The 113360-nt window shown below is 59.6% G+C and carries 118 protein-coding genes and 1 tRNA gene (1 of these 119 running past the window's edge); 66 read left to right on the plus strand and 53 right to left on the minus strand.

Translation table 11 applies throughout. The features are described from left to right. Positions 1-767: hypothetical protein (locus tag E6W33_RS23780; RefSeq protein ID WP_211097419.1), on the minus strand; the 767-nt coding region annotated here is incomplete at its 3' end. A gap of 141 nt (positions 768-908) precedes the next feature. Continuing rightward, positions 909-1031, minus strand: a complete 123-nt coding sequence (locus tag E6W33_RS27910) for a hypothetical protein (protein ID WP_282183714.1) — start codon at positions 1029-1031, stop codon at positions 909-911. 125 nt (positions 1032-1156) lie between these two features. Here E6W33_RS27910 and E6W33_RS23785 point away from each other — a divergent pair, with 125 nt between their 5' ends. Continuing rightward, positions 1157-2080 carry a FecR family protein gene (locus E6W33_RS23785; protein ID WP_247869766.1) on the plus strand — a complete coding sequence of 308 codons (924 nt, stop codon included), beginning with the start codon at positions 1157-1159 and terminating at the stop codon, positions 2078-2080. Between the two features lie 180 nt (positions 2081-2260). Then, the gene (locus tag E6W33_RS23790) at positions 2261-2791 is read left to right on the plus strand and encodes a cyclic nucleotide-binding domain-containing protein (RefSeq protein ID WP_168798742.1); all 531 of its coding nucleotides are present in this window, start codon (positions 2261-2263) and stop codon (positions 2789-2791) included. A 6-nt stretch (positions 2792-2797) separates the two neighbouring features. On the opposite strand, the gene E6W33_RS23795 is transcribed toward E6W33_RS23790, so the two are convergent. After that, positions 2798-5170 carry a GspE/PulE family protein gene (locus tag E6W33_RS23795; RefSeq protein ID WP_136419870.1) on the minus strand — a complete coding sequence of 791 codons (2373 nt, stop codon included), beginning with the start codon at positions 5168-5170 and terminating at the stop codon, positions 2798-2800. 346 nt (positions 5171-5516) lie between these two features. Between E6W33_RS23795 and E6W33_RS23800 the strand changes: the two genes are divergently transcribed. The 4 genes from E6W33_RS23800 to E6W33_RS23815 all read left to right on the plus strand — a co-directional run bounded on the left by E6W33_RS23800 (position 5517) and on the right by E6W33_RS23815 (position 10904). Beyond that, a complete protein-coding gene (locus E6W33_RS23800) occupies positions 5517-6284 on the plus strand; it encodes a 3',5'-cyclic-nucleotide phosphodiesterase (protein WP_136419871.1) in 768 nt (255 codons plus the stop codon). Between the two features lie 88 nt (positions 6285-6372). Continuing rightward, positions 6373-8004, plus strand: coding sequence for an HD domain-containing phosphohydrolase (locus tag E6W33_RS23805; protein WP_136419872.1), 1632 nt, complete (start codon positions 6373-6375; stop codon positions 8002-8004). Between the two features lie 15 nt (positions 8005-8019). Then, positions 8020-10287, plus strand: a complete 2268-nt coding sequence (locus E6W33_RS23810) for an adenylate/guanylate cyclase domain-containing protein (protein ID WP_247869767.1) — start codon at positions 8020-8022, stop codon at positions 10285-10287. Positions 10288-10409: 122 nt separating this feature from the next. After that, positions 10410-10904, plus strand: a complete 495-nt coding sequence (locus tag E6W33_RS23815) for a glycine zipper 2TM domain-containing protein (protein ID WP_136419873.1) — start codon at positions 10410-10412, stop codon at positions 10902-10904. Between the two features lie 74 nt (positions 10905-10978). Here the strand turns inward: E6W33_RS23815 and E6W33_RS23820 are convergent, their stop codons facing one another. Next, entirely contained in the window at positions 10979-14458 is a 3480-nt protein-coding gene (locus E6W33_RS23820) for a pyruvate carboxylase (RefSeq protein WP_136419874.1), read from the minus strand. Between the two features lie 351 nt (positions 14459-14809). Between E6W33_RS23820 and E6W33_RS23825 the strand changes: the two genes are divergently transcribed. Next, positions 14810-17158: a response regulator gene (locus tag E6W33_RS23825; RefSeq protein ID WP_136419875.1), complete on the plus strand. Its 2349-nt coding sequence runs from the start codon at positions 14810-14812 to the stop codon at positions 17156-17158. Between the two features lie 6 nt (positions 17159-17164). On the opposite strand, the gene E6W33_RS23830 is transcribed toward E6W33_RS23825, so the two are convergent. From E6W33_RS23830 to E6W33_RS23840, 3 genes are read right to left on the minus strand one after another with little or no spacing between them, the layout of a single operon-like run. Next, the gene (locus E6W33_RS23830; protein WP_136419876.1) at positions 17165-17614 is read right to left on the minus strand and encodes a DUF6691 family protein; all 450 of its coding nucleotides are present in this window, start codon (positions 17612-17614) and stop codon (positions 17165-17167) included. 10 nt (positions 17615-17624) lie between these two features. Then, complete coding sequence (locus E6W33_RS23835; RefSeq protein ID WP_136419877.1) at positions 17625-18053, minus strand: YeeE/YedE family protein; 429 nt, start codon at positions 18051-18053, stop codon at positions 17625-17627. A 10-nt stretch (positions 18054-18063) separates the two neighbouring features. After that, entirely contained in the window at positions 18064-18384 is a 321-nt protein-coding gene (locus E6W33_RS23840; RefSeq protein ID WP_247869768.1) for a metalloregulator ArsR/SmtB family transcription factor, read from the minus strand. Positions 18385-18461: 77 nt separating this feature from the next. Between E6W33_RS23840 and E6W33_RS23845 the strand changes: the two genes are divergently transcribed. Continuing rightward, the gene (locus tag E6W33_RS23845) at positions 18462-19322 is read left to right on the plus strand and encodes an MBL fold metallo-hydrolase (protein ID WP_136419878.1); all 861 of its coding nucleotides are present in this window, start codon (positions 18462-18464) and stop codon (positions 19320-19322) included. A 192-nt stretch (positions 19323-19514) separates the two neighbouring features. After that, entirely contained in the window at positions 19515-20171 is a 657-nt protein-coding gene (locus E6W33_RS23850; RefSeq protein WP_136419879.1) for a cation transporter, read from the plus strand. 62 nt (positions 20172-20233) lie between these two features. Here E6W33_RS23850 and E6W33_RS23855 read toward each other — a convergent pair whose 3' ends face one another. Then, on the minus strand, positions 20234-20689 hold the full coding sequence (locus E6W33_RS23855) for a DUF2244 domain-containing protein (protein WP_136419880.1): 456 nt from the start codon (positions 20687-20689) through the stop codon (positions 20234-20236). Positions 20690-20983: 294 nt separating this feature from the next. Between E6W33_RS23855 and E6W33_RS23860 the strand changes: the two genes are divergently transcribed. After that, positions 20984-22657, plus strand: coding sequence for an AMP-binding protein (locus tag E6W33_RS23860; RefSeq protein ID WP_136419881.1), 1674 nt, complete (start codon positions 20984-20986; stop codon positions 22655-22657). A gap of 28 nt (positions 22658-22685) precedes the next feature. Here the strand turns inward: E6W33_RS23860 and E6W33_RS23865 are convergent, their stop codons facing one another. Genes E6W33_RS23865 through E6W33_RS23890 form a run of 6 tightly spaced genes read right to left on the minus strand, consistent with a single transcriptional unit; the run spans position 22686 to position 30383 of the window. Next, entirely contained in the window at positions 22686-24680 is a 1995-nt protein-coding gene (locus E6W33_RS23865) for a biotin carboxylase N-terminal domain-containing protein (RefSeq protein WP_136419882.1), read from the minus strand. Between the two features lie 38 nt (positions 24681-24718). Further along, positions 24719-25888: an acyl-CoA dehydrogenase family protein gene (locus E6W33_RS23870; protein WP_136419883.1), complete on the minus strand. Its 1170-nt coding sequence runs from the start codon at positions 25886-25888 to the stop codon at positions 24719-24721. 17 nt (positions 25889-25905) lie between these two features. Beyond that, positions 25906-27525: a carboxyl transferase domain-containing protein gene (locus E6W33_RS23875; RefSeq protein ID WP_136419884.1), complete on the minus strand. Its 1620-nt coding sequence runs from the start codon at positions 27523-27525 to the stop codon at positions 25906-25908. Continuing rightward, complete coding sequence (locus E6W33_RS23880; RefSeq protein WP_136419885.1) at positions 27525-28397, minus strand: SDR family oxidoreductase; 873 nt, start codon at positions 28395-28397, stop codon at positions 27525-27527. The genes E6W33_RS23875 and E6W33_RS23880 overlap by 1 nt, the downstream gene beginning before the upstream one ends. A gap of 31 nt (positions 28398-28428) precedes the next feature. After that, complete coding sequence (locus tag E6W33_RS23885) at positions 28429-29595, minus strand: acyl-CoA dehydrogenase family protein (protein ID WP_136419886.1); 1167 nt, start codon at positions 29593-29595, stop codon at positions 28429-28431. Positions 29596-29615: 20 nt separating this feature from the next. Then, positions 29616-30383, minus strand: a complete 768-nt coding sequence (locus E6W33_RS23890; RefSeq protein WP_136419887.1) for an enoyl-CoA hydratase/isomerase family protein — start codon at positions 30381-30383, stop codon at positions 29616-29618. Between the two features lie 331 nt (positions 30384-30714). Here E6W33_RS23890 and E6W33_RS23895 point away from each other — a divergent pair, with 331 nt between their 5' ends. Both E6W33_RS23895 and E6W33_RS23900 read left to right on the plus strand, forming a co-directional pair. After that, positions 30715-31590 carry a 3-keto-5-aminohexanoate cleavage protein gene (locus E6W33_RS23895; RefSeq protein WP_136419888.1) on the plus strand — a complete coding sequence of 292 codons (876 nt, stop codon included), beginning with the start codon at positions 30715-30717 and terminating at the stop codon, positions 31588-31590. Positions 31591-31687: 97 nt separating this feature from the next. Then, positions 31688-32377: a TetR/AcrR family transcriptional regulator gene (locus E6W33_RS23900; protein WP_136419889.1), complete on the plus strand. Its 690-nt coding sequence runs from the start codon at positions 31688-31690 to the stop codon at positions 32375-32377. A gap of 18 nt (positions 32378-32395) precedes the next feature. On the opposite strand, the gene E6W33_RS23905 is transcribed toward E6W33_RS23900, so the two are convergent. Beyond that, on the minus strand, positions 32396-33535 hold the full coding sequence (locus E6W33_RS23905; protein WP_136419890.1) for a radical SAM protein: 1140 nt from the start codon (positions 33533-33535) through the stop codon (positions 32396-32398). A gap of 220 nt (positions 33536-33755) precedes the next feature. On the opposite strand from E6W33_RS23905, the gene E6W33_RS23910 reads away from it, so the two are divergent. Together E6W33_RS23910 and E6W33_RS23915 are read left to right on the plus strand one after the other, a co-directional pair. After that, complete coding sequence (locus E6W33_RS23910) at positions 33756-34655, plus strand: DMT family transporter (protein WP_136419891.1); 900 nt, start codon at positions 33756-33758, stop codon at positions 34653-34655. 204 nt (positions 34656-34859) lie between these two features. After that, positions 34860-35987, plus strand: coding sequence for an aminotransferase class V-fold PLP-dependent enzyme (locus tag E6W33_RS23915; RefSeq protein WP_136419892.1), 1128 nt, complete (start codon positions 34860-34862; stop codon positions 35985-35987). A gap of 48 nt (positions 35988-36035) precedes the next feature. On the opposite strand, the gene E6W33_RS23920 is transcribed toward E6W33_RS23915, so the two are convergent. The 3 genes from E6W33_RS23920 to E6W33_RS23930 all read right to left on the minus strand — a co-directional run bounded on the left by E6W33_RS23920 (position 36036) and on the right by E6W33_RS23930 (position 40155). Next, a complete protein-coding gene (locus E6W33_RS23920; RefSeq protein ID WP_136419893.1) occupies positions 36036-38186 on the minus strand; it encodes a 3-hydroxyacyl-CoA dehydrogenase NAD-binding domain-containing protein in 2151 nt (716 codons plus the stop codon). Between the two features lie 12 nt (positions 38187-38198). After that, positions 38199-39401 carry an acetyl-CoA C-acetyltransferase gene (locus tag E6W33_RS23925; protein ID WP_136419894.1) on the minus strand — a complete coding sequence of 401 codons (1203 nt, stop codon included), beginning with the start codon at positions 39399-39401 and terminating at the stop codon, positions 38199-38201. Positions 39402-39531: 130 nt separating this feature from the next. Further along, positions 39532-40155 carry a TetR/AcrR family transcriptional regulator gene (locus E6W33_RS23930; RefSeq protein WP_136419895.1) on the minus strand — a complete coding sequence of 208 codons (624 nt, stop codon included), beginning with the start codon at positions 40153-40155 and terminating at the stop codon, positions 39532-39534. Positions 40156-40360: 205 nt separating this feature from the next. Between E6W33_RS23930 and E6W33_RS23935 the strand changes: the two genes are divergently transcribed. After that, positions 40361-42040, plus strand: coding sequence for an acyl-CoA dehydrogenase family protein (locus E6W33_RS23935; protein WP_136419896.1), 1680 nt, complete (start codon positions 40361-40363; stop codon positions 42038-42040). A 183-nt stretch (positions 42041-42223) separates the two neighbouring features. Further along, entirely contained in the window at positions 42224-42586 is a 363-nt protein-coding gene (locus tag E6W33_RS23940; protein WP_136419897.1) for a hypothetical protein, read from the plus strand. Positions 42587-42760: 174 nt separating this feature from the next. On the opposite strand, the gene E6W33_RS23945 is transcribed toward E6W33_RS23940, so the two are convergent. The 3 genes from E6W33_RS23945 to xseA form a co-directional block, all read right to left on the minus strand. After that, positions 42761-43570 carry an alpha/beta hydrolase gene (locus E6W33_RS23945; protein WP_136419898.1) on the minus strand — a complete coding sequence of 270 codons (810 nt, stop codon included), beginning with the start codon at positions 43568-43570 and terminating at the stop codon, positions 42761-42763. 556 nt (positions 43571-44126) lie between these two features. After that, a complete protein-coding gene (locus E6W33_RS23950) occupies positions 44127-44705 on the minus strand; it encodes a Fe-Mn family superoxide dismutase (RefSeq protein ID WP_136419899.1) in 579 nt (192 codons plus the stop codon). Between the two features lie 197 nt (positions 44706-44902). Continuing rightward, positions 44903-46264 (minus strand): exodeoxyribonuclease VII large subunit, encoded by a 1362-nt coding sequence (gene xseA, locus E6W33_RS23955; RefSeq protein ID WP_136419900.1) that lies wholly within the window; start codon positions 46262-46264, stop codon positions 44903-44905. A 315-nt stretch (positions 46265-46579) separates the two neighbouring features. Here xseA and E6W33_RS23960 point away from each other — a divergent pair, with 315 nt between their 5' ends. From E6W33_RS23960 to E6W33_RS24005, 10 genes are all read left to right on the plus strand, one after another. Then, on the plus strand, positions 46580-47185 hold the full coding sequence (locus E6W33_RS23960) for a MotA/TolQ/ExbB proton channel family protein (protein WP_136419901.1): 606 nt from the start codon (positions 46580-46582) through the stop codon (positions 47183-47185). 21 nt (positions 47186-47206) lie between these two features. Beyond that, positions 47207-47641, plus strand: coding sequence for a biopolymer transporter ExbD (locus E6W33_RS23965; RefSeq protein WP_136419902.1), 435 nt, complete (start codon positions 47207-47209; stop codon positions 47639-47641). After that, the gene (lpxK, locus tag E6W33_RS23970) at positions 47638-48651 is read left to right on the plus strand and encodes a tetraacyldisaccharide 4'-kinase (RefSeq protein WP_136419903.1); all 1014 of its coding nucleotides are present in this window, start codon (positions 47638-47640) and stop codon (positions 48649-48651) included. The genes E6W33_RS23965 and lpxK overlap by 4 nt, the downstream gene beginning before the upstream one ends. Continuing rightward, a complete protein-coding gene (locus E6W33_RS23975; RefSeq protein WP_136419904.1) occupies positions 48632-48826 on the plus strand; it encodes a Trm112 family protein in 195 nt (64 codons plus the stop codon). The genes lpxK and E6W33_RS23975 overlap by 20 nt, the downstream gene beginning before the upstream one ends. Before the next feature lie 59 nt (positions 48827-48885). Next, on the plus strand, positions 48886-49644 hold the full coding sequence (gene kdsB / locus E6W33_RS23980) for a 3-deoxy-manno-octulosonate cytidylyltransferase (protein ID WP_136419905.1): 759 nt from the start codon (positions 48886-48888) through the stop codon (positions 49642-49644). 139 nt (positions 49645-49783) lie between these two features. Continuing rightward, positions 49784-50440: an adenylate kinase gene (gene adk / locus E6W33_RS23985; RefSeq protein WP_136419906.1), complete on the plus strand. Its 657-nt coding sequence runs from the start codon at positions 49784-49786 to the stop codon at positions 50438-50440. A gap of 265 nt (positions 50441-50705) precedes the next feature. Continuing rightward, entirely contained in the window at positions 50706-52892 is a 2187-nt protein-coding gene (locus E6W33_RS23990) for a sodium-translocating pyrophosphatase (protein ID WP_136419907.1), read from the plus strand. Positions 52893-53036: 144 nt separating this feature from the next. Next, positions 53037-53795, plus strand: coding sequence for a 3-hydroxyacyl-CoA dehydrogenase (locus E6W33_RS23995; RefSeq protein WP_136419908.1), 759 nt, complete (start codon positions 53037-53039; stop codon positions 53793-53795). Between the two features lie 121 nt (positions 53796-53916). Continuing rightward, a complete protein-coding gene (gene ggt / locus E6W33_RS24000; protein WP_136419909.1) occupies positions 53917-55710 on the plus strand; it encodes a gamma-glutamyltransferase in 1794 nt (597 codons plus the stop codon). Between the two features lie 113 nt (positions 55711-55823). Continuing rightward, on the plus strand, positions 55824-57038 hold the full coding sequence (locus E6W33_RS24005; protein WP_136419910.1) for a patatin-like phospholipase family protein: 1215 nt from the start codon (positions 55824-55826) through the stop codon (positions 57036-57038). A 96-nt stretch (positions 57039-57134) separates the two neighbouring features. Here the strand turns inward: E6W33_RS24005 and E6W33_RS24010 are convergent, their stop codons facing one another. Next, entirely contained in the window at positions 57135-57446 is a 312-nt protein-coding gene (locus E6W33_RS24010; RefSeq protein WP_136419911.1) for a hypothetical protein, read from the minus strand. Positions 57447-57839: 393 nt separating this feature from the next. Here E6W33_RS24010 and E6W33_RS24015 point away from each other — a divergent pair, with 393 nt between their 5' ends. From E6W33_RS24015 to E6W33_RS24045, 7 genes are all read left to right on the plus strand, one after another. Next, positions 57840-58166 (plus strand): ribonuclease, encoded by a 327-nt coding sequence (locus E6W33_RS24015; protein ID WP_247869773.1) that lies wholly within the window; start codon positions 57840-57842, stop codon positions 58164-58166. 4 nt (positions 58167-58170) lie between these two features. Continuing rightward, entirely contained in the window at positions 58171-58629 is a 459-nt protein-coding gene (locus tag E6W33_RS24020) for a barstar family protein (RefSeq protein WP_247869769.1), read from the plus strand. Between the two features lie 79 nt (positions 58630-58708). Beyond that, entirely contained in the window at positions 58709-59347 is a 639-nt protein-coding gene (gene purN, locus E6W33_RS24025) for a phosphoribosylglycinamide formyltransferase (RefSeq protein WP_136419914.1), read from the plus strand. A gap of 9 nt (positions 59348-59356) precedes the next feature. Further along, a complete protein-coding gene (locus tag E6W33_RS24030) occupies positions 59357-60613 on the plus strand; it encodes an RsmB/NOP family class I SAM-dependent RNA methyltransferase (protein WP_136419915.1) in 1257 nt (418 codons plus the stop codon). Further along, positions 60610-61173 carry a phospholipase D family protein gene (locus tag E6W33_RS24035; RefSeq protein ID WP_136419916.1) on the plus strand — a complete coding sequence of 188 codons (564 nt, stop codon included), beginning with the start codon at positions 60610-60612 and terminating at the stop codon, positions 61171-61173. The genes E6W33_RS24030 and E6W33_RS24035 overlap by 4 nt, the downstream gene beginning before the upstream one ends. Continuing rightward, positions 61170-62507: a mechanosensitive ion channel domain-containing protein gene (locus tag E6W33_RS24040; protein WP_136419917.1), complete on the plus strand. Its 1338-nt coding sequence runs from the start codon at positions 61170-61172 to the stop codon at positions 62505-62507. The genes E6W33_RS24035 and E6W33_RS24040 overlap by 4 nt, the downstream gene beginning before the upstream one ends. Positions 62508-62606: 99 nt before the next feature. Beyond that, positions 62607-63815 (plus strand): fatty acid desaturase, encoded by a 1209-nt coding sequence (locus E6W33_RS24045; protein ID WP_247869770.1) that lies wholly within the window; start codon positions 62607-62609, stop codon positions 63813-63815. 152 nt (positions 63816-63967) lie between these two features. Here the strand turns inward: E6W33_RS24045 and rpmG are convergent, their stop codons facing one another. From rpmG to radC, 3 genes are all read right to left on the minus strand, one after another. Then, entirely contained in the window at positions 63968-64135 is a 168-nt protein-coding gene (gene rpmG / locus E6W33_RS24050; protein WP_057292919.1) for a 50S ribosomal protein L33, read from the minus strand. A 32-nt stretch (positions 64136-64167) separates the two neighbouring features. Then, complete coding sequence (rpmB, locus tag E6W33_RS24055) at positions 64168-64404, minus strand: 50S ribosomal protein L28 (RefSeq protein ID WP_136419918.1); 237 nt, start codon at positions 64402-64404, stop codon at positions 64168-64170. Positions 64405-64540: 136 nt separating this feature from the next. Further along, complete coding sequence (radC, locus tag E6W33_RS24060; RefSeq protein WP_136419919.1) at positions 64541-65215, minus strand: DNA repair protein RadC; 675 nt, start codon at positions 65213-65215, stop codon at positions 64541-64543. A gap of 198 nt (positions 65216-65413) precedes the next feature. On the opposite strand from radC, the gene E6W33_RS24065 reads away from it, so the two are divergent. The 8 genes from E6W33_RS24065 (at position 65414) to maiA (ending at position 72869) form a co-directional block, all read left to right on the plus strand. Further along, positions 65414-65869, plus strand: coding sequence for a peptidylprolyl isomerase (locus E6W33_RS24065; RefSeq protein ID WP_136419920.1), 456 nt, complete (start codon positions 65414-65416; stop codon positions 65867-65869). Positions 65870-65902: 33 nt separating this feature from the next. Continuing rightward, positions 65903-66844 carry a 4-hydroxy-3-methylbut-2-enyl diphosphate reductase gene (gene ispH / locus E6W33_RS24070; RefSeq protein ID WP_136419921.1) on the plus strand — a complete coding sequence of 314 codons (942 nt, stop codon included), beginning with the start codon at positions 65903-65905 and terminating at the stop codon, positions 66842-66844. A 733-nt stretch (positions 66845-67577) separates the two neighbouring features. Continuing rightward, positions 67578-68507: a branched-chain amino acid ABC transporter permease gene (locus E6W33_RS24075; protein WP_136419922.1), complete on the plus strand. Its 930-nt coding sequence runs from the start codon at positions 67578-67580 to the stop codon at positions 68505-68507. An 11-nt stretch (positions 68508-68518) separates the two neighbouring features. Continuing rightward, positions 68519-69739: an ABC transporter ATP-binding protein gene (locus E6W33_RS24080; RefSeq protein ID WP_136419923.1), complete on the plus strand. Its 1221-nt coding sequence runs from the start codon at positions 68519-68521 to the stop codon at positions 69737-69739. Positions 69740-69748: 9 nt separating this feature from the next. After that, positions 69749-70519, plus strand: a complete 771-nt coding sequence (locus tag E6W33_RS24085; RefSeq protein WP_136419924.1) for an ABC transporter ATP-binding protein — start codon at positions 69749-69751, stop codon at positions 70517-70519. Then, entirely contained in the window at positions 70519-71244 is a 726-nt protein-coding gene (locus E6W33_RS24090) for an ABC transporter ATP-binding protein (RefSeq protein WP_136419925.1), read from the plus strand. Before E6W33_RS24085 ends, E6W33_RS24090 begins: the two co-directional genes overlap by 1 nt. Before the next feature lie 248 nt (positions 71245-71492). Further along, positions 71493-72185 carry a fumarylacetoacetate hydrolase family protein gene (locus tag E6W33_RS24095; protein ID WP_136419926.1) on the plus strand — a complete coding sequence of 231 codons (693 nt, stop codon included), beginning with the start codon at positions 71493-71495 and terminating at the stop codon, positions 72183-72185. Positions 72186-72212: 27 nt separating this feature from the next. Beyond that, complete coding sequence (gene maiA, locus E6W33_RS24100) at positions 72213-72869, plus strand: maleylacetoacetate isomerase (protein ID WP_136419927.1); 657 nt, start codon at positions 72213-72215, stop codon at positions 72867-72869. A gap of 4 nt (positions 72870-72873) precedes the next feature. Here maiA and E6W33_RS24105 read toward each other — a convergent pair whose 3' ends face one another. From E6W33_RS24105 to E6W33_RS24125, 5 genes are all read right to left on the minus strand, one after another. Next, positions 72874-73887: a lipase secretion chaperone gene (locus E6W33_RS24105; protein ID WP_136419928.1), complete on the minus strand. Its 1014-nt coding sequence runs from the start codon at positions 73885-73887 to the stop codon at positions 72874-72876. Positions 73888-73909: 22 nt separating this feature from the next. After that, positions 73910-74854: a triacylglycerol lipase gene (locus tag E6W33_RS24110; protein WP_136419929.1), complete on the minus strand. Its 945-nt coding sequence runs from the start codon at positions 74852-74854 to the stop codon at positions 73910-73912. A gap of 355 nt (positions 74855-75209) precedes the next feature. Next, entirely contained in the window at positions 75210-76061 is an 852-nt protein-coding gene (locus tag E6W33_RS24115; protein WP_136419930.1) for a fumarylacetoacetate hydrolase family protein, read from the minus strand. A 122-nt stretch (positions 76062-76183) separates the two neighbouring features. Further along, the gene (locus E6W33_RS24120; RefSeq protein WP_136419931.1) at positions 76184-76486 is read right to left on the minus strand and encodes a hypothetical protein; all 303 of its coding nucleotides are present in this window, start codon (positions 76484-76486) and stop codon (positions 76184-76186) included. 496 nt (positions 76487-76982) lie between these two features. Further along, a tRNA-Arg gene (locus tag E6W33_RS24125) sits at positions 76983-77057 on the minus strand. A 108-nt stretch (positions 77058-77165) separates the two neighbouring features. Here E6W33_RS24125 and E6W33_RS24130 point away from each other — a divergent pair. Beyond that, positions 77166-78206 carry a site-specific integrase gene (locus tag E6W33_RS24130; RefSeq protein WP_136419932.1) on the plus strand — a complete coding sequence of 347 codons (1041 nt, stop codon included), beginning with the start codon at positions 77166-77168 and terminating at the stop codon, positions 78204-78206. A gap of 31 nt (positions 78207-78237) precedes the next feature. On the opposite strand, the gene E6W33_RS24135 is transcribed toward E6W33_RS24130, so the two are convergent. The 22 genes from E6W33_RS24135 to E6W33_RS24240 all read right to left on the minus strand — a co-directional run bounded on the left by E6W33_RS24135 (position 78238) and on the right by E6W33_RS24240 (position 87877). Further along, the gene (locus tag E6W33_RS24135) at positions 78238-78540 is read right to left on the minus strand and encodes a hypothetical protein (protein ID WP_136419933.1); all 303 of its coding nucleotides are present in this window, start codon (positions 78538-78540) and stop codon (positions 78238-78240) included. A 48-nt stretch (positions 78541-78588) separates the two neighbouring features. Next, a complete protein-coding gene (locus E6W33_RS24140) occupies positions 78589-78912 on the minus strand; it encodes a hypothetical protein (protein WP_136419934.1) in 324 nt (107 codons plus the stop codon). After that, entirely contained in the window at positions 78909-79250 is a 342-nt protein-coding gene (locus E6W33_RS24145) for a hypothetical protein (RefSeq protein WP_136419935.1), read from the minus strand. Before E6W33_RS24145 ends, E6W33_RS24140 begins: the two co-directional genes overlap by 4 nt. Before the next feature lie 28 nt (positions 79251-79278). Continuing rightward, positions 79279-79935: a hypothetical protein gene (locus E6W33_RS24150; protein ID WP_136419936.1), complete on the minus strand. Its 657-nt coding sequence runs from the start codon at positions 79933-79935 to the stop codon at positions 79279-79281. A gap of 131 nt (positions 79936-80066) precedes the next feature. Then, positions 80067-80285 carry a hypothetical protein gene (locus E6W33_RS24155; RefSeq protein WP_136419937.1) on the minus strand — a complete coding sequence of 73 codons (219 nt, stop codon included), beginning with the start codon at positions 80283-80285 and terminating at the stop codon, positions 80067-80069. After that, on the minus strand, positions 80282-80512 hold the full coding sequence (locus E6W33_RS24160; protein WP_136419938.1) for a hypothetical protein: 231 nt from the start codon (positions 80510-80512) through the stop codon (positions 80282-80284). Before E6W33_RS24160 ends, E6W33_RS24155 begins: the two co-directional genes overlap by 4 nt. After that, positions 80509-80811: a hypothetical protein gene (locus tag E6W33_RS24165; protein ID WP_136419939.1), complete on the minus strand. Its 303-nt coding sequence runs from the start codon at positions 80809-80811 to the stop codon at positions 80509-80511. Before E6W33_RS24165 ends, E6W33_RS24160 begins: the two co-directional genes overlap by 4 nt. 50 nt (positions 80812-80861) lie before the next feature. Beyond that, positions 80862-81110, minus strand: coding sequence for a hypothetical protein (locus E6W33_RS24170; RefSeq protein WP_136419940.1), 249 nt, complete (start codon positions 81108-81110; stop codon positions 80862-80864). After that, the gene (locus E6W33_RS24175; protein ID WP_136419941.1) at positions 81107-81298 is read right to left on the minus strand and encodes a hypothetical protein; all 192 of its coding nucleotides are present in this window, start codon (positions 81296-81298) and stop codon (positions 81107-81109) included. Before E6W33_RS24175 ends, E6W33_RS24170 begins: the two co-directional genes overlap by 4 nt. Continuing rightward, entirely contained in the window at positions 81295-83022 is a 1728-nt protein-coding gene (locus E6W33_RS24180; RefSeq protein WP_136419942.1) for a ParB/RepB/Spo0J family partition protein, read from the minus strand. Before E6W33_RS24180 ends, E6W33_RS24175 begins: the two co-directional genes overlap by 4 nt. A 39-nt stretch (positions 83023-83061) precedes the next feature. Next, a complete protein-coding gene (locus tag E6W33_RS24185) occupies positions 83062-83526 on the minus strand; it encodes a hypothetical protein (protein WP_136419943.1) in 465 nt (154 codons plus the stop codon). Beyond that, positions 83523-83768: a hypothetical protein gene (locus E6W33_RS24190; RefSeq protein ID WP_136419944.1), complete on the minus strand. Its 246-nt coding sequence runs from the start codon at positions 83766-83768 to the stop codon at positions 83523-83525. Before E6W33_RS24190 ends, E6W33_RS24185 begins: the two co-directional genes overlap by 4 nt. Continuing rightward, positions 83765-84241 (minus strand): hypothetical protein, encoded by a 477-nt coding sequence (locus E6W33_RS24195; RefSeq protein ID WP_136419945.1) that lies wholly within the window; start codon positions 84239-84241, stop codon positions 83765-83767. Before E6W33_RS24195 ends, E6W33_RS24190 begins: the two co-directional genes overlap by 4 nt. Then, the gene (locus tag E6W33_RS24200) at positions 84238-84441 is read right to left on the minus strand and encodes a hypothetical protein (RefSeq protein ID WP_136419946.1); all 204 of its coding nucleotides are present in this window, start codon (positions 84439-84441) and stop codon (positions 84238-84240) included. Before E6W33_RS24200 ends, E6W33_RS24195 begins: the two co-directional genes overlap by 4 nt. Continuing rightward, positions 84438-85046: a hypothetical protein gene (locus E6W33_RS24205; RefSeq protein WP_168798743.1), complete on the minus strand. Its 609-nt coding sequence runs from the start codon at positions 85044-85046 to the stop codon at positions 84438-84440. The genes E6W33_RS24200 and E6W33_RS24205 overlap by 4 nt, the downstream gene beginning before the upstream one ends. After that, entirely contained in the window at positions 84997-85329 is a 333-nt protein-coding gene (locus E6W33_RS24210; protein WP_136419948.1) for a hypothetical protein, read from the minus strand. The genes E6W33_RS24205 and E6W33_RS24210 overlap by 50 nt, the downstream gene beginning before the upstream one ends. Beyond that, complete coding sequence (locus E6W33_RS24215) at positions 85326-85574, minus strand: hypothetical protein (protein WP_136419949.1); 249 nt, start codon at positions 85572-85574, stop codon at positions 85326-85328. Before E6W33_RS24215 ends, E6W33_RS24210 begins: the two co-directional genes overlap by 4 nt. Continuing rightward, positions 85565-85726, minus strand: coding sequence for a hypothetical protein (locus tag E6W33_RS27160; RefSeq protein WP_168798744.1), 162 nt, complete (start codon positions 85724-85726; stop codon positions 85565-85567). The genes E6W33_RS24215 and E6W33_RS27160 overlap by 10 nt, the downstream gene beginning before the upstream one ends. Then, positions 85723-86025, minus strand: a complete 303-nt coding sequence (locus tag E6W33_RS24225; protein WP_136419950.1) for a hypothetical protein — start codon at positions 86023-86025, stop codon at positions 85723-85725. Before E6W33_RS24225 ends, E6W33_RS27160 begins: the two co-directional genes overlap by 4 nt. Beyond that, the gene (locus E6W33_RS24230) at positions 86022-86285 is read right to left on the minus strand and encodes a hypothetical protein (RefSeq protein WP_136419951.1); all 264 of its coding nucleotides are present in this window, start codon (positions 86283-86285) and stop codon (positions 86022-86024) included. The genes E6W33_RS24225 and E6W33_RS24230 overlap by 4 nt, the downstream gene beginning before the upstream one ends. Before the next feature lie 291 nt (positions 86286-86576). Next, the gene (locus E6W33_RS24235) at positions 86577-87335 is read right to left on the minus strand and encodes a hypothetical protein (protein ID WP_136419952.1); all 759 of its coding nucleotides are present in this window, start codon (positions 87333-87335) and stop codon (positions 86577-86579) included. A 107-nt stretch (positions 87336-87442) separates the two neighbouring features. Beyond that, positions 87443-87877 (minus strand): hypothetical protein, encoded by a 435-nt coding sequence (locus E6W33_RS24240; RefSeq protein ID WP_136419953.1) that lies wholly within the window; start codon positions 87875-87877, stop codon positions 87443-87445. 86 nt (positions 87878-87963) lie between these two features. Here E6W33_RS24240 and E6W33_RS24245 point away from each other — a divergent pair, with 86 nt between their 5' ends. Continuing rightward, positions 87964-88287, plus strand: a complete 324-nt coding sequence (locus E6W33_RS24245; protein WP_136419954.1) for a YdaS family helix-turn-helix protein — start codon at positions 87964-87966, stop codon at positions 88285-88287. 338 nt (positions 88288-88625) lie between these two features. On the opposite strand, the gene E6W33_RS24250 is transcribed toward E6W33_RS24245, so the two are convergent. Then, entirely contained in the window at positions 88626-88940 is a 315-nt protein-coding gene (locus tag E6W33_RS24250; protein WP_136419955.1) for a hypothetical protein, read from the minus strand. A 147-nt stretch (positions 88941-89087) separates the two neighbouring features. Between E6W33_RS24250 and E6W33_RS24255 the strand changes: the two genes are divergently transcribed. The 23 genes from E6W33_RS24255 to E6W33_RS24365 form a co-directional block, all read left to right on the plus strand. Continuing rightward, entirely contained in the window at positions 89088-89591 is a 504-nt protein-coding gene (locus E6W33_RS24255) for a phage regulatory CII family protein (protein WP_247869772.1), read from the plus strand. Between the two features lie 57 nt (positions 89592-89648). Continuing rightward, positions 89649-90077, plus strand: coding sequence for a hypothetical protein (locus tag E6W33_RS24260; RefSeq protein WP_136419956.1), 429 nt, complete (start codon positions 89649-89651; stop codon positions 90075-90077). Continuing rightward, positions 90074-92506, plus strand: coding sequence for a DUF5906 domain-containing protein (locus E6W33_RS24265; RefSeq protein ID WP_168798745.1), 2433 nt, complete (start codon positions 90074-90076; stop codon positions 92504-92506). The genes E6W33_RS24260 and E6W33_RS24265 overlap by 4 nt, the downstream gene beginning before the upstream one ends. Before the next feature lie 271 nt (positions 92507-92777). Then, entirely contained in the window at positions 92778-93122 is a 345-nt protein-coding gene (locus E6W33_RS24270) for a hypothetical protein (RefSeq protein WP_136419958.1), read from the plus strand. Beyond that, positions 93119-93997, plus strand: coding sequence for a hypothetical protein (locus tag E6W33_RS24275; RefSeq protein WP_136419959.1), 879 nt, complete (start codon positions 93119-93121; stop codon positions 93995-93997). Before E6W33_RS24270 ends, E6W33_RS24275 begins: the two co-directional genes overlap by 4 nt. A 556-nt stretch (positions 93998-94553) precedes the next feature. Beyond that, positions 94554-94832 (plus strand): hypothetical protein, encoded by a 279-nt coding sequence (locus E6W33_RS24280; protein WP_136419960.1) that lies wholly within the window; start codon positions 94554-94556, stop codon positions 94830-94832. Between the two features lie 308 nt (positions 94833-95140). Next, positions 95141-95770 (plus strand): hypothetical protein, encoded by a 630-nt coding sequence (locus E6W33_RS24285; RefSeq protein ID WP_136419961.1) that lies wholly within the window; start codon positions 95141-95143, stop codon positions 95768-95770. Next, complete coding sequence (locus tag E6W33_RS24290; protein WP_136419962.1) at positions 95767-97803, plus strand: phage terminase large subunit family protein; 2037 nt, start codon at positions 95767-95769, stop codon at positions 97801-97803. Before E6W33_RS24285 ends, E6W33_RS24290 begins: the two co-directional genes overlap by 4 nt. Before the next feature lie 5 nt (positions 97804-97808). After that, positions 97809-98030, plus strand: a complete 222-nt coding sequence (locus E6W33_RS24295; RefSeq protein WP_136419963.1) for a hypothetical protein — start codon at positions 97809-97811, stop codon at positions 98028-98030. A gap of 1 nt (position 98031) precedes the next feature. After that, positions 98032-99486: a phage portal protein gene (locus E6W33_RS24300; RefSeq protein ID WP_136419964.1), complete on the plus strand. Its 1455-nt coding sequence runs from the start codon at positions 98032-98034 to the stop codon at positions 99484-99486. 65 nt (positions 99487-99551) lie between these two features. Continuing rightward, positions 99552-101555: a prohead protease/major capsid protein fusion protein gene (locus E6W33_RS24305; protein ID WP_136419965.1), complete on the plus strand. Its 2004-nt coding sequence runs from the start codon at positions 99552-99554 to the stop codon at positions 101553-101555. Between the two features lie 75 nt (positions 101556-101630). After that, positions 101631-102113 carry a capsid cement protein gene (locus E6W33_RS24310; RefSeq protein ID WP_136419966.1) on the plus strand — a complete coding sequence of 161 codons (483 nt, stop codon included), beginning with the start codon at positions 101631-101633 and terminating at the stop codon, positions 102111-102113. A 33-nt stretch (positions 102114-102146) separates the two neighbouring features. Then, on the plus strand, positions 102147-102452 hold the full coding sequence (locus E6W33_RS24315; RefSeq protein WP_136419967.1) for a hypothetical protein: 306 nt from the start codon (positions 102147-102149) through the stop codon (positions 102450-102452). Then, the gene (locus E6W33_RS24320) at positions 102449-102871 is read left to right on the plus strand and encodes a DUF3168 domain-containing protein (protein WP_136419968.1); all 423 of its coding nucleotides are present in this window, start codon (positions 102449-102451) and stop codon (positions 102869-102871) included. The genes E6W33_RS24315 and E6W33_RS24320 overlap by 4 nt, the downstream gene beginning before the upstream one ends. A gap of 11 nt (positions 102872-102882) precedes the next feature. Further along, entirely contained in the window at positions 102883-103089 is a 207-nt protein-coding gene (locus E6W33_RS24325) for a hypothetical protein (RefSeq protein WP_136419969.1), read from the plus strand. A gap of 51 nt (positions 103090-103140) precedes the next feature. Beyond that, positions 103141-104337 (plus strand): phage tail tube protein, encoded by a 1197-nt coding sequence (locus E6W33_RS24330; protein ID WP_136419970.1) that lies wholly within the window; start codon positions 103141-103143, stop codon positions 104335-104337. 58 nt (positions 104338-104395) lie between these two features. Further along, positions 104396-104764, plus strand: a complete 369-nt coding sequence (locus E6W33_RS24335; RefSeq protein ID WP_136419971.1) for a hypothetical protein — start codon at positions 104396-104398, stop codon at positions 104762-104764. 56 nt (positions 104765-104820) lie between these two features. After that, a complete protein-coding gene (locus E6W33_RS24340) occupies positions 104821-105108 on the plus strand; it encodes a DUF1799 domain-containing protein (protein WP_136419972.1) in 288 nt (95 codons plus the stop codon). Next, the gene (locus E6W33_RS24345; protein WP_136419973.1) at positions 105102-105743 is read left to right on the plus strand and encodes a DUF6441 family protein; all 642 of its coding nucleotides are present in this window, start codon (positions 105102-105104) and stop codon (positions 105741-105743) included. The genes E6W33_RS24340 and E6W33_RS24345 overlap by 7 nt, the downstream gene beginning before the upstream one ends. Next, complete coding sequence (locus E6W33_RS24350; RefSeq protein ID WP_136419974.1) at positions 105744-110837, plus strand: DUF4214 domain-containing protein; 5094 nt, start codon at positions 105744-105746, stop codon at positions 110835-110837. It abuts the gene before it with no gap. Continuing rightward, positions 110834-112396, plus strand: a complete 1563-nt coding sequence (locus E6W33_RS24355; protein ID WP_136419975.1) for a hypothetical protein — start codon at positions 110834-110836, stop codon at positions 112394-112396. Before E6W33_RS24350 ends, E6W33_RS24355 begins: the two co-directional genes overlap by 4 nt. Before the next feature lie 3 nt (positions 112397-112399). Beyond that, complete coding sequence (locus E6W33_RS24360; protein ID WP_136419976.1) at positions 112400-113266, plus strand: hypothetical protein; 867 nt, start codon at positions 112400-112402, stop codon at positions 113264-113266. Then, positions 113267-113360: the 5' end (the start) of a hypothetical protein gene (locus E6W33_RS24365; RefSeq protein WP_136419977.1), read on the plus strand. It continues 692 nt past the right edge of the window; only the first 94 of its 786 coding nucleotides appear in the window; its start codon is at positions 113267-113269; its stop codon lies beyond the right edge, outside the window. It abuts the gene before it with no gap.

Consider the following 113360-nt stretch of genomic DNA (forward strand, 5'->3'; position numbering starts at 1 on the left):
CTGCCGACACTGGCGACTTGCACCGCCTCGCCGACGACAGCGGGTTGCACAGCGGTGCTGCCGACACTGGCGACTTGCACCGCCTCGCCGACGACAGCGGGTTGCACAGCGGTGCTGCCGACACTGGCGACTTGTACTGTATCGCCGACGACGCCGGGATGTACCGCAGTCTTGCCAACACTCGAGGCCTGCATTGCTTCGTCGACGCTGGATGGCTGCACAGCGGTGCTTCCATCGCTCGCGACTTGCACAACGTCGCCGTCAACGACGGGTTGTGGCACAGTGCTTCCTCCGCTATCGACTTGTGTCGCATCGCCGTCCTTGGCGGGGTGTGCAGCGGTACTGCCGACGATTTCGCAATGTACGGAAAACCAATCGCTTGCCGGTTGTTCGCAAATCTTGCCGACGCTTGCAAGCTGCACAGTATCGCCAGCGACAGCAGGTTGTAGCGTCGTGTTGCCGTCACTGGCCGCCTGTACGATATCGCCGACGCAGACCGGTTGCACCGCCGTTCTGCCTACCGTATCCCAATGCGCGGCAACGCCTTCGCTCCCTGGATGCACGGTGGTGTTACCCTCGCTTTCAGCCTGCACCATGACACCGACCTTGCCGGGTTGTACGGTCGTCCTTCCGACGACTGAACAATGCACGGTAAACGTCAGCATGCCCGGATGCGTCGCTGTATTACCCACGCTAACCCAATGTATTGCGACGCCGGCATTGGCAGGATGCAGCGCCGTGTTACCGGCGGCGAATGAATGCCTCACTGACCCTGCGCTTCCTGGTTGTGCGACAGTGTTTCCCACCGGCTCTTCCACAGACCCGGTCGTAATATCAACAACTCGGAATTCGATCCTTAATACTATTGTGACGACAACATCGACGACGCAAAGTGGAGTCGCTATCACTCAGCCGACCGGCACTTCGTCGCCCAATCCGCCAGCCTCAGCCACTTCAAGTAAGTCTTCAACTTCGTCCAGCACGCCGGAGAGCACAACAAATGAAGACAAGAAGGACGAGAGAAAAGACATCGCCGGTCCGAAAGACGAGGGAGTGAAGAAGAATGAACCCACCAAAAAAATGTATTGCAACTAGCCGGCCGTTGAAAAACGACTGCGCGGACCGATCTTCGAATCTGCCGCGCGCAATTCACGTCGTGCATGCCCGCGCTCCGCAACACCTGCACCTGTTCGCGCATCATGTTTTTCACCAAGCTGCCAAGGCACTTGCGCTGCTGGTCTTGCTCCTGTCGGCGGGCCTCGCGTTCGCCGGACAGGTGGCGGGTACGGTCGTGAACCTGAGCGGAGCGCTGCTGGCCAAGAAAGCCGACGGCACGGTGAAGATCCTCGCGGTCAAATCGACGGTGGAGCAGGGCGATACCTTGATCAGCGAGAAGGAAACCTATGCGCGCGTCAAGTTCATCGACAACAGCGAAATCACGCTGCGCCCCAACTCACAGCTGAAGATCGACAGCTTCGTCTTTGAGGAAGACAAGCAGGAGAAAGACAGCGCGACCTTCAGCCTGGTCAAGGGCGGCCTGCGTGCCGTGACCGGTGCGCTGGGCAAGCGCAGCAAGGAACGGGTTGGCGTGAACACGCCGACGGCCACCATCGGCATTCGCGGCACGACTTATATCGCCGAATACATCCCGCCGGAAGACGCAGCAGTGGCGGCTTACGGCCTGGCCAGCATGGCGGCCCTCGCACCGGCCGCCTACCGGGCTGCGACGGATGACATCCGCAGCGACATGCCCTTGCAGGCTGCGCCGCTGGAGGTGTTGCCGCTTCGGCTGGCGCAGAATGCGACGCCTCCTGCGGGCGGCATCAGCGGCGGCCGCGCACCGGGTTTGTACGTGCAGGTGCTGGACGGCATGATCCACCTGAGCAATGGCGCCGGAACGCAGAATTTTGCGGCGGGGCAGTTCGGTTATACGCCGAGCCTGCACCAGCCGCCGGTAATTCTGCCGGCCAATCCGGGCATCCAGTTCACGCCGCCGCCGAGTTTCTCGACCAGTGCCGGGCCGCAGGGCGGTGCCTCCAACGGTGGCAAGGCAGGCACTGTGGATTGCGAGGTGCGTTGAGGGCGCCAACAGAATAGGAATTTGTTCGATAAAAGAGCCGGAGAAATCCGGCTTTTTTGTTTCTCGAATCAAGTCCTTTTCTTGACACTCATGGGCTGATGTTGGATAGTTTCTACAGGGAAATGTCTCAAGCATCGCACGATTCGCGCTTTGTCCGGATACATGAATGGAGGAGGGCATATGCAGGCGCAGAAAACGGTATCAGGCCACGCGATGGATGGATTCCGCCTGATGGGGGCGGGGACCGCCTTCAAGGCACGGATCTGCGACATGATCGCCGAAACCCAGTTGTTCGCCGATTTCTGCTGGAAGGATATCGAAGCACTTGCCTGTTACATGCAATGCTATGAGGTGGCAGCCGGCACCGTCGTGTTCGAGGAGGGCAGCGCGGGCAGCTACATGTGCCTGCTGGTGGCCGGGCAGGTCGAGATCGTCAAGGACGACCACGATGGCAAGCCGCATCGGATCGTCATGATCTCGCGCGGGAAGACGGTCGGGGAGATGTCGATCATCGACGGCGAGCCGCGTTCTGCAACCTGTATCGCAAGCCAGGACAGCGTGCTGTTATTGCTCACCAAGGACAACTATCACCGCATCATCAATGAGCGGCCGGGACTTGCGGTGCATATCCTGGCCAGGCTGGCCAAGCTGATGAGCCAGCGGCTGCGCGGCGTCAGCGGACAACTGGTGGAGTATCTGGATCACGACTGAGCGTCGTCACTTGATGCAGACCGCACGCACCTGCTTGATATCGGTAATCCCGGACAGGATCTTCTCGATGCCGTCCATCTTCAGCGTCAGCATGCCATCCTCCAGCGCCGTCGCGAGCATGACCGCGACGCGGCTGTGTTCCTGGATCAGTTTCTTCAGGCGGTCGGTGCCGAGCATGAGTTCATGCAGGCCGACGCGGCCCTTGTAGCCGTTGCTGCACTGGTCGCAGCCAACCGCCTTGTACATCGTGAAGCGGCCCTGGCTGTCGCCGTAGTTCTTTGTCCATTGATCGAGCACAGCCTGCTTCGCAGCGGATTCGTCCTTGACGAAGGTCGTCGTGTTTCGCAGCTCCTCGCAGTATTCCGTCAGCAGCAGCTGCAGTTCTTCCTTCGAGGGCTCGTAAGCCATCTTGCAGTTGGAGCACAAGCGTTTGGCCAGCCGCTGCGCCAGCACGCCCAGCAGGGCGTCGGCGAAGTTGAACGGGTCCATGCCCATGTCGAGCAGGCGCACGATCGATTCCGGCGCGCTGTTGGTATGCAGCGTGGCAAATACCAGGTGGCCGGTCAGCGATGCCTCGATACCCATCGACACCGTTTCCTTGTCGCGCATTTCGCCGACCATGATGATGTCCGGGTCGGCGCGCAGGAAGGCGCGCATCGCGGTTGCGAAATCAAGACCGCTCTTGCGATTGACCTGTACCTGGCGCAAACCTTTTTGCGTGATTTCCACCGGGTCTTCGGCGGTCCAGATCTTGGTTTCCGGCGTGTTCAGGAAATTGAGGACGGAATGCAGGGTGGTCGTCTTGCCGGAACCGGTCGGGCCGCAGACAAAGAACAGGCCGTAAGGCTTGCTGACGGCGCTCTTGAGCCGCTCCAGATTGTGCGGCAGCACGCCCAGCTTATCGAGCGGAATCGGTTCGCCCGCCGCCAGGATGCGCATCACGATATCCTCGACGCCGCCGGCCGAGGGAATGGTCGCGACGCGCAATTCGATGTCCAGCGGGCCGAATTTCTTGAACTTGATCTTGCCGTCCTGCGGCTTGCGGCGCTCCGAGATGTCGAGGTCGCACATGATCTTGATGCGCGCCGAAATCGCATTGCGGTAGCTGGATGGAATTTCGATGTAGGGTTCGAGCGAGCCGTCCTTGCGGAAGCGGATCATCGTCTTTTCCTTGCCGGGGCGCGGTTCGATATGGATATCGGACGCGTTCTGACGGTAGGCGTCGATGATGATTTTGTTAACCAGTTTGACCAGCTCGTTTTCCGCCGCCGCGGAGAGATCGGCTTCGGACAATTCGACGCCGTCTTCGTCGCTGTCCTCCATGCCCGACAGCAGTTCGCCGACCGAGCCCATTTCGCTTTCGGCACCGAAGAACTGGTCGATGGTCTGCCTGAACTCGGCATTTGTCGTCACCCGATAGACCAGCTTCGCCTTGGGGAAAATGCTGTTGATGATGCGCGCATTCCTCACCTGTTCGGGATCGGTTGCGAGAATCACCACGCCTTCCGCGCTTTCTTCGATCGGCAGCCACTGGCTTTGCTCGACGAAGTCGCGCTTGAGATTCCTGAGCAGGTCGGTCGGCTTGACGCGGTCGGCCTTGAAGGGTTCGTACTGCACGCCGAAGAACTTGCCCAGCGCCTGACCGATCACCGGCAGCTTGACCTGGAACTCCTTCACCAGGACGGCTTCGATGTCGTCGCTCTTGCGGCGCGCCGAACGGGACGCGAGTTCAAGCTCGGCCGCCGACAGCACGGCTTCGGCGATCAATTGATCGTACTTCGAGCGGATCACCGGCGGCGGGCGCAGCCGCTGCGTGTAGGCAATCGCCAGCGTTTTGCCCAGCTCCTTGATGCCTTCCTCCGAGATGGCGGAGAAGGTGGTGCCGTCGCGGTTGTTGATGAGCTGGACCACGCCGAGCAATTCGTTGTTGCGTTCGTCGATGATGGGCGCCACCAGCATCTGCTTGGTGCGGTAACCGGTACGGCGGTCCACTTCGCGCAGGAAGTGCAGTTCAGGCGAATGCGCCTTCAGCTCGGCGTCGTCGTAGACGTCGCGGATATTGACCACCTTGCGCATCAGCGCAACATAGCCCGCCACGCTCTGGTCGGAAATCGGAAGGCGGAGCTGGTTGACCGAGTTGAGACCGGTCTTGACCTTCGACACGATCGAGATCTTGTCCTCGGCGACCGCGTAGACCGTGAGGCGATCAGCATTGAACAGGTCGCACACGTCCTGCGACAGGTCGAGCATGATCTCGTCGACGTTGCTCGTGGAATGGATCTTGTTGGTGACAGCCTGAAGCTTCTTGAAGAAGTTCAGGCGAATGTTGACATCGTCCTGGCTGCCGTTGCTTTTTGGGGTACCGAGAACAGCACTCATGTCATCTTGTCCATTCGTCATCGTTTGCCGTCGAATGCGCTTGCGCGGTCAGATGTCCGGGAATCCGCAGGGTATGACCGTGCCTGCCGTCGATGGCGCCAACTTCCAATAATAATGGATCGCGTTGCAAAAATGTATCACTGGCATCAGCTTAATTTTGACCGGCCACGTTGCGGCGACATAAAAGCCGCAATGGGACGGTTTCAGTCTACAATCATTCAAAAAAGAAAACGGGGGGGAGGATCATGGGAGAGCTATTTTTACTGCGCGCCGGGCGGGATTGCATACAGAGATCCGCCGTTGCGTTTCACACAACGACTGACCCGATATCAACGGGCGCCGAACGATGAAGTTGCAAGTACTTGGATGTGCCGGAGGCATCGGTGGACGCGAACGCCTCACCACGACCCTGCTGGTGGATGACGATATCCTGCTGGATGCGGGGACGGGTCTGACCAGTCTCGACATCGACCAATTGATCCTGATCGACCATGTGTTCATCACACATTGCCATCTTGATCATGTGGCTGGCCTGGCGCTGCTGCTGGACGCCGTCCAGGGCAGAAAGAGCGGCCCGGTCACCGTGCACGCCACCGAAAAGGTCATCGCCTCACTGAAGAAACATCTGTTCAATTGGGTATTGTGGCCGGACTTCGCCGTCATCCCCAGCCCCGAGACACCGACGCTGCGCTGGGAATCCATCGATCCCAACGGCAGCGTCGAGATCGACGGAAGGATCATCTGCGCCTATCCGGTCAACCATACTGCCGGGTCGTCTGCCTACTGGGTGCACAACGCAAAATCCGGTTTCCTGTTCACCGGCGACATGGCCGCAACCGCCGAGCTCTGGGCCGCGCTGGCACAGGAAAAGCAGCTCACGAAAGTGATTGTCGATTGTTCTTTTGCTAACGCCGACATGGAGATCGCGAATCGCTCGCTGCATTTCTGTCCGCGCTCGCTGCTCGCCGACATCCAGTCCGTACCGCTATCTGTCGAATTCCTGATCTACCACCTGAAGCCGGGACATGAAGACCTGATCATGCAGGAACTGCGCTCCGAAGGCGGGGCGCGCGGCTTCAAGGCGCTCAAATGCGGAGACACATTCGTGTTTTGAGTGATTGGCGTCTGACGCGTGGCGAGGGGAAAGAAGCGGCGCAACATTCACCCATTCCGGTGGCGCATCGCCACACGGTTGAACAGCAATGACCGAGCAAAATATACCTGATATCGCGCTGAGGCTGGAGCAGCTGACCGAGCTCAGCGTTGAACTCAGCACCACGCATGACACCACCGTGCTGCTGGAGAAAATCCTGCGTACGGCGAAAAGCATGACCCACGCCGACGGCGGCACCCTGTATCGCATCAGCGCCGACAAGAAGAACCTGTGCTTCTCGATCTCGATCAACGATACGCTCGGCATGTACCAGGGCGGATTGAGCGGCAATGAAGTGGCGATTCCCGATATTCCGCTAACGACCTCCACCGGCACAAAGAATCTCGGCGCGGTGGCGGCATATGCGGCCAACACCGGCGTCTCCGTGAACATCCAGGACGTCTACAAGGTCGACGTGTTCAACTTCTCCGGGATGCGCAAGTTCGACGAGACTTACCACTATCACTCGCAATCCTTCCTCACGGTGCCGATGCAGGACCATGAAGGCGAACTGATCGGTGTGCTGCAGCTGATCAACGCCAGGGATCCGCACACCGGCCAGACCCAGCCGTTTTCCGATACCGACCAGCGCTTCATCGAAGCGCTTGCGTCGCAGGCAGCGATCGCGCTCACCAACCAGCAGTTGATCCTGCGCCTGGAAGACCTGTTCGAATCTTTTGTAACCCTGATCAATATCGGCATCGACGAGAAATCGCCGCACACCGGACGGCATTGCCATCATGTGCCCTTGCTGACCATGATGCTGGCAGACGCGGCGCATGCGACCGACGCCGGGCCGCTGGCCGAATTCGAGATGAGCGAGAACGACCGCAAGCAATTGTGGCTGGCCGGTCTGCTGCATGATTGCGGCAAGATCACCACGCCGGTGCATGTGGTCGAAAAATCCACCAAGCTCGAAACCATTTTCGATCGCATTCACCTGGTCGACACGCGCTTTGAAGTCGTCAAGCGCGACGCCGAGATCCGGTCGCTGAAGGAAAAGCTCGCGAGCGGCAACGATCCGAAGCGCCATGCCGAAATCAACCGCATGCTGAGCGAAGAACTGACCCGCATGGATGCGGACCGCGACTTCCTGCGGCGCGCCAATATCGGCAGCGAAGCCATGTCGGAAGACGACCAGAAGCGCGTCACGCAGATCGCCTGCCGCTACCGCTGGATCGCGCCCGACGGATACGAGCGCGATCTGCTCAGCGAAGAAGAGATCGGCAACCTGACGATCCGCGCCGGCACGCTGAACCAGCACGAGCGCGACATCATCAACAACCATATTTCGGTCACCATCCGCATGCTGGAATCGCTGCCCTGGCCGAAGCATTTGAGCGACGTGCCGGAATACGCCGGCGGCCATCACGAGCGCATGGACGGCAAGGGCTATCCACGCGGTTTGCGTGGCGAGGAAATGTCGTGGCAGGCACGCATGATGGCGATTGCCGATATTTTCGAGGCGCTGACGGCGAAAGACCGGCCTTACAAGAAGGGCAAGACCCTGACCGAATCGCTGCACATCCTCGGCGGCTTCAAGCTGCGCAATCACATCGATCCGGACCTGTTCGACATTTTCATCCGAAAAAAGGTGTATCTCGACTATGCAAAGCGCTTCATGGACCCGGCACAGATTGATGAAGTCGATGAAGGCAAGATTCCCGGCTACACGCCCTGACCGGAGGAAGTGAACGTGCGACGCCACCTGTCCAGATATGGCGCGCGCTGGTTGCTGGCCCTGATCTTCACGCTGATCGCCGCGCTCCAGATACTGCACTTCCTGCCGACCATCCTGATCGGCCGCATCGACGATTTCATCTACGACATGCGGATGCGGGTGCAGCAGGGCGAACTCGACCCGCGCATCGTGATCGTCGACATCGACGAGAAAAGCATCGCGGAAGTCGGACGCTGGCCCTGGAACCGCGCCACAGTCGCAAGCCTGATCGAGAAGCTCGACGACAAGTACCACGTCAGGACGGTCGGCTTCGACGTGATCTTTTCCGAGCCCGACACCAGCTCCGGCTACAACACACTGGAATCGCTGGCGAACAAGGAGCTGAAGGATGTGCCCGGCTTTGGCGAACGGGTGCGCGCGCTCAAGCCGAGGTTCGACTATGACAAGCGCATGGCCATGGCACTCGACGGCAGACCGGTGGTGCTTGGCTATTTTCTCTCGAACGAGCCGACTGCCATCACCAAGGGGCTGCTGCCGCCGCCGGTGTTCACCGTCGAGCAGCTCGGCGGGCGCGAGATCGACGTATCGGTCTACCGGTCCTATACCGGCAACCTCGACGTGCTGCAGGAAGCGGCCAGAGGCGGCGGCTTCATGAATCCGACGCCCGACCTGGACGGCGTGATCCGTCGCGTTCCCCTGATCGCGCAGGTCGGCGACGGCTTCTATGAATCGCTCGCGCTTGCCACGGCGCGCGCCGGCCTCGGTGCAAGCCGGGTGAAGCCGGTCTTCTTCACCGCGGAAGAAACCCATCTCTCCGGCGACACCCTGCGCCAATACGGTGCGCTGAAGGCGATCAAGCTCAACAGCAAGCCGCATACGACCACCATCCCGCTGGATCGCAACCTGACTGCGCTGATCAATTACCGCGGGCCGGGCGGGCCGCGCGGCGGCCAGTTCCGCTATGTCTCCGCGATCGACGTCCTCAAGGAGCGCCTGCCGGTGGACGATCTCGCGGACCGCATCATCCTGGTCGGCACCACCTCGGCCGGCCTGAAGGATTTGCGCGCGGCACCGGTCAACATCGACTATCCCGGTGTCGAGATGCACGCCAACATCATCGCATCGATCCTCGACGGCGACTTCAAGCAGGAGCCCGATTTCGGCGTGGCGCTGGAGCTGGTGGAGACCGCTCTCGTCGGCATCGTGCTCGGCCTGCTGCTGCCGGTGCTGTCGCCGCTCATGTCCATCCTAGTGTCGTTCGCGACGATCGCCGGCGTCCTCGGCTTGAACCTCTACATGTACCAGTCCCTGAACTGGGTGGTGTCGGTTGCGGCGGTGCTGCTGTTGATCGGCAGCCTGTTCATCTTCAGCCTCGCCTGGGGCTATCTGTTTGAATTCCGCAAGAGTCGCGCGATGGTGAACCTGTTCGGCGAATATGTGGCGCCGGAACTGGTCGCCGAGATGGCGGAGAATCCGGAGAGCTACAACATGGAGGGCGAGAGCCGCGAACTGACCGTGCTGTTCTGCGACGTGCGCGGCTTCACCACGATTTCCGAGGGGCTGACGCCCAACGCCTTGCGCGAGTACATCAACCTGTACCTGACCGCGATGTCGGAAGATATTCGCGGCAATCGCGGCACGCTCGACAAGTACATCGGCGATGCGGTGATGGCGTTCTGGGGGGCGCCGGTGGCCTTGCCTGATCACGCCAGCCGCGCGGTGGCGACAGCATTGCAGATGCAGGCCAGCGCGAAGAAGCTGAACCAGGATTTCATCGCGCGCGGCTGGCCGCCCCTGAAGATCGGCGTCGGCCTCAATACCGGCGAGATGCGCGTGGGCGACATGGGATCGAAGATCCGCCGCGCGTATACCGTGATGGGCGATGCGGTCAATCTCTCGTCGCGGCTGGAAGGTATTACCAAGGTGTACGGCGTCGGCATTGCGGTCGGCGAAGCGACCCGGCTCGCCGCGCCGCAATTCGCCTACCGCGAACTCGATCGCGTACGGGTGAAGGGAAAGAACGAGCCGGTACCGATTTTCGAACCGCTCGGCCTGATGTCGGAACTCGACGAAGCGACCCGCAGCGCGCTCGACAAATGGCACAAGGCGCTGGAACTGGTGCGCGCACAGCAATGGGATCAGGCCGAGCAGCGGTTGTTCGAATTGCACGAGATGTATCCCGACACGGCCTTGTACGCACTTTACCTGGAGCGCATTGCGCACTACCGCGAAGTGCCGCCCGGCGCGGATTGGGATGGCGTGACGACCTTCGAGACCAAGTAAAAAACGCCGTTCCATGGACAATCCGCCCTTGCGGGAAACAACTTGTTTCAACCCTTACCGATAGACACTGGCATTGCATTCCCGTTTCGCTTTTAATGAAGCCGTTATCAGCGAGAACTGCCATGAAAACCTGTCGCACACCTGCTTCCGCCATCCTCATCGCCGCCGCGATTCTTGCCGGCTGCGCCAGCCCGGGTTATTACCCGCCCGCGACTTCGCAGTCCTATCCGGTGCCGGTGCAAAGCTATCCGGCTCCTTCACAATCGTATTACCAATCCTACGGCATGATCGACTCCATCCAGCTCCTCCAGGGCGGCACCACCGGTAATGTCGGCAATGTCGGCGTGGGCGCGGTCGTCGGCGGCGTGGTGGGTGGCTTGCTCGGCAATCAGGTTGGCGGAGGGCGCGGAAGGAAGGCCGCGACCGTTGCCGGGGTTGTCGGCGGTGCCATGATCGGCAACGAGATCGAGCGCAATTCGCAGGGACGGGATGCGTACCAGATCGGCGTACGTCTGGACAACGGCACGCATCAGACCATCACGCAGGAGAGCGCCGCGGATCTGCAGATCGGCACGCGTGTGCGGGTGGAAAACAATCGCGTGTATCGCTATTACTGATCAGCCACGATTGTTTTGCAGATAAAAAAGCCTGCATCGCTGCAGGCTTTTTTTCATGGCATGGCCGTGCTTGCTCAATCGGTGAGTTCGATCAGCAAATCCTTGGCTGTCACTACTGCGCCCGGCTTCACATGCGTGTGCTTGACCACCGCATCGCGTTCGGCACGGATCATGGTTTCCATCTTCATCGCCTCGATCGACACCAGCGGATCGCCCTTGGCGACCTTCTGGCCTGCCTTGACCGCCACGGTCACCACCATGCCCGGCATCGGCGCGCCGATGTGGTTTGCGTTGCCATCCTCGGCACGCGGATGCGTGACCAGCTTCACTGCGCCGGCACGGTCGATCCGCACCAGGCGCGGCTGACCGTTGAGCTCGAAGAACAGTTTGCTCTGTCCTTCCTCCTCCAGTTCCGTGCGGCCCTGCAGGCGGATCACCAGTCGCTTGCCCTGGTCGATGTCGACCGAAATCTCCTGGCCGTCCTTCAGGCCATAGAAGAATACCGGCGTGGGCAGCACGCTCACGTCACCGTAGTCGCGGCGATGCTCGGCATAATCGCGGAACACCTTCGGATACATGAGATACGACGCCAGTTCCTGCTCGCTGATGCTGCGGCCGACGGCCTTTTCCGCGTCCGCCTTTGCTTGTGCGAGATCGACTTCCGGCAGGTTCTTGCCGGGGCGGCCTTCCATCGGCTTGGCCCCCTTGAGCACTTTCTTTTCCAGCTCCTTCGGGAAGCCATCCGGCGGGAAACCGAGTTCTCCCTTGAACAGCGAAATCACCGATTCCGGAAATGCGATTTCCTTGTCCGGATGCTTCACCTCGTTGGGGGTAAGATCGTTGGCGACCATGAACAGGGCCATGTCGCCCACCACCTTGGAGGTTGGCGTAACCTTCACGATGTCGCCGAACAGCTGGTTAACGTCGGCATAAGCCTGCGCCACTTCCGTCCAGCGATGCTCGATGCCCATCGCGCGCGCCTGCTCGCGCAGGTTGGTGTATTGCCCGCCCGGCATTTCATGGCGGTACACGTCCGATGTGCCGGAGCGCATGTCGGCTTCGAAGGGGGCGTACTGCCGGCGCACGCCTTCCCAGTATTGCGAGATGGCAAACAGGGCTTGCTTGTCGAGTAACGGATCACGCTCGGTGTGGGACAGTGCGGCCGCGATCGAGCCGAGGTTCGGCTGCGAGGTCAGGCCGCTCATCGCATCCATGGCGCCATCCACCGCGTCGCAACCGGCTTCCACCGCCGCCAGTACCGATGCGGCGGCAATGCCGGAGGTGTCGTGCGTATGGAAGTGGATCGGCAGGCCGACTTCGTCCTTCAATGCCTTGATCAGCGCCTTGGCCGCGTGCGGTTTGCACACGCCGGCCATGTCCTTGATGGCAAGGATGTTCACACCGGCTTTTTCCAGCTCTTTCGCCATCTTGACGTAATACTGCAGGCTGTACTTCGGGCGGAACGGATCGAAGGGATCGCCCGTGTAGCAGATCGCGCCTTCGCACAGCGCGCCGGATTCGCGCACCGCATCGATGGCCACGCGCATGTTCTCCACCCAGTTCAGGGAATCGAACACGCGGAACAGGTCGACGCCGCCGGCGGCCGCCTGCTGCACGAAGTGCTTCACCACGTTATCGGCGTAATTGGTGTAACCGACCGCGTTGGAAGCGCGCAGCAGCATCTGGAACAGAACGTTGGGCACCGCCTCGCGCAACCTGGCCAGGCGTTCCCACGGGTCTTCCTTCAGGAAACGCATCGAGACGTCGAAGGTGGCGCCGCCCCAGCATTCCATCGAGAACAGGTTCGGCAGCAGGCGCGCATAGTAGGGCGCGATGGCCAGCATGTCGGCGGTGCGCATGCGGGTGGCGAACAGCGACTGGTGCGCGTCGCGCATCGTCGTGTCGGTCACCAGTACCTGCGGTTGCTCTTTCATCCATTGCGAGAATTTCTCGGCGCCGAGTTCCCTGAACTTGTCGCGCGAACCCGGAATGATCTGCCCCGACTTGCCGCTTGAAGGCAGGAGCGGCGCCGGCAGGATGCCGTCGATGCCCTTTCTGCCCTTCATTTCCGGATTGCCGTTGACCACCACATCGCCGATGAAGCGCAGCAGGCGCGTGGCGCGGTCGCGGCGCTTGGCGAACTGGAACAGCTCCGGCGTGGTATCGATGAAGCGGGTGATGCATTCGCCCGACTTGAACATCGGGTGGTTGATCACGTTTTCGAGGAAGGGCAGGTTGGTCGACACGCCGCGGATGCGGAATTCGCGCAATGCGCGGTCCATGCGGGCGATGGCCTCATCCGAGGTCGGCGCCCAGGCGGTGACTTTCACCAGCAGGGAATCGTAGTAGGGCGTGATGACCGCGCCGGAATAGGCGGTGCCGCCGTCGAGACGCACGCCGAAGCCGGCCGCGCTGCGGTAGGCGACCAGGCGGCCGTAGTCGGGGGTGAAGTTGTTTTCCGGATCCTCGGTGGTGACGCGGCATTGCAGCGCATGGCCGTTGAGGCGGATGTCCGCTTGCACGGGAATGCCGGCGTCATGCTCGTCCTTGTCGCCGATCTTCGCGCCTTCCGAGACGCGGATCTGGGCTTTCACGATGTCGATGCCGGTGACCTGTTCGGTCACGGTGTGCTCGACCTGGATGCGCGGGTTGACTTCGATGAAGTAGAACTTGCCGGTGTCGGCGTCCATCAGGAATTCGACCGTGCCGGCGTGCGTGTAGTTGACGGCTTTCCCCAGACGCAGGGCAGCGTCGCACAATTCGGCGCGGGTCGCCTCGTCGAGGTAGGGCGCCGGAGCACGTTCGACCACTTTCTGGTTGCGGCGCTGCACCGAGCAGTCGCGCTCGAACAGGTGCACCAGGTTGCCGTGAGTGTCGCCCAGCAGTTGCACTTCGACATGGCGCGCGCGGCGCACCAGCTTTTCCAGGTACATCTCGTCATTGCCGAAAGCGGCTGCGGCTTCGCGCCGTGCAACTTCGAGCTGGCCGGGCAGCTCGGCCTCGGATTCGATCACCCGCATGCCGCGACCGCCGCCGCCCCAGCTGGCCTTGAGCATCAGCGGATAGCCGACTTCGGCGGCAAGTTTCTTTGCCTTTTCGATGTCATGCGGCAGGGCCGAGGTGGCCGGCATGACAGGCACGCCAGCGGAAATCGCCGCATTGCGCGCCGCGACCTTGTTGCCCAGCGTGCGCATGACTTCCGGTTGCGGGCCGATGAACATGATGCCGTTCGCCGCGCAGGCTTCGGCGAAATCCGGGTTCTCGGACAGAAAGCCATAGCCGGGATGGATCGCATCGACGCCCGCTTCCTTGGCGATGCGGATGATGTCGTCGATGTCGAGATAGGCGGCGATCGGCTTCTTGCCTTCGCCGACGAGATAGCTTTCGTCGGCCTTGAAGCGGTGCAGCGCGAAGCGGTCTTCGGCGGCGTAGATCGCGACGGTACGCATGCTCAGTTCGGCGGCAGCGCGCATGACGCGGATGGCGATTTCGGAACGGTTGGCGACCAGGATCTTGTGGATCGGCCGCGCCTGGTGATGAACGTTTGATGTCATGGTGGAGTAGTACAGGATGGGTAATTTGCGCTTCGCGCAAGGATAAATTAAATCGCTTGCGAAAAGGTGAAACTTTTTCATTCCGCCGCGTTCGTGTCGCGTGCAAGAAACGGGGGCGGATATAGCACGGTCGTGCGCATAATCCGGTGCAAGGAACCATTCTCATTCGGCTTGCCTCCAATTGAACAATTGATCAGCGACACGCGGCGGACCGGTGCCGGAATGCGCGTTGTGGTCCGCTCGGATGCGCCGACGTTTCATCGAATCATCATTCGCATTCGATGACATGAATGGATCGTGTCGATTGGAAAGAGCTGCCGCAATGAAATAGTGCCTGCCTGCCGTCAGACCATGGACAACAACCTGACGTCCGCCCAACTCAACGGCATTCTCAGCATTGCCGACGACGCGATCATTTGCGTGGATAGCGCGCAGAGAATCATTCTGTTCAATCAGGGCGCGGAGCGCACCTTCGGCTGGAGCGCCGAGGAAGCCAAAGGCAAGCCGCTCAATCTCCTGCTGCCTCCGCGCTATCACGCGGAGCACGGCAAGCACATCGATCGCTTCGACAAGTCCGGCCTGACTGCGCGCAAGATGGCGGAACGACAGGCCATCTATGCCGTGCGCAAGGACGGCACCGAATTTCCCGCGGAAGCATCGATTTCGAAACTGGAGGCCGACAGCGGCACGATCCATACCGTGATCCTGCGCGACATCTCCAAGCGCAAGGCCTACGAACGCGACCTGGAAACGGCCAAGGAAAGGGCCGAGGCCGCGATGCAGGCCAAGAGCATGTTCCTCGCCAACATGAGCCATGAGATCCGCACGCCGCTCAACGCCGTCATCGGAATGACCAGCCTGTTGCTCAACACCCACATCAACGATGAGCAGCGCGACTACACCGAAACGATCCGCGCCAGCAGCGAGGTGCTGCTCACCATCATCAATGACATTCTCGACTATTCCAAGATCGAAATCGGCCGACTGGAAATCGAGCGGCAGCCCTTCGACCTGCGGCGCTGCATCGAGGAGTCGCTGGATCTGCTGTCCTCCGAGGCGAGCGAGAAAAACATCAATCTCGCGTACTTCATCGATGACAGCGTGCCGGCGGCGCTGGTTTCCGATGTCACCCGGCTGCGCCAGATTCTCGTCAACCTGTTGTCGAATTCGATCAAGTTTACGCATCGCGGCGAAGTGGTGGTATCCGTGTCGGCGGTGCCCTTCGGCGATGCGAGGTACGAAGTGCTTTTCGCGGTGAAGGATACTGGCATCGGCATTCCGCAAGAGCGGCTGGCCGAATTGTTCCAGGCCTTCACCCAGGTCGATGCCTCGACCACGCGCAAGTATGGCGGCACCGGACTCGGCCTTGCCATCAGCAAGCGCCTGACGGAAATCATGGGCGGCAGGATGTGGGTGGAGAGCGAGGTCGGCAACGGCTCGACCTTTTACTTCACCATCGTTGCCGAAGCATCCGGATCGCAACTGGCGCGCAGCTTTCTGCAGGAGCGCTCTTCCGCACTGGCGGGAAAGCATGTGCTGATCGTTGACGACAACAGCACCAACCGGCGCATCCTGGTCAAGCAGGCGCTGCTCTGGGGCATGGTGCCGTCGGCCGCCGCATCGGCCATCGAGGCGCTCGACCTCGTGCGCCACGGGCATGCGTTTGACGTCGGCATACTCGACATGAGCATGCCGGAGATGGACGGCCTTGGACTTGCGCTTGAAATCCGCAAATATCGCGATGAAAAGGCGTTGCCGCTGATCATGCTGACCTCGGTCGCGCATCGACCGCGCGACGCGAAAATGAGTGAAGTGAAGTTTTCAGCCTATCTCAACAAGCCCATCAAGCCGACTGCCTTGTTCGACGCCTTGCTGCATTCGATGCGGATCGAGCCCATACATACGCCGCTGCGGCGGCCGACGGCGGCCAGCGAGCGGCTGTCCGAAACGGTGCCGCTGAAGATTCTGGTTGCGGAGGACAATACCGTCAACCAGAAAGTGGTGCAGCAATTGCTCGCGCATCTGGGCTATCGCGCGGATGTGGTCGCCAACGGCATCGAAGTGCTCGATGCCCTGGAACGGCAGAACTACGACGTGGTCCTGATGGATGTGCAGATGCCGGAAATGGACGGGCTGGAAGCGACGCGGCGCTTGCGTGCGCGCTACGGTGCGAACGTGCCGCCGCGAGTAATCGCGATGACGGCCAATGCGATGCCCGGCGATCGCGAACGCTGCCTGGCCGCGGGAATGGATGCCTATGTGTCCAAGCCGATCGAACTGGACGATGTGCGCGCGGTGCTGATCGCCGTGTCCACGCCATCCAGGGACGAAGTCGTGCCGGAGGGGACGGAAGTCATCGATCGCCGCCGCATTCACCAGCTGATGGAGTTGCAGGACGAAGACAATCCGACGCTGGTGTCCGACATCATCGAACTGTTCGTCACCGACTCTCCAAAGCATCTGAACAACATCGCGACCGCACTGGCAGAAGGGAAGGCCGAGGCGCTGGAGTCGGCCGCTCATCGTTTCCTTTCCAGCATTGAAAACCTCGGCGCGGACCGCATGCGCAAGCACTGCATGGAACTCGAACGGATGGGCAAGGAAGATGCGATCGAGGGCGCGCAGCCATTGTACGAGGCATTGCAGCGCGAATTCGACATCGCGCGCCAGCACTTGCGTGGCATCGTGTCCGCGCCCTGACTCAGGTTAGCGCAGGACCGATGCGTCGGGCGCAGCACCGCGCTGTCTGAATTGTTCGATGAATTCAAACAGGGCCATGCCGGCAATCATCGCAAGGACAAACAGCCATCCTTTGACGACCCCCGCGCCCAGCAATACCAGCCCCGGTCCCGGGCAGATGCCGGCCAGACCCCAGCCTATGCCGAACAGCAGATTGCCGCCGACGAGGCGCCGGTCGACGTGGTCCGCGTTCGGCAGTTGCATGGGCAGATTCAGCAAGGTCAGGGTCCTGCGCCGGGCAAACGCGAAGGCCACGAGGCCGACACCAATGGCGCCGGCCATCACCAGCGCAAGCGACGGATCCCAGTCGCCGGCGAGATCGAGGAAGCCGAGAACCTTCGCCGGATTGGCCATGCCCGCGACGATGAGCCCCAATCCGAACACCAGGCCGGCAATAAAGGAGAACAGGATGTTCATGCGTTCATCCTCACAGCAGGTGGCGCACGACATAGACGGTCGCAAAGCCGGCCGCCATGAACATCATCGTCGCGAGCAGGGAGCGCGGCGACAGGCGTGACAGGCCGCACACGCCATGGCCGCTGGTGCAGCCTGAGCCATATTGCGTGCCGATGCCGACCAGCAGTCCGGCCAGCAGCAGCACCGCCGGCCCGGTGTCGATGCGGATTTCCGGCAGCGGCGAAAACACCAGGTAGAGCAGCGGCGCCGCGGCCATTCCGGCAACAAAGGCAATGCGCCACAGAATATCGCCGCCGCTCGGCCGCAGCATTCCGGCCACAATGCCGCTGACACCCGCGACCCGGCCGTTGAAGAGCGCAAACAGGGCGCTGGCAAGGCCGATAAGCAAGCCGCCCGCCAATGCCGAGAGCGGCGTGAAATGCGTCCAGTCGATCGACATTGTTTTCTCCTTATTCCTGCGGACAGTACAAATCGTAGAGGGTGCCGAGCAGGGTCAGCACCTTTGGATCGACAACGGAGTAGTAGATCCGCTTGCCGTCGCGCCGCGTGTTGACCAGGTTTTCGGTGCGCAGCACACCCAGTTGCTGCGACAGGGTCGGCTGGCGGATGTCGAGCAGTTCCTCCAGTTCGCCGACCGATTTCTCGCCCTGGCTCAATTGGCACAACAAGAGCAAGCGATCTTCGTTGGCCAAAGTGCGCAGCAGCGCCGTTGCTTCCGTGGCCGCCGCATGCATGGAAGCGATGTCGATCAGCGTCGGATTGTCTTTCATGGCGTCTCCAGAATCTTCTTGACCTTGTCGGGCAGGGCGATAATATATCACTGAATATAATGTTTTCGGAGCAGCAGATGGAGCCGCGCATTGAGGCGTTTTTCGATAGCGTCACCGGGACGGTGAGCTATGTGGTGTATGACCGCCCGGGCGGACGTGCTGCGATCATCGACCCGGTGCTCGATTACGATCCCAAGTCCGGCCGCACTCGAACCAGCCGGGCCGACCGCCTGATGCAGTTTGTCTATGCGCATTCACTGACCCTCGACTGGATACTCGAAACCCACGCCCACGCCGACCATTTGTCTGCGGCGCAATACCTGAAGCGCCACATGGATGGAAAGGTTGCCATCGGCGAGCGCATCTGCCAGGTGCAGGCCGTGTTCAAGCGCCTGTTCAACCTTGACGAAGAATTCCGCGAGGACGGTTCGCAGTTCGATCATTTGTTTGCCGACAATGAAACCTTTCAGGTCGGAGCACTGACCGGGCAGGTCCTGTTCGTGCCCGGTCACACGCCTGCCGACATGGCCTACCGCTTCGGCAATGCCGTGTTCGTCGGCGACACCCTGTTCATGCCGGATGTCGGTACCGCGCGCTGCGACTTTCCGGGCGGCGATGCACGCACCCTTTATCGCTCGATTCGCAAGTTGCTGTCGCTGCCGACCGACACGCGGCTGTTCATGTGCCACGACTATCCGCCCGGCGCACGCCAGCCCGCATGGGAAACCTCAGTGGGCGAACAGCGTGCGCGCAATATCCATATCCGCGACGACATCAGCGAAGAGCAATTCGTGGACATGCGCCAGAAGAGGGATGCCGGCCTCGACATGCCCAATCTGATCCTGCCCTCGATCCAGGTCAACATTCGCGCCGGCAATGTCCCGCCCCCGGAAGGCAACGGGGTGAGCTACCTGAAGATCCCGCTCAATGCGCTCTGACCGGCGCATGACAACCTCGTCCAATGATCATCCGTGAATTGCATTGGACTTCATCGGAAGCACTGGCGTTCAATCAACAAGGCATGACGGAAAACTTGCCTTGTTGTTTTACTTTCCGGCATTTTTCAAACATTGCTTGACCCTGAACCCGCAGCATGGTGTGTAATGTCGGGAAAGGAAAAGGAGTCATCGATGTCGGATTGTTGTTCTGGAACATGTTCGTCCCAACCCCCTGTCGACCCACGCTATCGGCGCGTGCTCTGGATCGCCTTGTTCGTCAATGCCGCGATGTTCGGCGTCGAACTGGTGAGCGGCTGGTCGGCCGGGTCGGTATCGCTGCTTGCGGATGCGGTGGATTTCTTTGGCGACGCCGCGAATTACGGCCTCTCGCTGTTTGTCTTGTCCATGCTGCCGGTCTGGCGCTCGCGCGCCGCCCTGATGAAAGGGCTGACCATGGGAGGATACGGCCTCTTCGTGCTCGGCGCCTCGGTCTGGAATGCCGCGTCCGGCGTGCTTCCTGAACATATGACCATGGGCAAGATTGGTACGCTGGCCTTGCTCGCGAATCTGTTCGTCGCGGTGCTCCTGTTCGCCTATCGCAATGGCGATTCCAACATGCGTTCGGTATGGCTGTGTACGCGCAACGATGCCATCGGCAATGTCGCCGTCCTGCTGGCTGCGCTGGGCGTTTTCGGCACGGGTACCGGATGGCCGGATATCGTCGTCGCGACCGTCATGGGTGCACTGGGGCTGAGTGCCGCGCGTTCCGTCATTCGCCAGGCGCGCGGCGAAATGCGTGCATTCCGCTACCTCGATGCGGATATTTCAACGGACCGGCCCTCACGCTGAGATGGACTCGCAGGTTTCCCCGATTTGCGCGCCATCGCCCGCGTTCTGATGCAATATCCGGATTAGGCTGCGGGCCTGAACTCCCTGTTCAATTCCGCCCGCAATTCCAGCGCGACCTGACGGCGCCGCTCCTCGGTCACAAAGAGCCCGACCGCAATCCGGATCCCCTTGGCCTCGAGATTGATCAGATCCTGTGTGTCGTCGGGCGGCGCCACCCGCGTCCAGTACGGATCAAGCCGGATCTGCCGCACTTCGCCGGCAAGGCATTGCTCGATCAGCAGGTAACCGTCGTCAAGTGCGATGTGTTCGCGATCGGTGGCATGGCGCGCATAGTGGCAAAAAGCGCACGCTACGGCAGCCGATTCCAGCATGACAAATGCAAGCACATGCCATGCCCCGTGCCACAGGAACCATAGCGCGATCAGCAGCGACGCGAAGCAGGGCACGGCCAGCGCGATCGCCAGTTGGCGCGGCGCTAGCGAACAGTTGCGCTTCAACAGCCACTCGTGCTTGTTCATTCGAAAATCGCACCACAATCCGGCAGTGACGAGAGGTCACTGCCTTGCTGCAGGGAATACGCCGGACCGTTCCGCTTGCATTGTCCGGATAAGTTTTAGGATGCGTTTTTGCCAAGAAGTTCCAGGGCGGCGTGGGGTGTCAAGGGCGGGGCGCGCGAAGGGCAGCTCTCCCGGCGCATTAGACCGAAATCAACAACTCGCTGCATTCTTTCCAAACCATCAGTCAATCGATTGCTTTAATATGCGCCCGGCGTAGGATGTCTCCAAAAAACCTCTGCCCCGAAAGAGAGCGATATGGAGACGATCAAACCGTGGTTGAACGACTACCCGCCGGGTGTGCCCGAGCACATCGATCCCGCCGCTTGTGCATCGATCAACGTCATGTTCCGGACCGCGTGTCGCAAGTATGCTGACCTGCCGGCATTCACCAACATGGGGCAGACAATGACCTATGGAGAACTGGATCGCCTGTCGGGCGCGTTCGCAGCGTTTTTGCTGTCCTTGAACGGACTGAGGCGCGGCGAACGGATCGCGATCATGCTTCCCAATCTGTTGCAGTATCCGGTCGCGATGTTCGGCGCCTTGCGCGCCGGCCTCATCGTTGTCAACGTCAACCCGCTCTATACCGAGCGCGAACTCAAGCACCAGCTCAAGGATGCAGGTGCGCGCGCTATTCTTGTGCTGGAGAACTTTGCCGCGAAAGTGGAGACGGTGCTTCCGGCAACGGACCTCCGGCATGTGATCGTGACGGGCATCGGCGACATGTTCGATCAACCGAAACGGCTGATGACCAACCTCGCCGTTCGCCATGTAAAGAAGATGGTGCCGCACTGGCGCATCACGGATGCCATCCCGTTCCGCCGCGCGCTCGCCGCAGGGCAGGCGCTGAGCCTGCCGGATGCGGCGACCCGTGGCACCGACGTCGCCTTTCTTCAGTACACCGGTGGCACCACCGGCATATCGAAAGGTGTCGTTCTCACGCACGCCAACGTCATCGCGAATGTCCTGCAATGCAGCGCGTGGATAGGCAACACCTTACGCGAGCGAGAGGAAATCGTGCTCACGCCGCTGCCGCTGTACCACGCGTTTTCGCTGGTGGCGAATTGCCTGACCTTCATGAACTTTGGCGGACACAGCATCCTGATCACCAATCCGAAGGATCTGTCCGCCTTCATCAAAACCATGCGCGCCTACCCATGGACCGTCATGACCGGCGTGAACACGCTGTACAACGCGCTCGCCAATCAGCCCGGCTTCGGGCCGGACTGCGCCCGCGCGGCCAAGCTGTCGATCGGCGCCGGCGCCGCCATGCTGCGCCCGGTGATGGAACGCTGGATGGCGGCGACCAGGGCGGCAATGATCGAAGGTTACGGCTTGAGCGAGGCCACCGCCGGCGTCTGCATCAACCCCTTGCATCAGCCGCGCTGCGGCAGCGTCGGCATACCGCTGCCATCCACCGAAGTGCAGATCCGCCGCGACGACGGCAGCGTGTGCGCCTGCGGCGAGCCGGGCGAGATCCTGGTGCGCGGACCGCAGGTGATGCAAGGCTATTGGCAGCGCCCGGCGGAAACAGCGGAAGTCTTGTCCGCCGACGGTTGGCTGAAGACGGGCGACATCGGCACCATGGACGAGCATGGCTGGGTCACGATCACCGATCGCAAGAAAGACATGATCATCGTCTCCGGCTTCAATGTCTACCCGACCGAGATCGAAGCCGTCATCGCCGCGCATCCCGGTGTGCTGGAGGCGGCGGCGATCGGTGTGGCTGACGCGCACTCGGGCGAAGCGGTAAAACTCTTCGTGGTGCGCAAGGATCCCGCGCTGACCGTCGAGGAAATTCTCGCGCACTGCGACGTCAATCTCACGCGCTACAAGATTCCACGTCACATTGAATTCCGCGACGAGCTTCCCAAGACGCCGGTCGGCAAAATTCTGCGCCGGGAATTGCGCGAGACCTCACTGTCCTGACATGCTTCCGGTACATCAACCGCATCCCTCAGAATGCAGCGGAAATCTCCACCAATACCTGACCCGGCGCGACCTGGTCGCCAATCTGCACGTGCAGGCTCACGACTTCGCCGTCCAGCGGAGAAACGATGCTGTGCTCCATCTTCATTGCCTCGATCACGAGCAAGGCCTGCCCCGCTGTCGTACCCTCGCCATGCTGCACATGCACGGCGACGACCTGCCCGTTCATCGGTGCCGTGATGCGTCCGCTTGCACTGCCCGCCATATCGCGAACCGGCGGCGCGTAGGTAGTATCCCTGACGGTGTGTGCGATACCGTCGAAGGCAAAGTGAAGTCCCGCGTCCGTGCTCGCGTATGAGGCGCGGCAAGCGCGGCCATCGATCTGAAACGTCGCATCGTTCTCGCTCGACGCAGTGAGAACCACCTCGGCATCTTTACCATCTGCATCCATCTGCCAGCGGCCACCCTGCATGGTCGTCACGAGCACTTCAAGCGCCTCGCCGTCGAGCAGGAAGCGGCAATGCTGCGGATAGACGCAACTGCTTGACCAACCGTGCAGCTCTGCCGGATAACGCGGCTTCTCCTGCGTCCTCAGCCGCAGGGCGAGCAAGGCGGCAGCCAGGCACTTGACGACCGGTTCGCAAGGTGAGGCCGCACGGGCGGAGGCCGGGAAAAAAGTCTCGATGAATGCCGTCGTCGCATGACCGGCGGTGAACGCCGGATGGCGCACGCAGCGCGACAGGAAATGCCGGTTGGTCTTTAATCCGAGCAGGACGCACTCATTCAATCCATAGTCCAGCCTGCGCTGCGCATCGGCGCGATCGCTGCCATGCGCAACGAGCTTGGCGAGCATCGAATCGTAATAGGGCGATATCGTCAATCCGTTTTCCAATGCGTGATCGCAGCGCAGGTTGACCGGCGCTTTCCAGTACGCGATATCGCCGCTTTGCGGAAGGAAATTTTCGTTCGGGTCTTCGGCGCAGAGGCGCACTTCGATGGCATGCCCGCCTGTTGCCAGGCGTGCATCGATCTCGTCCTGATGCAAGGGCAGGGCGCCGCCCTGCGCGACCAGCAATTGCCATTCGACGAGATCGATTCCGACGACTGCTTCGGTCACCGCATGCTCGACTTGCAAACGTGTGTTCATTTCCATGAAATAGAAGTTGCCGTCGCGGTCAAGCAGGAATTCCAGCGTGCCCGCCCCCACATAGTCGATCGCTTTTGCCGCAGCCACCGACACCGCGCCCATCTGCGCACGCAATGCCGGCGTGACAACCGGCGAGGGTGATTCTTCGATCAGTTTTTGATGGCGGCGTTGCACGGAACAATCGCGCTCGCCCAAGTGCACGACATTGCCATGCTGGTCGGCGAATACCTGAATCTCGATATGGCGCGGCTCGACGATCGCCTTTTCGAGGATCAGCTCGCCGCTGCCGAACGCGTTCTCCGCTTCCGAACGCGCGGAATGCAAGGCTGCAATGAAATCCGCATCCTCATCGACGCGCCGCATGCCGCGCCCTCCGCCACCCGAAGTCGCCTTGATCATCACGGGATAGCCGATCAGCCTGGCCTCTTCCAGCATGCGCGCATCGGACTGGTCCTTGCCCAGATAGCCGGGCACACACGGTACGCCCGCTTCTTCCATCAAACGCTTGGCGCCCGCCTTGTTGCCCATGGAAAGAATCGACCACGCGGAAGGGCCGATGAAGCACAGTCCGGCTTCCATGCAGGCGTTGGCGAATTCCGGATTCTCCGCGAGAAAGCCATAACCCGGATGTACTGCCTGCGCGCCCGTGCGCCTTGCCGCGTCGATGATCGCCGCAATGTTCAAATAGGACGCCGAAGGTTGCGAAGCGCCGAGATGCGCCACGAGGTCGGCCGCGCGGACATGCGGCGCATTGCGATCCGCCTCCGAATAGACCGCCACGGTACGATAGCCAAGGCGGCGCGCACTGCGGATGACGCGCAAGGCAATCTCACCGCGATTGGCAATCAGGATGGTGTTGAATCGATGGGCTGTCATGAAGGGCTCACTTTGATCTGACTTGCGTTGCCGATGTGTCAAGCTCCGCCGGCCTTTCTCTTACCCGGCAGGATGCCCATGTACTTGCAGATGATGCCGAGCATGACTTCGTCCGCGCCGCCGCCGATCGAGGTCAGGCGGCCATCACGGAAAAAGCGCGACACCGGGTTTTCCCAGGTATAGCCCATGCCGCCCCAGAACTGCATGCAGGTGTCGGGCACGATACGCGCCAGCCGGCCCGCCTTCAACTTGGCCATCGAAGCCAGCTCGGTCACGTCCTGGCCTGCGATATACATTTCGCAGGCACGGTGCACCAAGGCCCGCAGGCATTCCACCTCGGTCTTGAGTTCCGCCAGCTTGAAGTGCACCCACTGGTTATCGATCAGCTGCATGTCGAACACACGGCGTTCACGCGCATACTCGATCGTCAGGTCGATGCAATTCATCATGCCCTGCATCGAGTTGGCGGCACCCCACATGCGCTCTTCCTGGAACTGCAGCATCTGGTAGATGAAGCCCTGGCCTTCTTCGCCGATCCGATTGCGCTGCGGTACGCGCACATCATCGAAATGGATCAATCCAGTGTCCGAGGAATTCATGCCGATCTTGCGGATCTTCTTGCCAATGGTGATGCCCTTGGTTTTCATCGGCACGACGATCAGCGACTTGTTCGAGTAGCGCGAGCCCTCCGAGGTATTGGCCAGCAGGCAGATCCAGTCCGCTTGCAGACTGTTGGTGATCCACATCTTGCTGCCGTTGATGATGTAGTCGTCACCGTCCTTGCGTGCGGTGGTCTTGATCGCCGCCACGTCGGAGCCGGCGCCCGGTTCGGACACGCCGACGCAGGCAACCGCATGGCCGCTGATCGCCGGCGCCAGGAATTCGCGGCGCAAGGCATCGGAACCGAAGCGCGCCAGTGCGGGCGTCGCCATGTCGGTCTGCACGCCGATTGCCATCGGCACGCCGCCGCACTTGATATGACCGAGCGCCTCGGCCATCGCCACCGAATAGGAATAGTCGAGGCCGAGCCCGCCATATTCGACCGGCTTGGACACGCCGAGAAAACCCTGTTCCCCCATTTTCCTGAACAACTCCCCGGCGGGGAAGATTTCCGCCTCTTCCCATTCGTCCACGAATGGATTGATCTCGTTGTCGATGAAACGCTTCACATTGCGCTTCAGTTCATTGTGTTCATGGGTGAATTGCATTGCAGTCTCCTGAATGGTTATGGGCGCGCCACGCCGAACTGCACCGGCCGCAAAGCGCGGCGGCGGCTTTCCTCGCAGACGGACAAGGTGAAGGCAAGCACCTTGCGCGTGTCGCGCGGGTCGATCACGCCGTCGTCGAGCAGGCGTGCCGAAATATGCGAAGCGCTGGTCTGCTTCTCGAAGGTATCGATCACCATCGCGCGCATCGCATCGATCGAATTCCTGTCCACTTCCAGGCCTTTGCGGCGCATGCTGCCTTCCATCACGATGGCCATGGTCGTCGCTGCCTGCTCCGGCCCCATCACGGCAGTGCGCGCATTGGGCCAGGTGAAGCAGAAATCCGGAAAGAAGCCGCGCCCCGACATGCCGTAATTGCCGGCGCCGAAGGATGCGCCGCAATGCACGGTGAGGCGCGGCACCGTGGCATTGGACATGGCCTGGATCATCTTCGAACCATGCTTGATCATGCCCGCCTGTTCGGATGCCTTGCCGACGATGAAGCCCGTCGTGTTCTGCAAATACACCAGCGGCGTACCGGACTGGCAGCAGGCCTGGATGAAATGGGTCGCCTTGTTCGCACCAGCGGGGTCGAGCGGACCGTTGTTGGTGATGATGCCGACGTGGATGCCGCAAATCGCCGCATGTCCGGTCAGGGTTGCCGGGCCATGATCCGACTTGAACTCGAGGAAATCCGAGCCATCCACCAGTCGCGCGATCACTTCGCGCATGTCGAGCGGTTTCTTGTGATCAGTCGAGGCGATGCCAAGCAGTTCCTCGGCATCGTAGCGCGGCGAAGCGTAGTCGACGTTGCGCGGCGGCAGATCGTGATTCCAGTCCAGTGCGGCCATCAGTTCGCGTGCGATACGCAGCGCGTCGGCATCATCTTCCGCCAGGTATTCGGCCAGTCCCGATGTCGTCGCATGCATTTCGGCGCCGCCAAGTTCCTCTTCCGTCGCCACCTCGCCGGTGGCCGCCATCAGCAGCGGCGGTCCCGCCAGAAATGCCCTGGCCTGCTGCCGCACCATCACCACGTAATCCGACAAGCCCGGCATGTAAGCGCCGCCGGCGGTGCTGGGGCCGTGCACCACGGTGAGTACCGGCAGGCCGGCGGCGGACAGACGTGCCAGCCAGTAGAAGCCGCTGCCGCCGAGAATGAAGGTCTCGACCCGGTAGTTGAGCAGGTTGGCGCCGGCGCTTTCCACCAGATGAATGAAGGGCAGCTTCTGGTCAAGTGCGATCATTTGCGCGCGCTGGAATTTTTCGACACCCATCGGCTGTACGGCGCCGGCATCAATGCCGGCATCGTCCACCACGACCATCGCGCGCACGCCGCTGACGAAGCCGATGCCCGCTACCGCGCCGCCGCCGGGGATCGACTTGGCGGGATCGGGCTTGTCGAGGCAGAAACCGGCCAGTGTCGACAATTCCAGGAAGGGCGCGCCGGGATCGAGCAAGCGCCCGAGCCGCTCGCGCGGCAGCAGCTTGCCTTTCTTTTCAAAGCGTTCGCGCGAGTCGGCCGACTTGTCACGCGTACGCTTTTCCAGCGCGCGCAATTCGTCGATCTGCGCGAGAAGCGCGGTGCGGTTTTTCTGGAAGGTCTCGCTTTGCGGAACGAGTCGCGATTCGATGGTCGGCATTATTCCTTCTCCCGATCTTGCAGCACCTTGGGAAGGCTGGCCAGGTGAAAGCCATTGAAAGGCTCCACCGTGCGATCCACGTCCAGCGGGAATCCCGGCCGCACGCCGGGCCGCCCGCCATCGACGCGCAACACCGCGCCATTGATGAAGGAGGCGGCGTCCGACAGCAGGAACACGATGGCGGCGGAAATTTCCGACTCGGTCGCCATGCGCTGCAAGGGCACGTGCTTGCCCGCCTGCAGAATGAGTCCTCTGACCTCGGGCGGGTACGCATCCAGTCCGGAGGAGGCGACATAGCCGGGGGCCACGGCATTGACGCGCACGCCGTATCTTGCCCACTCCAGCGCAGCGGTTTCGGTGAAGTTCACCATCCCGGCACGTGCCGCGCCGGAGTGTCCCATGCCGGGCATGCCGCCCCACATGTCGGCCACGATATTGACGATGGCGCCGCCGCTGTGCTGCATCGCCTGGTTCAGGCATTCGCGCGCCGTCAGGAAGCCGCCGGTGAGATTGGTCTGCACCACCGCTTCCCAGCCCTTGCGCGAAATGTCTTTCAACAGCGCGGGGAACTGGCCGCCGGCGTTGTTGACCAGCGCATCGATGCGTCCATGGGCGGCAAGGATATTGCCGATCAGTTCAGCGACCGCTTCCTCGTCGCGGATATTGCATGGATACGCGAAGGCGCTGCCACCGCTGTCCGCGATTTCGGTCGCGACGGTAGCCAGCTTTTCCGGCGTGCGGCCGACCAGGGCAACGATTGCACCAAGCGCGGCGAGTTCATGGGCAGTGCAACGGCCGATGCCGCTGCCGCCGCCGGTGACAATCACGACACGGCCCTTGAAGAGGCCGGGTCGAAAAACAGAGCGATACACGATACGTCTCCTTTAATTCTGTGCGCGGACCTCAGGCCCATCCAAGCTGGCGCGCCGCGAGTTCCGCAAGAACTTCCTCCGCGCCGCCGCCGATCATGTTCACTTTCACTTCGCGGTAGATGCGCTCCGATTTTGTGCCGCGCATGAACCCCATCCCGCCCAGGATCTGCACCGCGCTGTCGGCGCAGAACTGCATGGTTTGCGCGGCGAAGTTCTTCAGCATGCAGATCTGCGCAACCGGCGATTCGCCGCGTTCGATGCGCAGGGTCATGTCTTCGATCAGCGCGCGTGTGGCTTCGATGCGCGTCGCCATTGCCACCAGCTTGTGCCGGACCACCTGATGTCCGACCAGGCGCTTGCCGAAGGTGGTGCGTGTCGATGCCCATTCCGCCGCTTCGTCGAGACACACGCGGGAAAAGGCGTACGCCTGCCATGCAAGGCTCAGGCGTTCGCGATTGAAATTGGACATGAACAGGAAGAACCCGCCGTTTTCCTGGCCCAGCAGGTTCATGACCGGCACGCGGCAATTGTCGAAATGCAGCTGCGCCGTATCGGAGCACCACCAGCCCATCTTCTTGAGCGGCGTGCGTGTCAGGCCCGCCAGGCCCACCATGTCGCCTTCCACCAGCAAGGCCGACACGCCGCTTGCGCCGGGTCCGCCGGTGCGCGCCGCGACGGTGATGTAATCCGCTCGCATGCCCGAGGTAATGAAAGTCTTGCTGCCGTTGAGTACATAGTGATCGCCATCGCGCTCCGCGCGCAGCGCAAGATTCGCCACGTCCGATCCGCCGCCCGGTTCCGTCACGGCAAGCGCGCTGATCTTCTTGCCCGACAGGATCTGCGGCAGCACGCGCGCCTTCAGTTCGGGCGAGCCGCCGATGACGATGGGCGGCGCACCGATCGTGTGGCTGAAAAGGGAAGCGAGCAAGCCGCCGCTCGCGGTCCGTGCAAGTTCCTCGACAGCGATCATGAGGTGAAACAGATCGCCCGGCGTGCCGCCGTATTCTTCCGGAAATCCCATGCCGAGCAGCCCGAGTTCCGCGATGCGCCCGTACAGCGCACGCGGAAATTCCTCCGCCTCGTCCCAGGCATCGATGTTCGGCAGCAATTCCTTGTCGACAAAGCGCCGCACGGTCTCGCGCCATGCGCGATGTTCTTGCGTTTCGTGTGCCACGGATAAGGGCAGGCCTTGATACATGATTTCTCCCTTGTTTGGTTTTATCGCCCGCTCCAGTTCGGCGGCCGTTTTTCAAGGAACGCGCTCAGTCCTTCCCGGAAATCGTCAGTCAGCGTGAACAGTCCGATCTGGCTTTCGGTGAACGCCATCGAGGCTTCGAACGGCATGGCCTCGATCTGCTTGATCGTGTACAGGCCGCGCCGAATGGCGGAAGGGGATTTGTCGAGCAGACGCGCCAGCAGCCAGTCGAGCTTCGCGTCGAGATCGTCGTCGGCGAGGTGATTCACCAGCCCGAAGGACAATGCCTGCTCGGCGTCGATCGGCTCGCCGGTGATGCACATTTCGGTGAGCACGCGACGCGGCACCAGATGCTGAAGGACCGACAGCACCTGCGCCGGAAACACCCCGACCTTCACCTCCGGCAATCCGAAAATGGCGTTGCGCCCGGCCACCGCCATGTCGCACATCGACAGCAGTCCCATGCCGCCGGCGAGGCAGGCGCCGTTGACGCGTGCGATCAGCGGAATCGTGGAACGCCGTGCCTGGCGCAGAAGGTCTGCCAGCCACTGGTACGGCTCGGAATAGTCGAATTTGAAGGATGGTTCCTGCAGGTCGGCGCCCGAGCAGAATGCGCGATCGCCGGCGCCCGTCAGTACGATTGCGCGGACATCGCGCGAGGCGTTCGCGTCCTCGATCGCGCGGCGCAGGCCGCCGAGGACATTGGCGTTGATGGCATTGCGCCGCTCGACGCGATTGATGGTGAGCCGCATTACACGGTCGCGCACTTCCACCAGTAAATCCTCGTTCATGGAGCCCCCATTCAAGCTGTCGGTTTGAAGCGGATACTGCCGGATGCGAGATGGTCGAATGCATGCCGTCCCGCAACAGGGCGGGTGCACAAGTCCCGCGTCCTGCGGCCATCATAAATCAATCGCTTGCTTGAATCAAACGGGTTTTTCCGGTTTTTTCAGGACAAACGGTGACGACTGACATTTCTCAATCCCTTGCATCGCAACATGCGGGCCGCTGGTGATGAACGGCACTTTCCTCGAAGCTTGAGTAACAACAAGGATTGGAAAGAAGCGCCGGTTTAGGCTATATTCAAGCAAGCGATTGAATTTCGGATAACAAGGATCACGCATGAACCAGAAAGCCATCATTACCTGTGCACTGACCGGCGTCCTGACCGACCCCGAGCAGCATCCGGTTCCGGTGACGCCGGAGCAATTGGCGCGCGAAGCGAGGGCGGCTTTCGATGCCGGCGCCACCGTCATGCATGTCCATTTCCGCAACCAGCAGCCGGGCATGGGGCGGCTTCCGAGCTGGGAACCGGAAGTCGCCCGCGACGTTGCGCAGGCAATCCGCGAGGCCTGTCCCGGCGTGATCTTCAACCAGTCCACCGGCGTCGTCGGCCCCGACATCAGCGGACCGGTTGCCTGCATGCAGGCGATTCGTCCGGAGATTGCCGCCTGCAACGCGGGATCGCTCAATTACCTCAAGGCGACGTCGGCCGGAAGCTGGGCCTGGCCACCGATGCTGTTCGACAATCCGGTGAAGAAGATCGAGTCCTTCCTGCTTGCCATGCGCGAAGTCGGAGCTCTGCCGGAGTTTGAGTGTTTCGACGTCGGCATCGTGCGCTGTGTCGACATGTACATCAAGACCGGCCTGTACAAGGGACCGGTGCACACCAATTTCGTGATGGGCGTGGAATCGGGCATGCCCGCCGACCCCGCGCTGTTGCCGATCCTGATCGGCCTGCTGCCTGCCGGCAGTGACTGGCAAGTCACCGCCATCGGACGCGCCAACATCTGGCCGCTGCATCAATGCGTCGCCGAGCTGGGCGGCCACCTGCGCACCGGCCTGGAGGACACGTTTTATCTGCCGGATGGCGCCAAGGCGAACTGCAACGCACAACTGGTCGACGCCATCGCCCAGTGCGCGCGCAAGGCCGGCCGCGAGATTGCCGATGTCGAGGAGGCGCGGGCGATGATGGGGCTGCCTCCGTTCCGCGCTTGATGCAGGGAGGCGGGCAACAGACGGCTATGTATTCCGCGGGCATTGATCATTACAATAGGCATGTCTTGAAACACGCCAACTGCCGCGAGAAGAAAAAATGAGAAGCACGAAGAAGTCAGCCGCACCCGTCAAAGCATCGCCCAGGAAAACCGCAAAGGAAAAGACTCTGCCGGCGAAAGCCCGGCGAGTGGAGGCGCCCAGGGCCGACGAAGACAGCCGCCGCAATGAACTCATCGCGAAATCGGCGCGACTGTTCCGCGAAAAAGGCTATGATAAGACCACGGTGCGCGATATCGCGGCCGCAGTCGGCATCCAGGCGGGCAGCTGGTTTTACCACTTCAAGACCAAGCACGACATTCTGCTGGCGGTCATGGAACAGGGCATGACGCGTTCGCTGGAGGCCATCGAGGAGATCGTCGCGCAATCGCTGCCGCCGCGCGAAGCCTTCCACGCTCTCGTCCTCACGCACCTGAACACGCTCCTCGCCCCCAACAACGATTTCATTCCAGTGATCCTCTACGAAAGCCGCTCGCTGGACAAAACGGCGCGCGCAAGAATCGCAGTACTGACCAACCGCTATGAAGCCATCTGGGACAAGGTGATCGACGCACTGCATCGCTCCGGCGACTGGGCCATGCCGACCAGACTCGACCGGCTGCTGGTGTTCGGCGCGCTGAACTGGACCGTGCAGTGGTACCGGGCCGGTGCCGGCATCTCCATCGAAGAACTGGCGGAGCAGGCGGTGTCCTTCATCCTGCGCACGGCGCCGAAGACGAAAGGAAAATAGCCGCCTCCCACGCAGGGATCAGGGCATCACTTCCACGTATTCGTAGACTTCACAATTGGCGATAACGTTGCGCACCGCCAGCGGCGCCTTTGCATACCAGGCGTGCGGATCGTGCCGGTCGACTTCTTCGCCCAGAAATTTCACCAGCTCGCAAACTGGCTCTACCACCTTGCGGCGATATGCGTCGTCGCCCTTCACATAGGCGACATGCAGATTCTTCATGCAGTTGCCGCGGCAGAATGCATACGCGCTGCAGTCATTGCACGGCATGTCCGGATGTGGTTGCAGCGGGCTTCTCTTGAGCCAGTTGTCGGTCACGCTGCCGTGTTGCATGGCTGGATCGTCGGTCATGTCCGGGCACGGAAAGATCGAACCATCTGGCAACACGTTCAGAATGTGTGTCGATGCACGGCACTGGCTGTGTCCCGAATACAACTCGCGCGCCCGCGACGGCAGTACCTTGTTGCGCACCACGCCCATGATGGGGATGAACGGATAAACCGTGTCGTGGCTTGCGAAGAAACGATCGACCAGGTGGCTCAGCACGCGGCGCTTCTTGTCCATCGCCTCTGCCGAATACGCGCTGTCGCTCTGCACGAATTGCCAATAGATGTAGTCGAAGCTGTGGCGCAGTGCGTCCAGTTCTTCAAAGCTGGTCTCTTCACTGCTCCAGGTCACGCGCGCAGTGAGCGTGCCGCCGAGCCGGCCGCGTATGCCTTCCACACGATTGAGCACGCGACGGTACACACCTTTTCCGCGATAGCCGTCGGTGATCTGCTCGCCGCCATCGACCGAGACCAGCACATTGGACAGTTTCGCGAGAATGGCTTCGGGCAGGCGGTGCAGCAGCGTGCCGTTGGTTTGCAATTGATAGCGGAAATTCGGGTAGCGCTGCATCACCTCGTCGATGAATGCGACGTTCAGAGTCGGCTCGCCGCCATAGAACGTCACGACCTTTTCGTGTTCATCGAGATGCGTGCGGATGAACTTGTCCAGCGCGTCGAGCGAATAATTGACCTTGCCCTGAGAGTTCACCACGCTGCTTTCGGAACAGTAGCTGCACTTGAGGTTGCAGCGCAAGGTGGTGAACAGCTGCAGTTCAACGCGGCTGCCGATGATCGGATGCGCTTCGGTGGCGGAAGAGGGAATGGCATTCATATTGTTGTTGTGCGGTTGAGAGCGAGAGCGGCATTATCGTCCACGTCGGTTTTGCGTCCTATACGGCGTTTGTCTGTCAGTCCGATGTGGTGTCGTCGCCGATTCTCCCCGTCACTCCCGCCTGGCCCGGAAACGCAGGCATTCCCGATTTTGGATATGATGCTTCCCTTGACGCCATTCTCCGGCGCCGTTCGCAGCACCTACTTGGCCATCGCCGCTTATGCATTCCAGAATGACGCCTTCCACCGCCATCTTGCTCACGATTCCGCCGCTGCTTTGGGCGGGCAATGCGGTCGTCGGCCGCATCGTGCACACCTGGGTGCCGCCCATGACGCTGAACTTCCTGCGCTGGGCGATCGCGCTGGTCATTCTGCTGCCGTTCGCCAGCTTCATTTTCCGTCGCGGCAGCGGTTTGTGGACATCATGGCGCCGCTTCGGCCTGCTGGGGCTGCTGGGCGTCGGGCTCTACAACTCGCTGCAGTATCTGGCGCTGCAAAGCTCCACGCCGATCAATGTCACGCTGGTGGCGGCCAGCATGCCGGTGTGGATGCTTCTGGTCGGAGCACTGTTCTTTCACGCCAGGGTGACGGGCAAGCAAATCGTCGGTGCGATCCTCTCGATTGCCGGCGTGCTGCTGGTACTCAGCCGTGGCGATTGGCATCAGTTGCTGGCGATGCGCCTGGTCGCCGGCGATATCTTCATGATGCTGGCCACCATCTCCTGGTCCTTCTACAGTTGGTTGCTGACGCTGCCGAAAGACCCGAAGGAGATTCGCGCCAACTGGGCGGCCTTCCTGCTTGCGCAGGTGATCTACGGTCTGATGTGGTCCGGCGCATTTGTCGCGGGCGAATGGGTGGTCAGCGACGCGCGGATACTGTGGAGCTGGCCGCTCGCTGCAGCGCTGCTGTTCGTCGCGGTCGGCCCGGCGGTGATTGCATATCGTTGCTGGGGTACCGGCGTGCAGCGCGCAGGGCCAGGCATCGCCGGCTTCTTCAGCAATCTCACGCCCTTGTTCGCGGCCGTGATGTCGTCGGCATTCCTGGGCGAAATGCCGCATCTTTACCATATGATCGCCTTCGGTCTGATTGTCGGCGGCATTGTATTTTCGTCACGGCGTTGAGCTGACCGTTTCCTCCTGCGGTAAAGCCCATGACGGGAGCGCGGGTTTGCGTCGCAATTGACGCAGATCATGCGCTTGCTCGCTCCGCATTTTCCTTCGCGCAAGCCACAGCAAGTTACAAGCGCGTTCCGGTAGAATGAATCGTGGCAGTTCGCCCACAAGGCGAACCGGCCGATTTTTTCCCATTCTTTTCAGGAGGTGAGCGTGCCCGGTTTACTACCCAATGTTGATCGCGATGGACTTCTCGAATACTCGGTCGTTTATACCGACCGCGCGATAAACCACATGTCTCAACTCTTTCAAGGCGTCATGCGCGATATCTCCGCGACCTTGAAAAAAGTCTACAACGCGAAGTCCGCCGTCGTCGTTCCCGGCAGCGGCACCTTCGGCATGGAAGCCGTCGCCCGGCAGTTCGCGACGAACAAGAAATGCCTCGTCATCCGCAACGGCTGGTTCAGTTTCCGCTGGACGCAGATTTTCGACATGGGCAGCATTCCCGCATCGTCCATCGTCCTCAAGGCGCGTCCGGTGGAGGCGGGGCGGCAAGCGGCCTTCGCGCCGGCGCCGATCGAGGAAGTGGTCGCCGCGATCCGCGAGCACAAGCCCGATCTCGTTTTCGCGCCGCACGTGGAAACCGCGTCCGGCATGATCCTGCCCGATGCCTATCTGCGCGCCGTCGCCGACGCTGTGCATTCCGTGGGCGGCATGTTCGTGCTGGATTGCATCGCCTCGGGCGCGATCTGGGTTGACATGCAGGCCAACGGCATCGACGTGCTGGTCAGCGCTCCGCAAAAAGGCTGGAGCGCCTCTCCCTGCTGTGCGCTGGTGATGATGAGCGAGCTCGCACGCGAGCGGATCGAGTCGACCACCAGCACCAGCTTCGCCTGCGATCTGCGCAAATGGATGCAGATGATGGAGGCCTACGAGAACGGCGGCTTTGCCTATCATGCGACGATGCCGACCGACGGCCTGGCGACGCTGCGCAATGTAATGAAGGAAATGGACGCCTACGGCTTCGACAAGATCCGCGCCGAGCAGCAGGAATTGGGCGACAGGGTGCGTGCGCTGTTTGCCGGCAAAGGGATCAAGAGCGTTGCCGCCGAAGGATTCCAGGCGCCGGGCGTGGTGGTCAGCTACACCGACGATGACGACATCAAGACGGGCAAGAAATTCGCCGAGGCCGGCTTGCAGATCGCGGCGGGCGTTCCCCTGCAATGCGATGAGCCGGCGGACTTCAAGACCTTCCGTCTCGGCCTGTTCGGCCTGGACAAGCTGCACAACATCGACCGCAGCGTGGACGCCATCGCGAAGGCGCTCGATCGTATCCTGTAATCCGCTCAAGTGCGTTGCGCCGGGTCGTATCCCCCGGCGCAACGCTGTTCAGAACGGCGCGTTGTCCCGTGCGTGCGACTGCAGCAGTGAAGGCGGAGCGAAACGTTCGCCGTAAAGCCCGCGCAATTGCTCGGCACGCTCGGCGAACTTCTTCACGCCGACGTGATTGACAAACTGGATCGCGCCGCCGGTCCAGCCCGGGAAGCCGATGCCGAAGATCGAACCGATGTTCGCATCGCGCGTCGATTCCAGCACCTTCTCCTCCAGGCAGCGGAGAGTCTCGATGCTCTGGATGTACAGCAGCCGGTCACGCACATCCTCATACGGAATCGTGACATCCTTCTTGCCGAAGAGTTGTCCCAGTTGCGGCCACAGATATTTTTTTCCGCCGTTCACCGACGGATCTTTCGGATACTCGTAGAAACCGGCGCCCGCCGCCTTGCCGCAGCGCTTGAACTCGTTCACCATCCTTTCCACGATGACCGTCGAGGGATGCGCGACAAAGGGTTTGCCCTCGGCAGCGTAATCGGCGCGCATCTGATTGGTCACATGCAGTGACAGCGTCAGCGACACTTCGTCCTGCACCGCGAGCGGGCCGACCGGCATGCCGACCGACAAGGCCGCGTTCTCGATCAGCGCCGCCGGCAAGCCTTCGCCCAGCATGGCGATGCCTTCGTTGACGAAGGTAGCAAATACCCGGCTCGTGAAGAAGCCGCGCGAATCGTTGACGACGATGGGCAGCTTGCCGATCTGCTGCACGTAGTCGTAGGCTCGCGCCAGGGTTTCGTCCGAAGTCTTCGCGCCACGGATGATCTCCACCAGTTGCATCTTGTCGACCGGCGAGAAGAAATGCAGGCCGATGAAGCGCGAGGCGTCGGAGAAGGCGTTCGCCAGTCCGGTGATCGGCAGGGTGGATGTGTTCGACGCCATGATGCCGCCGGGCGCCATGAATTGTTCGGCTTCCCGCGTCACTTCAGCCTTCAGTTCGCGTTTCTCGAAAACCGCTTCGATGATCAGGTCGCATCCCGCGAGGTCGGCTGCGCTGGCGGTCGGCTGGATCCGGCCCAGCGTCTCGGCCGCCTTTTCCTGTGATGTGCGGCCCTGGCGTACGCGTTTCTCCAGCAGCTGCGCGCTGTAGGACTTGCCTTTCTCCGCCTGCTCGGCACTCACGTCTTTCAGCACGCAGGACACGCCCTTGGTGGCGTTCGCCCACGCGATGCCGGCGCCCATCATGCCGGCGCCGAGGATGCCGACCTTGCTCGCCTTCCATTTCGGAATCTCGCGCGGACGGCTCTTGCCTGCGCTGATTTCCTGCATCTGGAAGAAGAAGGTGCCGATCATGTTCTTCGCCACCTGTCCGGTCGCAAGCTTCGTGAAGTAGCGGCCTTCGATCACCAGCGCATTGTCGAAATCCACTTGCGCACCTTCGACCATGGCGCAGAGAATCGCTTCGGGCGCCGGGTAGTTGCCGCGCGTCTTCTCGCGCAACATGGCGGGCGCGACCATTTGCATCGGCATCAGCTTTGGGGTGTTGGGCGAACCGCCCGGCATCTTGTACGTGTCGCTGTCCCATGGCTGCCTGGCATCGGGATTGGCGAGTATCCAGGCACGCGCCTGCGCCATCAGCTCGGCCGTGTCTTTCGCCAGTGCGTACACAAATCCTTTGGCCAGCGCTTCCTGCGGTGAAACGCGCTTGCCCTCGACGAGATAAGGCATCGCTTCCTGCAAGCCGAGCAAACGGACCGTGCGTATGACGCCGCCCGCGCCGGGCAGCAAGCCAAGCGTCACTTCAGGGAATCCGAACTGGATGCGCGACTGGTCGAGACTGATGCGGTGATGGCAGGCCAGCGCAAGTTCCAGGCCGCCGCCGAGCGCACTTCCGTTCAATGCCGCGACAACCGGCCGGCCCAGCTTTTCCAGCCGGCGCAACACGGCCTTGTTGCCTTCAACCATGCGGAAGCATTCATCGGCGCGATCCGCAGGAATGGCGATCAGTTCCCTGAGATCGCCGCCCGCGAAAAAGGTGTCCTTGCCGGAAGTGATGATCACGCCCTTGATCGCGTCGCGTTCCTTTTCCAGGCGCGCCACCGTGTCGGCGAGCGCTTGCTGAAATGCCGCGTTCATCGTATTGACCGGCTGCCCCGGCATGTCGATGGTCAGGGTAACGATGCCGTCCGCATTTGCCCATTGGATGCTCATGTGCTATCTCCTTTATACGCGCTCGACAATGGTGGCAATGCCCATGCCGCCGCCCACGCACAATGTGATCAACCCGCGGCGCAGCTTGCGGGCCTCCAGTTCATCGATCAGATTGCCGAGCAACATGCATCCCGTCGCGCCCAGCGGATGGCCAAGCGCGATGGCGCCGCCATTCACATTGATCTTCTCTTCCGGAACCTTGAGGTCTTTCATGAAACGCATCACGACCGCAGCGAAGGCTTCGTTGACTTCGAACAGGTCGATATCGTCGATGTCCAGGCCGGCTTTCTCCAGCGCCTTGCGCGTAGCAGGCGCCGGGCCGGTCAGCATGATGGTGGGATCGGTGCCGGTGACTGCGGCGGCAACGATGCGCGCACGCGGCTGCAGTCCGAGCCGCTTGCCGATGGATGCATTGCCGATCAAGGCGAGGGCCGCGCCATCCACGATGCCGGACGAATTGCCGGCGGTATGCACATGCCGGATGCGTTCCACCTGCGGATACTTGCGAATCGCGACACTGTCGAAGCCCATCTTGCCCGGCGCTTCGAAGGAGGACTTGAGCGAGGCAAGCGTATCCATCGTGGTCTGCGGTTTGATGAATTCATCCTCGGCCAGCACCACAATGCCGTTCTGATCGCGCACTGCACGTACCGATTTGAAACGGCCGGCCGCGCGTGCCGCCGCTGCCTTTTGCTGCGAGCGCAATGCGAAGGCGTCGACGTCTTCGCGCGAGAATCCTTCCAGCGTGGCGATCAGATCCGCGCCTATGCCTTGCGGCAGGAAGTCGGTCGCGAAACTCGTCTCCGGATCGGCTGCCCATGCGCCGCCGTCGGAGCCCATCGCGACACGTGACATCGATTCGACGCCGCCGGCCACAACCAGCTCTTCCCATCCGGAGCGCACCTTCTGCGCTGCCAGGTTGACCGCCTCCAACCCGGATGCGCAAAAGCGGTTCAACTGCACACCCGCCGCTTTCCAGTCCCAGCCGGCGGCCAATGCGGCGGTCTTGGCGATGCATGCGCCCTGGTCGGCCACCGGGGTGACGCAACCGAGTACGACATCATCGACCAGCGCGGTATCGAGTTGATGGGTACGCTGCATATCGTGCATCAGGCCGGATAGCAGGCTTACCGGCTTGACGGAATGCAAGCTGCCGTCTTTTTTTCCTTTTCCGCGCGGCGTGCGGATGGCGTCGTAAACGAATGCGTCGGTCACGGTGGTCTCCTATGAATGGACCGCTCAATCATAGGTCTGTGCGTTTTTTAAAGCAACCGCTTGGTTGGTGGGGGCGCTCTAATGCCTCGCGGAATGTGGTGCTTCGGGAGGAAATACGTGGATGGTGCGTTCAGTCCGGCGTCTTCATCGCCACCGCCCGCAGGCAGAAGGACTGGATCGACCGGATCAGCTGCTTCTCCTCGATGAGAGGCGGGAGCCCCTCTTGCCAGGTGAGCGGCCCGACCAGCGCTTCCGCAATCACGCCGACCAGCGCCGCGGCGCTGACGGATGCATCCTGCGCCGGGAAGTCGCCGCAACGAATGCCGTCTTCCACCACCTGCTGAAAGATTTCCGCGTACGCACGGCGGTAATGCAGGCGCTCGGCATCGACCAGCGCATCCACCGGCTCGGCGATCAGTGCGAAGGCGAGACGACGCGAATGGATGGCGCGCTTGGCGAAGGCATAGATCGCCTCCAGCAAGCGCTGCGCAGGCGGGCCTTCGCGCAAGGCTGTTTCCCGCACGATGTCCACTTCCTTCTGTGTCGCCAGCCGGAAGAGCTCCGCGCAGAGTTCGGCCTTGGAGCTGAAATGCATGTACACCGCGCCGGTTGCTACGCCGGCCCGCTGCGCAATGGCATTGATCGTGACCGCTCCGAAGCCGCCCTCCGACACAAGTCGCAGCCCCGCATCGAGAATGCGTTGCCGCTGAGCCGCTTTGCGCGCCTCGGTTTTTGCTGTTGGCCGGTAAGCCATGGAAGCGGGTCTTTCTAGTGAATCCGCGGCCAGTGTAACCGACGGAAACTTGCCTGGACAAGCGGCGGTTGACAGAAAAGGACGAGCGTGATTAACTTGATTTTAATAGTATGAATTCAAGTTCATATTTTCATTTAGGAAACATTTTCCCATACCTGCGGCGAGCATGAGCGTGGCCGTCGCGCTTTTTCTGGAGCGTGCGTCAATGAACGACATCAAATTCAAATCTTCCTATTTCGCGGAGACCCACGAAGTCGAAAACCAGCCGCAGCCGCTGCAGGACTACAACGTGTACGCGCAGGACCAGGCCCTGCGTGAAGCCGTCGCGCGTGAAGATGCGGCATGGGCCGAGAGCGAGCTGCAAGCCTTTGGCGCCCTGGCCGGCTCGCAGGAAATGATCGAACTCGGCTTCCAGGCCAACGAGAACAAGCCCGTGCTTCACACCCACGACCGCTACGGCCGGCGCGTGGACGAGGTTCGTTTTCATCCTGCCTATCACCGCCTGATGCGAACCTCGATCGAGCACGGCCTGCATTCCTCGCACTGGACCCATCCCGGCCCCGGCGCGCAAGTCGCGCGTGCCGCCAAGTTCTACATGCAAAGCCAGGTCGAGGCCGCGCACTGCTGCCCGATCACCATGACCTCCGCCGTGATCCCGGCCTTGCGCCTGCAGCCCGATGTCGCCGCGCAATGGGAAGCGAAGATCCTCGCGCGTCACTACGACTACCGCAACGTCCCGGCCGAGCAGAAGCAGGGCGTCACCATCGGCATGGCGATGACCGAAAAGCAGGGTGGCTCCGACGTGCGCGCCAACACCACGCGCGCCTACCCGGTCGGCGCAGAAGGGCCGGGCCAGGCCTACGAGCTGGTCGGGCACAAATACTTCGTTTCCGCGCCCATGTGCGACGCCTTCCTGGTCCTCGCGCAAGCGCCGGGCGGACTGTCCTGCTTCCTGCTGCCGCGCTGGCGGCCTGACGGCAGCAAGAACGCATTGCAGCTTCAGCGCCTCAAGAACAAGATGGGCAATGTCGCCAACGCCTCCAGCGAAACCGAGCTGCGCGGCGCATGGGCGGTGATGGTCGGAAAAGAAGGGCGCGGAGTCGCCACCATCCTCAAGATGGTCTCGATGACACGCTTCGACTGCATGATCGGCTCCTCCGGCGGCATGCGCCAGGCAGCGGTCCAGGCACTGCATCACTGCGCGCATCGTTCCGCCTTCGGAAAGCTTCTGTCGCAACAGCCCTTGATGCAAAACGTGCTGGCCGACCTCGTCATTGAAACCGAAGCCGCGCTCGCGATGACCATGCGCATCGCCGGCGCACTCGATAGAGGCGAGGCGAGCGAGACGGAAAGATTGCTGGTGCGCGTCGGGACCGCAGTCGGCAAATACTGGATCTGCAAGCGCACGCCGGGTCACGCTTATGAGGCGATGGAATGCATCGGCGGCAGCGGCGTGATGGAAGACTGCATCATGCCGCGCCTGCTGCGCGAATCGCCGGTCAATTCGATTTGGGAAGGCAGCGGCAACGTCCAGTGCCTGGACATGCTGCGCGCCATGGGCCAAAGCCCGGAATCGGTCGACGCCTTCATGAACGAAGTCAGCCGTGGTGCAGGCGCCGACAAGCGCCTCGACCAATACATCGCGAACATGCAGCGCGAATTCGCCGATCTCACCGACCTCGAATACCGCGCCAGGCGCGTGGTGGAGAAAATGGCGCTGGCGTTCCAGGGCTCGCTGCTCGTTCGCTACGGCAATCCGGCGGTGGCGGACGCGTTCTGTGCTTCCCGCCTGTCGGCCGACAGCAGCGGTTTTGTCTATGGTGGATTGCCGCGCGGCGTGGACTGTGAGACGATCGTCAAGCGTGCGTTGCCGATGGCCGAGTGAGATGCTGGCGACGCCGCCCGAACACGGGTTGGCGGTGCCGGACCTTTTGCGCCAAAGGTTCGGCACTGACTATTCAGAATTTGACACGGCCTCTGCGCAGCCCGACGAACTTGCTACTCACAGGAGGCACGTGACAATCCCCATGAGTCCGATTTACAGTCTAACCAGGACGTCAGGCGACCTGTGAAAAAGCTTCTTCCAGAGTTCGAGCACCGAGCTCAACCGTTGATTCCGCCGCGGCAGTTCCTGGTACGACTGGCCCACAGCGGCGCCATTGCGCTCGGCCTCATCACCGTCTCACTGGGTATCGGCATGCTTGGCTACCACAAGCTGGAGCGCTTGAGCTGGATCGATGCCTTCATTAACGCGTCCATGCTTCTGGGCGGCATGGGACCGGTCAATCCGCCGGTCAGCTTTGGCGGCAAGCTCTTCGCGGGGCTCTATGCGCTTTACTGCGGCTTGGTCGTTATTCTCGTAGCAGGGGTAATCCTCGCGCCGGTTGCGCATCGCATCCTGCACAGGTTTCATATGGAAGGGCGTCGGTAACAAACGCCCTGCGCGCCAGTACGGTCAGTGCCGCTTTGCCGGTGCGCTCCTGCAGGTAGTCGTTGTCGATGCGCGGCGCGGCAGATGTCTTCAATTGCCGCGACACACAATCGAACTGAGCCTTCCGGATGAACACCGATTAAGCGATCACCCTGCTTCCCCGCAGGCCATCATTTACTGAAGCGCGCCCGCGCGGGCAAAATGGCTTTCCAGCAGCGCGTTGACCAGCGCAGGGCTTTCCAGCGCGACGGAGTGTCCTGCTTTCGCGACTGTTTCCATCCGGCCGTCAAGGACGGCATTTGCAATGTTTTGCGCGAGGGGCACGGTGTACGCGTGATCTTCCTCGCCGGCGATGGCGAGCACGGGAACCTTGCTTCCCCTTAGCTCATCAAGAATGCCTCTGCGATGCACGACCTGATAGGCGGAGTTGCCGATGCTGGTGCCGAGTTGCGACATGTACTTGCGCCAGTAGTCGAGCTCATCGGCGAAGCCGGGATCGGTCAGCGATGCGTCGCCAAACATTACATAGAGCAGGGTATCGACCAGCGGAGCGCCTCCAACCCTTTGCAGATTGTCGACGATCGGTTGAAATTCCGCGACTTTGTATTCTGCCTCGCCGGAACTGCCGAGGACAGCGCAGGATGCGGTCAGATCGGGTCGACGCGCAGCCAGACGCAAGGCAATGAAGCCGCCAAGTGAGTTGCCGACGACATGGCATTTGCCCAGGTCCAGTGCTTCGATCAATGCCGTCGCATCATCGGCCAGCGTGTCGGTGTCTTGTTCTTCGAGCGGCGCAGGGGCGCTCCGCCCCTGTCCGCGGTGGTCGTAGCGGATGACCCGATACTCCCTGCTGAAATACTCGGCCTGCTTGTAGAACATGTGTGAGTTGAAAAAAAGCGAATGACTGAAAACGATGGCGGGCGCGTCGCGCGGGCCGTCATCCTCATAGTAGAGCTCGGTATCGTTGACTCTGATTTTCGGCATGGTGTCTCCTTGTATTTCCTCGTGGTGGGGCAGTAGGCGAAAGCACAGCGAATACGACGTGAAAACATTCTGAACGATCATCTTCGGAGTTCTGGGAGACTGCTCGCCGAACCAGGCAGTTGCCGCGCAAGATCGGCAATGCTGTCGGCATGAAAATCATCCTCGGGATTGCAAGCTGGCCCACTCCGGAAAGTTCATCGATCAGTGAAAATTTTCTTCGACGATAGGCGAACCGGGCGATGTGTGACTATCGCGAATATTCGCGATAGTCGACGGTTGCGACAGACCGAAACTTCGGTTGCCGTAATTTGAAATTTCGCACCCGACAGTTGCATGTGCTCTGGTGGCTGCCATCATCTCTCGTCCAAGCATGAGGTGTGCGTGGATTTCCATGTGCAGAAACTTTTGGCCGACTGCTCACCCTGGGGAAAACTTACCGGAGTTCCTTCAACCCGGCCCGGAAAACAAGCTGCTGAAATCAAAAAGGCCCGCAGACGCGGGCCTTTTGTTGCTGCAGGTGATTCATGTTTTGAAGCTTTTCAAGCTCCTGGAAATCTCAGGCAAAATTCTTCGCCACGAAATCCCAATTGACCAGATTCCAGAACGCCTCGACGAACTTCGGGCGTGCGTTGCGGTAGTCGATGTAGTACGCGTGCTCCCACACGTCGCAGGTCAACAGCGGTTTGTCGCTGGTGGTCAGCGGCGTGGCGGCATTGGAGGTGTTGACGATGCCAACCGAACCGTCGCTCTTCTTGACCAGCCAGGTCCAGCCGGAGCCGAAGTTGCCGACGGCGGACTTGGTGAATTCTTCCTTGAACTTGTCGAACGAGCTCCACGTAGCGTTGATCGCGTCGGCCAATGCGCCGGTCGGAGCGCCGCCACCGTTCGGCTTCATGCAATTCCAAAAGAAGGTGTGGTTCCACACCTGCGCGGAATTGTTGAACAAGCCGCCCGAGGACTTCTTGATGATGTCTTCCAGCGATGCGTTTTCGAACTCGGTGCCCTTGATCAGGTTGTTCAGGTTCGTGACGTAGGCCTGATGGTGCTTGCCATAGTGGTACTCCAGGGTCTCCTTGGAGATGTGCGGCTGCAGTGCGTCCATCGGGTAGGGTAGCGGGGGCAGAGTGTGTTCCATGGTGCTTCCTTTCTGTTTTTTGAGGTTGATGTTGTTCTTGAAAGACCTCAATTGTATGTCGGATGCAGATTACCTGCATAACACCCCGTATTGATCTATTGTCAAAGCGGTGTCGAAATCCTTTTTTCGCTTTCGTCGCGGTAAATGGTCCTAATTTCCCTTATTTCTGCATGAAATACATGTCGGCGTTCAACGCGTCACTCCAGCAGGGGTTGCACGCTGGCGATCCCGATCTCGGCGCTGCCTTCCGCCAGCCTGACGGTAACCGTCTGTCTCGGGTGTAGGTCTTTCGGAGCGCGAACGATTCTTCCTTTGCTGTCAATGATCATCGAATAGCCGCGTTCCAGCGTCCGTTCAGGATTGAGCAGCTCAAGTTGCGCGGACATCGCGGCCATTGCTTGCCGCTGCTGGACCGTCACCGTCATCATGCGCGTGCTCATGCGGCGAGCGATATCCTGCAGCCAGGAACGCTGGCGCACTGTTTTCGGCAACTGGGCGCCCAGCCGCGTTTGCAGATGCGACAGCTTGAAGCGAGCCTGGCTGAGCGGCATGCGCGTCGCATGGGCCAGGCGGGTTTGAAGGCCGTGCAGCTTGAGGCGTTCGTGAGTGATGTACGCAGCCGGGCTGACAAGGCGATGGGAAAGCCAGTCGAGCGTCTGAGACGTGTCGGACAGGCGTCGCCTGAGCGCGCGGGTGAGATCGTCGGCGTGGGATTCCACCGTCGCCAGCCAGTCGGCGCGGGGTGCTGCGGCCATTTCCGCCGCGGCCGTCGGCGTCGGCGCGCGCAGGTCTGCGGCGAAATCAGCAATCGTGAAATCGGTCTCGTGACCGACCCCCGAAATCACCGGCATGGAACAGTCGGCAATGGCGCGTGCCACGACTTCTTCATTGAAGGACCACAAGTCTTCGATGCTGCCGCCGCCGCGGCACACCAGCAGCACGTCGCACTCGGCGCGCGTCGACGCTGTAGCGATTGCTTGTGCGATCTTCTGTGCCGCACCTTCGCCTTGCACTGGCGTCGGATACAGGATTACCCGTACATGCGGCGCGCGACGGCGCAGGGTGGTCAGGATATCGCGCAAGGCAGCCGCCTGCGGACTGGTCACAATCCCGATCGTCCGGGCGAAAATCGCCAAGGGCCGTTTGCGCAACGGATCGAACAGGCCCTCCGCCTCCAGTTTTTCCTTCAGGCGCAGAAAGGCTTCGTACAGGTTGCCGACACCGGCGCGGCGGATTGCCTCGACACTGAGCTGGTAATCGCCACGCGGCGCATACAGGGTGACCAGCGCGCGTACCTCGACCTTGTCGCCTTCGCGCGGAACGAACCCGGCATATTGCGCGCGACCGCGGAACATGACTGCACGTACCTGGGCGCTGTCATCCTTCAAGGTGAAATACCAATGACCCGATGCGGCCTTGGTGAAATTGGAAATTTCGCCGGAAACCCACGCCAGCGGAAAATTTCTCTCCAGCATCCGCGCCACTGCTTGATTCAACGCGGAAACCGTCAATACGGGCGGCGTCCCTTCTATACTTTCGGGGGAACTTCTAAGGTTCATGCGGTCTTTCAAGGCAAAACCTGTCCACAGGCCCGCCAATTCGTCATCTTTTTGTCATACTTGGTTACAAACAATATCTGACATCCTTAAGTCTTTGATTTCATTGAAGAAAAAAATAGAGCGCAATTTCAATGCAGCAATTAAAAACCCTTTGGAATCAAATACTTTTATCTGGTGCAAGGTATTTACCCACAAAGTTATCCACAGGGTCTGTGAAGAACTTTTTTCGGAAGTATTGTAGCGGGATGGCCTTGCTCGCAGAGCCTCAACACGATACATTCTGCATCCGACTGAATTCATCTTGAGGAGCCTCTTTTGCTCGCCATTATTCAAGCCGCCGGCTGGCCGATCTGGCCGTTGTTGATCGCCTCCGTCATTGGCCTGGCTTTGATCATCGAGAGGCTATTGTACCTGCGCCGCGGCCGTATCCTGCCGCCCAATCTGCTCGATGAAGTGATCCGCGTCTACCACAATGGCAAGATCGGCCCGGAAGTCATTTCCAACCTGGAACAGAACTCTCCGCTGGGGCGCGTGCTGGCGGCCGGCTTGCGCAACGTGAACGCGCCACGCGACGTGATGAAGGAATCGATCGAGGAAGCCGGGCGCGGCACGGCGCACGACCTGGAGCGATTCCTGACTACGCTTGGCACCATTGCCACGCTCGCGCCGCTGATGGGTCTGTTCGGCACCGTGGTCGGCATGATCGAGATTTTCGGTGCGCAAAACTCCGTCGGCGCCAACCCGGCAGAGCTTGCCCACGGCATTTCCACGGCGCTTTACAACACCGGCTTCGGCCTGGCCATCGCGATGCCCGCGCTGGTGTTCTACCGCCATTTCCGCGCACTGGTGGACAGCTTCATCGTCGACATGGAACAGCAGGCGGTGAGGTTTGTCGATACCGTGCATGGCAATCGCAAGTAAGGCAAAACGTAAGGCGAGACAATGAACTTCCGTAAAGGCCAGGGCCGCGAAGATCCGGAAATCAACCTGATTCCCTTCATCGATGTATTGCTGGTGATCCTGATCTTCCTGATGATCACCACTACCTACAGCAAATTCACCGCGCTGCAGATTACCCTGCCCACCGCCGACGCCGAAAAGGCGATTGAGCAGCCGCAGGAAATCAATGTCGGCGTCGATGCGCAAGGGCACTACGCCGTCGACAACAACCCGGTCGCCGCGCATGATGCCGCAGCGTTGGCGGAAGAGTTGAAGATCGCCGCAAGCGCCAAGGGGCAGTCGCGAAACGGCCCGGTCATCATCATCAATGCAGACGCGATGGCGACGCATCAATCGGTCATCAATGTGCTTGAAGCAGCACGACTGGCCGGACTCGAAAAGGTCACCTTTGCCGCGCAGGCCAGCGGCAAGAAATGACGCATCATGCCGGAACGGTGCTGACGCGCGCCTGGATGCGGCGCGGCTTGCTGGCAAGCGCCCTGTATCCGGTTTCGCTGTTGTTTCGCCTGCTGGTTGCGCTGCGCCGCACGCTTTACAGGGCCGGCGTATTCAAGAGCACCCGTCTGCCTGTTCCAGTGATCATCGTCGGCAATATCTTTGTCGGCGGTACTGGCAAGACGCCATTCACCATCTGGCTGGTCGATCAATTGCGCCGTGCAGGTTTTGTCCCGGGCGTTGTTTCGCGGGGTTATGGCGCAAGCAACAAGGAAACGGTCGAGGTCACGGCGACGTCGACACCGGACAAGGTTGGAGATGAACCCGCGTTGATTGTGCGCCATGCCAATTGCCCGGTCATGGTTGGGCGCAATCGGGTCGCCGCCGCGCAGGCGCTTCTGGCCGCGCATCCCGAAGTCAACCTGATCATTTCCGACGACGGCTTGCAGCACTACAGCCTGCAGCGGGACGTTGAGATCGTCCTCAGCGATGAACGCGGCAACGGCAACGGCTGGATGCTGCCGGCCGGACCGCTGCGCGAACCGGCATTGCGCCGTCGCGACTTTTCCGTCAAGAACACAAGTCGCCATCCCGCCCATAACGCGGAGTGGTTTCGCATGCAGCTTTCCGGCGATACCGCCGAACGGCTTTCCGATCGGACGCATTCCATTGCCTTGAGTGCAATTCGTGCGCCGCACATCGTCGCTGCGGCGGGCATCGGCAATCCATCGCGTTTTTTCGCCATGCTGCGCGACGCCGGTTTGGCTATCGAGGAACTGCCGCTGCCCGACCACTACGACTTCGCCGACAATCCGTTTGCCGGTATTGCTGCAGATATCATCCTGATCACCGAGAAGGATGCAGTAAAATGTACGCAAATTGATACGATGAAGAACGACCCCCGCTTGTGGGTCGTCCCTGTTACAGCGCGCATCGATCCCGCGCTGGCTGAACGAATAGTGGAGAAATGTCGTGGACGCCCGACTGCTTGATATCCTGGTCTGCCCGCTCTGCAAAGGGCCGCTTGAATACGATAAAAACGCGCAGGAATTGATCTGCAACCCGGATAAACTCGCCTATCCGATTCGCGATGGCATTCCGATCATGTGGGCCGATCAGGCGCGTGATCTGACGGCAGCGCCGGCTCCCGCACCTTCGGCCGGCTGAACAAATCCGTCGTCGCGTCATAGCGCAACGGATTTCCTCGGCTAACCGGAATAAAGCTGATGTCTTTTACCGTCATCATTCCCGCACGCCTCGCGTCGACACGCCTGCCGAACAAGCCGCTTGCCGATCTGGGCGGCAAGCCGATGGTGGTGCGGGTGGCGGAGCGCGCCGCCCAATCGGGTGCGTCACAGGTGGTCGTGGCCACCGACCACGCCGATATTCTCGCTGCATGCCAGACCCACGGCGTGGATGTGCGCATGACGCGCGCCGATCATCCCTCAGGGACAGATCGCATCGCTGAAGTGGCGGCTGCCCTCGGCTTGCCTGGCGACGGGGTTGTCGTCAATGTGCAAGGCGACGAGCCCTTGATTTCCCCGTCATTGATAGCCGCGACTGCCGCGCTGATCACGAACAGCGTTCCGATGGCCACCGCTGCGCATCCAATCGACGATGTGACCGAGATATTCAATCCGAACGTAGTCAAGGTCGTTCTCGACAGGACGGGCAGGGCGCTGTACTTTTCCCGCGCCACGATTCCATGGCACCGCGACGGCTTTGCGCAATCGAGGCAAAGCATCCCTGCTGGTTACCGGCCGTTGCGCCATATCGGGCTCTACGCGTACAGCAATGCCTTTTTGCAGGAATACCCGACGCTGCCGCTGTCGCCGCTCGAACAGATCGAGGCGCTGGAACAATTGCGGGTACTTTGGCACGGTTATCCGATTGCTGTGCATGTGACGCCGGATACACCGGCGGCGGGGGTGGATACGCCGGAAGATTTGTCGCGGGTACGACAGTACTTCGGTCAAGGAATTTAGAAGAAATCGGGGCGAGAACTGCCGAATTTGGGGGATTCTGTGGTAAGTTTCATGCAATGTTTGTGTGATACAAAGCATGTCTTTGGGGAAGTTCATCCCGTCACCGCGAAAAAATTTAAAACCAGTCTAGGAAAATCTCATGCGCCTCATCCTCTTAGGACCGCCGGGTGCCGGTAAGGGCACGCAAGCAAATTACATCAAGGAAAAATTCAACATTCCCCAGATTTCCACTGGCGATATGCTGCGCGCTGCCGTAAAAGCAGGCACGCCGCTCGGCATCGAAGCCAAGAAGGTGATGGATGCGGGCGGCCTGGTTTCGGACGACATCATCATCGGCCTCGTCAAGGATCGACTGAAGCAGGCGGATTGCGCGAACGGTTATCTGTTCGACGGCTTTCCGCGCACGATTCCGCAAGCGGACGCCATGAAGGAAGCCGGTGTTGCGATCGACTATGTGCTGGAAATCGACGTACCGGACGAGGCGATTGTCGAGCGCATGAGCGGCCGCCGCGTGCATCAGCCCTCGGGCCGCACCTATCACGTCAAGTTCAACCCGCCGAAAGTCGCCGGGCGGGATGACGTTACAGGCGAAGAGCTGATCCAGCGCGACGACGACAAGGAAGAAACCGTGAAAAAACGCCTGGCCGTTTATCACGAACAAACCGAAGTGCTGGTCGACTACTACAACAAGTGGGCGAAGTCCGGACAGCCGGGAGCGCCGAAGTATCGCAAGATCTCCGGTGTTGGCCCGGTCGAAACGATCCGGGACAATGCCTTCGCAGCATTGGCTGACTGAACAAAAAAGCGGACCTCGTGTCCGCTTTTGTTTTTCGGCGGGCTAATCCAGATCAAAGATTCAGAACCGAGGCTTTGTTTTTTCTCCCGCACAAAATTCGGTGTGCAAGAATAACGAGAACGTTGTAACGGAAAGTTTAGCAGTGCGCAGTACTCGCGGGACGACGACAGCAGATACCCATCTGTGTCACCGGGCGTATGCCGTCGCCGTCCTCCGGAATGTGTCGTTGTTTTAATCTTGTAGTGAACAACATGGAGGAAACAGTATGGCAACAGGTTTGTGGATTGCCGTGGTGTGCGGTGTACTAGCCGTCATCTACGGATTGGTGTCCCGCAGTTGGATCTTGAGCCAGGACGCCGGTAATGCCCGCATGCAGGAAATCGCAGCGGCCATTCAACAGGGTGCCGGTGCTTACCTGGCGCGGCAATACAAGACCATTGCGGTGGTCGGCGTCGTGCTTGCGATTCTGATTGGTATCTTCCTCGACGGCACCACTGCGGCCGGTTTCGTGCTCGGCGCAGTCTTGTCCGGCGCATGCGGCTTCATCGGCATGAATGTTTCGGTACGCGCCAATGTGCGTACTGCACAGGCAGCCACCCGCGGCATCGGCCCGGCGCTCGCTGTCGCTTTCCGGGGCGGTGCGATCACTGGCATGCTGGTGGTCGGCCTCGGGTTGCTCGGCGTGACCCTGTTCTTCTGGTATCTCACCGGTGGCAAGGCAGTCGATGCGGCCACGCTGAAACCCTTGCTGGGTTTCGCGTTCGGTTCTTCGCTGATCTCGATTTTCGCGCGTCTCGGCGGCGGCATCTTCACCAAGGGCGCCGACGTCGGCGCTGATCTGGTGGGCAAGGTGGAAGCAGGCATTCCGGAAGACGACCCGCGCAACCCCGCGGTGATTGCCGACAACGTCGGCGACAACGTGGGTGACTGCGCCGGCATGGCCGCCGACTTGTTCGAAACCTATGCGGTGACCCTGATCGCAACCATGACGCTCGGCGCACTGATGATCACCGGCGCTCCGCTCAATGCGGTGATCTATCCGCTGGTGCTTGGCGGCGTATCGATCATTGCTTCCATCATCGGCTGCTCCTTCGTCAAGGCATCGCCCGGGATGAGGAACGTGATGCCCGCACTCTACAAGGGGCTGATCGTCGCCGGCGTGATTTCCTTGATCGCGTTCTATTTCGTCACCACCTGGCTGTTTCCGCAGGCAGTTTCGGTAGTGGGCGGCAAGACGGTCACTGCAATGTCGCTGTTCGGCGCCTGCATCGTCGGCCTCGTGCTGACCGCGCTGATGGTGTGGATCACCGAGTACTACACCGGCACCGATTACAAACCGGTGCAGCACGTTGCCCAGGCATCCACTACGGGTCATGGCACCAACATCATCGCCGGCCTCGGCGTGTCGATGAAGTCCACCGCATTTCCCGTGCTGTTCGTCTGCCTTGCCATCTGGGTTTCCTTTGCGCTGGCCGGTCTTTACGGCATTGCGGTAGCGGCAACCTCCATGCTCAGCATGGCCGGCATCATCGTTGCGCTCGACGCCTACGGTCCGATCACCGACAACGCTGGCGGCATTGCCGAAATGGCGGAATTGCCTGATAGCGTGCGCGACATTACCGATCCGCTGGACGCCGTGGGCAACACGACCAAGGCTGTGACCAAGGGCTACGCGATCGGCTCCGCCGGTCTCGCTGCCCTGGTACTGTTCGCCGACTACACCCATGCGCTCGAAGGCCGCGGCATGCACCTGTCCTTCGATCTGTCCGACCACATGGTCATCATTGGCCTGTTCCTCGGCGGTCTGATTCCCTATCTGTTCGGCGCGATGGCGATGGAAGCGGTCGGCCGCGCAGCGGGTAGCGTGGTCGAAGAAGTGCGTCGTCAGTTCCGCGAGATCAAGGGCATCATGGAAGGCACCGGCAAGCCGGAATACGGCAGGGCAGTCGACATGCTGACAACGGCCGCGATCAAGGAAATGATCGTGCCGTCGCTGCTGCCGGTTGTAGTGCCGATCCTGGTCGGGCTGCTGCTTGGTCCGGCCGCACTCGGTGGTTTGCTGATGGGCACCATCGTTACCGGCCTGTTCGTCGCCATCTCGATGTGTACCGGCGGCGGCGCCTGGGACAACGCGAAGAAGTACATCGAAGACGGCCACCACGGCGGCAAGGGGTCGGAAGCCCATAAGGCTGCCGTCACCGGCGACACTGTGGGCGATCCATACAAGGATACGGCGGGCCCCGCGGTCAATCCGCTGATCAAAATCATCAACATCGTGGCACTGCTGATCGTGCCGCTGCTGCCAATGGTCGGCGGCTCGGCACCCGTCGCGCATGAAGCGACGCCGCCGGCAGTGACTGCGCCGGCAGCGGCAACGTCCGCACCGGCAGCAGCACCAGCAGCGTCGACCGATGCTGCTCCTGCTGCAACTGCTCCGGCCTCAAAGCCGTAAGCCAGGGCAGGGCTTCAAGAAAGGCAGCTTCGGCTGCCTTTTTTCTTTTTAGGCTTGAAAAATTCGCTACAATGTCGCTGTCTTACGTTTACGTAAACGTCACTGTCACGCAATATTTTCATTCTTCAAGAAGAGAGGGGCAGCATGCAGATCCAGAACAATGTGTTCATCATTACCGGCGGTGCATCCGGGCTAGGCGCGGCAACCGCGCGCATGATCGTTGAGAATGGCGGCAAGGTCGTCCTGGCCGACGTGCAGGTCGAGCCCGGCGAGAAGCTGGCGAATGAATTGAAGGGCAGGTTCGTCAAGTGCGACGTCACCTCGGAAGCTGATGCCAAGGCCGTGGTGGACGCCGCAACTGCAATGGGCAGCCTGCGCGGCCTGGTGAACTGCGCCGGTGTCGCACCGGCCGTGAAAACCGTCGGCAAGGATGGCCCGCATCCCCTGGATGTGTTTCAGCGTACGGTCAACATCAACCTGGTCGGCACGTTTAACATGGCGCGCCTGGCCGCCGATGCGATGGCAAAGACGGAAGCGAGTGCTGATGGCGAGCGCGGCGTCATCATCAATACGGCGTCGGTCGCTGCCTACGATGGACAGATCGGTCAGGCCGCATATGGTGCATCGAAGGCTGCGGTAGTTGGCCTGACGCTGCCCATGGCGCGCGACCTCTCGCGCAGCGGCATTCGCGTGATGACTATCGCGCCGGGCATTTTCGAAACGCCGATGCTGCTAGGCATGCCGCAAGAAGTGCAGGACGCACTTGGCCGCATGGTGCCGTTTCCGCCGCGCCTCGGCAAGCCGGCGGAGTATGCCAACCTCGCCAAGACCATCATCGAAAACGTCATGCTCAACGGCGAAACCATTCGTCTCGATGGCGCGATTCGCATGCAGCCGAAGTAAGGCCGGCATGCCACTGCGCGCGAGCAGGGCGTACCGGAGTGACCAAGCTCAAGTGCGCTGACCGGAAATCCCATAGACTAAGACAAGCTTTCCGCTTGTCTTTTTCTTTTTGGAGCAGGAAATGATCAGAGCAAGAATAAGTACGATCTCACTTGCAGCAATCCTGCTGGCCGCATGCGCGACCAGCGCGCCCCCCCAGCAGTCGGCTCCCGCGTCCGGCCTGCAGGCGCCGGAGCGCTCCAGCGGCTATACCGAGAAACCAGGCTGGACTGCCAGGAAGTTCATGGTCGCCGCAGCCAATCCCCTCGCGACCGATGCCGGTTACCAGGTCTTGCGAGCAGGCGGATCGGCGATCGATGCGGCAATTGCGGTGCAAATGGTGCTGAACCTGGTCGAGCCGCAATCTTCGGGAATCGGCGGCGGAGCATTCCTGATGCACTTTGACGGCAAGACGGTCAAGGCCTTCGACGGCCGCGAAACGGCCCCTGCCGCAGCCACGGAAAGACTGTTTCAGAATGCCGAAGGAAAGGCGCTTCCGTTCTACGAGGGCGTAGTCGGCGGACGCTCGGTCGGCGTGCCGGGCGTATTGCGCATGCTGGAGCTGGCGCACAGGCAGTACGGCAGATTGCCGTGGGCATCGCTGTTTGCTCCCGCGATCCATTTGGCAGAAAACGGCTTCGCTGTCAGTCCACGCCTGGCCACGATGTTGAAGACTGAGCAGCATCTGAAAAAAGATCCCGTTGCGGCGGCTTATTTCTACGACAAACAGGGCAATCCCTGGCCTGCCGGCCACCTGCTGAAAAACCCAGAACTGGCGAAAGTACTGCGCGAGGTGGCGCTCGGTGGCGCCGACGCCTTCTACAAGGGACAAGTCGCGCGCGACATCGAAGCGAAAGTCAAAGGCCATCCCACCAATCCTGGTGGTTTGAGCGCAGCGGATATCGCAGGCTATCAGGCCAAGGTGCGCGAGCCGGTGTGTACTGACTACAAGGCGTGGACGGTGTGCGGCATGCCGCCGCCGTCATCCGGCGGCATCGCAATCGCCCAGATGCTGGGCATGCTGGAGGCCAAGGACATTCGTCCCTATGCACCCAAGGATGGCGTGCCGACCGTCGAAGGCATCCATTTGTTTTCGGAAGTTGGTCGCCTTGCCTATGCCGATCGCGGGCGGTATGTAGCGGACACGGATTTCGTGCCGCTGCCTGGCAACAGCACCAAGGCAATGCTCGACAAGAAATACCTCGCCGAACGCGCGGCTCTCATCACGGACAAGTCGATGGGGCTGGCAAGATTCGGTGTGCCGCCGGCGACGGCGCTCGCTCGCGGGCAGGACACATCGCCTGAACTGCCGTCCACCTCGCATATCTCGATCGTCGATGCGAACGGCAATGCCGTCTCCATGACAACGACCATCGAAGACGCGTTCGGTTCGCGCCAGATGGTGCGCGGATTCCTGCTCAATAACCAGTTGACGGACTTTTCGTTCGACTCGGCGGATGCCAACGGCCCCATCGCCAATCGCGTGCAAGCCGGAAAGCGGCCGCGCAGTTCGATGTCGCCGACGCTGGGTTTCGACAAGGGAACCGGGAAGCTGATCCTGTCGACCGGCTCGCCGGGCGGCTCCGCGATCATCAACTACGTCGCCAAGGTCCTGGTCGGTACCCTGGACTGGGGCTTGAACGTACAGCAAGCGATCAGCCTGCCCAACTTCGGTAGTCGCAATGGCCCCACCGAACTTGAGCAGGGACGCATTACCGACTCGGTCATCGAAAAGTTGAAGGCCAAAGGGCACAACGTGCGCGTGATGGAACAGACCTCGGGTCTGCAAGGCATCATGCGCACGACTATCCATGGCGAAGAAATGTGGTTCGGCGGAGCCGACCCGCGCCGTGAAGGCATAGTGATGGGCGACTGAACAGTCCGCCTTCAGCTCAGGCCGACACGCCGGGTTCGCCCGGCGTTGTTTTTTGCGTGTCGTCCCCGCCGACTTTCCTCCCCAAATCGCAATCGCCCTGCTAATCTCCTAGTATGCAAGGCAGAAAGAAAACAGGCTTGGTCCTGACAGGAGGAGGCGCGCGGGCAGCATACCAGGTAGGGGTGCTGCGCGGCGTATCGTCCATCCTGCGCGAGGCAGGCCACGAACAGACACGCAGCCCGTACGACATCATCTGCGGCACCTCCGCCGGTGCCATCAATGCGACGGCCTTGGCATGTCATGCCGACAATTTCGACGAAGGCCTGCAAAAGGTTCTTCAGGTATGGGAGCACATCACTGCCGAGCAGGTCTATCGCGCCGACTCGCTCGGCGTTCTGCGCTCCGGTGCGCGCTGGCTTTCTCTGCTGTCCTTCGGCTGGCTGCTGCGCAAGTGGAAAGCCAATCCGCCAAATGCACTGCTGGACAATACCCCGCTGGTGACGCTCCTCAACCGCATGCTGAATTTTCCGCGCCTGGATTCGGCATTGCTCGACGGCTCTCTGCATGCACTGGCAATAACAGCATCGTCCTACAGCGCAGGCCGGCATATCACTTTTTTTCAAACCGAAGCCCAGATCGATCCTTGGGTGCGGTCGCAAAGGATCGCGTTGCGTGGACAAATCGGCGTGGAACACTTGCTCGCGTCCTCCGCCATCCCGCTAATTTTCCCGGCCACGCCAATCTATTGCGACGGTCGGCGTGAATACTTCGGCGACGGTTCAATGCGGCAGATTGCGCCGATTTCTCCGGCGATCCATCTCGGCGCGGACAAAGTGCTGGTAATCGGCGCAGGGCGACTCAATGAACAATGGAGCGAAACCTCGGAATTCGCGCCATATCCGACGCTGGCGCAGATCGCCGGCCACGCGATGTCGAGCATTTTCCTCGACAGCCTTGCCGTCGATATCGAGCGCATGTCCAGAATCAACCTTACCTTGTCGGTTTTAACGGAAGAACAGCGGGCCAGGACACCCTTGCGGCCGATCGATCTCTTGATCATTGCGCCATCGGAAAGGCTTGATGAGACGGCCAGCCGCCATGTGCACAGTCTTCCGGCACCAGTCAGGATGCTGTTGGGGGCAATTGGCGCCATGGAAGCGCGTGGCGGTGCGCTCGCGTCGTACCTGCTGTTTGAATCGAGCTACACCTGCGAACTGATCGAGCTGGGACATAAAGATGCGCTCGCGCGGCGCGCCGATGTTCTAGCGTTTTTCGGCGTGGATGAAAAGGCGCACGCATGCCCGGAAAAAATACTCAAGGCTGGTTGATCGTTTCAGCTGACAGGGATTGGTGGAGGGAATTGGCGGCCAGGAATGCGATCCGGCCGCCATGGCGTTCTGAAAAACCCTTGAACGCAGGACTGTTTATCGCCAGTCCCGATGATGATGATGCTTCCAGTGGCCCGGTGGCCCGCCGCGGCGATAACCTTCGACATAATAGGGCTGACCGTACTGGATTACCGTTGCAGGCTGCACGTAAACTGGTGCCGGGCGCACATAAACCGGTTGCGGTTGTACATACACAACCGGCGGTGGCGGGGCATATACACCCGGTGAGCCGAGCGTCACCGACCAACTGACATTCGGGTCGCCGTGTGCCATGGCGAACGGTGCTGACGCGACCAATGCGACGGCAGCAACGAGTCGAAGGCGTGAAAAAATAGCAGGGTGAGTCATAACTTTCTCCTTGATGTCCTCCTCTACATTAAACGTCAAAGACGATTCGTGCGCCTACCTGCAATTGTTCATTTGCAAGTAAGTATTGCAACAATTTGTAATCATTCTGAGAATGACGGAGTCAGGTGGCGGACCGTGTGACGAACATGCCATTCTCAGAGACAAGAATATCGGCCGCACCCAGAGCTAAATTGCATTAATGATAATTTTTAATAGCCGAAATAAGACATCCTAGAGTCTGGCCTCCGGTTGACAGGGTTGCTTCGTTCATCACAACCAGTTACCCTACGGTATTGCGATCATCGCACTTGTTAATTTTTCAACTAAATCGGCAAGGTCACGACGGTGAATGCTAAGTTCCTGAAAAATTGGGTCTTTTTTTTCGCGACCTTGTTGCTTGCACTGAATGTTCTGGCAAAAGGTGCGACCCGGCTGGAAGTCATCGCCGTTAAGGAGCTGCCCAGGGAAGCCCAAAAGACGCTGGCACTCATCAAAAAAGGCGGTCCCTTCCCCTATGCCAAGGACGGTGTGGTTTTCGGCAATTATGAAGGGGTTTTACCCAAACAAAAGCGCGGGTATTATCACGAATTTACGGTAAGAACCCCCGGCGCCCGCAACCGTGGCGCGCGGCGTATCATCGCCGGTGGCGATCCGATCTCGTCCGGCGAATATTATTATACCGATGACCATTATGCGACTTTCAAGCGCATCAAAGAGTAACGAAATGCGAATCGAGTCACTGCACAGCGAACCCGCAACGCTTATTGCACGAGCGGAGGAAGACATGAGCCTGTTTAAAACCGTGCCGCCGAATCTGGTGCAGTCCATTCGCGCGTTCAGGGTGACCGATCTCCAGGAAGAGGCAGCACGCCTCGGCCAGCATTTTCTCTATGCCTATTGCGCCGAAGCGACCACCAAGCAGCAGGTGCTCGGCTGCATCGCCAACGCGTTCCATTTCCCCAAGCATTTTGGCAAGAATTTCGACGCCCTGAGCGACTGTCTGACCGATCTGCCCTATAAGGCTGGGCCGCAACCGGGCTTTCTCGTCGTTCTCGAACAGTTGCCCAATACGCAAAAGTTCGACAAGGAAGCACGCGAGACGCTGCTGGACGTCTTTCGGGATGCAGCAGACTTTTGGGCGGAAAAGAACGTCGCATTTCGTGTGTTCTATTCATTCCAGTAATTCTCACTTGACAGTTATGCAATGAGCCGGCGTCTGCGTCGGCTTTTTATTTCGTCCCCGGAAGGATGCGTGCGGTAAAATGCGCGCCATGAAAAAGATCGTCATTCTGATTTCCGGGCGCGGCAGCAACATGCAAGCCATTGTCCGCGCCGCACAGGCGGAAAAATGGCCCTGCAAGATTGCCGCTGTCATCAGCAACCGTGCTGACGCCGAAGGTTTGCGCTTTGCCGCCGAGCACGGCATTCCGACCGATGTCGTGGTCAGCAAGGATTTTCCGAGTCGCGAAGCATTCGACGCCGCGCTGCGCGTTGCGATCGATCGTTTTTCGCCCGATCTCGTTGTACTGGCCGGTTTCATGCGCATCCTGACGCCGCCGTTCGTTGAACACTACGCTGGCAGGATGCTCAATATTCATCCCTCCCTGCTGCCAAGCTTTCCCGGGCTGGCCACGCACAGCCAGGCACTGGCGGCCGGTGTCAAGGTGCACGGTGCAACCGTGCATTTCGTCACCGCCGAACTCGATCATGGCCCTATCGTCGCGCAAGCCGCGGTCCCGGTCCTGTCCAATGACGACGAGCATGCGCTGGCCGAGCGCGTGCTGGCGCAGGAGCATGTTATTTATCCACGCGCCGTGCGCTGGTTCGTCGAAGACCGCTTGAGCATTGATAACGGTCTGGTCCGTATCGCAGAAGAGAGTTCGCACATCGCGAACACCTGAAAGAATCCAATGAGATTGCATCCCGCAGTCGTCAGCCATGCCGAAGAGGTATTGCGCGAGGTTTTGCGCTTTACCGGCCCCGCTGACGTTATCCTGTCGCGCTACTTCCGCGAACACCCCAAACTCGGATCCCGCGAGCGAAATGCGGTGGCGGAGGGCGTTTATGCCGTGTTGCGCAACAAGCTCGCCTATGCCAGTTTTTCAGAATCCGGTCACGGCCCGGCAATGCGCCGCCTGATCTTGCTCGGCTTGGCAGACGCAGTCGGCGCCGACGCGTTGGCAGGCTTGTCGCCGGAGGAGAGTGAATGGTTGCATCGGATCGCGCAGATCGACCGCCATTCCCTGCCGATCGTGTTGCAGGCCAATTTGCCCACTTGGCTTTTCGAGAAACTGGTTGCTCGCGATGGTGAAGCCGCGACCCTGCAACTGGCCGAAGCGCTTAACCGGCCGGCGCCGCTGGATTTGCGCGTCAATGCGATCAAGGCCAAGCGAGAAGAGGTGATCGCTGAACTGGCGACCGCGCCGATTCAATGCGAACCCACACCGTATGCGCCACTCGGGATTCGCATCCTGAAAAAACCGGCATTGCAGAATCTTCCGCTTTTCCAGTCGGGAGCCATCGAAGTACAGGACGAGGGCAGTCAGGTGCTTGCGCAAATCGTCGGTGCCAAGCGCGGCGAGATGGTCGTCGACTTCTGCGCGGGTGCCGGCGGCAAAACGCTTGCACTCGGTGCCGCAATGCGCAATACCGGTCGCCTGTATGCTTTCGACGTGTCCGAAAAGCGGCTGAGCAAGCTCAAACCGCGTCTTGCCCGCAGCGGCTTGTCGAACGTGCATCCGGTCCTGATTGCCCATGAAAACGACGCCAAGGTAAAGCGTCTCATGGCGAAGATCGACCGCGTGCTGGTCGATGCGCCCTGCAGTGGCTTGGGAACGCTGCGGCGCAACCCTGACATGAAATGGCGTCAAACGCCCGAGTCGGTAGTCGAACTGAATGCAAAGCAGACAGCAATCCTGGCAAGTGCAGCACGTCTGGTGAAGCCGGGCGGAAGGCTGGTATATGCGACCTGCAGCCTGCTCGACGAGGAAAACGAGGCCATCGCCACGCAGTTTCTCGCCACGCACGAAGATTTTTCTCTCGTCCCGATGAAAGACGTTTTGCTCGAGCAGAAAATTCCGCTCGAGATGCAGGACTACCTGAAATTGATGCCGCATCTTCACCAAACCGATGGTTTCTTCGCCGCCGTATTCGAGCGGAAGAAATGAGGCGACTGGTTCACGCTGCCGGCGCCATACTCCTGCTCGCGTCAGCGGCCGCAACAGCGTGCTGCACCGACGCGCCGATATTTCAGGCGCAGGGTACCTGGCAAGCGGCATTCACGCCTTGGGATGACATCGAAGGTCTGGTGGTAGCCACCATCGACGGCGCGCGCAAGCAGGTCCTGGTGCAAGCCTATCTATTGACCAGTAAAAAAATCGCATCTACTCTTGTCTCGGCGCATCGCCGCGGCATTGATGTGCGCGTCCTGGTCGATGCGGATCAGCTTGAACGGACAGCATCCTCCGCCGCCGCGCCAGTTCTCGCGGCAGCAGGCATTCCAGTGTGGCTGGAGACGAAATACCAGAACGCGCATAACAAGGTGATCGTGATCGATCCGGACAGGCCGAATGCGACGGTCATCACAGGCAGCTTCAATTTCACATGGACTGCGCAGCACAAGAATGCCGAAAACGTGCTGATCGTCCGGAAAAACCCCGCACTTGCAGCACGTTACGCGCAAAATTGGGAGCGGCACAGACAGGACGCAACGCCATACAAACAATGAGACAAAACGCTCTTTCCAACCTTCTGTTCGACCTCTGGGATGATCTTCAGGATCCCGGCCTGCTGGGGCAGGTCGCCACACTGGTATTCTGTCTTGCCATCGGCTGGGCAGTGGCGCGCCTGGTGCGGCAAAGAATCACTGCGCATGACACGCAGTTGCGGGTTGTTCGTCTTGGTGTGGAGAGCTTTTCACGCGTACTGTCGCCCCTGATTGCGCTTGCAATGATCGCCATCGCCAAACCGCTGTTGGGGCAGTGGCAGCACGTCAATCTGCTCAAGGTCGCGATGCCTTTGGTCGGTTCTTTCGCATTGATCCGGTTAGGCTTCTATGTCTTGCATCGCGTATTTGCGCGTGGCGGCAAGGCAGGTATTTTCCTGTCGATGTTCGAAAAGGTGTTTGCGATCCTGGTGTGGAGCGGCGTCGCACTATACATCACGGGCTGGTGGCCCGACCTGGTGCAGTACCTGGAACAGACGGTGCTGCCGATCGGACGCAACAAGGTATCTCTGTTGACTGCCCTGCAAGCTGCGGCCTCCGTGCTTGTCACCTTGATGATTGCGCTCTGGGCCAGCGCTACTCTCGAAGAGCGGCTGATGCGCATGGACAGCGTGCACTCCTCGCTTCGAGTCGTGATGGCGCGCATGGGCCGCGCCGTATTCATTCTTTTTGCCGTATTGATCAGCTTGTCGCTTGTTGGCATCGACCTCACGGTACTTTCGGTCTTTGGTGGCGCATTGGGCGTCGGTCTCGGGTTGGGCTTGCAGAAAATTGTCAGCAGTTATGTGTCTGGCTTCGTGATCCTCCTGGAGCGCAGCCTCGCGATTGGCGACATGGTGATGATCGACAAGTACTCCGGTCAGATCACGCAAATCAACACGCGCTATACGGTGGTGCGTGGATTGGACGGCGTGGAAACCGTGATTCCCAATGAAATGCTGCTGTCGGGGCCGGTGCTGAACTATTCTCTGACGGATCGGGCCTTGAGGCTTTTCACACGGGTGACGGTGGATTATCAAACTGATATTGACCTCGTGTTGCGCTTGCTGGAACAGGTGGCGGCTGGCATTCCGCGTGTTTCTTCCAATCCGGCACCGCAGGCTTATTTGATCAAGTTCGAGGCTGACGGACTGGAACTGGAACTCGGATTCTGGATTGCCGATCCAGAGAACGGGCGCACGAATGTATTGTCAGATGTGAACCGGGCGGTCTGGAAGGTGTTGCAAGAGAATCAAATCCGGGTGCCTTATCCGCAGCGCGAAGTCAGACTTATCGATCATCTGCCGGTGAGTGAAATTCGAACTTCACAAGCAGTACACGCCACTCAGGTACCATAAAAAGCGTACAATCGGCCCAAAATGCATTCCGGCGGTCAGATTTTGGCCGACAGCGGAACTCTCACGGAGTTCTAGGGATGCAACCTATCCGGAGTTTGAATGATTGAAAATACCATGTTTGACGCAGTACTGAATTTCCTGTCCCACGGCTTGTCAGGTGCAAGCGGCTGGGAAGTGCTTGCCTATACGCTCATCGTGACTCATATCACGATCGCGAGCGTCACGATCTTCCTGCACCGCTGCCAGGCGCATCGGGCACTCGATTTGCACGCCATACCCAGTCACTTCTTCCGTTTCTGGCTGTGGATGACGACCGGCATGGTAACCAAGGAATGGGCTGCAATCCATCGCAAGCATCACGCCAAGTGCGAAACCGAGGAAGATCCGCACAGTCCGGTTACCCGCGGCATCAAGAAGGTGCTGCTGGAAGGCGCAGAGCTTTATCGTGCCGAATCCAAGAACCGTGAAACCATGGAGAAGTATGGCCATGGCACTCCGGACGACTGGATTGAGCGCAATGTCTATACCAAATACAGCTGGCAGGGCGTCGGTTTGATGCTGATTATTGATGTGCTGTTATTTGGCGTCGTTGGACTGAGCGTGTGGGCAGTCCAGATGCTGTGGATTCCTGTTAGTGCAGCCGGCATCATCAATGGCATCGGGCACTACTGGGGCTATCGCAACTATGATTGTGTCGATGCATCGACCAATATTTTCCCGATCGGCATTATCATCGGTGGTGAAGAGCTTCACAATAATCATCACACCTTCGGCACCTCTGCCAAGCTGTCGTCGAAGTGGTACGAGTTCGATATCGGCTGGATGTATATCCGCATTCTGGAAATGCTCGGTCTGGCCAAGGTCAAGAAAGTCGCACCGGCGCCGAAATTCAATCGCGCAAAAATGGTTGCCGACTTTGATACCTTGCAATCCGTGATCGCCAATCGTTACGACGTCATGGCAAAGTATGCGAAGTCGGTCAAGCGGGCTTGGCGGGAGGAAGTGACGCATCTGGCGGACAAGGCCAAGTTCGAAGCGAAGTTTTTGAAGACGTCGAAGAAGCTGTTGCAGCGCGAACCGGCAAAGCTTGAAGCGCCGCAAAAGCAGCAACTGAGCGAATTGTTCGTGCACAGCAAGGCGCTGCAGACCATGCATGAAATGCGGGTGGAGCTGGGCGCGATCTGGGAGCGTTCGAATTCCAGCCGTGAGCAATTGCTGCATCAATTGCAGGACTGGTGTGTGCGGGCGGAGGCTTCGGGCATCAAGGCACTACAGGAGTTTTCGCAGCGCTTGCGCAGCTATGCCTGATTAATCGGCCTAGGTTGCAACATAAGATGAAAAAGCGCGGTCATGGATTTCCTGGCCGCGTTTTTTATGCCGGCTCGCCATAGGATCAAACAAAAAGCCCCGCACTGCGGGGCTTTTTGTTTGTAAAACTGTTTGTGAAATGGATCGCTTGCTTACTTGATCTTGGTTTCCTTGTATTCCACGTGCTTGCGTGCCTTCGGATCAAACTTCATGATCGCCATTTTTTCCGGCATGGTGCGCTTGTTTTTCGTGGTGGTGTAGAAGTGACCGGTACCTGCGGTCGATTCCAGCTTGATTTTGTCGCGGTTAGATTTTGCCATGATATTTTCCTAATAAATGCCGCTTGGGCCGCTTAGACTTTTTCGCCGCGGGCACGCATATCAGCGAGCACTGCATCGATGCCGATCTTGTCGATCACGCGCAGACCGGCGTTGGACACGCGAAGAGAAACCCAGCGATTTTCGGATTCAACGAAGATGCGGCGGTTTTGCAGGTTCGGCAAAAAGCGACGCTTGGTCTTGTTGTTGGCATGGGAAACGTTGTTGCCGACCATCGGCCCCTTCCCGGTGACTTGGCAAACACGTGCCATGGCTAACTCCTTAAAAAGATTCCAAATTCGGAAAAACGAAAGTATAGCGAAAAAAATGTGAATTTTCAATGACTTGCGAAAAACAATTGTGTCTTTAAATATTTGCGTGATTTAACAATTGTCTTTCACGGCGCCTTCACATCTCTCCATGCTCGGCGAATGAGTAAACCTGCTTCCCGGCAACGATGAAATGATCGAGCACCCGGATATCCACTAGCGCAAGAGCCTGTTTGAGCGCGCCCGTCAATGTCCTGTCTGCCATGCTCGGTTCTGGCGTGCCCGAGGGATGGTTGTGGGCCAGGATAATGCTTGCGGCATTATGGGACAGCGCGGCTTTCACGACTTCACGCGGGTAGACGCTGGTTTGCGTCAACGTCCCGCGAAACAGTTCTTCCGCAGCCGCCAGACGATTCTTCACGTCAAGGAATAGAACGGCGAATGATTCATACGGTTTTTTTGCCAGCATCAGTTGCAGATATTGCCTGACCGCTTGCGGTGAACTGAGTACCTCCCCCATGCGCAGCTCTTCGGTCAAAGAGCGACGTGCCAGCTCCATGACCGCCTGGAGTTGGGCATATTTGGCGGGGCCGAGTCCGTGCAACTTTGAGAAATCGTTCAACGAAGCTGTGAACATGCTGTTCAAGGATCCGAAATGACCAATCATGTCGCGTCCCAGATCAACTGCGCTCTTTCCGGCAACACCGACGCGCAGGAATACGGCGAGCAACTCTGCGTCGGAGAGCATGTGCGGCCCGTGCTTGATCAAGCGCTCCCGTGGGCGCTGGTCTTCCGGCCAGTGATTGATTGCCATGGTCGTTCCGTTCGATGTGTAGCAAAAAATGCAATTATACGAAAATAAATTGCATTTATTGCAATTCCGTAACTCATTGAAGTAGCGTTCTCCGAGCCGAGTGCAAGCTTGAAAGTGCAGTGCTTGGGGAGCCGAAAAGCGCGTTGCACGGAGCAAGCTCGCTTACAATATCGGGTTATCACCTCACTCGAAGATGTCATGTCCAATCCGACCTCCCCTGTAGTTACACCCACCGCGTATCTGACCTTGCACTATCGCCTTGCATCAATGGACGGCGGCGATATCGTCAGCACATTCAATGAAAAACCGGCGACGCTGCAGCTCGGGACGGGCCAATTGGCGCCATTTCTTGAAGAGTGCCTGATGGGCTTGCCTGAAGGTGCGCATCAGACATTCGAGCTGCAGCCGGAGCAGGGGTTTGGCCCGCGCAATCCTGACTTGATCCAGCGTGTTTCGCGTAGCGCGCTGGGCGACAATTCGACTGACGATGACGAATACACGATCGGAGATCTGGTCGAGTTTTCCGCGCCGAGCGGCGACCGATTTACCGGAGTGGTACGCGCCTTCGACGCGACCAGTGTGCTTTTCGACTTCAACCATCCGCTGGCCGGGCAATCCCTGAAGTTCGAAGTGAAGATCATCGGAATACTGTAAGACGCACGCGCCGTTCGGCACCAAGGATAGAGAATGGAAAAGGAAGTTCTGCTTGCACAGCCGCGCGGCTTTTGCGCGGGCGTTGATCGTGCAATTGAAATCGTTGAACGTGCGCTGCATGAATTTGGTGCGCCGATCTACGTTCGCCACGAAATTGTGCATAACGCCTATGTGGTGGACGACCTGCGCCGCAAGGGTGCGGTCTTCATCGAGGAGCTTGCCGATGTCCCGGCCGGCAATACCGTTATCTTCTCTGCGCACGGCGTATCCAAGGCGGTCCAGGCCGAGGCGCTTGAGCGCGGCCTGCGCGTGTTCGACGCCACTTGTCCGCTAGTGACCAAAGTTCACGTCGAGGTCGCGAAGATGCGGCGCGAAGGACGCGAAATCATCATGATCGGACACCACGGACATCCGGAGGTGGAGGGCACGATGGGGCAGGCGGAAGAGGGCATGTATCTGGTCGAAACGGCGGCCGACGTCGAGTCCCTGGAAGTGTCGAATCCGGAGATGCTTGCCTTTGTTTCGCAGACCACGCTGTCGGTGGACGATACCGCCGACGTCATCGCTGCGCTCAAGCGCCGGTTTCCCAGCATTGCGGAACCCAAGAAAGGCGATATCTGCTATGCCACAACCAATCGGCAGGAAGCCGTGAAATTCATGGCGCCGCAGGTCGATCTGGTGATCGTGGTCGGCAGTCCGAACAGTTCCAATTCCAATCGCTTGCGCGAAGTGGCGAGGAAAAAAGGCGCGACGGCGTACATGGTTGACGATGCGTCACAAATCGATCCGCTCTGGCTCGAGGGGCGCAACCGCATCGGCGTCACTGCCGGCGCGTCCGCGCCCGAGGTGCTGGTGCAGGCGGTGATCGACCGTTTGCGAGAGCTCGGCGCCAAGAGCGTGCGCCCCCTGCCGGGCGTCGAAGAACATGTCACCTTCCCGATGCCAAAGGGTTTGTCGGCATCGCGCGGCCAATAAGCATGCAGCCGGATGCCGCTTGTACGGCATCCGGAATTAAATTCAGACCACCCTGTTTTTTTCCATCGATTGTTTTTTGCGTTCATCGTTATGATGCTGCCTGCAAGCTCGCTGGGTCGCAGTGCAATGTCGAACGGGACTTTCACTCTTGACGGGCTGCACCGATGTCGCAGTGACAATGAAATCCGGTATTCATTGTTCGCGCTCTGCGCGCGAAAAATAGTCAGGAAGTTTTTTTCTATTTTGAATATAAAGTAAACGTTCTTGTCTTTTTAAAAGCCCGGGTACGGTTTATGCAATTCCGGAGCAATCAGGCAACGAATTCTTGCTGGCGCAAGTTCCGAAATACAACGGGCGCGCGCCGCAGGAGGGTTTCATTACGGAACATGTCCGGTATAATGCCGCCCGGTTCCGTGGGCTCACAAGGCAACACCAAACTATAAGAAAGTTTTTACCAAAGACGGGAAAAGGAGACACTATCATGCGCATTGATCACGCCATCGCTACTCGCATTGTCGAGGCAAGTCTTTTCAGATAACCATCACCGACATCAGGCGGCACCCACATGGCAATTATCCCGGGGGTGCCGTTTTTGTTATCAGAAATGATTTTGCTGCAATCGCACAAAAAGCTGCCATGAAGCGCTCGGACTTTTCCGATATTTCATGCCTCCTCTTGTGCAGCGATGAAGTTGCAAAACGACTTGAACGATCTTTTTAGAGAGTAGGCAAATATGGATACATTTATCCAACAAATCATCAACGGTCTGGTGCTGGGAAGCATGTATGCACTGGTCGCGTTGGGGTACACCATGGTGTATGGCGTACTTAACCTGATCAACTTTGCGCACGGCGATGTGCTGATGGTAGGCGCGATGGTTGGCGTCACTATCCTCAAAATTGTGCAGTCGGTCGCACCGAACCTTCCGGGCATCGTCAAGCTCGGCATTGCGATTGTCGGGGCGATACCCGTCTGCATCATCGTCAATATCATCATCGAACGTGTCGCATACCGCCGGCTGCGCAATGCGCCGCGCCTGGCGCCGCTGATTACCGCAATCGGCGTGTCGATCCTGTTGCAGACCTTTGCCATGATGATCTGGGGACGCAGTCCGATTCCTTTCCCCCAAGTCATGCCCTCCGAATCGTTCGAGATCATGGGTGCGCTGATTTCGCAGACGCAAGTCATGTTGCTCGTGCTCGCAGTTGCCGCAATGGTCGGCCTTGTCCTGCTGGTTGAAAGAACGAAAATGGGCCGCGCCATGCGCGCTACGGCGGAAAATCCGCGCGTCGCCGGCTTGATGGGGGTGGATGCAAACAAGGTGGTCGTCCTGACATTCGCCATGGGTGCAGCGCTGGCAGCGGTCGCAGGCGTGATGTGGGGCGCGAACTATTCATCCGCACAGTTTGCCATGGGCTTCGTGCCCGGCTTGAAGGCATTCTCCGCTGCTGTGCTGGGTGGCATCGGCAACATCTACGGCGCGATGGTCGGCGGCATCCTGCTCGGCCTGATCGAAAGCCTTGGTGCCGGTTATATCGGCGATCTGACGGGCGACTTCCTCGGCAGCCAGTACCAGGATATTTTCGCGTTCATCGTGCTCATCATCGTTCTCACATTGCGTCCATCCGGCATCATGGGTGAGCGTGTGGCGGATCGTGCATAAAGGGGAATCTCATGTCTACACTATTCGACGTTAAACACAGCCCGCGCAAGGCGTACACGAGTTTTGCCATCCTTGCGATAGTGCTGGCGACTTTCCCTTTTATCGCTGCCAACTTTGGTAATTCCTGGGTCCGCATCATGGATCTGGCGCTCCTGTACATCATGCTGGCGCTGGGTTTGAATATCGTGGTCGGCTTTGCCGGCTTGCTCGATCTGGGCTACATCGCCTTCTATGCGCTGGGCGCGTACATGACCGGCCTGCTGGCCTCGCCGCAATTTGCTACCGTGCTGGAATCGATCGTGAACCAGTATCCGACGGTTGGCGAGTCGTTGCGGTGGATGGTCGGCGAGGAGGCGGCCACGAACGGCATTCACTTGTCGGTGTGGCTGATCGTTCCGCTCGGTGCGGCGCTAGCAGGTTTCTTTGGTGCTTTGCTCGGCGCCCCGACACTCAAGCTGCGCGGTGACTATCTGGCGATCGTGACGCTCGGTTTCGGTGAAATCATCCGCATTTTCATGAACAACCTGAATGCGCCGATCAATATTACCAACGGACCGCAGGGCATCAACCTGATCGATCCGATCCGGATATTCGGCGTGTCGCTCGCGGGTGAGGCCGGTTCGAATGCCACGCTGCACATCGGTTCATTCTCGATGCCCTCGGTGAATGCCTACTACTTCCTGTTCCTGGCATTGTGCATCGCGATCATCTTCATTTCGATTCGCCTGCAGCATTCCCGTCTCGGCCGCGCGTGGGTGGCGATTCGCGAAGACGAGATCGCTGCGAAAGCGATGGGCATCAATACCCGCAACATCAAACTGCTGGCATTCGCCATGGGGGCATCCTTTGGCGGCGTATCGGGTGCGATGTTTGCGGCCTTCCAGGGCTTCGTATCGCCGGAATCCTTCTCCCTGATGGAGTCGATCGCCGTCCTCGCGATGGTGGTGCTCGGCGGTATCGGCCACATTCCTGGCGTCGTGCTCGGCGGCGTGATCCTGGCGGCGTTGCCGGAAGTGCTGCGCCACGTGGTTGAGCCGGTTCAGCGCCAGCTGTTCGGCACTGTGCTGATCGAAGCGGAAGTGCTGCGCCAGTTGCTGTACGGCCTGGCAATGGTCGTCATCATGTTGTACCGCCCGGCAGGCATCTGGCCGTCGCCGCGCCATGAAGACAGGATGGATGCGAACTCGCCCAAGCGTCTCGATGACAAAGAACCTGCTGCGCTGGCGGCATAAGGAAATTCCATGAGTGAACAAATCATTCTGAATATCGCAGGTGTCAACAAGCGCTTCGGCGGCCTGCAAGCGCTCTCGGATGTGAGCGTCAAGATCATGCGTGGCCAGATCTACGGTCTGATCGGACCGAACGGTGCCGGCAAGACGACCTTCTTCAACGTCATTACCGGCTTGTATCAACCGGACACCGGTTCTTTTGAACTGGGAGGAAAACCGTATTCGCCGTCGGCTCCGCACGAAGTGGCCAAGGCCGGCATCGCGCGCACCTTCCAGAACATCCGCCTGTTTGGCGAAATGTCTGCGCTGGAGAACGTGATGGTTGGACGCCACGTGCGCACGCATCAGGGCGTTCTGGGTGCGGTACTGCACCACAAGGCGGCGCGCGAGGAAGAAGCAGCAATCCGCCGTCGTGCGCTGGAATTGCTCGATTTCGTCGGTATCGCGCACTTTGCCAACCGCACATCGCGCCACCTGTCCTACGGCGATCAGCGCCGCCTGGAAATTGCACGCGCGCTGGCCACCGATCCGCAACTGCTGGCTCTGGACGAGCCTGCGGCAGGCATGAATGCGACTGAAAAACTCGCGCTGCGCGAACTGCTGGTGAAGATCAAAGCGGAAGGCAAGACGATTCTCTTGATTGAACACGACGTGAAACTGGTGATGGGACTCTGCGACCGCCTGACGGTTCTGGATTACGGCAAACCGATCGCGGAAGGCGTGCCGGCCGAGGTGCAAAAGAACCCGGCGGTGATCGAGGCATATTTGGGAGGGTCTCATTAATGAATGAAAATATTCTGAAGGTCAGCGGCCTGAAGATCGCCTACGGCGGAATTCAAGCCGTCAAGGGCATCGATCTCGAAGTCAACAAAGGCGAGCTGGTCACGCTGATCGGCGCCAATGGCGCAGGCAAGACCACCACCTTGAAGGCGATCACCGGCACGCTGCCCGGATGCAAGGTGGAAGGGCAGATCCATTACAGCGGCCAATCCATCAACGGCACGAACTCGTTTGAACTGGTGAAAAGACATCTGGCCATGGTGCCGGAGGGCCGCGGAGTCTTCACCCGCATGACGATTCTGGAAAACCTGTTGATGGGCGCCTACATCCGCAACGACAAGGATGGCATCCAGGCTGATGTCGACAAATGGTTCGGGGTGTTCCCGCGCCTGAAAGAGCGGTCCTCGCAGCTGGCGGGCACCTTGTCGGGCGGCGAGCAGCAGATGCTCGCCATGGCCCGCGCGCTGATGAGCCATCCGAAACTCCTGCTGCTTGACGAACCGTCGATGGGCTTGTCGCCGATCATGGTGGAGAAGATCTTCGAAGTGGTGCGCACGGTCTCGGCGCAAGGCGTGACCATCCTGCTGGTCGAGCAGAATGCGAAACTGGCACTGCAGGCTGCGCATCGTGGCTACGTGATGGATTCCGGCCTGATCACGATGAGCGGCGAAGCGAAGAGCATGCTTGACGACCCGAAGGTGAAGGAAGCCTATCTCGGCGAGGGTTGATCCGCGATCGGCATGCTAACGCGATTGAACAACAACCGCCTTGTCCGCCTTGCAGACAAGGCGGTTTTGTTTTGTGCGGAGCGCCAAGGTGTGGTGCGCGCGTTCGCGCGGGCAATGGCATAATCGACTGCGCACTCCACATCGCACGCGCCCGCAAGACGATGAACTCGCATCGTGCTGTGCCGGCTGCCATGATCTCGCCGACATCGGTCCCTGTGGGGCGCATCCAGATAACCAAGGAGCCCAATATGAAATTTGCCTTCCCGCCTCAAACTGCCGTCGTTCCTGTCTCTGGTAGTGACGTCATGTTCCCGGTTCATCGCATCTACTGTGTCGGCCGCAACTACGTTGAGCATGCGAAAGAGATGGGGGCTACCGGTCGCGAGGCGCCTTTCTTTTTCATGAAGCCGGCGGACGCGGTTTTGCCGGTTGCGCACGGAACGATCGGAGAAATGCCTTACCCCAGCATGACAAATGACCTGCATCATGAGATCGAACTGGTGGTGGCTATCGGCAAGGGTGGAAAGAATATTGCGGCGGCCGATGCCGTGCAGCATATCTGGGGCTATGCCGTCGGCCTCGACATGACGCGGCGCGACCTTCAGGGCGAGGCGAAAAAACTGGGCCGCCCATGGTGCACTGGCAAGGGGTTCGACTTCTCTGCGCCGATTTCTGCGATTCATCCGATCGCTGAGACTGGTGCGATTACGCAGGGCGAAATTCGGCTTGACGTCAACGGCGCATCGCGCCAGAAAAGCAACATTGAAAAGCTGATCTGGAATGTCGCGGAAACCATCGAACATTTGTCGAAGTACTACACTTTGCAGCCCGGCGATCTGATTTTTACCGGCACGCCGGAAGGCGTTGCCGCCGTGAAGCAAGGTGACTTGCTGGAAGCTTCGATTGCCAACGTCGGTGACTTGCGGGTGAAGATCGTCTAGTAGGGATTGGGGGGGGGGAATCGTGCCATGAAGCTCTACAGTTATTTCCGCAGTTCGGCATCCTACCGGGTGCGCATTGCACTGCATTTGAAAGGACTGGCGTTCGAAACGGTGCCGATTGATTTGATCAAGAACGGCGGCGCGCAGTTCGCCCCCGCCTACCGCAGGCTCAATCCGGATGCGCTCGTGCCAGCGCTGATCGATGATGCGCAAGAAGGTCCGGCGGTGCTGACACAGTCGCTGGCCATCATCGAATACCTCGACGAGATGCATCCCGCGCCGCCCCTGCTGCCGCAGAATCCGGTCGACCGTGCCTACGTACGTGGCATCGCGTTATCCATTGCCTGCGACATTCACCCGCTGAACAACCTGCGTGTATTGCGCTATCTGATGCGAGATCTGAAAATCAGTGAAGACGACAAGAACGCGTGGTATCGCCACTGGTGCGAACAAGGGCTGACAGCGATCGAAGCCAGCTTGGCGAGAGACAAGCGCGTGGGACGATTTTGCTATGGCGATGCGCCGTCGCTGGCCGATTGTTGCCTCATCCCTCAGATTGCGAACGCTCGCCGCGTCGACTGCGATTTCTCGGGCATGCCGACCATTATGCGTATCAATGAAGCCTGCCTCGCGCTCGATGCCTTCGCCAAGGCCGCGCCGGCGAATCAACCGGATGCAGAATAGGAGCCTAGAGTTGCTGCGCCGGCAAGGTATCCAGGTTGCGGGCGCGCACACGCTCGTTTTCCGCTGTAAAAGAGTTTTCTCGTAGCGCTTCAATCTGGCGCATGCGCTCCGCCGAATCAAGGCCAGGCTGGCGAAGGATGCTTTCCGCAGCGCGTCGATATTCGGCATAGCGGCTTTTCCACGTCTGCTCCTTGCCCTCGATTGCGTCAAAGCGTACTGCCGCTTCTTCTCCGAAGCGGCTCGCCACGAAGGCGCGTTGCGTTTCCATCGAAGCCCCTTGGTCGCGCAGGGCCTGCAGATTGTCAGCGCCATGCGCCTGGTCCACGATTGCAGTAACGGGCGCTCTCCCGTTGGCGCGTGCCCGCAGTGCTGCCAGTGCCTGGCGATCGTTCGCATCTTCATCGCCGAACCATACTGCCGCGATTTCGATACCGAGCAGTTCCTGTCGCAATCGCGCTCGCTGCGCCAGCCACGAATTGATCCGATCAACATCCGGCGACAGGGCGGGGCTGTCCGGTGAAAGGCGCGGAACCGGATCGTGCGCAAGAAGCTTGTCATGCGCTTCGAGGTAGGTCACGTAGTTCCGGACAATCCGTTCCGCCTCTTCAAATGCAGGCGAAGGCAAACGGGATTTCAAGTGGGCGAGCAACTTCGCAATATGCAGATCGCGTTCGCCCAGATGGCCGCCAAGTAAAAAATAATCCGCGATATCTCTGAGTGCCTTGTTGATCACAAGATGCTGATCTCCCGTGATGGCAAGTCCGTCCGGCGCCTCGGTATCCGTATCGACAGCCTCGGGCGGGATGGCACTCTTCCCGGGTCCTGGTTCCGTCCAGACGCCGGGGCCGAATCGGGCAGAGAGCTCTGTTGCGACAATGCGATTCGCTGCCGGCCCGGATTTTTCATCCGGTTTGCCGGAATAGATCGCAAGCAGCGCGACGACGAGCGCACTTGCGATCGCCGCCGTCAGCCGTTTTGCCGTGACCGATCGAGTCTTCTCAGCCGGATTCCGCTTCATGTCGGATGTCAGTCTCGATCAATCAAACGCCAGCCTGCTTGAGGCGATTGGCGTGCGTGCGAATGACAACGACCGGATCCGCAGTGAACAGGCCGCGCAATCCAAACAGGTGGTTGATCTCATCCACATGATTCCAGCCGTAGGTGCCGATCACCTGGCCGAAACGCGCGCTGCATACCGGCACCATGCCGTCGTTACTGCCGCCGCCGCGCAGGCGGATGGTCCAGTCGCCGAGTACAAGTAGCGGATCGAGGGCGTCAAAGATATTGGTGCCGCCCGAACTGCCGGTCCAGGAGTAGAGCCTTTGGACATTCCCGTTTTTCACGTCCACCGAAGCACCACTGGTGCTGCAGTTCGGTCCCAGGCCGGCTGACGGAAACTGGCTGTTGAAATTCACCATCCCTTCCTGCGTCATCAGACGCAAGGCGCCAAACGGATCCTGCTGTAGCGGGTCGCCAACAAGGAAATCGAGCAAACCACCCGCGAGCGAAGCACTGCCGGCAAGGAAATCCTGAAAAATCGTGGGCGTGCTTGCGATCCAATCGGCGAGATGCGTGCCGCGATGTGGCGTGCCGATGGTGGTGATGGAGGCGATGGCTTCCGGCATCGCTGCCGCGGCGTAGCGCGAAGTCAGGCCGCCCTGGCTGTGCGCGATCAGATTGACTTTTGCTGCGCCGGTTTGAATCATCACAGCGCGCATGGTTTCCAGCAGCTTTTCTCCACGCAGGTTTTCGCCCGCAAAAGAATTGAGATTCGCTACGTAGACATTCGCGCCGTAATAGGTCAGGTCGCTCTTGATCTGCCACCAGTAATCGATCACGCCAAAATACTTGGAAGTGCCCGCGACACCGTGTACCAGGATGATCGGATATTTGGTCTTGGCATATTCGCTGGCAGCATGTGCAGCTGAGGACAATAGACTGAACGCACATAGCGTTGCAGCCAACACGACTCGCATGAGGCGCATGGTGAAGTCTCCCTTGCTTGAATTGGATGGGTTTGTTGATTTTTGTTGTGCTTGCATTAATCCACAGTTCGCGGTGCAGCATCAATTGGACGGGCTAGAGCCATTCCTCTAATTAATTGCGAAAATCGCAATGGTCGTGTTAGGCCGAAATCGCTCACGGCAGTGAACATCGCCAGGCAAACGAAGCGCACTTTGTCTATGAAAAACCGAGCGGCAAGGCCGTTTTCGGCAGGCGATCTGGAGGATAAGAAGCGGGGAGGGAAATGATTCGGAAGAATTAGAGCGGCGTCTCTAATTCTTCCCGGTCTCGATGATGCCGTGCGTTTCAGTCAAATTTGACCGCAGCCGATGTGTGTCAACTTGCCTGATAGGCGATGACCGCTTGATGTTGCTCGCCCAGGCCGGTGATGCCGAGCGACAGCGAGTCGCCGCGCTTCAGGAAGCGTTGCGGCTTCATCCCCATGCCCACTCCCGGCGGAGTGCCGGTAGCGATAATGTCGCCGGGCATCAGCGTCATGAAACGGCTGACGTAGCTGACGATCTTCGCGACGGAAAAAACCATCGTCTTTGTGTTGCCGGTTTGTACGCGTTCGCCGTTCAGGTCCAGCCAGAGATCAAGCCGCTGCGGATTCGGAACTTCGTCGCGCGTTACCAGCCAGGGACCGACCGGCCCGAAGGTATCGCAACCTTTACCCTTGTCCCATTGCGGTCCGCGTTCCAACTGATATTCGCGCTCGGACACATCATTGACGACGCAATAGCCCGCCACATGATTCAATGCATCCTTCTCCGATACCGAGCGTGCCACCGTGCCGATCACGACGCCGAGTTCGACTTCCCAGTCGGATTTTTTCGAGCCCTTAGGGAGCATGACAGGATCATTTGCGCCGGAAAGCGAGGTTGTGGCCTTCATGAACACGATAGGCTCTTTCGGCAGAGGCATGCCCGCCTCGGCAGCGTGGTCGGAGTAGTTCAGGCCAATCCCGATGAATTTCCCCACCCCTGCAACTGGCACGCCCCAGCGCGGCGTGCCGCGAACCAGCGGAAGTTTGGCAGTGTCGAGTTTGGCGAGCTTCGCCAAGGCCTTGGCCGACAATTGATCAGGCCCGATGTCGGGGACGATGGTGGACAAGTCGCGCAGCTTGCCATCGCGGTCAATCAAGCCGGGCTTTTCCTTGCCGGGGCGGCCATAGCGGACCAGTTTCATGCGATCTCCTTGGGAAAATACTCGTCAGGTTTCCTGCGAGCAATGTAAACGGAAATCGCAATATATGCGGGTCGCGGTACCTTGTCCACCGCCGCTGCGTCGACCGGGAATTATTGCCGGGGTTACTCGCCGCTGCTCATTGTCTTTTTCGCTTCGGCCAAGTCATTTTGAAGATTGGCCTTGGCTTCCTTCATGCATGTCGTGCGCTCGGCACCGCGCATCTTCTTGCAATCGGCCAGCGCTTCCTTGTACGCCGCATTGGCCTCCTTCTTGGCCGTCTTGTAGCGGGACTGCGCAGTCAGGTCTTCGGTTGTTTGTTGCGCGTCGGCTTTGCTCGAGTGGCGTTGCGCTGCATTCACGGGCGCGGCCAGCATCAAGCAGGCAAGCAAAGACACGCTCGCAAAGCTTTTCGGATATCTGTTCATCACATCCTCCGTGGCGACATAACAAGGCAAGGCGTTCGCAAACGCGCTGCCTTGATTTTCATCAGTGAAAGAATTCCCTTACGGATCATGAACATAGGCATCGATGCCGGATCTTATCCACAGAATTGACCACAGTTTATGTGGGTAAATTTGACGTTTCTGAGCCGTGGCGTCAGGGGCGAGAAGGTGGAATGATCAACTTGCCCAGCAGATGAACCCTCCTTGCAACCTCCGATGAAATTTCGGGCATATCGGTTTCATCCTTGATGGAATCCTGCTCCGGAGCAGTGGAATCAGCAGCCTCGGGAAGAGGAACGTTCCGGTCATCTGTTGTCGACATGAGTAACTTTGGTGAGAATGATCTCAAGCCATACTACTATCCACTAACGCGCAGATATTGAGCTTCATCATTGCGCACGGGGGGGGCAATGACGATTGTGTCAGGTCAGCGAAAGACGGGGGATTGAGATTTGGCCGGAATTGCCAAGGCTGAAACTGGTCCCGCCGACAGGAATCGAACCTGTATCTAGCGCTTAGGAGGCACTCGTTCTATCCATTGAACTACGGCGAGGGACGCTTATTTTAACGCTTTTTATTGCCTGTTCTCACTCTGTAGCACTCATTCTATATAATTCCGTTTCACAACGTCAGTGATACAAAGTGATACGGAGAGTGATACATGGCAAGCATTACCAAGGTCGGTGATTCCTGGCGCGCGCTGATACGACGTAAGGGGCACAAGACGCTCTGCAAAACCTTCCCTGTGAAAGCGAAGGCGGAGGCTTGGGCCCGGCAGCGCGAAGCCGAGATCGACCGAGGCGAGATTGTAGCAGCTCCCGGAGTGCTTCGCCTTAGTGAAGTGATACAGGCGTATCGCGAACTGCGCGATCAGACCCGGCCGATCGCCGACACGGCCAATGAACACTACATGCTCAAGCGGCTGAACGAAGGCCTGGGTGACAAGCGTGCCGGTGCACTGACGCCGCAGGATCTTGTCGACTACGCGCAGATGCGTCGTGAGGAGGGCGCTGGTCCGTACACCATCAACATGGAGATCAGCAAGCTTGGGACGGTGATGCGGTATGCCGGCGCCGTGATGAGGCTGGCGCTTCCGGATGTCGTTGGCCAGGCACGGCCGCTGTTGAATCACCTGGGCGTGATCGGCGGTGGTGGCAAGCGCGAGCGTCGGCCGACCGAGGACGAGGTCACGCGACTGGTCAAGCAGCTGCAGCAGGGCCGCGGCGCGGTCTATGCCGATGCCGTCAGCTTTGCGATCGCCACGGCCGCGCGGCGCGGCGAGATCGTCAGGCTGCTATGGTCTGACCTTGATGAGGAAAAGCGGCTGATACAGATCCGCGATCGGAAGGACCCGCGCCAGAAAAAGGGCAACGATCAGTGGATTCCGTTACTCGGCGACGCTTGGGATATCGTGCAGCGCCAGTCGCGCGAGAATGAGCGGATCTTCCCGGTGCACGAGCAGACGCTGTCGAAGTATTTCAAGGAGGCGTGCGACGCGCTTGGCATTCCGGATCTGCACTTCCACGACCTTCGGCATGAGGGCACGTCGCAGTTATTCGAGGCGGGCTATGAGATTCAGCAGGTCGCCCTGGTGACTGGGCATAAGGACTGGCGGCACCTTCGCAGGTACACCAATTTGAAGCCGGAGGATCTGCATCGGCCAGCTGAAGCCAATGAAAAAAATCAGGAGCCGGTGGAGTGACCTGCTGCCTTTGCGGCAGCAGGCCGTGCGATTAGTAACTGGTCGGTTGTGCCACCGCGCGCACCGCATACATGACGCCGCAGCGGAATGAACTTTCAGCGTAGCGAAGCCAGTACATCGGGTCGTCGGCTTCGTATTCGACTGATACGGCCAGGCCTGCTACCAGTTCGCCAGTGCCTTCTGTAATTTCCGGCAGCGGCTTTTCTATGAGCTGACCGATTTTCCCGACCAGGGCGCGCAGTTCTTCGCCTTTGGCCTTGATCTCGTTCATCAGAGCGATCTCCTCGGCGGAGAGGTCCCGGTATCCCTTAATAAGTTTGTGCTGGTTGTCCATGTGACTCCCGTTGATATATTGCCGGCGGCCGGCCGGCGCGGTTGTCTGTTAAGCGCCCTGCTGTCCCGCAAACATATCGATGGTGCGCTCATCCTTCTCTGGCGGTATCGGTTGACCAGCAGGCACGAATTTGAGGCACTTGACCTCGCCATCAGGCATCTCGCGCCACTCGACTGCCTCGCCGCGAAACGACGCTGCAATGATCGGGCAGCATTCGTTGTCGTCGCACTCGTCCAGTGGGGCGCCTTCACGCATGGACTTGTCTCTGGCGCAGTTGCCGCACTCGTTTTCAAGGAACGAATAACCAACGGTTCCGTTGCTCGGAATCCACTGCTCGCCGGGGAGCGGGCCGGGTGTCGGTATGTACTTCATGCGGCATCGCTGGTGGTAGGTGTATCGGCGTCATAAATTGCGGACGGCCTGTTGTATTCCTTCAAGCCATGTTCCGTCGATGCCATCCAGTCCTTTGTGTAGCCGGTGTGGCACTCATCGGTACGCAGTGCATAATGCACTTGGCAACCTGCGATGGTGATGTTTCCGATTTCCAGATACCAGTTCGTGCTTTTCGCATTCGTTTTCACGCCAAGCGATTCCTCGGACGTTCGAATAGCGCGCACCGTGCCGAACACCGCGCGATATTGACGGCCATCAGGCGCATAAAACCAGTTATCGACTGTTACCAGCGCCTTCTCTCCTACGTTGATATTCATTTTCATAAGTGTCCCTGTTAAAAGTCAGTTATTCGTTGTGACCTGTCGCGCCCTTGGCGGTCGGTCGCAGCGCCACAACATTGGCGGGCTTACCGTATCGCGGCATCAGCTTGGATGCGCAGACAAGGAAATCATGCGCCTCAGCAATCACCGGCAAAATCGATTCATGGGAGGCGCGGCACTGCGTCCAGTGGTGCGCTGTTTCAAGTTTCTGCGCCGCCTGCGCAACACAACCGCGTGCTTGATGGATAGCTTGATCGCCTGCGCCCATAGCAGCAGGACTGTTGAGCGGACGATCGCATGTGATGCAGGTAGCGCCGTCGCATTCATCAAAATTCCCGCAATGCGACATGCCCGCTTCCTGACACGCTCTGCAATAGGCTTTCGGTCCTTGATTAACTGCGGCGGTGGCAGGACGGTGGTGCTCGGCGTCCAGAACCTCAAACAGTTCGTAGGCCGGGTCACTCATGGCGAACCCAGTGTCGATAGCGTCCTTGTTCCACTTCTCTGCCAATGCTCTGACCTCCTGTAGCGCCACCAGCAAGTCAGCGCGCACCAGTTCTGCGAACTTCACCAGTTCGGCGCCCGTGTCGACATTTTCCTTGATGGCAGGGAATACGCTGCTGCCTTGCCGATAGATGAGGCCGGCCTGTTCGGCTGCTGCAAAAATTTCGTCGCGTTTCATGCTGCCAGCTCCCTGTAGTTGGATGGAATTTGCGCAGGCAAACCAGCCGTTCCACACGGCCCATGCTGGTCCCATGGCCCGCCTCATCGCCGGTGATAGGCCGTTATACCAATGATCAAAAGCGTCGCGCGTCATGCTGCCAGCTCCCTGCACTCGTCCAGGTGCTTTGCCACGTCGCGGTAATCAGCCCAGCGCTTGCCGCCATCAACGTAGGTCTTGATCGGGCATGTGCCGGCGCTAATTTGGTTGTACAGCGCGCCCTTAGTCACGCCGAGGAGCTCTGCAAGCTGCTCCAGTTTGAGGCGGATGCCGTACTTTTCGACGATGAATGCTTGTGTGACGAGACTCATGGCTGTTCCTTCATTTGCGCGGCTTCCTGCCACGCCTTGGTCAATACATCGCGGACTTCCGCGCAAATATCGATGTAGGGCTGGTAAATCCGATAGAGAACACGGCACATCACGTCATCGATGACCCGTGCAAAGTTTCGCGCGATGATCTCGCTCATCAGCTTGCACCAGGCGACATGGGAGGCATGGCGAGCGTTTTTAGCGCGCTTGGCTTGGCGCATCTTCATCGGGCGCCTCCTGCAGTCAGGCGAAGCCGATAGGACGCGTACGGCATGCCGATACGCTCTTCGAAACGTGCCATGGCTTCGGGATCCCGGTCGAGCTCGGCGCGGCTGGTAATCTCGCTGATCTCGCAGATCGCGGCGATGATCGATTCCTGGTCGACGGTGTTGTAGCCGATTGACGCGAGGAAGCCGGGAAATTCCGGCTCGCGGGAAAGCCTGGAGACGATCGCGCTCTTCGGCCGCGAGCTGGGCAGATTGACCAAAAGGAACCGGCGATCTCCGGCGCCGGAAAGATAGTCCATGCTGCCTGCCATGAAAATAAAATTCGTGGTGGATATCGATGACTTCATTGTCAATCTCCAAATCGCTCGTATTGCGGGACCATTAGCGGGAGACCGGGCACGCCGGCCGAAGGTTTCGGATGGACCCAGGCAACGCCTTCCAGGATGAGGAAACTTTCGTTGTGTGTGCATGCAAGCCGCTCCGCTTCCTGTTCGGCGCTCTCGCGCGTCTCGTGAATGAAACGTGGCGCGTGAGACAGTCCGACCTTTCCATTCGAGAGCGGCGGATCCCGCAGGACCATCCAGTAGCGCGGGCTCATTCATGGCCTCGCAATGAAGTTCCAGCACACTGCGGAGCGCGCAGCTCAACAGTGATGTCGTCCGTTCCAGACAACTGGCGGGCCCTGGCGTTGATCCATGTCGCGGAGCGCTGCGGGAATTGCCGGCGGAGCTCGGCGGCGACCTTGTTGGTGGTAATCCGCCGCTCAAGGAAGTTGAATTTCTTCATGGCCGCACACCTGTCGGGAATGGCCATGCGACTGCCGGATCCGGTGTTTCGGTGGTGTCGGTCTTCTTCTTGCGCCCGGCCTTGGCTTTCTTCGGCGCTTCCGTGGGCTCATCGTTTTTCTCTGGCGGGTACATTTCAGTGCGCAACGCGTCGATATCGACGTCGGCGCTGGCTGCGAGGGCGATGAATGCCTGGTATTCCTCGGACTCGTCATCAAAGCCGCCATCTTCGTGGACCTCCCATTGATTCACGGACAGCGTATTGCCGAACATCATGTCCATGACAAGCAACTGCAGCTCCTCGGCAGAGGCCTGCTCGATGAAGGCGATGGTGTCTTCATCAGAGTTCCTCTCCCACTGATAGACGTCGGGCAGTAGGGTGTTCGGGGCGCTATGGTCGATCAGCATTTCTTTCGCCAGCACGCGCCATGCAGCAACCGGCAGGCCGGACTTGAACGCCTCGCGGATCTTGCGGTATGCGGTCACGCGCACGTTCGTTTCTGCATCGGCGGCCGCTGCTTTGCGCTGAAGCGTCTCCTCCTGCTGGCGTTTCTTTTCCTCCTGTTCTGCAGCCTTGGCCGGGTCGACTGACGCGCGCTGGGCGTCCTGGCGTGCTGCGATAGCTTCTTCGCTCTCGCAAACGCCAGCTTTCTCGAGTGCGACTTGCATGGCGGTCGGCTCGAACATCGGCTTGACCTTGCCATCGATGCGAACGTATGCCACCGGCGTCGGCAATTGCTCGGGAGGCAGGACGTCTTCGATGAACTTGTTGTAGGCGGTCAGATCAACTTTGCGCTCGAACTGGTAAAGGCGATCGTCCGTGGAGACGAGCTCGGTATCGTCAAGAAACTCTTTTGCCTCCTCGCCCTCATAGACGGGAATGCCCTTTTTCTGTGCCTTCTCCAGCACCTTGTCGTCGTGCGCCCGGCTCTTGGAGGCGAAGCAGTTCGGGTCTGTACAGATGTCTGCACTGACGTCACCGTAGATCATCGGCTGGTTGCCAGTGCGCTTGGGGCATTCCTCGCAGGAGCCGGCTTCCTTGACCAGCTTCGCATCCTTGATCGAGAAGCGAGCGCGGTCCAGGTTGAGCATGTAGCGCTCCTGAATATGTTCGACGGCAGCGCGGTAGGACATCGGATCGCCATCGTTGAGGATCTCTTGCGTGGCGTGCTCCTGCAGGCTTTCAACCGGGATGCGTGCGACGAGCAGTGCAGCAGATGCGGACAGCTTGCCGTCGTAAAATGCCTCGCGCGCGGACGGCGCGAGCGCGCAGAGCTTCAGGCGGCCATAGATGTAGGACCGGCTCTTGCCGGTCTCCTCGGCCAGCTGGTCGGCGGTGTAGCCGTCCTCGCGCATCAAGAGCTCGTAGCCCTCGGCTTCCTCGATCGGATGCACGTCCTGCCGTTGCAGGTTTTCGATGTTCTGGGCGATGCGGACTTCCTTGTCGGTCATCACGCGCACTTGGCACGGAATGCCATCCAGTGCGGCGATTTCGGCCGCGCGGAAGCGGCGTTCGCCGAAAACAAGCTCGTACATATCGTCTTCGCCCGCGATCGGGCGAACCAGGATCGGCTGCATGAGTCCATGCAGGCGAATCGATTCTGCCAGCTCCTGCAGCTCGGCCTCTGTGATGCGCTTGCGCGGGTTCCAGATACCAAGGCGGATGTGCGTGCGCGGGATGATGCCGAACAGCGGCGCCGCGATGTGTGTTTCAGGTGCATTCATGGATTTCTCCTTCAATGGGTTCAGTGAACGAGACGCCGATTACTCGGAGCGGATCACGCGGGATGGAAGCGAGGCCAGCGTCGGGCGCTCCTGGCGATCAGAAAACAATTTGTTGGGCAGCGAGCAGATGAACTCGACCAGCTCGTTGGTTTGCGCTTTGGTGAGCACAAGCTTTTTGCCGTTGGCTTCGATATGCAGCTCGCCATTGGTGAAGACGCCCATGTTCAACGGCTGCATGGCTGGCACACCAGCTGCGCGCGGCGCTGCGCGGCCTTCGGTACCGAACCCGGGCTCAGCGACACGTATGCGGCCGGCATCAGTCGCTTCATACACCTGGTCGCCGGCGGCGTTCTTCGCTTTCGTGAGCAGTCCCGCGGCGCACAGCTCGGCAAATACCGATCCGATGTTCTGCGGCACGGTATTGCACGCGTCGGCAATCTGCTTGGCGGTTTTTGCGTCGCCGCTGTCGACAAGTAACTTCAATATTTGGTCTGCTCGTTTCATGATGGGTCCTTGAGGTGAGTGTGGGAGAGCTCACGCTTGAGGTCCTCGAGCGTCGCTCCGGGAAGGTGGCCGGGATACCGGCACTTGCCGTCGACGAACAGCGCCGCGGCACGATGGAAAGTCTTGTTTGCCTGGATCCAGATATTGAGCTGGTGCGTATGGCGGTGCATGACTTCGCGCTCGCCGGATGGGTAGACCATCACGCAGCGATGGATGCGGCGATCGATGGCGGGGCGTTTCACGCGGCCTCCCGATAGGCGATGCCGGCTTCTGCGCGACGGTGGACTTCTTTCACGGCGGCGACCAGGTCTCGCTTGGTGGCGATCTGGATTTGCGCTTCATGAACGTCAAAGGCGTCCTGAATGGCCTGAATGGCGGCGCCGTCGAATCCATACTTGCCGGTTTTGTCTCCGCGATATTTCGCGCGCGAGGCGCCCTCCAGTGCAGCCTTGAACAGATCGCAATGCTCGATGCCCATGCCCCACTCAGAAAGGATCAAGCCGATGTTGAGCGAGCAGACAATCATCGCCCAGTTTTCAGCGGTCGATTGGCCTGCCAGCACCATGGAAAAGGCCATCCGATACCCTATGCCGAGTTCTGCGACCTGTTCGTCATTGAGCGGCCGCCGGATGTCGTTGTTGAAGCGAACAAAATCTGCGTGGATTTCGCCGACGGTGGAAATCGGAAGCGCGCGATAGGAAGGAAACCACTTCATGGCGCGGGCATCCTGGAGACCCGGTCCAGCGGGACGGAATAGACGATGCCGGGCAGGGCGTGATCGATCTCGATGACGGCAAATTTCTGCCCATTGCCAATATGGCTCTGTACGTCGAGGACATGGCCTGTCAACAGGTCGGAGTCGTCGCTGACGAACTGGACGTGCTCGCCGCGGACAATGGCAGTGATCGCGTTCATAGCGAGCCCGCCAGCTCTTTGAAGCGGCTCAGGAAGGTCGATTCGGCGGTCTGCGCGTTGAGCGGGCTGATGATGCCGGGGCGCGGACGAATGCCGTCGAGGATCGGCCAGGGGGTGTTTTCCGGTGCCATCAGGTCGCGGCGCTCGGTCGCCAGCATGATGTGGTCGGCCTCATGGATGCACATGCGGCATTCGTCGGACAGCAAAGGATCGAGGCCGAAGCGATCGTAGATGCGCGCCTGCATCCGGCTCTCCAGTTCGCGGTATTCGCGGTTGGCGGTCATGATCTTCAGCGGCTGGACCATATCGCCGAAGTACGCCTCGGCGGCATCGTGCAGCAAGACGTGCAGACGGTATTTGAGCGGCGCAAGCTGCGAGGCGAGGATGCTGTGCTGTGCGACGCTATAGAAGCGTCGGGTATGACCGCCGAAGCGGTTGATCTGCGACAGTGCGTGCGCAATGTCGATGATGTTGATCGTCGCCGGCGCCGGGTTACGCAGGTTCACGTACTGGCCGGTATAGGTGAGGATGCAGTCGTCCAGGTTCATGACCGGGCTATCGACGGCAGGCTGCAGTAGAGCGCTGCTTGCGGCTATGTTGTCCATGTGGGACCTCAATAAACTCGTTGACGAAAAAAGAGAGAACACACCGGACGCCGGCGTGCTTGATGGAGATATGCCACTCGGCATAGGTGTACAGGGTCGCCTGACGGGCCTTCGCCGGCGTGCCGATTTCATAGCCGTGGTGCGCCATGTCGGTGAGAGTCCGATCGAGCGCCAGCACGCGGCTGCGCGCTTCGAGATCTGTGACGCGCGCGAGGATTGGCGCTACCTTGCCCAGGGTCGCGCCGCCGTCCGGCAGATCGAGCGGGAGTTCAGTGGCGATCATTTGGCCTCCCGTTTGACGCGAGGGCTGGCGACAATGACGTGCAGACGTGTGCACTTCTTGGCGTGTGCCAGGATGTTCATGACCTCCGCTTCCATATCCGGGCCCGGAATGCGCGAGACCGGCTGATTCAGCGCGCGTGCCTGGATATAAGCGTGGCCGCGCAGGCCCTCATGCGGATCCGCGGCCTTGGCGCGAACGCGTACGGGTCCGGCGGCAAACATGGTATCGACTTGGATCAATGGCATGCTCGCTCCTTGCTGACGTGGATGACGGTGATGCCGCAGGGCTGGTCGAAGCGCTTTTCAGCGGCGGCGTGGACGCTGGCGCTGGTCTTGCCGAGCGCGTAGAAGGTAGTGGAGCTGGTAGAGGTGCGTACCGTGACGCGGAAGGCTTTCATTTGGCCTCCGGTGCAACGCGCTCGTCGACAAGGCGAATCTCAAGGGTCTCTGCAGCGCGTTGTGCGTCCACCACAGGAATATCGAGGGCGGCGTGACCGATCCAGAGAGTTGCGTCGCCTCCATCATCGAAGAGGACGCGGCACTCGTCGGCCGGCGCCACACCGAGGTACGCGATCATCTTGCCGTTTTGCTTGGTGAACAGAGAAGCGCTGAGACTGCGCTGGCTTCCCTGGTAGACGGACACTCGAATATGGGCGCTTCGAATAATGCTGGGCAGGGTGATGGAATCCGCGCTCATGCGAAACCTCTCGCCGCGCCGAGTCCAGCCGCGCGAAGGGCATTTTTGAAGCTGATCGCGTTGATCAGGCGGGTTTCCGTGGTGAGCGCGATCGCGTCGGACGGGACCGGCGTGCCGATCGTCCAGTTGTCGATGACGCGGCGCTTGCCGTAGTGGGAAGCCAGTATCTGGGCATTGCGGGAATTTCCGCAGCCCTGCGGGCCGGTAATGATGACGGTCCCGGCCGGGACAAGGTACTTCTGCTGCTTGCCAGTTTCCATCTTGCGCTCCGTCAATAAAGGTTACGACGAAGCAAAGATTACCAAACGGTAATTTTCAAGTCAATACCGTTTGGTAATTTAATGCGCAAAATGTTTGCGCTGCTTTGCGTCCGGCGACGGAAAGGGCGATTTTTCGGCTTTTTTCTGACGAGCTAGGCGGTTCTTCCGCCGGGGTAGCGACTATTAAGTCGCCGGCGTGATGGTGGAAAGCGGGCTAGATGGGTATTGCGTACTGCGACCTGGGGCAGTCGGGAGCTATTGAAAAGTAGCAGAGCCTAGCTTAATAAATAATTACTTTGGCCAGTCAAGGTGTTCTGTTTGGAAGGTCATGACGCGGTTGCCGTCTTGGTAGAACTGGGCTTCAATGCGTACTGTACCTGCACGCTTGATTGCGCTAATCAACGTTGCTTTTGGCTTGAGAAACAATGCATCTCTACTATGATCGGCGGGGGGGTTGGCAGAGTAGCGTACCGGTTTGCCGTCGTCAAACTTGATGCTGACCGAACAGCCATCATAGCTGTTACACAGGAAGTGCCCTTTATCGACCATCAATATGACATCGGTGCCGGTGCGCGGGTGCTTTCTAAGTAAAAGTGTGGCGAATGATCCACCGTTGTAGGGAAAACGGAATGAGAGACGCTCGTTCGCGGTGACGGCGGCTGTTTGTGCCAGCTTCCCTGACATCTCGTCTTGATATGTTTGGTAGTCCCACTGGCTTAGACGCTTGAACGGCTCTGGAGGCGTCGCGGTAGGGCTTTTCGCGTCATGGGGCGCAGATGCAGTCTTGCCGTCGGTAACGGCTGTTGCCGTCTGAGGACTAGTGGTGTGCGCTGCAGTAAAAGTGGGCGTTGGCGATTGCACATTGCCGCTCGGTGTCGGCAGGATATTAAAAATTATAAAGAGGGCAACGATGGAAATGCCAGCAGCGGTTGTGGGACTAATTCCATTTTTCACTGGCTTCCGTGCGCCGCAGTGCGGGCAATTCGTTGCCTCGGAGCTTGTCTCTTTACCGCATTCTCGACAGTTTCCCATGGACATGGTGGTCTTCAAGGCTTAAAAATTTCCATTAAATCGTATACGGCTTAGAGCTGCCTCCCATATGCATGGCATTTCTTGCGGGAAAATAATTTATTATCATATTCATTGGCATATCGCGACTACGAAGAGCCAAAGCTTTGTTTTTGGCCTGTAATCTGCGTTGTAGATAAGGTGATCGCCCGGGTCTCTAATTTGCTACTTTCTTGCTCCGCTGCAGTGCCGGCCTCATGCCGTGTGACGGTGAGGCCATAGCTCTCGATCATGGTTATTACGGCTCCCTGCTGTTTGGGAGTTAACAGGTCGAATGCGCGTGCCACCTCCCTTGCCTGCGTCGATGCCGAGATTGGTGCCATGTCGCCGTCTAGCCAGTACGCGGGAAGTCCACATTTCTTCTCAAGCTTCCGAGCTTTTTTCTCGCCAAATGACTTGTCTCTGAGCAGGGCGGAAACTTCCCCTTGATTCTCATTGGTTTGCTCAATGAATTGGGCCTGTGATCCGTACCGTTCCTGGATAAGTTGGGCAAGCCGGGCGCGACGAATGTCTTGAATGTCCATATAGGGCCGAGTGTGCCGCTTAACTTTCGATATCTGAATCACTAAAAGGTATTGACCGGCGAATTACCATTTGGTAATGTAGCCGAATGGAAACCCTTCGCATCTACTTAAATTCCCTCCGAAAAGAGCAGCGGACACGCTATGTAACAGCCTGTGGAACCACAGAGGGCTATTTGCGCAAAGCAATCAGCATTAACCAGCAGATCGGCGCGGATCTATGTATCGCACTTGAACGAGAGTCGAGTGGCGCGGTGCCATGCGAGTCGCTGCGTCCGGACGTTGACTGGGCCTATATCCGCGCGTCGCGCAATGTGCCGCAAGAGAATGCATTGGCAGGGCAGTTCGCCATGCAAGGCATTTACGGCGATGCCGAGACGCAATCCACGTCTACCGAGCAGGAGGCCGCATGAACGCCTGGTCAGCTCCTTCCGCTGCATAAATCCCATGAAGCCGACGGTTGATAACTTTTGGACCCATGAGGGCAGGATGCCGAGCCCAGAGAAGCGCGGCGAGATTACCCGCGATCTGCAGAGCTTGCGGAACCAGCTGTTCCCATCGCGCTGGCCGGCACTGATTTCGAAGCATTGGGAATACCTGTGCTTCTGTGATGAGTGCGAAACGGTGCGTGACGCCGGCATCTGCTGGTATGGCCATGCCCGTGGTTGCCCGGTCCATTCGCTGACCATATGGCAGTGCCAGGGCTGCCTCGCCGACGAGATCGTCCACGACTGCCAGTGCGGACCAGCGGCTATTTCGATTTCGCCCGCAAGTAGAGCTTCTGAATTTGAGCTTGGTAGTTGGGAGGGATTTCCCGGGCGGCTGAGAATCGCCTTTTGGGATCGGGTACCAGGGCCTCTGCGTCCAGTATTAGGACGAACCATTGATGCGGTGCGGCGTGGTGTCGGGTTTCCCCCTCCACTTGATAGGCAATCAAGGCATCTCTGCCTCCCGCGACGCGCACGTATGCCTGTGGCTCGAACAGAGTCACCTGACTCCGCTGCATCCGCTGGACCAATTTCCGTTGTTCGATGGCTTCGATCAGCCATGAAGCGTCGCCGCTCATAGGGGGTTCCTTTGTTCTTTATTGATGTTGGGGAACTGAAATTTAGCACGTTGGGACTCCCGCCCGTTTTGATGTTGTTGTTTGTTTGAAGTCAAGAATAGCTGTCTGGCAATTTATGCGCGACGGCCAAAGAAAGAGAGGTTTACCGTGACCCTGCGTTATTCACCGATGAATCAGCACGATGCCTTGTACATGACCGCCCGCAAATATCCGGGTGGCCTTGAGGCGCTTTCGCAGCGCATGAATATGTCGGTCAACGTGCTGCGCAACAAGCTGCGGCCGAGTATTGGCACGCACCACGTCACCAATGAAGAGGAGTCTCTGATCATGGAGTTGTGCGAGGAGGCGAAGGTGGAGGACGCGCTGCTTCCCCTGCATGCGAAGAACTGGCGGCACCGGATGATCGCCATCGCATTGCCGACGGTTGATCACCTGTCGGACGAGGATCTGACGCACTCGCTGTGCCGGGCAGTGAAGGAATTCAGCGACCTGGCGGCGACGACGTCGATGTCCCTCGCCGATGGAAAGGTGACAGCCGCCGAGCTGGATCAGATGGAGCGTGAAGCGCAAGAAGCGCTGGCTGCGGTCGCGGAGCTGCGCGATCGGATGCGTGCACGCGCCGCCGAAAACGGATGCATGGTCCAGTCCTGAGTTGCCGCCTGGCTGACGCACGACGATCTGACTAACAAGAACGACCTGGGAGAAACAATGGCAAAGCTCAATGCAATGGCGCCGGATAGCGCCGGATTCAAGGTGCTGATGCGCCTTTATCAATTGGGTGGCAAGGCGACGATCGCGCAGCTGGTCGATGCCTTGTGGACGGAATTCAGATCAACGCCGCGTTTTCATCAGATTGCGTCCAAGCCGTTGCTCGAGCGCGGCCTCGCGCATCTGGCGAAACGCAAGACGGGTGAAACGCTGGAGATCACGAAAGAGGGGCGTCTGCTGGTGGAGCGATACCAGAGTCTGTTGCCAAGGCCGCGCACCGGAACCGCAACGCCGCCGGCGCTCGATGTGAAGAAGCACCTCAGTTTCGGACAGGGGCGACCTGGTGCGCTGGATTATCGGAATATGCCGTCGGTGATGGGTGGTGAGCGCGTGCCTTTTCGTCGTGACGAAGAGGAGAAGGCAGCGTGACATTTGACGCGAGTGCAATTCCGCAGGAGCTGAAAGATCGGCCGCAATGGCTGATCTGGCGCTTCGAGGTTAATCCGAAAAAGCCGGACGGAAAAAAGCTCAAAGTCCCGTATTACGCAGGCGGCGGCAAGCGTTGGGGCGTGCAGGGCGATGACAAGGACAGGGCCAAGCTGGTGACGCTTGATGTGGCGATCGCAGCGATGGTAGAAAAGGGATTCACCGGTGTCGGCTTTGCCTTTTTGCCCGGCGATGGCTTGATTGGCATCGATATCGACAAGTGTATTGACCTCAACACCGGGGAGATCTCGCCGACGGCCGATGAGCTCATTCAATCCTGCTTGTCCTATACCGAGTATTCGCCTTCGGGCTCCGGTGTTCACATCATTGTGTCGGGGCAGACCGATACCTTCAAGTCGGACAAGATCGGTCTTGAGGTGTTCTGTAGCAGCCAATTCTTTACCTTCACCGGGCAACCGTATGGAGGCCTTCCGTTGGTTGTCACACCGATTGCGGCCGCAACACTTGATCGCATGCGTGACCTGGTGATGAAGGCACGTAGCAGTACGCCGCCAGCGCAATCCGGGCCACACTCCGGGCCTCGGACGCGCACGCCGTTTGAAGAGCGCGCACGGATCATGTCGGCGCTGACCGCTATTCCTCCGGATGAATACGCGATCTGGATCAAGGTCGGAATGGCGCTATACACGTCCTTTGGGGAATCAGGGTTTTCGGTCTGGGACGACTGGTCGAGCACATCTGGAAAGTACGGCGGGGCCAGCGATCTGGAAACGCACTGGAAGTCATTCAAGGCACGCGGCGTCTCGGTCACTGCCGGCGCCATATTCGGGCTGGCCAAGGATCACAACTGGCGGCCGCCGCGTCAGGCGGCGGAGCGGCCTGTGCCGCGTCCAAAGTCCCCTGCCCCTGAGAGAGAAGCGCGGTCGCCGGTCGGTGCGGCGGGTGATGGCGTCGCGGGCGGACCGACTGATCCGGCCGCCGCTGACCAAACCCCGGCCCCCGAGAGCGAAGAAGTGCCGGGGGGTGACGGCCCCGGCGTTCCTGCATGGGTGGGGGAGGGGCCAGATCATGACGCCGAGTTCCTTGATGACGATGGCGGCGATGGTAAGAGCAAGAACAAGCGACGTGGCGCCGCCTTCTGGGCTGCGGTCGACCACTTGCTGGAACATTTTGTCTTGCTTTATGGGACCAATACGGCGTGGGATGGCGTCAACAGACTCCAGATCAAGATCACGGATCTGCGCTACGCATATGGCAGCGACGCGGTGAAGTTCTGGCTTGGGAATGGTGATCGCCGGATGATCAACTTCAACCGCCTGGTATTCGATCCGACGCGTGCGGTGGATGATCCGACTGTCGTGAATCTCTACAACGGCTTTGCCGTGGAGCCGAAGGTGGCGCCGTACGACAAGATCCTCGACCTGCTTCTGCATTTGTGCGACGGCAATGAAGATCTGTTCTTCTGGCTATTGCGGTGGATCGCATATCCGCTGCGTCACCCTGGCGCAAAGATGGCGTCGTCCGTGATCATGCACGGCGATGAGGGCTCAGGAAAAAACCTGTTCTGGGAGCATGTGGTGCGCTCGATGTATGGGGAGTATGGCGGCGTGATCACGAACGCCGAGATCGAGAGCCAGTTCAATGAGTGGGCATCCATGAAGCTGCTGCTGATCTGCGATGAGGTGGTCACGCGCAACGAGCTCAAGCAACTGAAGGGCAAGCTAAAGTCGATGATCTCCGGCAAAGAGATCCGGATCAATCCCAAGAATCTACCGGGTCGGGACGAAGCAAATCACGTCAATTTCATTTTTCTTTCAAATGAGCTGCAGCCGCTCGCCCTGGATAAAACAGACCGTCGGTATTTGGTTGTCTGGACACCACCCAAGAAGGATGCGGACTACTACCGGGCAGTTGCAGAACAGGCGGAGAGTGGTGGCATTCAAGGGTTCTACAACTTCCTCATGAATGAGCTGGACATGGGGGACTTCAATCCGCACACGAAGCCGATTGATACGCAGGCCAAGCGCAATTTGATCACGCTCGGCCTTTCCGCGCCTGAGCGGTTCTATCTCGAATGGAAAGAGGGTTTGATTCCCTTGCCCTTTGTCTGTTGCTCGGCGATGCAGCTCTATCAGGGTTTTCAGCGATGGTGCCACTTGAATGGTGAACGCTTCCCGCCGTCGCAAACGATCTTTGGCGGTGCCGTCGAACGCATGGCGGCAGGAGAGGTTGTTCGCAAGCTGGTCAAGTATGAACTCGGCGCCAGCGCTGCCAAACAGCGAACGGCATACATTGTCGCGCAGCCGCCTGAAGGGAAGACGCTTTCCGAGTGGGTAGAAGGCGGCTCATCGCTGTTCGAGAAGGACCTGAAGAAGTACCGGCATGTGTACGACCAGGTGGAGGTCGAGTAGCTGTTCACCTATTCACATGACTGTTCACACGGGAAACCCGCATGAAATATGGATATGTGAATGGTGTGAATAGTGTTAACGGTTTTTTCTCGCTTCCATGTGCGCGTGTGCGCGTGAGCAATAAGACGATTGCTTTTCTCTCACAGATCTACTTTTTAACTATTCACACTGTTAATACTGTTCACAAGCTAATAAGGATAAGGCTTACAGATGTGAATACCTATGTGAAGGGTGTGAATAGATGAGTGCAAGAAAAGAATTCAGGCAAAAAATGCCAGAGATGGCGGCATTTGTTGAGAGCCTTTGTCGGGAGTTCGGTGACGATGCGATCTGGAAGCAGGTCGAGAAAGGGTTCGCTGGCGAGTCTACGTTCTTCGCGCGCGAGAACGGCGTCCTTGCGGGGACGAGAGATACCGGATCCGTGGCAGTGGCGCGATGGGATGAGCAGGGCATAGCAAGGCTGTATCCGGCGTCCTGGATCATCGAGGCGCGAGCGTTGGCAAACCGGCGCGGCATCGAGATCAAGCCGTGCAATCCGGATATCTGGCTGGATGACGAGCGTGAGGCTGAGCAGCTTCGGGACATGATTGCATCATTGAAAGGTAGGGCGAAATGACGAGCACAAAGAACAGGCGGGAGACGATCACGCGGGGATGGCAACCAAGCGATGGTGCAGGGAAGGCTATCGTTTCGGATGAGTACGTCGAAGTGGCGGAGCAGCAGCTGCTCGCTGACTTGGCTGGGTATAACGTGGAATCCTTCCGGCACGTAGTTGAAGCTATGTCGATGATCGACCAGCAGCCGTACCAGGTCGCAATATTCGAAAGCACGGGGCAGGCAATCCACGTGGCGTACACGATCATGTCGCAGCCGGCACAACAGGACAGCATGCTGCGCAAGTCGCTGGTCCGCATCCTGGATGCGATGAGCAACCTGTCTCCGCGCCTGAGTGCGTGGCTGGGCCAGCTGCGCGGCGAGCCATCCGGGACGGTGCACTTTGACGGACTGTCGTCGAATGACGTGCGGGCACAGTGCGCGTTGATCCTGCTGGCCGTACGCACCAGGCTGCCTGATCCGGAGATGTGGGCGTTGCAGGCGAAGTACTGCATGACGGAATATGAGGACATCGGCAAGAAGCGCAGGTATGCGTTCTCCGGCGAGAAGGCCGTTGCGATCAAGGCACTGTCGGACTGGCTGGTACAGACGTCTGCATTTGCTGACGTGCCGAGTTCGGTGATGGACTGCATGGTGGCGAAGTTCTACGCGAACCACGCGAAGACCGAGATCAGCTTCCGCCAGTTGGCCAAGACATTTGGCGGTGATCACCTGAAGTACTTCCGCGCCTATGGCAAGGTCAAGAAGATCCTGCGGCCTTTGGAGGACATGGCAGTCAACCGTCTCTCACCATATTTCGCTGAGCAGGGAATTGTGATGGCTCATGAGTTAAGCGCGAGTGAATTGAGGTTAAGCAAAAATAGTTTGACACGGTGAAACACTTCACCTATATTTTCACCAACCTCGCAGAAATACCGACCAAGGCCTGAATCGATTGATTCGGGCCTTTTTCTTTTGTGGCTTCGACCAGGAGGCAGCGATGAACCAACCGACACGGGAAGATGTTCGACGCTGGCTCGGGTGGTATCTGAAGCCGAGGAAGTAGCGAGGGCCTTCACGCATGGCGAGTGCACTATGCATGGTTGGTGCCTAACCACGGCGGCCATCCGGTCTGACCAGTCGCCAGTCGTGAGGGTGACAGCCGGTAAGTAGATCCATCGGCACGGAATGAAGGATCGCCAATGTATGGGCGTACCGTGCTCCGCATCGTTGCGGAAACAGGATGGCAACGCTTATCGCCGCTGGCCGATGTGAGCAGTTGAATCGCTGGAGTGCCGGACTCCCTCAGCCCGCTAGTCCATAGCAAGCAGTGCAAGAGAAGTATCGAAGCCCGCCTGATCCCCATCAGCGCGGGCTTCTTCGTTTGGGGCGCAAGACTGTAAGACAAAACCCCTATATCAGCCCGAAAGGGAATCTTTCTTATAGGTGACGTATGTCTGAAGCCATTATGGTTTGCAAGCTGCAACTCCACTCGATCCAATCCGGCGGCACATTGTGCGCGTCCGACAACTCGCAGATGCCGTCCTCGCAGTTACGCTTCGGCGCAGTGTGGGAAGGATCGACCGAGAAGCAGCAGATGTCTGAGAACGCGATCTTCGGCCACTGGACTCCCTGCGCTGAGTTCACCGCATCGGTCAGGAATGCCGGTGTTGTCGAGAAGCTCAAGCAAGGCAAGAAATACTACGTGACCTTTACTGAGGCGCCTGATTAACCCTGTCTCTCCTCCACTCTCCTGAGTGTGCAGTTGCCCGCGATCGCCTAGAGTCCTGCGTTCGCGGGCTTTTTCTTTCCTCTTCATATGTGCCATGGCATGTGAAGCTTTGCGCTGCGCCGTAGCCAATCGACGCAGCGATTTTCTTCTGTGATCTGACCATGAAAAATTTTTCGCGGGTCCTTCCCCCTGTGGAAGAGATACGGGTAGCGAAGCCGCGTGGTTTTTCTTGTCGCAGATTTCTGAACTTAGTGAAGTCCACCGAGTGAAGTGAATTCATTTGGTGTAGTGAATTTTGGTGAATGCATATGGATGGGTACGTTTCCAAGACTGCATTTGCGAAGATTTACGGGTGCGCGCAGAGCTATGTCACCAAGCTGAAGGACCTGAATCGGCTAGTGCTATCCGACGACGGCAAGATGGTGAACGTCGAAGAGTCGCTGCGCCTGATCGAGGCGACAGGGGATCTGAGCAAGTCCGGCGTGCGCGAGCGCTGGGACGCGTACCGCAACAGCAAAGATGGGGCCGCAGACCTGTTCACTGCTGCTCCCGCCATGGAGCCTCCTCCAGCGGACCCGGTGCCGGCGCCAGCCTCACCGCGCCGCTCTGGCGCAGGCGATGCAACAAGCAGCGCCTACCACTTGGCGCGGACCGAGAAGGAACAGATCGATGCGCAGCTCAAGAAGATCGAGCTGCTGAAGCTGCAAGGGCAAATCGCTGAGGTTGCCCCGATCCTGCGCGCCGTGCACGACACGCACGCGGCGGCCCGGTCGGCACTATTGCAGATGCCTGATCGTCTGGCGCAAATGCTGGCGCCGGAAACGGATCCGCTGCGCGTACACGAGCTGCTGCGCCTGGAGTGCGAGCGGGTGTGCGAGGTCATGCTTCGCGAGATCCAACGTCTGCGGGAGCGCGCGAAAGTCGAGGCAGGATCATGAACATGGTCGATGGGTATGAGGCGATCCTGGCCGCCGTCGCCGAGGCCTGGGAACTGCCGGAGCAGCTGACGGTCAGCGAGTGGGCAGATCTGAACCGCGTGCTGCCGACCAAGGGCGCTGCGGAGCCAGGGCCGTGGCGCACATCGCGCACGCCGTACCTGCGCGAGATCATGGATGTCCTGTCTCCGTATCACCCGGCGAACGACATCTGCTTCATGGCCGCGTCCCAGGTCGGCAAGACTGAGGTGCTGCTGAACTGGCTCGGTTACATCATCGATCATGCGCCGGCGCCGACGCTGGTGGTGCAGCCGACGGTTGACACCGCCGAGAAGTACAGCAAGCAGCGGATCGCGCCAATGATTGACCTTTCGCCGTCGTTGAGCGAAAAGGTGCCTCCGGCGAGGTCGCGTGACAGCGGCAACACGACCCTGGTCAAGGATTTCCCAGGCGGCATGTTGGTGATGACCGGCTCGAATGCGGCCAGCTCGCTCGCCTCGATGCCGATCAAGAACCTCGGCCTCGACGAGACGGATCGCTATCCGCACGACGTCGAGGAAGAGGGTGATCCGATCGCGCTGTCGGAACAGCGCACTGTGACCTTCCCGCGCGCCAAGCGCTACAAGTCCAGCACGCCCGGCCGCAAGGAAACGTCGCACATCGCGAAAGAGTACGACGCATCATCGCAGGCGGAGTACTGGGTTCCGTGTCCGCACTGCCGCGAGCTGCAGGTACTGAAGTTCGATTACCTGGTCTGGCAGAAGGGCGTCGACGAGACCGGGCGCAAGGTGCACAAGCCAGAGACTGCGGTCTACATGTGCCAGTGCTGCGGCGAGGCGATTGAGGAGCGTCACAAGACATGGATGCTGGCCGAGGAAAACGGCGCGCACTGGAAGCATCGCTTCCCGGATCGCACGCGGCTCGGCTATCACATCAATGCGCTGTATTCACCGATCGGCCTCGGCCTGTCCTGGGCGCAGATCGCGGCGAAGTGGCTGGTGGCGTGCAAGGACCGAGCAAAGCTGCAACCGTTCATCAACCTGCAGAAGGGTGAGCCGTACGAGGATCACAGCGACCGGGTCAAGGGTTCCGACCTGAAGCTGCGTGCAGAGGGCTGGGCACTGCGCACGATGCCGGTCGGCATCATGGTGCTGACGCTCGGCGTCGACGTCCAAAAGGACCGGCTCCACCTTCACCTGGTTGGATGGGGCGAGAACGAGCGTTGCGCCACCATCGACCGCGTCGAGTTGATCGGCGACCCGGAAAAGCAAGACGTGTGGAACGCGCTGACCGAGTTCCGGCATCGCCCGATCCGAAACAACTTCGGCGTCGATGTCCGCATTGCGATGACCGCAATCGATACCGGCTTTGCGACGCATCGCGTCTACAACTACGCGCGCCAGCATCGGTATGACGGCGTGATCGCGATCAAGGGCGCGAAGGTAGCGAACCGTCCGATCCTGACCAGGCCGACCCGGCAGGACGTCAAGAATTCGAAGGGTGACGTCCAGCGCAATGGCGTCCAGCTGTGGATGGTCGGTACCGATACCGCCAAGGCGGCGCTGTTTGCCCGGATTGCCGGCGATGAGGTTGTTGTTGATGGCGTTGCCGTCCTGGTCAAGCCGGAAGACCGGATGGTGCGGTTCCCGGCCGGACTGCCGGACGAGTTCTTCGAGCAGATCACGGCAGAGGTGTACGACGAGCGCAGCGGGCGATGGGTCAAGATCCGCCAGCGTAACGAGGACCTCGATACGTGGGTGTACGCCTACGTAGCAGCCTGTCATCCGGCAGTGCGGATCAACAGGATGCAAACAGCCGACTGGGATCACCTGCGGCAGATGATCGAGCCGCGCGTCGGTGACCTGTTCGGCGCAAGCAACCCGCAACTCGACCCATCTCCCGGTGCCGCTGAAACTCAGGGGCAGGAGTTAGAGCCGCAACCGGTGCAGACATCTGCACCCATCGAAGCACGACAATCGGACCCGTCGCCGGCATCGGACAACTGGCTTCCTGAAACTGACAACTGGCTGGACTAAACGCTATGGCATTCACAACCACACAACTGACGGCGCTGGAAACCGCGATCGCCATGGGCCAGCTATCGGTCCAGTACGACGGCAAGAAGGTCGAGTACCGCAGCATGGGCGACCTGCTCACGGCATACAACTTCGTCAAGGCTTCCTTGATCGCAAGTGGTGTCATCGCCGTGGAGACGACGTCCAACCGTGGACCGGCGTCCGTCGCAAATTTTAGCCGGGACTGATATGAACCTGATTGATGAACTCGTCAGCTATTTCGACCCGATGGCGGGCGTGCGCCGGTTTCAGGCGCGCATGGCGCTTGACGTGGCGCGGTCCTACGACGCTGCCAAAGTCGGCCGGCGTACGGAAGGATGGAATGCCGGAAGCGGAAGCGCCAACACCGAAATTCTTCCTGCAGTAGCGCGTGTGCGCAATCGTTGTCGGGAAGTCGTGCGCAACAACGAATATGCGGCGAAGGCGATCAACACACTGTCGGCCGCGCAGGTCGGGACTGGTGTAACGGCAAAAGCCGCGGACCAGAACGTCTGGAACGCATGGACGCAGGAATGCGACGCGGATGGGCAACTTGATTTCAATGGCTGCATGGAACTTGCCGCGCGGACGAGGCATGAGAGCGGTTCTGTGCTGATCCGCTTCCGCCAGCGACGTCCGGAGGACGGGCTGCGCGTGCCGCTGCAGATCCAGGTGCTGGAGCCTGACCATCTCGACCTGTTCAAGACCGGGCCGATGAACAACGGCAACTTCGCGATCGGCGGTGTCGAGTTCAACTCGATCGGTCAGCGCGTGGCTTACTGGCTGTATCCCGTCCACCCTGGCGAGGCGATTACCGGTCGGGCGAACGGGCTGGAAAGCAAGCGCGTGCCTGCAACCGAGGTACTTCATTACTACCGTAAGCGCCGCCCGTCGCAAGTGCTCGGGATGCCGGAGTTGGGAGTCTCTCTTTTGCGTCTGCGAAATCTTGCCGACTACGAGGAGGCCGAGCTGGTGCGCAAGAAGATCGAGGCGTGCTTTGTCGCATTCGTGCGAACCGACAGTGACGCTACCCGCCTTGGCGATGCCAAGAAAGACGCGCAGGGGCTTGGCACCAATGAGCGGGTCTCGCCCGGCATGATCAAGTACCTGTCCAATGCGGAGGGCGTGGAATTCGGTGCGCCCGCGGCAAGCGGCGGATACGGCGAGTACACGGCAACGCAGCTGCATGCGATTGCAGCCGGCGCCGGTGTGACGCACGAGCAGCTGACAGGCGATCTATCCCGCGTGAACTACAGCAGCATTCGCGCGGGTCTCATGGAGTTTCGGGAGCTGATCGCGCAAGAACAGTGGCTGGCATTCGTTCCGATGGTGCTCAATCCGATCGCGCGCCGCTTCCAGGAGACCGCGATCCTCGCGGGGGTGCAGCGTGGCCCGGCTCAGCAATTCACGTGGACCATGCCGAAGCGGGAGTGGGTCGATCCCTTGAAGGACGTTCTTGCGATCAAGGAAGCGATCCGCGGCGGCATGATGAGTCTGTCGGAAGCCATCCGCGCGCGTGGTGATGATCCTGAAGCGGTGATGCAGGAGATCGCGACGGAAAGAGGGCTTCTCAAGACGCTTGCGGTCCTGGTTGATTCCGACGCGGCAGTCAGCGAACGACTCATCAGCGAAGACACGGCTGCCAAGCTGATACAGGCCGAATAGGGAAGGCCACTTGATAACGTGCCCGCCTGGTGCAAACCGGCGGGCTTTTTCTTTTTGAGGACGACATGAAACCGAACGATGCTCCGATCGAAGTGCTGCAAATTCCGATGATGACGCGTCTGGCGCCGGTGACGACGGTCAATGCCGAATCGCGGACGGTCGAACTGGTGTGGACGACCGGCGCCGGCGTCATGCGGTACGACTGGTACAACGACCGCTATTACATCGAAGAGTTGAGCCTCGATCCGAAACATGTGCGGATGGGACGACTTGAGTCCGGCCGTGCGCCGCTGCTGAATACGCACTGGCGATACGACCTCGCCGCGGTCATGGGCGTGATTCGCCAAGCTTCGCTCGAAGCAGGACAAGGCCTCGCCACCGTCGAGTTTTCCAAGAGGGAGGATGTCGAGCCCTACTACCAGGATGTCGTCGACAAGATCATCGGCAATGTGTCCGTTGGCTACTCCGTGTACGAGTACGACCGGATTCCTCCGGCCGCTGACGGCCAGCCGTGGCGCTATGTCGCGATCGACTGGGAGCCGACCGAGATCTCGCTGGTGCCAATCGGCGCCGATGCAGATTGTGGCGTGCGCAGCGACAGTCAGGACCAGCCTGGAAAGCCTCCAGTCGGCCGTATGGCGCCGTGCAAATTCAATACCCGTAGCAACGATGTTTCTCAACCGCCGGCAGCCGCCGGCATTCAATCCAGAAAGGAAACCACCATGGAAGGTGATCAAAACACGTCGGCGGCGCCGAGCACTGTCGCCACTGCAGCTCTCCTGGAAGCGGCACGCGCTGAAGGCGCTCGCCTCGAGGGCGAGCGTCAAACCGGCATCCGCGAGGCAGTGCGTCTGGGCGGACTCGAACCCGCGTTTGCCGACCAGCTGATTGCACGCTCGGACATGACTGCTGCAGAAGCAGGCATGGCAGTACTGCGTGAAAAGGCCAAGCGCGACGAAGCCGTGCCGACCCGCTCCGCTGCCAACATCGTCACCGTGACGGACGAGACGGAGACTCGTCGCGCCATGATGGCCGAGGCGATTGTGCATCGTCTCAATCCGAAGGCTCAGATCAGCGATGGTGCACGGCAGTACCGTCACATGTCCTTGCTGCGACTTGCCGAAGAGTCGCTGATCGCTAACGGCGTCGGCGTACGTGGCTTGTCGGGCATCGAAATCGCGGCGCGCGCCATGCACAGCACGTCGGACTTCCCGGCAATCCTTGCGAACGTGCTGAACAAGCGGCTGCGCCAGGCTTATCAAGAATCCGAGCGTACCTATACCCGCTGGGCGCGCCGTGCACCGAATGCACCGGACTTCAAGCAGATTCAGGTAACCCAGCTCGGCGGCGCACCGGACCTGCTCAAGGTCAACGAGAGTGGCGAGTTCCAATACGGCACGATCGCGGACGGCAAGGAAACCTATGGCGTTCTGACGTACGGCCGCATTGTTGCCGTCAACCGTCAGACCATCGTGAACGACGACTTGCGCGCGCTCGACCGTCTTGTTGCTGGTTTCGGCGCTTCTGCGAGCCGTCTGGAGAATCGCCTGGTGTATGCGCAACTGACTGGCAATCCGGTCATGAGCGATGGCACAGCGCTCTTCCATGCCGATCACGGAAACCTGGCGGCTGCTGGCGCTATTGCCACTGCAACGCTCGGTGCTGGCCGTGGAGCCATGCGTGTGCAGAAGGGACTGCAGTCCGAGGAGCTCAACATCGTCCCGGCATTCCTGATCGTGCCTGCTGCGTTGGAGCAGGTCGCCTACCAGTACACCAGTGCCAACTACGTGCCGGCAAAGTCATCGGACGTGAATGAATTCCGCTCTGGCGGCCGCACGGCACTGGAGCCGATCGTTGAGCCGGTCCTCGATGCAGTAAGCGCATCTCAGTGGTATCTCGCCGCCAACAGCGGCCAGGTCGACACGGTCGAATACTGCTATCTGGACGGATCCGAGGGCGTCTGGATCGAGAACGAGATCGGTTTCGACATCGACGGCATGAAGGTCAAGGCCCGTCTCGACTTCGCAGCCAAGGCGGTCGACCATCGCGGCCTGTACCGCAACGGCTGATCCATCGCTTGGCTCAGCTGGGAGCGCTGCTTGGCGGCGCTCCTCCTCCACTCTCTCCGTTTTGAAAGGCATGACATGAAGAACTTTATCAAGGAAGGATGCGTCGTCACGTTGACGGCACCCTATGACGTTGCCAGCGGCGCCGGCTTTCTGGTTGGCGCAATCTTTGCCGTGGCGAGCTATGCCGCAGTCTCCGGTGCAGCGGTCGAAGGCTGTCGCGAGGGTGTATTCACGCTCGCAAAGACATCGGCGCAGGCATGGACCCAAGGCCAGAAAATCTACTGGGACGACGCGAACAAGCGCTGCGACAGCGACAGCACGGTTGGCATGCTGATCGGCACTGCCCACATTGCGGCCGCAAACCCGTCGGCAACGGGCGAAGTCATCCTCAACTGCTGCGCGCCGTCGACCCTGGAAGGCCCGCAAGCTGCGATCGCCGATATCGCCACGGCGGACGCAACCGATCTGGCCAGTGCGGAGGCGCTCGCCAACGAGAACAAGGCAAAGATCAATGCCATCCTCGCTGCACTGCGTGCGGCCGGCATCGTCGCCGCCTGATAGGACGGGCGGGGAGACCCGCCCGGCATTCCCATGACATTTGATGCTTCCGTACTTTGGCCCGCGCTCAAGGCAGCCGGCATGCTGGTCGAGGCGGAATATCAGCCATCCTCTGGCCCTTCCGCACCGGTGGATATCGGATTCGTCCAGCCGGACGTCCAGCTCCTGGGTGGGATGGTGCAGTCGAGCGAGTTCGAGATCGAGTTCCAGACGGCCGATATGCCGGCACTTCAGATGGGTGAGACGCTGACATTCGGCGCTGCCACCTACAAGATCCGCGCCAATCCGAAGAAGAAGGGCGACGGGTTCTTCAGCACCGTGACCTTGAGTAAGCAATGAGCATCCGAGAACAGATCCTCCAGTCGATCGTGACCAGGCTGGCCGGCACATCCGGCGTGGGTGACCGAATCTTTCGGTCACGCGTACAGGCCTTGTCGCGACAGGAGTCTCCGGCGCTGGTGGTAACGCCCGCGAGTGAAGAAAACAACACGCTGCCGGGAGGCGTCTCCGATCGCTACCTGACCGTGCGCATCGACGTCGTTGCCCGCTCGGAGACTCCGGACCAGGAGGCGGATCCGGTGCTTGCATCGGCGCACGCAAAGATCATGGCCGATACGCGCCTTGGCGGCCTGTCCGTGAACATCGAGGAAGTCGGGACGGAGTGGGATCTGGAAGACGCCGACAGTGGTGCGGCTCTGATTGCGGTCCAGTACCGGATCCAATACCGCACCAGGATGAAAGATTTATCCAGTCAATGAAAGGAATAGCGATGCCTCAAATCCGTTACACAAAAGGCCCGGAGACCCTGTCTTTGGGCGACATCCCGCTCGTCATCAACGAATGGGTCGATGTCAACGACGACATGGCAAAGCAGGCGGCTCTGAAGGAGCGCAAGGCCGAGTATGGCTTTGAAGTCCGAACTGCCAAGGTCGAATCGAAGCAATCGGACGCCAGCGCGCAAACGCCGGCGAAATAAACCGCGTCACGTGTGCAGACGTCTGCACCACACTGAAAAGGAGTAAGCATCATGGATCAAGCCACTGGCGCCAATTCGTATATCGCCATCTGGGAAGAGACCAACTACGGCGTTCGCCCGGGATCGCCGTCCCTCAAAAAGATTGCTGCCGCCGTGGCGGGCGTGTCGCTCAAGGCAAACGTCGAGAAGCTCGTGTCCAACGCGCTCTCGTCCGCGCGCAACGTGGCGGCCGCACGCGGGGGAAATATCACGGTCAGCGGCTCGCTGCCATTCGAGCTTCCGCTGCTGGGCATTGGCACGCTTCTCAAGCATGCGATTGGCCCGGTGACAACGACCAACGTCAAGCTGGTCTCGGATGATGGCGGGCTGACGAACGTCATCGTCAAATGCGCCGATTCCGGTACGCCAGCGGGCGCCGGCACGCTGACGCTCACCGGAAGCTCCTTGACCTGGGCGGCGAACGGTGAAACCGCTGGCGCCGGCGTCGATGTATCGGCTGCAGGCGATTACACCTTGCAATCGAGCACGGCGTCGCATGCCTTAACCATCACCACGACGGGAACAGTGACCGGAGCGAGCGCACAGGTCACAGTCGGCGCCGCAGCCTACAAGCACGTCATCAAGCGTGGCGCTCTTCCGGCAGGCCTTGGTGTTGAAATTGCGCATACCGATATCGGCGTCTACGAAGATTTCGACGGCTGCCGGATCGACAAGATGAGTCTGTCTGTCGGCACCTCCGGCCTGGTGACCGGATCCTTTGATGTGGTCGGCAAGCAAATGACTGCTCCCAGCGGATCGGCGCTTGGCGTGCCGACCAGCGTCACGCACGCGCCGTTTGTTCACCACGAGGCTGTCATTCTGGAAAGCGGCGAATCCGTGAACGCGATCAGCTTCGACATCGCGCTCATGAATGCGCTGGATCCGGTCCGGGTGGTTGGTAGCAGGAATATCGCGACGGCCAGGGAAGGCCGCGGTGATCTTACTGGCAAGCTCACGACGCTGCTGGAAGACGCGACGATGATCAACAAGGTGCTGAACGAAACGGCGTCCAGCAATCGGTTGTTCTTCAGCACAGCCACGGGCTCGGTCGAGTTCTATATGCCTTCCACCAAGTACTTCGGCGATGCAGGATCCGGCATCCCGACCGACAAGGGCATTGTCCTTGGCGTCGACTACCAGGCGACGAACGATGCCGGTCTGGCGACCGACATTCAAGTCACCATCATCAACTCCGAAGCCACGCTGTAAGGGCTGCGATCGCCGTGCTTCGGCCGGCGGTCGCCATCACTGCTATGCAAGGAAAACCATGTTTTCACAATTAACCAAAGCGCTCAGCGACACCTATACCTGGCCTGTCACAGTCAAGGTTCCTGCCAATGGCGGAAAGCAGAACAACATTCAATTCGACGCCGAATTCCACCGCGTCGACCAGGATGAGGTCGAAAACATCTTCGAGAGCGCCCGCTCGGTGAACGAAGATGGCGTGAAGGTCCTGATCTACTCCAAGGTCGTGGACCGCGTCCTGGTGAACATGAAGGCGAAGAACGACGAGGGCAAGTACGACGAACTGCCGGACGATCTTCAGGCAAGCATCAGGCGTATCTCGGGCGCCGACCGTGCGATCGCCAACGCCTTTACCGCATCGATCACGGGCGAAAAGGCAAAAAACTCGTAGACGCCGCCCGGCACTGGGTCACCCAGAATCGGGCGCGATCGGCCAAGGCAAAGCAGTTGAAGGAAAGCGGCATCCCTGATGCTGAATTGGCGGAATACCTCGGTGAGATGCCGACCTTCCAGGTGCTCCCGGAAAACTGGGAAACCGTGCGTTGGTTTCTCATCCTGGAGAACCGCTGGCTGATCGGGCCGGGCGGCGGATATATGCGGATTGACGACCAGGCCATTCACGCGCAAATGTCGCTGCGCGGCGTAACGAAGAAGCGGCGCATCGAGCTGCTGGACGGCTTGATGATCATGGAAAGGGCGGCGTTGAAACTGTTGAACGCTGACACATCATGTTGATTAAAGCCTCCGTTTCCGGACTGCTGGACCCGGCAAAACTCGACGCGTGGACGAAGCAAAAGCAGGCGGCCATACGGACCGCCGTCGGCAACGGTATGCGTAAGGCAGGCGCGCAGGTCATGCCGCAGATTCGCGCGCAAATGAGTTCTTCCTTTCGCGTCGCCAAGCCTGCCTTCGTCAAGTCGATGCGGGCCAAGCTGTACGACCGCAAGCCGGACCGCATGCCGGCGCTGCTGATCGGAAGCAAGATTCCCTGGCTTGGCATCCATGTGAAAGGCGGTGTCATTTCCGGGTCGATGCTGATTCCCTTGCTCCCGACACGCATGGGACGCAAAGCCTTCAAACGCGTGGTCGACACGGTGCTTCGAAGCGGCGCCGGTCATTTTGTCAACGTCAACGGGAAGATCATCCTGATGGCCGAATATCAGCCGGAATACGGAAAGGCCTTGAGCCGCTTCCGGCGTGAATACCGGACGAAGAACGGCGGCAAGCGGATCAAGGCGGGTACCGATGTCCCGATCGCCATCCTGATCAAGTCGGCGACCATGCGCCGGCGATTCGACCTGGGCGGCATCGTCAACACCCATCTTCATACCATTGCTGCAGAGATCCAGCAGCAGTTAAAGGCAATCTAAATGAGCGACAAAGCCGGAATTCTGATCGAGGCGCAAGACCGCACGAAAGATGCGTTCGCGTCGCTGCGGGCGAACGTGCGCGAGGCCAACACGCATCTCGAAAACCTCAAGGGCTCGGTCAGCAGCGTCACTGGCGTGCTTGGCGGGCTTGGCGTGGCTGTCTCCGCTGTCGGTGTTGCGTCGATGATCAAGAACGCGATCGACACGGCCGACAATCTGAACGACCTGACCAAGTCGACGAAGCTCTCGATCGAGCAGCTGGCAGGATTGAAGCTGGCGGCCGTCCAGTCGGGCAGCGATCTGGAAAGCGTCGCCAAGGGCGTCAACAAGCTCTCGGTCGAGATGGGCAAGAACGCCGAGAAGTTCGCCAAGATCGGCGTCACCGCCAAGGACCCGATCGAGGCGCTCAAGCAGTTATCCGACATCTTCTCGTCGATCGAGGATCCCCAGCTGCGCGCCGCGGTTGCGGCTGAAGCCCTCGGCAAACAATGGGAAGGCCTCGCACCCATCCTGGCGGAAGGTGGTGAGTCCATCGGCTCCATGGTCGAGAAGGGCGCGCGCCTGTCGAAGATTACGCAGGAGGCGGCCGACCAGGCGGACAAGTTTAACGACCAGCTCGCCGAACTGAAGATGACGTCCGACGGGTTTGCCATGTCGCTCGCCAGTGACATGCTGCCCGGGATGAATGATGCGATCGGTGCTATCCGGACTGCGTACGAGGAGTCTGGAAAGCTGCGGGCCGTGTGGGTCGCTCTGGGAGGTTTGGGCGCATTCCTGTTCACCGACGAATTTGCGAGCACTAAGGTCAAGGTCCAAAATCTGCAAAAAGAAATTGCTAACCTGGAGGACTGGAAAGAGCGTACCCGCTCCGGCTTTCTGCAAGTATGGTTATTTGGACCCGCTGATGACCTCGATGCAAAGATCGCAGCGGCCAAGGCGAAGATCCTTGACCTGCAGAAGTCCATGGAAAAACAACCGGACCAGGCCGATCCCGAGATCGAGCGCAAAAAGGCCGCGGCCGCCGCGGCGAACGCGCAACGGCTGCGCGATTTCCTTGACGGGCAAACGAAGGCAAAGGCGGCTGCCGAGGCCTACAAGAAAGAGCTGGAGGAGCAGGAGAAGCTTCTCGCGAAGCTGGCCGGTATCAACGGCGACTACATGGAGCAGTTGACCCGGCTGCAGGTCATCCGCAACAAGGGGCGCATTACCGAGCAAGAGTATGTCGAGGCGGTCAAGGAACTGATCGCCTTGCAGCCCAAGGCCAAGAAGCAGATGGAGGAGATGGAAAAGATCGGCAAGGATATCGCCGAGGCGCGCGCCGATCTCCGCCGCAAAGAGCAGGATGCCATCGACGAGTATTTCCGCTCCCAGACGGAGGGCTATAACGCGGCCGTCAAGGCCTCCAACGACGCCTTGGTAGCTGCCCAGGATGAATATGCGCAGTTTGGCATGAGCAAGAGCCAGATCGCGGCCATCACCCTGCTCAAGCTGGAATCCGCCAAGGCATCGTATCTCGAAGGATCCGAAGGCTATAGCGCGATCGAAAAGCAGATTGCAGCGCAGCGGGAGCTGATCGGGGTGTTGCAAAAGACCGAGGTGCAGCAGGCGTGGAAATCCATCTTCGATAGCATCGACCAGACCGCACATGACACCTTCGTTTCTGTTTTCGACAGCGGGAAAAATGCGTTCGATCGGCTACGCGACACGCTGAAAAACGGTCTTCTTGACTTGCTGTACCAGATGACGCTCAAGAAGTGGATTTTCTCGATCGGCGCATCCGTCAGCGGCGTGCCCGGCATCGCAAACGCCGGAGCGATGGGCCCGCTCGATTTGATTGGCAATGCCGCCGGCGCCTACAACGGACTCTCCAGCCTTGGCGGTATGGCGAATGCCGTCGGCCTGAGCGGAGCCTATAACACCGTCGCAGGCTGGTTCGGTGCCACAGGCATGGGGCTGACCGGTGCGGGTAGCATCGGCGGCGCATCGTCGCTCGCATCAATGGGGCTGGCCGGTGGCGGCATGGGTGCGCCTGTTGCAAGCACCGTCGCGACGGAAGCCGCAGGAACTTCCGGAATCCTGGGTTCCGTAGGGTCGGCGATGCCTTATCTTGCAGCCGCAGTCGCGATCTATTCAATCGCCAAATCGCTTGATCACTCGGGCACGTACCATACAGGCGCTCTCGCCGAATACAGCGCGTCTGGCGGCCTGCTGACCGGCTCAAACGGCACGCATGCAGGGCCACGCGCTGGCGACACGAACTACGGCACCGGCTTCGGCGGTGTCGATTTCAGCCAGCAAACGGCTGATTTCGTCGGTGGCATCAGCAAATCGATAGTCGGCATCCTTGACAGTACCGCATCGACGTTTGGCAAGACGGCGGGCTACACGGCTGCAACCGCGTTTGCTGACGACACGTCGAAAGACGGTGCGTGGGGCGCGCTCCTGATCTCCAAGCTCGGCGAGAAGGTTGTCGATTGGCAAGACACGCGCAACAGCTCATGGGCACCGCGCGAATTCGGCGACGGGGAAGCTGGGCGCACGCAATACCTCACCGAGCTGAGCAAATCCGTCCGTACGGCACTCGACGACATCGGCTTGCCTGGCTGGGCGCAATCGATGCTCGACAACCTTGGCAATGCGCCGGCATTGACGGATCTTGCCGCTGTCGTGGACAAGATCAATGCTGTTCAAAAGGCACTCGTCAGCATGGGCAACGTATTCGCCGGGTTCTCGAATCTGAGCGATGCGGCGGTGTCGGCCCTTGTGACCGCTTCGGGCGGCGTCGATCAGTTTGTTGCTGGCATGAGCGGTTTCTATGATGGCTATTTCAGCGAAGCAGAGAAGATCGCGAATGTGTCGGGGCGGGTATCGGATGCTCTGTCTGCTGTCGGGCTTGCCATGCCGACGACACGCGAGGAGTTCCGCTCATTGGTTGAGCAAGAGCTGGCGCTCGGTGAAGCTGGCGCGCCTGCGGTTGCCGCACTTCTGAGCGTGTCCGGCGCATTCGGAACAGTCGCCGACTATTCCAAGCAGATGGCGGACCAGTCAATTGCCGACGCGCAGCGCCAGGCAGATGAAACTGCGCGCATTCAGCAAGAAGCGCTCGCAGCATCGCAGCGCATAGCCGACCAGCGCGCCGATCTGGAGCTTCGCATCATGGAGCTTTCCGGCGACGCAGCGGGAGCCCTCGCAATCCAGCGCCAGCGTGAACTTGCCGCCATGGATGAGGCATTGCGACCGCTTCAGCAGCGCATCTATGCGCTCCAAGACATCGCCACAGCAGAACAAAACGCGCTCACAACATTTCAGGACTTCATGTCGGGCATCAACTCGACGCTCGATTCTTCACGGTCCGCACTTCAATCATCGTGGGATGATCTGAAGCGACGTGCTGGTGCCGGAGACGCTGCGCGGCAATTGCTGCAGCAGGCATATGATCGCGAGTCAGCAGAAAACGCTCGGCGCATTGCAACCGCCGATACGGCGCGGCAGGCGCTACAGCAAGCCTACGACCGCGAGTCCGCAGATAATGCCCGCCGCATTGCTGCTGCTGATACTGCGCGTCAGGCGCTGGATGCGGCAGTCAAGTCACAGTCCGACGCATTTCAAAATACGATAGATCAGTTCGACGCGTTCACAAAGTCGCTCGCCGACTTCCGCAATCAACTTGCCAGTGGCGACCTCTCTACGCTTTCGCCTGAACAAAAATACCTTCGTTCCAAGGCGGAGTTTGAACGTATTTCTGCGGCCGCCGGCTCTGGCGACGTTGAAGCGATCGGGCGTCTACAGGAATCCGCAAGCGCGTTTCTGACGGCTTCGCGCGGCTTTAACGCCAGCTCGGGAGCCTATGCATCCGATTTCGCATCAGCGGATGCCGCATTGCAGGCGGTTCAGGCGTTCACGCAGTCGAAAGCGGATGATGGGCGCGCTCAATTGGAATCGCTCAATCAGCAAGTCGCTGGCGTGCTCACTGCGTCAAATAATTCAGCACTATCGGTCGCGGAAGCAGTCGCAAATTTGCAGTCTGTGCTGCCGGATGCCCAAGCCGCACGGTTACAGCAAACAACACTCGATCAGCAAGTTGCCGGACTTCTTACAGTCAATGCCTCAGTAACGTCTGTCGAAGATGCCATCACGAACTTGCAAGCAGCATTGTCAGACGCCGACGCCGCACGGTTACAGCAAACAACACTCGATCAGCAAGTTGCCGGACTTCTTACAGTCAATGCCTCAGTAACGTCTGTCGAAGATGCCATCACGAACTTGCAAGCAGCATTGTCAGACGCCGACGCCGCACGGTTACAGCAAACAACACTCGATCAGCAAGTTGCCGGACTTCTTACAGTCAATGCCTCAGTAACGTCTGTCGAAGATGCCATCGCTAACCTGCAGGCGGTGCTGCCGGACGCCCAAGCCGCACAGCAGGAACTGAACCTGCGTCAGCAAGAAGTTAATGCGCTACTCGGTCTGAATACCGGCGTGATGTCGCTACAGTCGGCAATCGATGCCTTCCGCACGGTGCAAAACGCCGTCACGGCTGCGAACTCGAATCAGTCGGCAATCAGCGGCATGTATCGCGACATTCTCGGTCATGAGGCGGATTCCGCTGGTCTGGCGAGCTGGATGAACGTTCTCAACAGCGGTGGGACACTAGATCAAGTGCGCGCCGGCATCCAGAACTCGCCGGAAAACATGGTCCAAGACCTGTACACGTCGATTCTTGGCCGCTCCGGCACTGCAGATGAGATTCACACTTGGCAGATGCGCGCCCTTGCAGGAACGTCGATGGACGACATCCGCGCCGCATTCCTGAATTCGGACGAGTACCTGCACGGGTCACATGCCAACGGGCTCGATTATGTTCCGTTCGACGGATACCGCGCCGAACTGCATCGGGGCGAACGCGTTCAGACGGCATCGCAAGTCAAAGAGTCGGATACAAATAACCGCGAGATGGTGTCTCTGCTGCGCGAGGTCTTGATGCAGATCAGGGCAGGCAACGGCATCAGCCAAGGGCAAAACGATCGACTCGATCGCGTCGCGCAGCGTCTGTCCTCCATCGAGAATGAGAGCAGATTAGCAGGTGCGCGATGAGCGTCATTTATCTTGCGCATGTAACTGTCTACGACCCGGACACCGCGAGTGAAGTAGTCCTGCGCTATTGCTCCGGCACCGGCTTTGTCACCGGGACGAATTCTGCATATCGCCCGCCCGGGGTGGCAGCGCACGTCTACTACGAACCGCGCATCAAGCAACCGGCATCGATGCGGCGCGACTGCTTTTCGAAGGGCACGACCGGAGGCGAAAGCACGATCGGCTATGGTGAGCTGGTGCTCGTCAATTCGGATGGCGGCCTTGATGCGTTTCTGGATTACGGTCTGGACGGGCGCGAAATCGAGATCATTCGCGGGCAAATGGACCCGTGGCAGCTTCCGACATGGACGACGGTGCTACTCGGCACGATGGAGCAGCCGCGGATCTCGATCAGCGAAGTAGCTATCCGCCTGCGCGATCGTCAAGCAGAACTCGACAAGCCGATCCAGCCGAACAAGTTTGCAGGCTCCAACGTGCTGCCAGCCGGTCTGGAAGGCGTTGACGGCGACCTGAAGGGAAAGCCGAAGCCAAAAGCGTACGGGAAGGTCTACAACGTCGCGCCGCCGTGCGTGAACACGTCGAAGCTTGCATATCAGGTGAACGATGGTGCAGTAACGGACATCACGGCGGTCTATGACCGGGGCGTGGCACTGACCAAGGGCGCTGATTATGCGACAAGTGCATTGATGCTCGCCGCAGTACCTGCTGCCGGTGCCTTCATCACCTGTTTCGCAGAGGGCTATTTCATGCTCGGCAGTTCTCCGGCTGGGCAGATTACGGCGGATGTGACGCAGGGCGCGGCGGCAAGCAACCGAACGGTTGCCCAGGTGGTGAAGTCGATTCTTACCGGGCCTGGCGGAGTTTCCAGCGCCGACATTTCAGCATCGGACATTACTGATCTCGATACCGCAAATAGTGCCGAAATAGGACTGTGGGTAGACGCGGAAATGAACATCCGCTCCGCGCTCGACATGCTCACTAATTCAATTGGTGCGTGGTGGGGCGTAGATCGCACTGGTGTATTCCGCACGAAGCGCCTCGAAGCGCCGACCGGCACGCCAGTGGCGACACTGACAGGCGTTGAAATCATTCGACTCGACCGTGTTGCATCGAACGATGCGGGGGCGGGCATTCCCGCGTGGGGCTCGAAGCTCAAATACAAGCGGCATTGGACGACGCAGGATAACGATCTCGCCGGGAGCGTGACCAATGCGCGCCGCGCCGAAATCCGCGAAGAGTGGCGCACTGTTGTTGCGGAGGATGCATCAGTCAAAACGGCGCATCTGCTGGCGCAAGAGCTGGAGTTCGAAACGCTGCTGGTTGATGCAACGGCATCCGCGACCGAAAACACGCGCCGCCTCGATCTCTACAAGACGCGCCGCGACCGCTTCGAGGTGCGCGCAGGGCTGGACGATGTACTAGCAAGCAGCATTGATCTCGGCGAAGTAATCGAGATCGCTTATCCACGATTCGGACTTGATGCGGGGCGTTCGTTCGTCGTGATCGGAATGCAGCCGGATCTGCGCACCGGTATCGTTGACTTGACAGTGTGGGGATAACAAGTGGCACAAAACATCATTTTCGGCTATCCGAACCGCACCGACGAGGGCACGCTTTCGGGCGGCTCGTGGCAGGCATCGTTGCCGCTGGCGAACCTGCAAAGCCGGGTATTTGCAAAGGTGGCGCGCAGCACAGATGCAACGGAAGCATCAACTACATTCACCATCGATCTGGGCCAAGAACGCACGATCGGCGTGCTCGGACTCGTCGGGCATAACATCTCCGTTGATGGAACTGTGAGACTGCGCGGAGCGGCGACGCAGGCGGAATTGACGACCAATCCGATGTATGACTCCGGTTATGTGAACGGCTGGCCGTCCGGTATGGTTCCGCTCGATCTGCTGGAGTGGGAAGACAATAACTTTTGGCTTGGCACGCTCTCTCCGGAATCCCGCGCTGGCTATCAATCACCATTCACGCATACATTCAGCCGCACCACGACGCGCTGGTGGGAGATTGACATTAGTGACACGACGAATGCTGACGGATACCTTCAAATAGGGCGACTGTTCCTTGCTGATACCTGGCAACCGGCCTACAACATGTCCTACGGACTTAGCCTGCGCTACGAAGATCAGAGCCAGATCGAAACGAGTCTCGGCGGCGTGGACTATTTCGACGGAAAGACGAAATACCGAATCACGCGATTTGATCTCGACTGGTTGAGCGACGAGGAAGCCTATACGCGCATCGTGGAAATGCAGCGGATGCTCGGCATCTCCGGGGAATTGCTCATCGTGCCCGATCCGGATGATGTAACGAACATGCCGCGCCGCGCCTACGTTGGTCGGCTCAAAAGTATTGGAGAACTAGTGCATGACCGCTTTGGAAACTACCGCACTGCCGTCGAAGTCAAGGAGCTTATCTAAATGACGAATTCAGTCAATCTCAACGGCAATACATATACAGACGACTCGAATGCATCGACTGGTCTTGGCAATGGCGGGCATCGGACGCGCTTCA

This window comes from Herbaspirillum sp. ST 5-3 (assembly GCF_004804275.1).
Taxonomy (GTDB): Bacteria; Pseudomonadota; Gammaproteobacteria; order Burkholderiales; family Burkholderiaceae_D; genus Noviherbaspirillum.

Bases quoted from the DNA above. Each gene is read 5' to 3' on its own strand.
- E6W33_RS27910 (WP_282183714.1), bottom strand. From the start codon at position 1,031: ATGTCTTTTCTCTCGTCCTTCTTGTCTTCATTTGTTGTGCTCTCCGGC.
- E6W33_RS23790 (WP_168798742.1), top strand. From the start codon at position 2,261: ATGCAGGCGCAGAAAACGGTATCAGGCCACGCGATGGATGGATTCCGC.
- E6W33_RS23795 (WP_136419870.1), bottom strand. From the start codon at position 5,170: ATGAGTGCTGTTCTCGGTACCCCAAAAAGCAACGGCAGCCAGGACGAT.
- E6W33_RS23800 (WP_136419871.1), top strand. From the start codon at position 5,517: ATGAAGTTGCAAGTACTTGGATGTGCCGGAGGCATCGGTGGACGCGAA.
- E6W33_RS23805 (WP_136419872.1), top strand. From the start codon at position 6,373: ATGACCGAGCAAAATATACCTGATATCGCGCTGAGGCTGGAGCAGCTG.
- E6W33_RS23815 (WP_136419873.1), top strand. From the start codon at position 10,410: ATGAAAACCTGTCGCACACCTGCTTCCGCCATCCTCATCGCCGCCGCG.
- E6W33_RS23820 (WP_136419874.1), bottom strand. From the start codon at position 14,458: ATGACATCAAACGTTCATCACCAGGCGCGGCCGATCCACAAGATCCTG.
- E6W33_RS23825 (WP_136419875.1), top strand. From the start codon at position 14,810: ATGGACAACAACCTGACGTCCGCCCAACTCAACGGCATTCTCAGCATT.
- E6W33_RS23830 (WP_136419876.1), bottom strand. From the start codon at position 17,614: ATGAACATCCTGTTCTCCTTTATTGCCGGCCTGGTGTTCGGATTGGGG.
- E6W33_RS23835 (WP_136419877.1), bottom strand. From the start codon at position 18,053: ATGTCGATCGACTGGACGCATTTCACGCCGCTCTCGGCATTGGCGGGC.
- E6W33_RS23840 (WP_247869768.1), bottom strand. From the start codon at position 18,384: ATGAAAGACAATCCGACGCTGATCGACATCGCTTCCATGCATGCGGCG.
- E6W33_RS23845 (WP_136419878.1), top strand. From the start codon at position 18,462: ATGGAGCCGCGCATTGAGGCGTTTTTCGATAGCGTCACCGGGACGGTG.
- E6W33_RS23850 (WP_136419879.1), top strand. From the start codon at position 19,515: ATGTCGGATTGTTGTTCTGGAACATGTTCGTCCCAACCCCCTGTCGAC.
- E6W33_RS23855 (WP_136419880.1), bottom strand. From the start codon at position 20,689: ATGAACAAGCACGAGTGGCTGTTGAAGCGCAACTGTTCGCTAGCGCCG.
- E6W33_RS23860 (WP_136419881.1), top strand. From the start codon at position 20,984: ATGGAGACGATCAAACCGTGGTTGAACGACTACCCGCCGGGTGTGCCC.
- E6W33_RS23865 (WP_136419882.1), bottom strand. From the start codon at position 24,680: ATGACAGCCCATCGATTCAACACCATCCTGATTGCCAATCGCGGTGAG.
- E6W33_RS23870 (WP_136419883.1), bottom strand. From the start codon at position 25,888: ATGCAATTCACCCATGAACACAATGAACTGAAGCGCAATGTGAAGCGT.
- E6W33_RS23875 (WP_136419884.1), bottom strand. From the start codon at position 27,525: ATGCCGACCATCGAATCGCGACTCGTTCCGCAAAGCGAGACCTTCCAG.
- E6W33_RS23885 (WP_136419886.1), bottom strand. From the start codon at position 29,595: ATGTATCAAGGCCTGCCCTTATCCGTGGCACACGAAACGCAAGAACAT.
- E6W33_RS23890 (WP_136419887.1), bottom strand. From the start codon at position 30,383: ATGAACGAGGATTTACTGGTGGAAGTGCGCGACCGTGTAATGCGGCTC.
- E6W33_RS23895 (WP_136419888.1), top strand. From the start codon at position 30,715: ATGAACCAGAAAGCCATCATTACCTGTGCACTGACCGGCGTCCTGACC.
- E6W33_RS23900 (WP_136419889.1), top strand. From the start codon at position 31,688: ATGAGAAGCACGAAGAAGTCAGCCGCACCCGTCAAAGCATCGCCCAGG.
- E6W33_RS23905 (WP_136419890.1), bottom strand. From the start codon at position 33,535: ATGAATGCCATTCCCTCTTCCGCCACCGAAGCGCATCCGATCATCGGC.
- E6W33_RS23910 (WP_136419891.1), top strand. From the start codon at position 33,756: ATGCATTCCAGAATGACGCCTTCCACCGCCATCTTGCTCACGATTCCG.
- E6W33_RS23920 (WP_136419893.1), bottom strand. From the start codon at position 38,186: ATGAGCATCCAATGGGCAAATGCGGACGGCATCGTTACCCTGACCATC.
- E6W33_RS23930 (WP_136419895.1), bottom strand. From the start codon at position 40,155: ATGGCTTACCGGCCAACAGCAAAAACCGAGGCGCGCAAAGCGGCTCAG.
- E6W33_RS23935 (WP_136419896.1), top strand. From the start codon at position 40,361: ATGAACGACATCAAATTCAAATCTTCCTATTTCGCGGAGACCCACGAA.
- E6W33_RS23945 (WP_136419898.1), bottom strand. From the start codon at position 43,570: ATGCCGAAAATCAGAGTCAACGATACCGAGCTCTACTATGAGGATGAC.
- E6W33_RS23950 (WP_136419899.1), bottom strand. From the start codon at position 44,705: ATGGAACACACTCTGCCCCCGCTACCCTACCCGATGGACGCACTGCAG.
- xseA (WP_136419900.1), bottom strand. From the start codon at position 46,264: ATGAACCTTAGAAGTTCCCCCGAAAGTATAGAAGGGACGCCGCCCGTA.
- E6W33_RS23965 (WP_136419902.1), top strand. From the start codon at position 47,207: ATGAACTTCCGTAAAGGCCAGGGCCGCGAAGATCCGGAAATCAACCTG.
- lpxK (WP_136419903.1), top strand. From the start codon at position 47,638: ATGACGCATCATGCCGGAACGGTGCTGACGCGCGCCTGGATGCGGCGC.
- kdsB (WP_136419905.1), top strand. From the start codon at position 48,886: ATGTCTTTTACCGTCATCATTCCCGCACGCCTCGCGTCGACACGCCTG.
- adk (WP_136419906.1), top strand. From the start codon at position 49,784: ATGCGCCTCATCCTCTTAGGACCGCCGGGTGCCGGTAAGGGCACGCAA.
- E6W33_RS23990 (WP_136419907.1), top strand. From the start codon at position 50,706: ATGGCAACAGGTTTGTGGATTGCCGTGGTGTGCGGTGTACTAGCCGTC.
- E6W33_RS23995 (WP_136419908.1), top strand. From the start codon at position 53,037: ATGCAGATCCAGAACAATGTGTTCATCATTACCGGCGGTGCATCCGGG.
- ggt (WP_136419909.1), top strand. From the start codon at position 53,917: ATGATCAGAGCAAGAATAAGTACGATCTCACTTGCAGCAATCCTGCTG.
- E6W33_RS24005 (WP_136419910.1), top strand. From the start codon at position 55,824: ATGCAAGGCAGAAAGAAAACAGGCTTGGTCCTGACAGGAGGAGGCGCG.
- E6W33_RS24010 (WP_136419911.1), bottom strand. From the start codon at position 57,446: ATGACTCACCCTGCTATTTTTTCACGCCTTCGACTCGTTGCTGCCGTC.
- E6W33_RS24020 (WP_247869769.1), top strand. From the start codon at position 58,171: ATGCGAATCGAGTCACTGCACAGCGAACCCGCAACGCTTATTGCACGA.
- purN (WP_136419914.1), top strand. From the start codon at position 58,709: ATGCGCGCCATGAAAAAGATCGTCATTCTGATTTCCGGGCGCGGCAGC.
- E6W33_RS24030 (WP_136419915.1), top strand. From the start codon at position 59,357: ATGAGATTGCATCCCGCAGTCGTCAGCCATGCCGAAGAGGTATTGCGC.
- E6W33_RS24035 (WP_136419916.1), top strand. From the start codon at position 60,610: ATGAGGCGACTGGTTCACGCTGCCGGCGCCATACTCCTGCTCGCGTCA.
- E6W33_RS24040 (WP_136419917.1), top strand. From the start codon at position 61,170: ATGAGACAAAACGCTCTTTCCAACCTTCTGTTCGACCTCTGGGATGAT.
- E6W33_RS24045 (WP_247869770.1), top strand. From the start codon at position 62,607: ATGATTGAAAATACCATGTTTGACGCAGTACTGAATTTCCTGTCCCAC.
- rpmG (WP_057292919.1), bottom strand. From the start codon at position 64,135: ATGGCAAAATCTAACCGCGACAAAATCAAGCTGGAATCGACCGCAGGT.
- rpmB (WP_136419918.1), bottom strand. From the start codon at position 64,404: ATGGCACGTGTTTGCCAAGTCACCGGGAAGGGGCCGATGGTCGGCAAC.
- radC (WP_136419919.1), bottom strand. From the start codon at position 65,215: ATGGCAATCAATCACTGGCCGGAAGACCAGCGCCCACGGGAGCGCTTG.
- E6W33_RS24065 (WP_136419920.1), top strand. From the start codon at position 65,414: ATGTCCAATCCGACCTCCCCTGTAGTTACACCCACCGCGTATCTGACC.
- ispH (WP_136419921.1), top strand. From the start codon at position 65,903: ATGGAAAAGGAAGTTCTGCTTGCACAGCCGCGCGGCTTTTGCGCGGGC.
- E6W33_RS24075 (WP_136419922.1), top strand. From the start codon at position 67,578: ATGGATACATTTATCCAACAAATCATCAACGGTCTGGTGCTGGGAAGC.
- E6W33_RS24080 (WP_136419923.1), top strand. From the start codon at position 68,519: ATGTCTACACTATTCGACGTTAAACACAGCCCGCGCAAGGCGTACACG.
- E6W33_RS24085 (WP_136419924.1), top strand. From the start codon at position 69,749: ATGAGTGAACAAATCATTCTGAATATCGCAGGTGTCAACAAGCGCTTC.
- E6W33_RS24090 (WP_136419925.1), top strand. From the start codon at position 70,519: ATGAATGAAAATATTCTGAAGGTCAGCGGCCTGAAGATCGCCTACGGC.
- E6W33_RS24095 (WP_136419926.1), top strand. From the start codon at position 71,493: ATGAAATTTGCCTTCCCGCCTCAAACTGCCGTCGTTCCTGTCTCTGGT.
- maiA (WP_136419927.1), top strand. From the start codon at position 72,213: ATGAAGCTCTACAGTTATTTCCGCAGTTCGGCATCCTACCGGGTGCGC.
- E6W33_RS24105 (WP_136419928.1), bottom strand. From the start codon at position 73,887: ATGAAGCGGAATCCGGCTGAGAAGACTCGATCGGTCACGGCAAAACGG.
- E6W33_RS24110 (WP_136419929.1), bottom strand. From the start codon at position 74,854: ATGCGCCTCATGCGAGTCGTGTTGGCTGCAACGCTATGTGCGTTCAGT.
- E6W33_RS24115 (WP_136419930.1), bottom strand. From the start codon at position 76,061: ATGAAACTGGTCCGCTATGGCCGCCCCGGCAAGGAAAAGCCCGGCTTG.
- E6W33_RS24120 (WP_136419931.1), bottom strand. From the start codon at position 76,486: ATGAACAGATATCCGAAAAGCTTTGCGAGCGTGTCTTTGCTTGCCTGC.
- E6W33_RS24130 (WP_136419932.1), top strand. From the start codon at position 77,166: ATGGCAAGCATTACCAAGGTCGGTGATTCCTGGCGCGCGCTGATACGA.
- E6W33_RS24135 (WP_136419933.1), bottom strand. From the start codon at position 78,540: ATGGACAACCAGCACAAACTTATTAAGGGATACCGGGACCTCTCCGCC.
- E6W33_RS24140 (WP_136419934.1), bottom strand. From the start codon at position 78,912: ATGAAGTACATACCGACACCCGGCCCGCTCCCCGGCGAGCAGTGGATT.
- E6W33_RS24145 (WP_136419935.1), bottom strand. From the start codon at position 79,250: ATGAATATCAACGTAGGAGAGAAGGCGCTGGTAACAGTCGATAACTGG.
- E6W33_RS24150 (WP_136419936.1), bottom strand. From the start codon at position 79,935: ATGAAACGCGACGAAATTTTTGCAGCAGCCGAACAGGCCGGCCTCATC.
- E6W33_RS24155 (WP_136419937.1), bottom strand. From the start codon at position 80,285: ATGAGTCTCGTCACACAAGCATTCATCGTCGAAAAGTACGGCATCCGC.
- E6W33_RS24160 (WP_136419938.1), bottom strand. From the start codon at position 80,512: ATGAAGATGCGCCAAGCCAAGCGCGCTAAAAACGCTCGCCATGCCTCC.
- E6W33_RS24165 (WP_136419939.1), bottom strand. From the start codon at position 80,811: ATGGACTATCTTTCCGGCGCCGGAGATCGCCGGTTCCTTTTGGTCAAT.
- E6W33_RS24170 (WP_136419940.1), bottom strand. From the start codon at position 81,110: ATGAGCCCGCGCTACTGGATGGTCCTGCGGGATCCGCCGCTCTCGAAT.
- E6W33_RS24175 (WP_136419941.1), bottom strand. From the start codon at position 81,298: ATGAAGAAATTCAACTTCCTTGAGCGGCGGATTACCACCAACAAGGTC.
- E6W33_RS24180 (WP_136419942.1), bottom strand. From the start codon at position 83,022: ATGAATGCACCTGAAACACACATCGCGGCGCCGCTGTTCGGCATCATC.
- E6W33_RS24185 (WP_136419943.1), bottom strand. From the start codon at position 83,526: ATGAAACGAGCAGACCAAATATTGAAGTTACTTGTCGACAGCGGCGAC.
- E6W33_RS24195 (WP_136419945.1), bottom strand. From the start codon at position 84,241: ATGAAGTGGTTTCCTTCCTATCGCGCGCTTCCGATTTCCACCGTCGGC.
- E6W33_RS24200 (WP_136419946.1), bottom strand. From the start codon at position 84,441: ATGAACGCGATCACTGCCATTGTCCGCGGCGAGCACGTCCAGTTCGTC.
- E6W33_RS24205 (WP_168798743.1), bottom strand. From the start codon at position 85,046: ATGGACAACATAGCCGCAAGCAGCGCTCTACTGCAGCCTGCCGTCGAT.
- E6W33_RS24210 (WP_136419948.1), bottom strand. From the start codon at position 85,329: ATGATCGCCACTGAACTCCCGCTCGATCTGCCGGACGGCGGCGCGACC.
- E6W33_RS24215 (WP_136419949.1), bottom strand. From the start codon at position 85,574: ATGCCATTGATCCAAGTCGATACCATGTTTGCCGCCGGACCCGTACGC.
- E6W33_RS27160 (WP_168798744.1), bottom strand. From the start codon at position 85,726: ATGAAAGCCTTCCGCGTCACGGTACGCACCTCTACCAGCTCCACTACC.
- E6W33_RS24225 (WP_136419950.1), bottom strand. From the start codon at position 86,025: ATGAGCGCGGATTCCATCACCCTGCCCAGCATTATTCGAAGCGCCCAT.
- E6W33_RS24230 (WP_136419951.1), bottom strand. From the start codon at position 86,285: ATGGAAACTGGCAAGCAGCAGAAGTACCTTGTCCCGGCCGGGACCGTC.
- E6W33_RS24240 (WP_136419953.1), bottom strand. From the start codon at position 87,877: ATGGACATTCAAGACATTCGTCGCGCCCGGCTTGCCCAACTTATCCAG.
- E6W33_RS24245 (WP_136419954.1), top strand. From the start codon at position 87,964: ATGGAAACCCTTCGCATCTACTTAAATTCCCTCCGAAAAGAGCAGCGG.
- E6W33_RS24250 (WP_136419955.1), bottom strand. From the start codon at position 88,940: ATGAGCGGCGACGCTTCATGGCTGATCGAAGCCATCGAACAACGGAAA.
- E6W33_RS24260 (WP_136419956.1), top strand. From the start codon at position 89,649: ATGGCAAAGCTCAATGCAATGGCGCCGGATAGCGCCGGATTCAAGGTG.
- E6W33_RS24270 (WP_136419958.1), top strand. From the start codon at position 92,778: ATGCCAGAGATGGCGGCATTTGTTGAGAGCCTTTGTCGGGAGTTCGGT.
- E6W33_RS24275 (WP_136419959.1), top strand. From the start codon at position 93,119: ATGACGAGCACAAAGAACAGGCGGGAGACGATCACGCGGGGATGGCAA.
- E6W33_RS24280 (WP_136419960.1), top strand. From the start codon at position 94,554: ATGTCTGAAGCCATTATGGTTTGCAAGCTGCAACTCCACTCGATCCAA.
- E6W33_RS24285 (WP_136419961.1), top strand. From the start codon at position 95,141: ATGGATGGGTACGTTTCCAAGACTGCATTTGCGAAGATTTACGGGTGC.
- E6W33_RS24290 (WP_136419962.1), top strand. From the start codon at position 95,767: ATGAACATGGTCGATGGGTATGAGGCGATCCTGGCCGCCGTCGCCGAG.
- E6W33_RS24295 (WP_136419963.1), top strand. From the start codon at position 97,809: ATGGCATTCACAACCACACAACTGACGGCGCTGGAAACCGCGATCGCC.
- E6W33_RS24300 (WP_136419964.1), top strand. From the start codon at position 98,032: ATGAACCTGATTGATGAACTCGTCAGCTATTTCGACCCGATGGCGGGC.
- E6W33_RS24305 (WP_136419965.1), top strand. From the start codon at position 99,552: ATGAAACCGAACGATGCTCCGATCGAAGTGCTGCAAATTCCGATGATG.
- E6W33_RS24310 (WP_136419966.1), top strand. From the start codon at position 101,631: ATGAAGAACTTTATCAAGGAAGGATGCGTCGTCACGTTGACGGCACCC.
- E6W33_RS24315 (WP_136419967.1), top strand. From the start codon at position 102,147: ATGACATTTGATGCTTCCGTACTTTGGCCCGCGCTCAAGGCAGCCGGC.
- E6W33_RS24320 (WP_136419968.1), top strand. From the start codon at position 102,449: ATGAGCATCCGAGAACAGATCCTCCAGTCGATCGTGACCAGGCTGGCC.
- E6W33_RS24325 (WP_136419969.1), top strand. From the start codon at position 102,883: ATGCCTCAAATCCGTTACACAAAAGGCCCGGAGACCCTGTCTTTGGGC.
- E6W33_RS24330 (WP_136419970.1), top strand. From the start codon at position 103,141: ATGGATCAAGCCACTGGCGCCAATTCGTATATCGCCATCTGGGAAGAG.
- E6W33_RS24335 (WP_136419971.1), top strand. From the start codon at position 104,396: ATGTTTTCACAATTAACCAAAGCGCTCAGCGACACCTATACCTGGCCT.
- E6W33_RS24345 (WP_136419973.1), top strand. From the start codon at position 105,102: ATGTTGATTAAAGCCTCCGTTTCCGGACTGCTGGACCCGGCAAAACTC.
- E6W33_RS24350 (WP_136419974.1), top strand. From the start codon at position 105,744: ATGAGCGACAAAGCCGGAATTCTGATCGAGGCGCAAGACCGCACGAAA.
- E6W33_RS24355 (WP_136419975.1), top strand. From the start codon at position 110,834: ATGAGCGTCATTTATCTTGCGCATGTAACTGTCTACGACCCGGACACC.